This window comes from Cupriavidus sp. P-10 (assembly GCF_003402535.2).
Lineage (GTDB): Bacteria > Pseudomonadota > Gammaproteobacteria > Burkholderiales > Burkholderiaceae > Cupriavidus.
This window is the reverse complement of record NZ_AP025172.1, coordinates 516,958-632,300: the sequence shown is the minus strand read 5'-3', so window position 1 is coordinate 632,300 and position 115,343 is coordinate 516,958. Positions and strand designations below refer to the sequence as shown.

Here is a 115,343-nt window from a genome sequence, read left to right as displayed (position 1 = left end):
GGGTCAGAGGCGATCTCCGCGGTACCGGTACGCGCAAACACCCGGTCAATCTCGGGGAACTTGGCCTTTAGCGCGACTTCGATCTCCTTCTGCATCTCGACCGACTGCGACAGACTCGTGCCGGGGATGCGCAGCGCCTGAATTGCCATATCCCCTTCATTGAGGTTGGGGATGAACTCGCTACCAAGTCGTGCCGCGACCGCGATACAAAGCACGATGGACACCACCGCAAACGTCAGCACGACGGGAGTGTTCGCCAGCGACTTTTCGAGCACCGGCTCATATCGCTGCTTGGCCCATTGCATGAGGCGGTTCTCCTTCTCGGCGACACGTTCTCCAATGAAGAGCGCCACGGCTGCCGGTACAAAGGTCACGGATAGGATCATCGCGCCGAGCAGAGCCAGCACCACCGTGAATGCCATCGGGTGGAACATTTTGCCCTCAACACCAGTCAGCGCAAAGATTGGCAGATACACAATCATGATGATGAGCTGACCGAAGATCAGCGGTCGCCGCGCTTCCTTCGCCGCCGCGAAGACCTCATGGAACCGTTCGGTACGTGTTAGCGGCCGGCGATGGTGTTCTTGGGCGTGCGCAAGGCGGCGTACGCAGTTCTCCACGATGACCACCGCCCCGTCGATGATGATGCCGAAGTCGAGCGCCCCGAGACTCATCAGGTTCGCACTGATCTTGTAGTTCACCATGCCCGTGAACGTGAAGAGCATTGCAAGTGGGATGATGAGCGCCGTAATCAGTGCCGCCCGAATGTTGCCAAGGAACAGGAACAGGATAACGATAACCAGCACGGCGCCCTCAAGAAGGTTCTTCTTGACGGTGGCGATGGCCTTGTCCACCAGACGCGTCCGATCATAGACCGTCACGATCTTGACGCCTTCGGGCATCGTACGGTTGACAGCGGCGACTTTCTCGTCGACTGCCTGAGAGACTGCACGACTGTTTTCGCCAATCAGCATGAAGACCGTGCCAAGGACAACTTCCTTGCCGTTCTCAGTGGCGGCCCCGGTGCGCAACTCCTTGCCGATTTCCACATCCCCGATATCGCGGATGCGAATGGGTTGGCCCTGTGCGGTGCCAACAATGATATTTCGGATGTCGTCTTCAGATGTGACCTGGCCAGGCGCGCGCACCAGATACTGTTCGCCGCGGCGCTCGATATAGCCGGCACCTACGTTGTCGTTGTTCTTGTTCAGTGCAGTGACCACGTCGGTCAGCGTTAGCCCGTAGGACGCAAGCCGTTCGAGACTGGGCGCAACTTGGTACTGCTTGTCGAAGCCGCCGATAGTGTTGATTTCCGTGACACCGGGGACATTCCGCAACTGCGGCCGTACAACCCAGTCCTGTATTTCGCGCAAGTCCGTCGGCGTATATGCCTTGCCATCTGGTTTGCGCGCACCATCCTCAGCCTCCACGGTCCAAAGGTAAATCTCGCCAAGGCCCGTTGAAATCGGTCCCATGGCGGGAACCACCCCTTCAGGCAGGCTTTCTTTGGCTTCCTGTATGCGCTGATTCACCAGTTGCCGCGCAAAATAGATATCCGTGCCATCTTTGAAGATGACGGTCACCTGGGACAGGCCGTAGCGGGACAGCGACCGTGTTTGCTCCAGTCCGGGCAGACCGGCCATCACGACCTCGATCGGATACGTGACGCGCTGCTCGGTTTCCAGCGGAGAGTAACCTGGTGCCGACGTATTGATCTGAACTTGGACATTCGTGATGTCCGGCACCGCATCGATGGGCAGACGCGTATAGTTGTAGACTCCGAGCGCGGCCATCCCGAAGACGGCGAGCAGTACCAGCCATCGCTGCTCGATGGCAAATCGAATGATACGTTCAAACATTACTGTCTCCGTATCAGTGGCTATGCTCGGCACTGGACTTGCCGAGTTCCGCCTTGAGAACAAAGCTGTTCGCCGCCGCATAACGAGTTCCGGCCTTCAGGCCTTCCACGATCTCGACAGTCTTCCCATTCGAGCGACCCGTTTTCACAGGCTGGATGACAAAGCCCCCTTGCACGGCGACAAACACGACACTCTGTCCGTCCACGTCCTGGATTGCCTCCGACTGAATGGCGACCGGAACGTCTGCTTCGGCACCGAAGACGCTCACCGTGACAAACAACCCTGGCCGCCACGCCATCTGCGGATTCGTCAGCGTTACGCGAGCCTTTGCGGTTCGCGTTTGCTCGCCGAGTAAGGATCCCACATAGGACACCGTGCCTTCGGCTTTGCCGTCGGAGGCCGCCGAACTGATCGTTGCTTTTTCGCCGATGCGCACCTTCTCGACATCCTTGGCTGACACGACAAACTCCGCCCAGACCGAGGACAGGTCAGACAAGGTAAACACGTTAGCGTTATCCGCGACCGCTTCACCCAACGATATGTGTTTCTCGACGATCATCCCATCAAACGGCGCACGCAGTTCATAGCGATTCAATGCCGTGGAACTATTGCTGGCACCGATTGCTGTGAGTTTCTGTTGAGCATTCTGCACGCTGATCTGCGCCTCCTGCAGCGCACTGCGTGCTGCAAGATAATCCTGTTCTGCCGAGATCTTCTGCTCCCAAAGCTTCTTCTCCCGGTCATAGGTAAGGCGGGCCAGGTCGAGTCGCTTCTGCGCCCCGAGCAGTTCGCTGCGCTGGTCAGACAGGGTCGTGCTGGCTATCACAGCGAGCACCTGCCCCTTTTTGACTTGCTGACCAATGTTGGCAGGCACACTCTCCACCACGCCTGCCAGGCGCGGGACTACGTGGGCCGTCTTATCCTCGTTGAATCGAATTTCACCTGGAAACCGAACCCCAGCCTGGACCTTTGCCGGACCCGCTGTCTGCACCACGACGCCGGTCTTTGCCAGTTGTTCCGCTGTCAGCTCGATCTTGCCCTCTTCCTTCGAGAAGCTGACTGCAAGCGGAGCCGCTTGCCCTGGCAATACGACGTTCGCGCTCACATCAAAAACGTGCGGCTCCTCGATGGTTTGCTGGCTTTCCAGCGCATCCCGCGCGGTGACGAACTTCAGCGCCTGGGTCTCGCCGGTAGCGTGGACCAGCTTCCCACTTGCGCTCACACCGTCGGAGACGGATTTGCCCTTCTTAGTCACCCACAGGCGAATGCGGGCCTCGCCCTTCGCTTCGGCCGTACCAATCTCGACATCGTAGCCATCGCGCGAGAACATCGCACCGCCGTTCGGCCCCTTCTTGACTTCATGGTGCTCACCATCGGCGTGCGCCTTGTCGTCCTTATGGTCCGACTCGTTCGACCCATGGTGTTCCCCGTCGGAGTGACCCTTGGCCTCGGAATGGCCGCTGTGTTCGTCCGGCGCCGAGCGTCCGGTCAATAGGACTGCGCCGGTAGCAACGCTACCGACTAGTACAATGGCTGCGATTGCAGCCTTCTGCTTGTTCGAAATGGCCATGGTATTGAATCCCGTCTTAGCGTCCCAGAATGCGATCTATCGTTGTCGCTGACTGATAGGTTTGCCCCAGCACGCCCAGGTAGCGAATTCGTGCTTGAAACAGCGTGCGCTGTGCATCCAGCACATCAAGGTAGTTAAACTTACCAGCATCGAAACCAATGGTTGCCGCGTTGTACGCCTGCTCCGCAGCTGGAAGAACCGTATCTTTCAATGTCTGAGCTGAGGCCCGCGACACCGACAGCTGATTTGAGGCCTGCAGAAGCCCTCGGGTCAAATTGATTCGGTTTGCTAGGTATTCATCCTGCGCTTTGTCTGCCAGACGAATGGCCTGATACAGGTTGCCCTGATTTCGGTCGAAGATCGGTAGGGGAATGGCGACGCCTATAACGGCCATGTTCCGGTTTGCCTCGTTGTCACGTTTGGCGCCAAGGCTCACCGTGAGATCGGGGTATTGACGACTACGCTCAACATTAATAATCGCTTGACGACGGTCCATTTCCGCACGACTGGCCGCCACCAACGGAGAACTGTCCAGTTGCTGCTGGAGGGCCTCCGGACTAGGCCTCGACGGCAACGCGTCCAAATTTCCCTGCGCCTCCGAAAACTGCGGAGCGGCATTTCCCCAAAGGGCCGTCAACACCTGCCGGGCAGACTGCAGACTTGCCGTTGCCTCGGCCAACTCCAGTTCAGCATTCGCTTGCTCAACGCGTGCCTTTGTCTCGTCGACCGGCGATATCTTTCCGGCGGCGACTCGCCGTGCAGCAGCTTGAGCACCGCGTGCGGCAATATCCGCGGAACCGGTCGCCAACTTCACGCGTTCCTGAGCAATGAGTACGGAAAAAAAGCTCTCAATGACTTGCGCTCGGATATCACCGCGAACGCTAGCTAGCGTTGCCTGCGCTAACTCACGGGTTCGCTCCGCGGCGTCGATTCGCGCCGAGCGCTTGCCGCCCAGTTCAATGGGAATATTGACTTGCGCCGTGGATGTCCGGCTGGAGCGGCGGGTATCTTCTATAAGGGTTGCAAGCTCCGGATTTGGAATCGTCCGAGCCTGCATGATGCCACCTTCGGTGGCGTCGAGTTCTTTGGCGGCCGCTGACAAACTGAAATTACTTGCGGCCGCAAGCGACAGCGCGGCGTCAAGTGTCAGCGGCTCGGCGGTCTCTCTCGGGAGGGCCGGAATCGTCGACGTTGCAAGCTGAGGTTGCGCTACAGCAATGTTTGGGCTGAGGAATGCCGCCGCCAGCCCGAGCGGCAAAAATAGTCTTCGCATCGAATTGCACCAAGGTTTTTGCCCGGGAGAACTCGACGAGACGCAGGAGCACAGAAGTCGTCTCGCCGATTACGCGAGACGGCGCCACTGAGGGCGGTCTGGTGCCCTAGGGTTCAGCGAGGTAAAAGTCGAAGTGTGGTGACTATTGGCGTGTTCCACGCGCTGCGCGTTCGTCAAATCCAAGACTTGTCCGAACATGAACGGTGCCGACACGATGTGGCACACACCGCAGTCGGTATCGAGCACCGACTTTTTCTCGAAATCAGGCTTGCTTTCCGAGGCTTGGTGACGGTGCTCGTGGTGACCAGGATGCCAAGGCACAGACGCCGTCTCATGCTGACAATAGCGCGCCGCTGCCGCCCAGGAGAACTGGACCGGCAGAATCAGCAGCACAAGTATCAGAAAGTAGCGTCGCATGCTCTGGAGGCTTCAATCCCGCGAGGGGGCTAGCTTGCTAAAGGTCCAACGGTCACGGGTGCAAGAGGATGAAGTTTACCTCAAACACCGCGGGACCTCATCAAATTTGAGGCGCGATCATCGCTTGCGCTTGGAAGTCGGTTGCCGCTTTGTTCGCTCGAACTGCCTTTTTTTCGGCGTTGGCCCATACTTTCTGCGCAAATAAATTGCGAACCCTATGTAGATAACAGCTAGCCCAGCCAGCATGGCGAGCAAGCTGACTATGACGGACTCCGAAACATGACCGTAGTGCATTGGTGACTCCGGAGCCACATAACTTTGAAGGAGTGGCGTTACCGTGGCGGCATGGCGAAGCGAGACAACTCAAGAGCGTGGCAGCCTCTGTGAGGACAAGCCCTCAGGAGATACTTGTGCGCACCGGGTGGTCAGGCGTTCGGCGCGAAGTTTAGTTTCCGTTCGTCCCTTTCCGGCCATTATTGCCAAAATGTAATCATTCGTTAATTTTCACCCATCCACCGGCGCGGGTCTGGCTCTCCGCTTTCCCAGCCACAATGAGCAAACAATAACCTCCAACAGCGTCGCGCCACCCATTTCACCGCCCGGCCCGGGCAATGCAAAGGACAGGTGCGTCAGCTCGTCACATGGGCGCGTCCGTCTTTTTTCTCCAGCAGCTTTGTCAACGGCATCCGCGTAGGTTCCGCGCGCGCGATGCACGGGAGTTACGCGACAGCACTCGATGATCAGATATATTGCCACGCACATCCCGCGCTGGCTGTGAAACGCGTGGAGCTGCGGCCGTCGGCGGCGTCATCCCTACGTCAAGCTCTCGGGTTCACCGTGCGACGACGACCACCGTCATCTCAGTGCAATCTACGCGTCATGTTCGAAGAACTAGAATCGAATGTCTGCGTCAACCTAACGAACGCAAACGGGGCAAGAACGGTCGATCCATCTGCGCGAGGAGCGTTGCATCACCACTGCCAGTGGTAATGGGCATCGCTGCCATATTGAATTGCGGTACCGCACTTTCCTCAGCGCAACACCTCGGCCAACTCGGATCGCAGCCTGCCAACAATGCTGCCCCGACAAGCTTGGGGACAAGCTTTAAGGAGCACACGATGCCGGAACTCAATTTACAAGCCCTGTTCGTAACGCAGGCCGCCGCGATGGATATCGTCTTGGGCATGACGGCAAAGACCTTGGATGCCTACCAGAAGCTCACCGCCTTGGGCGTTCAGACAATGAAGGAGGCCATCACTGACAGCCAGGAGACCGTGCGAAAAGCCTTGGCGACCAAAGATCGGATCGAGTTCTATGCCTTGCAGGCCAGCTCAATCGAGCAAGCCGCGGAGAAAGGAAGCGCATCTGTGGTGCAAGCAAATGCGATCATGGCAGCCCTGCGAGAGGATTGCCAACGGGTCGCAGACGCCCACTACGAAACAAGCAGGTGCAACTTGCAAGACATCATCGACGGGCTCTCGCAGCAGACAACTTCTGGAGGCGCGGTGAGCGCTTGGCTGGCGGCATTGGCATCTGGGAACACGTTCTGCGAATCCGTGCGCCAAGCCACCAAGAAAGCCGTAGAGCTCACCGAAAGCCAGTTGGCCAACACCGCTGCCCGCCTTGGGGCGACGCAAAAGGCCAAGGCCCAGTCCGCGGGCGCTTCCGCCAAACGCTAGCTGAGAGCACAGTGGCGGAAGTGGAATCGCAATTCACCCATTCCACGGCGGTCCGCCGCGCTTTTTGAAGGTCAGCCGGAATGCCTTAGTAGCGCTCAAGCCGTTCTTGCAAAAGGGTGATTGTTTTCGAGCGCCGCTGCAGCCTCACGACGACATTTCCTCGACGAACTACCCACCCTAGCTCCGCTTCGCCCTGCACGACAGCGCGTCGTATGGTAACGACTTCGATCGCCCGGCACGACGCGAAAGAGCGGAAGCCCACCGTCATCGCTGGGCAATCTGCCTGTCATGCCCGTGAAACTAGAATTGGATTTCATGCATGGCTCGAAATCACGCGAATGGACCAAAGCGGAACCGGCGAACTAGTTCGCATTCTTCGACTCGAATTCTCCGATCTCGCCAATCTGTCGGAGGGGCTTCGCGCGGGCGTAAGGCTGACTGTCTCGATGGTTCTGGGCGGGATTCTCGGATACGAGCGCGAGCACGCTGGAAAGATCGCCGGCGTTCGAACTCACATGCTAGTAGCGCTAGGCGCCTGTGTATTCGTTATTGTTCCCATTCAGGCTGGCATTCAATTGCCTGACATCAGCCGGGTGCTTCAAGGCCTAACCTCAGGAATCGGCTTCCTCTGCGCCGGAGCAATCCTGAAGGCTGATGACGCCAGCCATGTAAAAGGACTAACCACGGCAGCGAGCATATGGATGGCCGCAGCAATTGGTGTCTCGGCTGGAATGGGACATGCGATGACAGCAGTGCTCGCGACCGCATACTCGCTAGTGGTGTTGGGACTGCTGCGCAAGTGGAAGCCAGATCGGAGCGAATAGAGTCGCCTGGAAATTTACGAAGACGCGACCGCGTGCGTGGGTGCGTCAATGGCAAGGCGTAGATCGCACGGCAACTACAGCGACCAAGCTACCCGCATTATTCGACGGAATTTCTAGAAATGGCTCCGAGCATCAAACAACCGGCAGCTGTGATACGAGGGTGACCTGGTCCAGCCACCGCGGCAACCATGCACACGAGCTTCCTTTCGATAAGCGAGTCGATGACAGAGCGATCCAACTGACTGAGGTTAGGGGCAGACTCCCGGATCAATATGAGGGTGGCCACTTCATGCGGTGTCAGCATGGTATTCGCCCACATGTGTCGGCGTAAAACCGTTGCGCCAGCGTTGCACCTGACTTCCCCCAAGTAGGTCTCTACGGGAAGAATGACCCATCATAAAGTGCATCCACCCAAGGCCGAAGAACAAACGAAGCACCTTGCTGCGAACTTCAGCCCTTTCTGAGGCCCATTGCGGCTAACGAGACATCGGAGATGGAATGATGGCCCACATCCAACTCCCGCGCTCCTATTTGTAGCCGTTGCGAAATTACATTTAATCAATCCAGCACGGGAGACGGAAACTCCCGCGCTGACTGTCGCTGCCCGTAGCGGTTTTAGGAAAAGCAAGATGACGCGGACGAGACGGTCACTTTCCTCCTTGGCCCTTCGGCTTTCCCGCCTTGTCGTGCTCATCGAATTCAGGCTTCGGACCCTCGTTAGGGTGTTTATGCGTCGCGTGATCTCGTTGAGCTCGCTGGACGGTCTGTTCGCCAGGAGGATATTCGTTGTTCTTTATCGTCTGGGTACCATCGTGCTTAGATTTTGCCAGCTCCTCCTTGACTTCGGCGCGCGTGCGCCCTTGCGTGCCGTCCTTGGAGCCTTGCGCAAATACTGGTCCGCAAACAAGTGCCGTCATCAGGGTGCTGATAAGAACTTTTTTCATAGCCAATACCTCAAAATATCCGCAGTTGTCACCCCCCAATTCTAATATCAAATCTTTGTGCAACCTTTGCGCGCACATTGACGAAGCATGACAAATTTGACACCTAGATTAGACAATTCATGCGGCAGCATACCGTAGTGCATTGGCACCATCAGCGCAACCAAAGGTGACCTGAGAGGGGCGGGTTACGAACTTTGCGCAACAAACTGCGCGCACTGGCAAGCTAGACGACCGAATTTCACATGGCAGGGGGTAGAAGTCATCCGCGATGCAACTGACCTCGCGAGGGCAAAACGCACCCTGTTAGCGTTCAGCGCTCCCTGTCTCGGTAGGCGAGCAGTCGCAGCGCATTGATGACTACCAATAGCGTCGAGCCCTCGTGCATCGCCACTGCCGGTCCAATGCCCAGGCCAAGGATCGTCGCAGGCACGAGGAAGGCGACCACACCAAGGCTAATAAATACGTTCTGCAAAATGATTGAGCGCGTATGTCGGCTTAGCGCGAGCGCGAAAGGTAAGTGCCGCAGGTCGTCAGCCATGAGCGCAACATCCGCCGTTTCCAGTGCCACGTCGGATCCGGCTGCGCCCATTGCAATGCCAACCGTGGCATTTGCCATGGCAGGGGCGTCGTTCACGCCGTCGCCTACCATAGCGACCTTCGCCTCCCGGCGGAGCTTCCTTATCGCCTCGACCTTGTCTTCAGGCATCAAGTCGCCCCAGGCTTCGTCAAGTCCGACGTCCTTAGCAATGGCGTCCGCGACCTTCTGATTGTCGCCTGAAATCATAATCATACGCTTGATGCCTAGGGCATGTAGCCGTTCGAGCGTAACCCGCGCAGCCGCCCGTGGCGTATCCATGAGACCAATAGCCCCTATATCCTTCTGACCGCGCCGAACGACCATCGTCGTTCGGCCGCGATTGCGTAGCTCTTCAATTGCCGATGCCATGGCCTCACTCAGCGGAGCGATGCCGTCGACACCGAACATTTCCGCCTTGCCGATCCATACGTTCTCGCCGTCTAGCCGTGCGGTCACGCCGCGCCCCGTCAAGCTCCGCAGTTCGCTAGCCGAGGGAAGGGCCTCCTCCCCCACCCGCTCGCGCCCGTCGCGGGCAATTGCCGCAGCAAGTGGGTGATCGCTTTGCGATTCGACTGCAATGGCAATTCGTAGCAATTCGTCCTCGGTACAACCTTCGGCGGGCACTACGTCGGTGATATGAGGACGCCCCTCAGTCAGGGTTCCCGTTTTATCAAACGCTATAGCATTCAACGAGCCGAGATTCTCGAGTGGCGCACCGCCTTTGACCAAAACACCACCGCGCGCCGCGCGTGCCACGCCAGAAAGGACCGCACTGGGTGTTGCGATGGCCAGCGCGCACGGACTCGCCGCCACCAACACTGCCATGGCTCGGTAAAAGCTCGCACTGAACGGTTCGTCGATCACCAGTCCGGCGAATAGCAGCAGGCCAGCAAGGCCCAGCACCACCGGCACAAATATGCGCTCGAACTTTTCGGTAAAGCGCTGGGTCGGAGACTTCTGAGTTTGGGCCTCGCTGACCATCTTGACGACCTTCGCCAACGCAGTCTCGCCGGACAGGCGCGTCACTTCCACCTCTATGGCCCCGGCGCCGTTAATGGTTCCGGCAAACACGCGCGACTCGGAGCCTACAGCGCCAGGCTTGGCCTGCGCAGTCGCCACGTCATTCACCGCGTGCTTGTCGACTGGGATGCTTTCCCCGGTGACCGGCGCCTGGTTGATTGCCGAGACACCCTTTATAAGGAATCCATCCGCCGGCAGGCGTTCGTTGGGGCGGACAACAACCACATCGCCAATTTTCAATTGCTCGACGGGGACATCGCGAGTCTTCCCATCACGCAGCACGGTAGCCGTGGGGGGCGCAAGCTCAGCGAGTGCCTCAATCGCCTGCTTGGCGCGGCCCATGGCATAGTGCTCGAGCGAGTGGCCAAGGCTGAAAAGAAAGAGGAGCAACGCACCTTCAGCCCAGGCGCCCAACGATGCCGCGCCTGCAGCTGCGACCAACATCAGCGTGTCGATCTCAAATTTTTTGAGGCGCAAGTTGTCGACCGCCTCGCGAACCGTGTAGAAGCCGCCGCAAAAGTACGCCGCAACATAGCAGGCAATCGGTAGCCAGCCAGCGGCGCCAGCGACCAGTTTCTCGATGGCGAAGCCAACACCCAACAACGCTCCGCACGTGAGCGAAAAGATCAATTCGGAACTGCCACCGAAGAGGCCACCATGGGTGTGCTCATGTTCCTTGCCGCCCAAATCTTGCACGTGCTCCGCGGTGCCATGAGCATGACCAGTATGCTCACCCTTCGGCGCAGGGCTGGCGACCTTCTTTGACGCGCCCAACTCGGCTAGCGTTTCCCGGATCCTTGCCTCTGTGACTTGCTCAGCATCAAACTCAGCCCGCACTAAACCAGCGGGACTAACCTCTGCTTCCAGCACACCCGGAAGTGCGCGCAGCCGTTGGGCGACGGCGCGCGCGCGGCGCTCATGCGTGACACCCTCAACTTGCCACAGCACGTGCCCAAACCTTTCCGTGATCCTCGCCCCTGCGCTTAGCGCGAGTTCACGAATCCGCGCAAGGGGGACAACGTCGGGATCATAGTGAACACAGAGCTGAGCCGCTTCCTGCGCAGCGGCGTGTCTGACATGCACCTCCTCAACGCCATCCCGGCCATGCAATTCGCCCATGAGCCGCGCCACGCAAGCATCCGCGGCATCGACTACATCCGGCAACAGGATTGGGATATCCATGCGCAGCTTCTCGGTCATTGTTCACGTCCTTTGTTCGAGATAGTTCTTGCCTCAACGATCGGTTATCCTTGAAATATATGCTTTCCCATTAAACACGTTTGCTATTCTGGTAGCGCGACGCAACAACACAGCAGTGGGCGCTCAGCGTTCCCTAGCGCTCCTTCGCCCTCGCGATAGGTAACACACGCGACTACCAAGCAAGGAAGATTGGTCGCCTGAAAAGTCGTTGCGCGGACCCGGTTGACCCTTGAGTGGGTCGAACTCGAAAATTGCCGGCGTGGACGCACCAAGCCCTTCTGCGTCGCGACGCCCGCAGGGTATCTTGGGCTACCAGCAAGAAGCGGGCCCGCAGATTGTCCCCACAAGTGACCAAGCCAGAATAGAGAGCGATGCAATGCAGTTGCTACCCAAGCGCCCTCCCCTCACGCGCCTGTGGCGGTGACCCATTTCCAGAGACTCTGGTAGCCGAGCGCTTCCTACACCGTATAGAAGGCGCCGCAACAATGCGCCCCAACGTTGCAGGCAGTTGGCAGGCAGTTGGCAGGCAGTTGGCAGGCAGTTGGCAGTCAGTTGGCAGTCAGTCAGAAACGCCCGCCGACCAACGTCTCGCTGTTGACCCAGGGCGCAACAGCGCTCCACAGCGAGCGGAAAAGTCATCTCGGAGCCCGGCGCCGGCGCCGGAGATGCATCATAAATATGACGTGGGTCTCTATGTCGTCTTCGTGGGTGCGTTGCATTCTTCTTTGTTACGACAGCGCTCGTTGAAACGGACTTAACGGCATCCCCACCACACTCTCGAAGGCGATGAAGCCCCGGCAACACGCTTCATCCCCGAAACTAGCCACCGCCGAATTTTCTAGGAGTTCAACCAGAACACGATCCCAAAATAATGGCCTTCCACGTCCAAGGATTTTGAGGGCGGTGGCATAGAGGCAGAGCATCACAGCGCGCACGGACAAGCGGGTGAGGCAGCAACGGAGCAAATATTGCACCTCCTTTCCCGCGTAGACATGCCGAAGATCGTCTGTCAATGCGTACCGACACAAAGCCACCCCGTCGTCAAAAAAATATCGAAGAATGTGAAGGGCTGCAACGTGACGATCTAGCGATCGTAGTCTCAATCGAACACCGTCGGTCCACACTCTCGAACATTGTCGCTCCGGGAACCGTACCAATCGTGACAACAGCCATTTCGCCAGCATGCGTAGCGTGGCGCGATACACGAGATCGACGTAATGTCGCTCTTCTTTCCGATGTCGACCGTAAAACAATAGCGTTCGATCTCGACGCAAACACCAACTGAGTATCGATACAGAGTGCTTCGAACTCTCCAGGCTTTGAGGTAGGACTGGTGCAAGACGAGCGCATAACGCGTAGGCAAGCGTTCCACGCCATTGCCAGTACTGACGTACCACAGCATAGGCAGACCCAACCTCAGCATGAGCCATATGCAGACGGTCTGTCCAAGCCATTAGGTTGTCAAACCTTCGGTGAAGTTCTCGTGCATGTCCTCGGAATTCATGATGCATTGCCGGGAAAAACTCCGCGCCTGAAATCCACGATAGACAATACTTGCACTGATACGGCTTCCACGAACTGCATGCGTCAACCACGGGAGGTAATGGGCACCCACAGGCCTGACAACGGGAAGTTAGCGGTACCGCATGGACAGGGCACAATGGAAGCGCAACGCATTGAAACCAAAAGCTGTGGTATCCGGATTCTAAACACAGCGGACATATCCTCAGCGTCGGCGAGAACAAAGCGCTCAAGAGGCCGGCCGCACGCCCAGTCATGGTGCTCGCCTCCTCAACCGGGCGCTGCAGTATGACCGCAGCAGTCTCCAGGGCTGCTGCTAATGCATCGGACGCTTCGAAGTAAGATTGCTGCCTTGTGCTCCAGTAACGTTTGACATGCAGGCGTCTTAGGTCGCCCTCGCTTAGGTCATTTAGCTGAACCCATCGCATCAATACAGACAGGGTCGACTCAAATGGAAGCGGGCCCCATTGGACGCCTGTCCAAGCCAGCAGCCGCTTGCCTTGGCCGGTCGCTACCATAACCATACGGACCACCATTTGCTAGTCGTCTAACTTACCGGCAGCGTGCGCTGCCGCCCAGGTCCAAAATTTCTTTTTCAAGCACCCCCGGTCAAAGTCGTCGTCCGTCACGCGAACAGCCAAATATGGCAGCGCTTCGAAAATTCGACGACTTAGCAGGTATTCCTCAAATTTATAGCCATTTTCGTCCTCTATTTTCTTCTTTCGAATTTGACCAAACTCCGTAAATGCTGCCCAGAGGTCGTCCACATGATTCTGGAACCGAAATCCGTCTGAAAACGCGTTTGGGAAAAAATATTGAGTCCACGTGCATTCGGAGCCCGGTGGCCAGATCTTGGAATCGACAGCGCGAAGCACAACTCTCAGGGAATCTTTGTCGTAGCCTCGCAGTCGCACTCTATGAAGACCGAACCTATCGGCACACGCACCGGCAGGTCCTTTCTCTATCATGGTTGTCAGCATATTCTTCATAAAAGGTTCCTCACCACAGGTCACTACGGTGAGCGATAACCCCTTTTTTTCGAGTTCATTTTGTATGTCTTTTAAAAATCCAAAGTCCTCAGGTAGAAATGCCTGAGCTTCGTCGAGAAGCAAGACCACCATTTTCCACAGCGTCATGCTAGCCAACACCACCAACGTATCGCCCACTCGCGCTTTGAGCCTAGCGGTCTCTCCGGTTAGGGTAGGATGATCTACGGATCGCAGGAATTCGATAAAATATGCACGAATCGAACTTGCGTGTCTGTTTGCCGCGGAATAGGAAAGTATTGCAAAATTGTTCTCAAAATCGTTCGCCAACTGTTCACGCAACGCTCGGAGAAATGACGTTTTGCCTTCTCCCCTTACCTCTGAGATGTAGAAACTACGACGCTGCAATATACATAGCTTGCATGCGGCATACGCGTGTATTATTGGTGGCGTCCACAGGGGACTATTGGTCTCATGCGCAAGAAGCGGATGTGTACCGGTTTGCAGAGGGCTGCGGAAACCATCGGCATTTGTTTCAGACATCATCATCTCTCCTCGTATTGCGGAATGCCGTGAATACCCCCCGTGGTTCCCTGCTGCCGCGCTCAGCAGATGACGTGGTTGGCTTCTCCGCTGGGTCGTACGCGATCTGCTGCTGTAGTTTTGCGATTTCCAAAGCTTCGCGTTTGCTTCGTTTTTTTGGCTTCTGGTCGATGAGTGCTTGACGCCTCGCCCTAATAGTTTCATGCACAGTCTGAGGGTCTCGTTCGGCCGGACTCGCTAAGGCTTTACGATTCATGACCCGGCGAGCCAGAATCGAGTACTTCCAGTCAGCCCAGCGGGCGTCCGGATTTAATTGCCCGAGGTCCTGCCCAGTACTGAGGACGACGGCCCATGCTTTGCGAATGTCCATCCGCTGGACTTGAAGCTCCACTTTCTGTCCAATCAGTGTGAAGTCAGAGGAAAGTCGCTCATTTGTATAGCGGCATCGATCAAATTGAACGTAGGGCCGCATGCCCTTCTTCACTGAACCACGGACACTGGCCACCACCTTATGCATCAGTAGTCGTAATTCTGGCTCGCTCGCGTTTGGCAAAGGCTGTGGTACCCAATCGAGTTCCGGCCGCATCGCAAAGCCTTCCAAGGTGTCGCGAATCGTGCTTCGGAAGAGTTTTTCCGGCGTAAATACCGTGTTATGTTCTGCGATGACGGCATCGAGGATTGCCGTAAGATCCCTGTCACGCAGCGTGTACCGTGCTGCCTCCTTCTCTGGCTCGCGGCGCCGCGGGTCATGCGGCCCACTGCCATAGGTACACCGAAGTCGATGGAGGCCCCGTTCAGCGAGCTTTCCATTGAGTCGTTCAATGAAGGGGCGAAGCCACCAGGCACGTGGGACGCCGAACTCGACAGCGCAACCCAGTACATCGATGACATTGTTCACAAAGTCATTGGCAACGTTCGCCCACCCATTGTCGACTTTAAGTAGGCAACACCCCTGGCGGGCGCATAGGGGAATCAGATTCGACAGGAGCGAAGCCTGTTCAGGTACAACATCGCGCATCAGTGGTGCGTCGTCGTCCTGTGCTGCCGACATCAACGAACTAAGGACAGTCTGGAGGGCCGTATCGGACGACGGCTCGGCCTCATAAGCGACGTGATAGCCGCCTATGCCCCCACTGCACTCGTCGGCCAACAACCCGACATACCAACGAGCGACAAGCAATCTATGTAGGTGGCCATAGCGGTCCTCGAACTCGATGTACCCGGGCGCATCCTGCCGGACATAATCTAATTCCAAGATCGAAAATGGCATCCACGCTTGGATCAAGCGTGGATGCCCTCTCCCGATCCTCAAGCGCCACGCGGCGTCCTCCCCACTGCGCTCCCGGATGTATGCGGTAGGACTGGTTTTCAACAGCGAGTGCAAATATTTCTGCAGCGCAGAGTATCCGTGATTCTCCGTATTCAACGGCCACTCACCCGGCTTGAGCTGTCCTTTCAATTCCTCAAAGAACTCCTTGTGAATGTTGGCAATTGACTTCCTGGCCTCGACATACTCGCCATCATCATTCTGACCCAGAAACTGTTTTTCGACTCGCTTACGTAGCCAGGGAAACCGGAGAAACAGCTGCCCGAGTGCACCAGCGAATCCGCTTGAGCAACTTGTGCCCAATACGAAATTACTCACCACCGGTTTAGTGCGCGTGTATGCCACCACGTGAAGCCCGGGATGAAGCGCACGAAAACCAAAGATCCGCCTATCCGGAGCGACGACGAGGCAACGTTTGATGATGCGACGTAAATTATCATCTGAGATCAGCGTTTGTGCTGCAATGTCTCGGAAACTGTATCCTGCCATGTAGAGGGCGATTGCTTCTTTTTTGCGCGCTACTCCACGACGCCCATTTTCATCGAGTTGAGACACATCGATATCTGGCCAAGCTTCAATATCCTGCAATGCCGCAGGAATCAAGGAACGTCTCGCACCTGTTTTCATTTTTCGATCCTCGCTATCAAGGAATGACGTGAAAACAATTGCTTCTTGAGTTCGGTGCGCAAAGCGCCTACCGCCAGTTGATGTGCAACGGCAGCGAGCATAATGGCAACATCTATGCCTGGTTGAGCAAGAACTTCGCTCAGCGCAACGGTATGGCGGTTCTCAAAGAGTCCCCTGAGCACTAACAGTTCTTTGCCTGCGTACTTGCCATAAGCACGGGTACGTGCTGCACAGAGGAATCGCCAATTATGCGGGAGTAGCCCGGCAGCACGAATTTGTGCTTCGGTCTTAACAATGATAGGATAGGGGCATTGATCTTCCTTTGCCAAGCCACGCCTGCTGAAATACCAGCGCTCAACGGTTTCATCCATATAATGGACGTCCACGGCGTTGGAAGCGGAAACATCGGCGGCAAGATCTGAGCACAAGAGATACCGGCAAATCTCAGGGTTCCCCTCCGCCAGCATGAGGTGCCAGAAGCAAACTTGCCCAAATACCGCCAACCGTTTGTCGTTCTTGGGAGACTCAAAGACGTACAGATTGCGCAAGCCTCGTCCAGGCAAATCAACATAATGCCGCGCAGCGATCGTTCGCGGCATAACTACCGCATGTGCCTCGTGTTTCATCGCAGCTCCTCAGATTTGAGGGATGAGACCAGGCTTAACGCGGCGGCAAACAAAGATCCCCCTTGACTTCCTGGCAAAAATGAACCAGAGTCAATCCAGACTTGGAGAAATTTCGGGCAAGCGCGCGAAAGGCACTGGCCAGGATTTTTTCAGGCGATAATGCTCCCATTCATCGGGTCGATGATTTCAAATTTGGCGCGAGATCAGCCGTTACTGATCTCGCGCCTTGTTGCGTCTTGACCACGAGCAAATCGTGATCATATTTGTCATAGCTGCCTCCCCGAAAATACGCAAGCACTATCGGATTTACCAGAACCCATCCGAGATGATTATTAGTTACTTAACGGGAGGCGATGCTTGACTTTCTGTCCAGGCACGCAAATAAATCATTATTTTATTATTCGATAATCATCGAATAGCATTAATTCGTGCCTACACAAGCAGTCTTCTGGGTATTTTTTAAGGCTACACGCACCCGAAGGCGCTGAATAAGGCATATTTTGTGTCGCCGTGCCGTGCGCAGCCCGCCCCCCGGGATTTCCGGGATCCCTTTGGCATTTGTGTCGAAAGCAAGGCTCGACTAGGATATTAGAACGTCGATTCTGACGACCTCCGGGAGACGTTCTGATGTCGGCATTGCTATTGCGGCTGGGAAGTCACAAAGCCTGGGAGGGATCCCTGGATGAGTTGACGTCCACCGCTTCAGGGCTGATCGGCACTCTCCCCTGGCAAGGTCAGACGCTGCGTACGCCATCACGCTCCGTTGTCGTGGACTACCGCTCCGCAGGGCTAATAGCTCCGGCCATCCGCAAACGGTATCAGTGGGCACACCTGGTGCAGTTGGTTGTCGCCTGCGTGCTGGTGCAGTCGGGCCATAGCAGGAAGTCCGCAGCAAAGCGCATGCAGTCGCTGGACCCCGCTGAGCTGATTGGACTGCTGATGGAACACAACGGGCCTGGTTCAGCCGACACCGTTGAACCAGGCATTTCCACCGTGGATCACGCCCGCGCCTTGAGACTTGCCCACGAAGCCGTATGCTTGCTGGCGGTCGGCCTTGTCGACCATTTCCAGCGAGCGCGCTCTGGTCGCTTGCTCGTTCATGATCCAGCGCTCTCGCCGGCCCTGCGGGGAGCGATGTTGCGGCTGGCTAGCTTGCACGTTATGTTCGGCATGCTGGTTCGATCTGATGGCGCCCACACCCTAGTTGCACAGTGTCGCCACGCTTTGCGCGCCCGCGAGTGGGGGATACCGATCTTTGACAGCCCGGACTGTCGATTTCACGGAATTCGCTTGCTCGATGGGCGGACTTGCCTTCCGACGATCGAGTGCATTGACTTGGCACGGCAGTCAGGTTCCGAGATCGACCTGAATGAGCAGCAGGCGTTTGCACAACTGAATTCGGCTTGCGACCAGTTCGGGATGCGTGGAAGCGACGTCTACTCCAAGCTACGAGAATTCATCACGCGACATCCCATCTCCTCCCCCACAGAGATACGCCGATTTCTGAGTGCATCCAGCATGCAACTGGCGGCGCCATTTATGGCGTCCTGCTACGAATCGGTTCAGCCCCACCACCTCGTAAATGGCGCCCTGCTACGGTGCGCAACTTGCGGCGCGCCGATGGCCAACTCAGTGATCGAAGGTCATGCGTGTTGTGCGGTACGTCAGTGCGGCGCGTTCGACGTACCGGTACCCTGTGGATCGGCTCGACAGGTGCCAGTACAAGATGTCCTTGTCGCGAAGTCGCATATTCTCGTTTACTGGTGTGGCCCAGGCCAAGACGAGATTGCTCTGTACGACACCGCCACCGCGAATCCGCCGGGACTCGTGGCGACACTGTATCCCGGTCGGGATAAGTGCGACGTCAGCCTGGATAACGAGACCATCGGGATCGATGTCAAGAGCCATGCCAGTCCCTTCCTTCTTGCGGACACCCTGAACCGAAACGTCGGGGGCTTGGAACTATTCCCAAAGAAATACATAGCTATCAACGATCAGGCCCTGTCGCGCTTCCCCGGCTATTTGGATATCTTGCGCCGGGAGTGCAATAGAACGGACATCGAATTCATAGCAGTTAGTGCTCTTCGCCGGAAGCTGAGGACTCGTTCGTGACCGTTAAACGTCTACAATCCCTCGGCCTCCATCGGCTGGACCTATTGTGCGCCTACTTTGTCCACGAGCTGGATCTGCACACGCTCCAGCACGCACCGGCGCTTCTCATGGGCTTCCGTAGTGTGGCTCGTGCACCCTTGTTGCGTGATCGGGAGATTGAACTCGACAATCTCCGTCGAGCATGCAATGGACTCTCGACGATTGCCGCACTGAAGGCCGCTGCGGTGCGGCACAACGATTCCGCCCTAGCATCGACGCATCGCCGTCTATTTCGCATCGATGAGCGCTCTCTGGCCATCAAGCCGAGATTCGACATCGTCGCGCCGGAGCTCAGCGAGGCACTGGCTGCACTAAAGACGCCTCACACGCCCGATGCGCATGATCAGACGTTGGCGGAATCCGACAAGCCGATCGCCATTCACGTCCAGTTTGGCGGTGAATCGCGCCGCTATCCGGTTCATGCATTGCCCGCGAACTTGCCGCTACCTCGCGCTCACGAAACCAGCCGACCGCCGCAGCGGCGTCATGTGATTCCGTGGACTGACTTGCTGGCGGAAGCAAGTGAAATGGACGCCATTGACGAACGACTCCAATCACCGAGGCGTGGCAACTGGCAGCAACGTCTGCAGTCCGTTGCGCTGCATAGCATCGACAACAACGGCGACTTCAACGTCGAATCGACGTTGTACCTAGAAGGTCTGAAGCATCTGATAGGGCTACCGGGGGCAGGAAAAACAACGCTTCTCATGTGTTTGCTGCGCTATCTCGGCAGCCGGGGACTCAAGGTTGCAGTCTTCTTTCCATCCATCGAGGTATGCCGCCAGTATCTCGATGACTTGCGTCGATACGATGTCCGTGCTGGCCTGCTAGTCGGGCAGTCACGCGAAACGCGACTTCGACATGCTCACAAACTTGCTGAATCACTGGCAACAGGCGATCCCCTCCGTGGTTTCGGAGCGTCCTGCGACAGTGCTCATCTGTTTGAAGGCGTCTGCGCTCTGCCGTCCCTCACCGAAGCACCAAATTCTGCCTTTGGCATCGCCGACTCCTTTTGCACCAGGGTTCTGCAGAATCCCGTCAACGACAACACTAGCAAAGCGACCAGCGATGGCACACTGAAGCGCAGGCTATGCCCTGTTTGGTCCCTGTGCGGGTACACACGCGCCGCCGCAGACTTGCCAAACGCAAATATTTGGTTAGGACACATCTTGTCCGCGGATACCCGCGTCCCAGCTCATACGACACTTCTCGATGAGCGCTACTTCGAGCTGATTGCAAGATCCTTTGACCTCGTGATCTTCGATGAGGCCGACCGAGCGCAACAGGATCTCGATCGAGGTGGTATTGCGGAACTTAGTCTTTCAGGCCACGACCGTTTCATTTCATCGACAAGTTCAACGAAGTACTCTACAGCCCATCGCGTCGGGACAAAACGCGGTCTTACATGGCGTCGAATATGCCCAATTGGCAATCGAGATCGCGGAGTTCGAGAAGCTGAACGTCGCGTTGACACATGCCATCCTGCGCCTAACGGAAGATCTGCGCAAGGCGTTCGACGGATTGCTGATGTCCCCTTTGCGAATTATTGGCGACTGGCTCTCTCCTAAGCGAGTCAGTTCGTTGAGCGACGACTTTGGAGCGGATCCGCAGGCGCAGTCAAAGGATGCGCTGTGTGAGTTGTGGGAGAATGCCGCGATTCAAGCATTCCAACTGCGAGGTACGAGATCAGTCAGCGTCGCGATTCCCGCTGATGTGACAATGCGCTTGGTTAGCGCTTTTCACATGTCCGCGGAAGATGCATCAAGCCTGCACAGCGATCTCTGCCAGTTGATGACCAACTGGCTCGCCGAGTCAAGCCTGCAGGAACTATCCAACCTCGTTAAACAGATTGCTCGACGCTTACGTGATGTTCGGCGAGTGTCGAGTGAGGCAGAGGCGCAGCAATTGGTTGGGCTGCTGCTGCCGGTGACATTCACGATCCTGAGCTATCGTCGCCTGTCCCCAAAGCTCAGCGACATGACAGCACAGGGCTTGCTTGATCCTGTCCGCATCGACGAACTTGCATCGCGCTCCTTGCTGCTGGCAACACCCGACAATATCTTGGGCAGCTTGAGTGGGGTTCGCTTCTTCTCGACGCCCTCTCAACGCGACCCTTTGGCGCATGCCACAGACGTACAACTACAGTATGTCGTGTTCGCTGGCACACCTCGACTGCTAATGTACCGGCTACATGAGTGGAATCGGCGACAGGATGGCATGTTCGATGGCCCCGCGGTACTGCTTACCAGCGCGACGAGTTACCTACCGCCCAGTCCCGCTCACCATATCGCTGTGCCCCCCCACTACGTCCTGCAGCGCGTTTCCCCTGAGCGTGAGGACGTCGCCCCCTCAATGTACGAGTTTCGCCCCATCGCGGATGGACATGTCTCAGATTCGCCCACCTTCCTGCGCTTCAGCGGCGAAAGATCAGACAGCGTGCGCATGGCGAACCTTGAAAAAATGGCCTTCGCATTGTTAGACGGGGGACTAACGGACTCTCAACTCGCCCGCGATTGCGACCACTTTGACGTGCGCCATGGCATAGCACGGCGCGCCGCATTCGTTGTCAACAGCTATGATCAAGCTCGCCGGTTGAAGCAGTTCATTGATCAGCGGCTACCCGCATGGCGCGGCCGCGTTATTGCGGTTGTGGATGACTTACCTGACGTTGGACCAACCGAAGGGTATGTGACGTCGTCTCGCGTGGAGAGCCTGGGTGATGATGAGACGTGGAAGTTGCTCATATTTCCTTACGGGGCACTGGGTCGCGGCACAAATATTGTCTTCACGTCCGGTCCGCGCCTGCGCGATGCGGCTCTCGGGTCGCTGTACTTTTTGACGCGTCCACATCCGGCGCCCAATGACATGAGCCTGCCTGTAAGCATGGCGGCGCGCGCCACGCTCGACTTCGATCTTTGCGACGATGACTCCGTGTCCGTGGAAGAGATCGGTAAGCGCTTGCTGGCTGCACGCCGGCAAGCCTATCAAAAGGTTGGCAGGTTGCTGCGGCGCCCCCTATACGCACGTGCACTGGGCGACCTGTTTGAGCCTTTCACAGCAAATATCGCTGTCTCACTGTTACAGACGATTGGCCGTGCGATGCGCAATGGCTGCCCTGTTCAGTGCTTCTTCATTGATCGCGCATGGGCGGAGCGCTCGGCCAAGGGCGAAGCGGATACGGAGACCAGCAGCATGCTCGTTCAACTTCGCCGGCTGCTCGAGCGTGGTGCGGCGGCTGAGGATCCCAAGGAAGCTGCGCTATACCGAGCTCTCTACGGCGCTTTCCTTGATCCGTTATCGAAGACCAAGGGCCTGAAAGTTGCGTTCGCGCGAGAAGACGCTAGCCAGGATGAGCCTTGGACGGATAACCCCCTGTGGGTTGCAGACTCTCCCATCCAACAAGAGGCAGGAACATGACGACCGCTGTCCGAGATGTGGCATTCGCGCTCGAGTTCTCCGAAGACGCTCCACCGTTGGTCCATAACGTTTTGGCCATCCGCTGGACCACAGACGTCCTTCGGATTCTGAAGCAAATTCGTGACGAGGCAACGAATCGCGCGAGAGACAAGGATGAAGAAGCATTTGTTCACCTGCCCTTCGCCAGTCTACGCGCGCAGCTTCAATTGGAGATTGAAGATTGGACCGCCCTGAAGGATGACATTGGACTGCGCTCTTTCCCCGACCTCACTAAGGAGCCCGGGCCGTGGGGTTTCCTGCCCTGCCAGAAAGGACAGGACTATAGCGAATGCGTGCGGGATGCTTTCGCTCGGTGGTCGGAAGGCGCATTATCCCATTTCAGCCAAGGCCGAGACGCGTATACGCTCGGCATCTCCGCACTGCGCAAGCTCAATGAAAGCAACCAGGTGATTCAATTCGCCCAGTCGCAGGTACAAGTGTTTCCATGGGATACGGCGGGAAAGTCTGGGGCGTTCTCGCCGTTCAATATCACAGCAGGCTGGCTCGCATCGCAGCTTGCCGGTAAGGAACTGTTTCCAGAATTGGGCCCGGTGGTACGGGTCGTCGGGAGCCCAGAGGGAAACAAGGCGGAAGTCATGACACGCCCTCACCATGCGGCTGGGGGGTACTTCAGTTTGGTCTGCGAGATCTCGCTAGAGACACTTCCTGGTGCGACTAAACCGATCGTCTATCTGAAGTTTAAACGGCGCCGGTGGGCAGATAGTTTGAACAATCGGTATCCTGCCAGCCCTACCATCGGGGGATACGTGTTTCCCCATCATGCTCGGCCTAACAGCGCATATCGCTTTAGCGTGATGCGACGCAAGGACGCCTGGGTCACCGATCTTGGCTATCCCGTCTACGAACATGCACTGGACCTGGTGATTGGCTATCAGGATGAAGACGTGCTTCGCTACCCTTGCGACGAGCGTGCCAGCGTGGTCGTAATGGTGAAGGCTGAAGTTGCCGAGGCAAGTCGATCCAACCTACAAGCTGGCGTCCCTCTCGTCGACCAAGCCGATGCCTTTGCATCCGCCGCCAATGCGCTCGAAGGATTCGGTCTACGGCCCTTCTCGGGATTCAGTGCGAGGAAGCCAATACGGCACAAAACTCCTCCACTGAGCGTTCTGAAGGCCGAGGTTGCCGTGGCTAGACTGCTTGCGCGCCATGGTATTGACGATACCGACACCGAAAGCGCAATTGAGACTGCAACCTTGGCGCCGTCGAACCGGTGGTTCAGATTGCAGCCGCCCACCCCGGATCCTGCGCACGACCGAGTCGTTCAGGCCATTCAAACACTAGTCAAAGACACAGCATATGCCACTGATGCGGGAAGACAGAGAATTTACTTTCTAAGCTATACCGCCGACGATATCGAGTGGGTCAAGACGACTGCGAGCGCAATCCTCGGAGACAATACCGAGGTATTCAGTGCACCCTTGCCGCTGAACACACACGGGCCTAGGATCCTATTGCCAGTCGACACGGGATCAAGGAAGCAGCGATTCGATGCACGAGTGCGTGAATGGCAAAAGTTTGTCGATCAAATTGGCGTGCCTGATCGCGCGATGATCCTCATCCAAGCTCCTCTGTTCTATGAGACCGGGGACGGACAGAGGAAGCCCGATGATAATGTCAACAAATTGGCCGCGCGAACGGCGCTGAGCAGCAGGGGTTGCACGGTACAGTACCTATTGCCCAGCGAGCCCGGCAGAATGGATCGATTCCTTCCCCGTTTACAGGCATCTGTCCTGGACCTGGCGTTTGGGCACGCCGGCTTTGTCTGGGGCTTGAGACAGGCGCGGGAAGCCTGCTTCGGCTCCCATCCGGGGGCACCACAGTGGGCATGCGCGGTGAGCTCGCTTCAGGTACACACCGAGTGGGACCGCCAACAGTCGGTGCTCGTTGCCACGCGCTTGGAGTGCGCCACCGGTGAATCTTGGGTGCGATTCGCCCATGCTGAGGCAGAGCACGTCATGTCGCCTTGGATGCGGTTTGACCAAGGTGCAAAGTATCTCGCCTCTCGCCGCGTCGAATTGCCGCGTACGCATGCTGATCAGCGCATGCTGCTGGCCAATTTTTTCGCGGACACGTTCGATGACATAACGTCGCTTGATCCCAGCGCAGTCGTGTTTATTGACTCTACGCGAACGGCTCGTCTGGCCTCTTGGCTCGGTGACGTCGGCGTGCGTACGCCGCAACGCCAAATAGCCGCTGGCGTCGTGCTGTCACAACGTTGGCCGATGCTACGGGTGCTGAGGGTGCGAGAACAAGCGCCAGCTATCGGACAAGAGAAATTTCACGGGCACAGCACCGAATACGGGATGCCCATCCGCTCCTGGACATCCACACAGAGATTGTTTGAGGTGGAAGGTACGTCGGCGCCCACGTTTTGGTCATTGGCCAAGCCTTCGACACACCACAAACGTGGCGCAAGCTGCTACCGCTCAATTTTGCTACCCGCTTCATCAAAGGCAAACGAAGCGAGTGAAGCATTTGCGATGTTTCCCGCGCAACCCGACAAGCAGCATTTGACCTCGCGAGCGGTGGAGTTCGTGATCCTCCAGAAGCAGCCACAGGACTCGAACCTACAACTCGCATCCTTTGCCCAGCATTTGCGTGCCGGGATGTTGACGGCGAGGAATGAGCCCTGGGTCACGACCCCGACTCCGTTGCGAATTATCGAAAAACTCTCCGAGTATATGCGCGCATAGAAATCCGCTGTTCAGAACTGCTTCCTTACAACTGGGGGGTCCGAAACGACTCAGCAACTAGCGCCGCATCGCTAACTGGGGGACTGGGGGCGCTTGGCTATCTCACGATGCATCATCACGATGCAGCGACGCTCGGACGACGCAGAGAATCCCGCTCAGCACCTAACCAGTACTCGGCCTGAATGTGCCTAATTATCAACATTCCAACATTGTCAGTGATTGGAAGGAATTCTGAGTAGTTGATTGCGACAACAAAGTCATATGTTAGATGTTGGCCGTTGTCATCTTTCTGGCTAGCACAGGACCATCGACAACAAGGCCTTCATCCCGCGCAGGCCTCGTTATCGTCTGTCCCGGCGGCTCGGTCTCCAGTCCACGGCTACACAAAAGGCGCCCGCCCACGATTTGCGACTTATGAGTTGCGGATGACAATGCCGACATCAGACACGGCATCATGGACGAGCAACTGACCAGAGCGCGCTGTCTGGACTTGGCCAACCGCGACAAAGACAGGCGCTATTTGATCGTCCGCGGCCTGGCTTCAATGAAATCGGAAAGTGTGGCTGAGCCGGTCGCGCAGGCGAGGCAGGTTGGTCACCCAGCCCTTGGCAACCACCACTTGCGCAGGCAGTCGTTCGGTGGGATGCGCAGCAAAGTAGCGCTCGCTGGCCTGCATCAGGTGCGAGGCTTCGCTCGGGAAGCACGATTGCACAACCATAGCGGCCAGCCGGAACACGTTGGCCTCGCGCTGGTCAAGCGCGGACGCCGCAGGCTCGCGTGCGACCGCCGCGCAGCGGATCATAAGCGCAGCTTCCACGTCCCGGGCGCGCATGGCGGATTTTTCCGATGGGTGTCCTCGACAGAGGGCTGTCAATGTACTCCGAATTGTGGCCCACGTGGTCATAGTCTTTGCCCTTCCGGCGTGGTTGGCCGCCCCCCACCTTGGAGAATGTCTGCCCGCACCGCTCTAAACTATTCCCCGCTTCTGCCGTATATCGAGAGTAGCGAACGAATTGCCAAGCGAGCAACAGCAACTATTTGGGGAGCTTGACAGGTGGATTTTCGAAAGGTAACGAGTGTCTTGGAGTTGCGTGAGCTTCTGCGAGATCGCATTCTCTCCGGTATCGACACGGAGCATTCGTCGATCATGCTCAGCCTCAAAAAGAAGTTTGGCGCCAAAGGCATACGCGTCAACAAGTGGTGGGTGATGACCGGCCCGGACTGGGAATGTCCCGCTTGCGGCCGATGCAAGGCCCAGATCGTTCGTCTTGATCAACACCAATTCCTGATGGGCCTTCTTCACGCGCATCACGACCATATCCAAGACTCTGTCCGCACGAGGTTCCAGGCCGAAGCGATCAAGAGGAAAGCAGTCGTTGCCAATGGCCATGCGGAGAAGTTCGCGATCCGAACGGCACTTGGCTTGTCGGCCTTTGACAAGACGGTCATTTGTGCCGACTGCAACGAGGCCGATTGGCGCGCAAAGCGCACCGTCCGGACCCATCCCGAGTTCTCATTCTCTCCGGCAGACATTCGCGCTTTTGTGGAGCCGCGTCCGAACACGGGTCCTCATGCCATCAACGCTGCGAAAGCCAAGGCAATCTGGCACGATGGGCAGGCGGTCTTTGCCAAACGAATGGCAATGGTCAACCGATTGGCGAAACTGGCAGCCAGCAACATGCATTGGTATCAGCCCTCTGCAACGACAGCCAATCAGACCGAGAAATTCGCGAAGGGAATCTTTCACTGGAGCGGGCTCTATGAACTGGCTCGGAACTTAGGTGAAGCTGGCGGCCCCAAATCTCTTCTTCACGATACCGTGGTGCTCCAGGGTAGCGTGGACTCGTGGCGGAGAAAGAAGGTTGACACAGCCAATTCCACGAACAAGGCGCCCTCCGAACAGGACATCCAACTCATGGAAAGGACCCGGGGAAAGTTTTGGTTCTTCGCCGATCTGCGTGATCGTTTAGAAACAAAAAGGGCCAACCGCCCACCACTGGTATCTTGGAGTTGCGACACAACAAGAATCAGGAAGGTGGAGGTTGGCCCCACGCGATTGTATGGCCCAGCTCGGCTGCTGGGAAGGCTATCGCTTACGCGATAGCTGGGAGGAGACCCGTAATGGGCAGCGTTTTTGCATCATCCGGCTGGAACCCAAGGCACGTCGGAGGCGGTGCTGCGATGGCTGTGGTCGAGGTGTTAGCAGTATCCACGACCGAGTGGAGCGGCGCGTGCGGGATCTTCCGGTGTTCGAGATTCCGGTAGAGCTGGTCGTGCCGCGGCTTCGTCTAGCTTGCCGGCGATGTGGCCCGAAGCTGGAGCGCCTGGACTGGCTCGCGCCCTATGCGCGGGTCACGACGCGGTTAGCGGCCAGCGTAGCGCGACTATGCAAGGTTATGTCGTTGCGCCATGTCGCGGGCTTCTACCGGTTGGCCTGGACCACGGTCAAGCGCATCGATCTGCGCCATCTCGAGCGGGAATTGGGGCCGGTCGATCTGAGCGGGGTCACGGTGATCGCGATGGACGAGTTTGCGATCCAGAAGGGCCATCGCTATGCCACAGTCATCGTCGAGCCGTCGAGCAAGCGGGTACTCTGGGTCGGGCGCGGTCGCTCCCGAGAGGAAATCCGGCCCTTCTTCAAGCTGCTTGGCCCTGAAGGCTGTGCCCGGCTTCGCGCCGCGGTGATGGACATGAATACCGCCTACGACCTTGAAGTGCGGATGCACTGCCCGCAAGCGGAGGTTGTCTATGACCTGTTCCACGTGGTGGCCAAGTACGGCCGTGAGGTCATCGACCGCGTCAGGGTGGATGAGGCTAATCGGCTGCGCGGCGACAAGACCGCCCGTAAGGTGGTCAAGTCATCTCGCTGGTTGCTGCTGCGCAATCGGGAGAACGTCACGCGTGAGGCCGATCAGATCCGGCTTGAGGAAATACTGGCGGCCAACAAGGCGCTGATGACCGTCTACGTGCTCAAGGACGACCTCAAGACGCTTTGGGCATATCGGCATCCCGGCTACGCCAGGCGCTTCTGGCATGAGTGGTACGGCCGAGCCATGGCCAGCGGCATCGCCCCACTATGTCTCTTCGCCAAACGGCTCAAGCCATACCTGCCAGGCATCCTCGCCCACAGCCGCTGGCCACTGGGGACCAATCTGGTGGAAGGCATCAACAACCGGATCAAGGTCATCAAACGCATGGCCTACGGCTTCCGCGATGACTATTACTTCTTCCTGAAAATCCGGGCAGCCTTCCCCGGAAATCGGTGAAGAACCAAAGTTTTGGGCACGGGTGGGGCCGGAGTGGACTTGCGATTGCTGCGGCCGTACTCGGTATCAATGTGTGCGCCCTTCGAAACAGACGCCGTGGGTCTTTGAAGTCAAAAGCAAGGTGCTCTATGACCCCATCATTGAGGAAGGATATAGCTACGTCGAGATGTGTGAGGACTGTAGCAACGTTGCGAAACATCTCGCGCGAGAAACCCTCGATACGGTACAAGCCGATCTATATCATCCCAGCGAAATCGTGGCGCTTGCCGAACTGCAAGACTTGATCAAACCGCGGCCGCACTCCCCCCACGGCATAGACAACGCCAAAGTCGACAGGTTATTACCGACGCTGATTGCGCGGATCCCCATTCCGGAAGAGCGAAGCTAACGATATCGTTGCAGGCAAGCCTGCGCTGGCCGGATGGACTCTGTCTTTGCCGCGCGACCGTGTGCGGCAGGCGGTATCAACTCCCTGGCCGACGCGAGTGCTGGCGCCTTCGCGCGAGGTGGCTCTGGCCAGTCAGCCGCCTGGTTAATACGGTCCTTTAGCGCGCGGGGGTTGCAGGCAGCAGTTGCGAGGGCCCGAACCGGTTGTAAAACATTGGGTCTTCGGAAGCTGCTGCAGACTCGGCGATCCGGACCCGAGACTTGGTTGGGGCCTGCTTTTTGATGGCGGCCTTGAATTCGGCGAGCGAAGACCATGTGCCCGGAAGGATAAGAACTGCGAGATTTTGCATGAAACGAATTGCTTGGAGGTGGGTGCGCCGCGGCCAATGCGACGGCGCGAGGCAGGACCCTCTCGGTCCTATGGGTTACATGACGCGTCACTCGCGCATTGCCGGCTTGAGGGCCGCGTCGACGGGGGCATCGCGCCGCGAGCCCCGCGATCTAGTTACAGTCCAACTTCAATCTGATCCAGTCGGTGGTGTAAGGCATCGGTTAGCCAGCGCACGAATGCACACCATCCGCCGTGCGAGAGCGCCAGCCCGCCGCTGCCCTGGATCAACCAAGTGGACGATCTCTCCGGCTCATTATCGAGTTGCCAGCGTAGCCATCGCATGATCACCGTTTCCAACTCGAATGGGACATCGGTCAGATAGATATACCGCTCGCCCTGCGCTATGGTGGGTAGTCCGGCCGGCAGCCAGTGTGACAAGGCGCGCCTGGTTTGCGCGGCCGTCGGGATGCACTCGACCGGAACCGGCGGATCTTCATAGCGGTTGGCGACCGCCCGGGCGACGTCGTCGAGAGTTGAAGGCGTCCGAGTATCGACACGCTCGACGTTGCGCAGGATCTCCTGCGTGCGAAGAAACTGGCGCTCGGAAATTTCCCGGTTCGCTCGGAGTCGCCGATTCGTCTCATACAACGTTTCCAGCGGGTAGCGACGGGCGAGTCGGACCACATCGAACAGGGTCGGACGTCCGAGAATGATGGGAATCTCCGCCGGGGTACCGCGCAGTTTTGGGTTGGACCACAGGTGCGCGCCCGCGCGAAATTCCATGTCTCGGAACACAAATTTTTCAGCCATGGCACCACTCCAAGCAAACTCGAATCTTAGATGGATTCGCGCGATAGCACGGTGCTGCGGTTCTTCCTGCGAGCGCTGCATAGTGCGCGTGACCGGCGCAACGACGCTGAAGCGCCATGCCGACCAACTGCATGGGACTAACGAGGTCCCGTTCCACATTGTAAAGCGACGCCATTGTTCGGAAACGCTGCATGTGGCCCCGGGGCGCCGCGATCGGATTTTCGTCTCGCGCACTGAGGAATGGGAGACTGAGTACCCCATAGATCACTTCCTCAAAAGCGAAAACTTAGTGAATGAGAAAAATTGCGCCGTTGTTCTGCGTGGCGGCCAATAACCACCAGGGGTAGCGTGCCGATCCGGCAAACCGAACAGACGCGATATCTGGAGCAGCGTTGGTCCCTCTCCAACTGACCGGACCTACCAAACAACGAAGTACTTTCGCACCTCAATTATCAAACACAGCCTCCGCATGGGAGGCTTCGTTCATTTGGGGTGACGAGAGCGTACTTGCATCCTTCCAGCAGAATTGGAGCAGTTGGGGTCGTCGGAGGCAACGAATCCCCTAGCAATTGACCTCCACTGCCTCACCAGTGATCCTCCGCACAGTTGCTATTCCTACTTTTGACCGCAGTTTTGCGCTACGCCTTTCTTGTCATATCTCTTTTCCGCTGATAGAGCGTGGGAGGAAAGCTGACGTGTATTGCGAAGGACACGTGTGTGAGGCAGCAAGAGAGCCAAATCCGTTCCGACAACTTTGCGTTAGAGGACTCCAAATAGAAATGTCGTACCCCCTTGCCAAGGCTGGCATGCTGGCGGCTTTCCGTCTGTCCGAGACCGGAGGCCGCGATGCGCAAGCCCGAGACCATCACGATGACTATGCGCGAACTCGATCGGCTCAAGGTGATTCAGGCCGTGGTCGATCATGGCCTGTCGGTATGGCGCGCGGCCGAGAAGCTCGGCTTATCACGGCGTCAGGTGGAACGTCTGGTACTACGCTACCGTGAGGACGGTCCCGTCGGCTTGGGCTCGCGCAAGCGTGGTCGTGACAGCAACCGCCAGCTCCCGCCCGGGCTGGAATCCCGTGTCCGGGGCCTGATCCGCGACAGCTACGCCGACTTCGGCCCCACGCTGGCGGCCGAGAAGCTGCGCGAGCGCCATGGCATCAACCTGGCCACGGAAACGGTGCGCCGGATCATGATCGACGCCGGTTTTTGGATCCCCAGGAAGCTGCGCCCGCCCAAGGTGCACCAGCCGCGCAACCGCCGCGCCTGCCTGGGCGAGCTGGTGCAGATCGACGGCAGCGACCACGCCTGGTTCGAGGACCGGGCCCCGGCCTGCACGCTACTGGTGTTTGTCGACGATGCCACCAGTCGGCTGATGCAGTTGCTGTTCGTCCCATCGGAATCCACACCAGCGTACTTCACCGCCACACGCGCCTACATTGAGCGCCACGGCAAGCCGATGGCGTTCTACAGCGACAAGTTCAGTGTCTTCCGGGTCAATGCCCGGGACAGCGCCGAGGGGCGCGGCTACACCCAGTTCGGGCGCGCGCTGTTCGAGTTGAATATCGACATCCTGTGCGCCAATTCGAGCCCGGCCAAGGGCCGCGTCGAGCGCATGAACGGCACACTGCAGGACCGGCTGGTCAAGGAGCTGCGGCTGCGCGGCATCAGCACGATGGATGCGGCCAATGCCTTTGCCGCGCATTTCATCGCCGACTTCAACGCGCGCTTTGCCAAGGTGCCGCGCAGCGACTTTGATGCGCACCGGCCGCTGCGCGGCGATGAGGATCTGGAGCGGATCTTCAGCTGGCGCGAGTGGCGCAAGGTGTCGGCCAGCCTCACGCTGCAGTATGACAAGGTGCTGTACCTGCTCGAGGACCGGCCCGAGCACCGGCGCCTGGTCCACCGCTACCTCGAGGTCGCCGAGTATCCGGACGGGCGGATCGAGCTGTGGGCCGACGGCGCGTCCCTGCCCTACACCACCTTTGACAAGCTCGCCGAGGTCGACCAGGGCGCGATCGTCGAGAACAAGCGGCTCGGGCACGTGCTGGCCATTGCCGCGCAGGTGCAGGCGCGGCGCGACAGCCGGCAAACCATCGGGCCGTCGCGCACGCTGGCCGGCGAGCCGCCGCGCCCACACCGGCCGGCGCCCAACACCAAGCGGCAGCGGCTGATCAACCGGCTCGATCTGGAGCGCGCGATGGCGGCGCCGCCGCGCAATGAGAAGGCGGACATTTTAACTTTGCCCACCGTGAATCCATTGCCCCACCCTGGGCTAAATTCTGTCACGTCAGGCCAGCACCACCGCCCCACCACCACCCCGCAAAAGACGCCAACCCCGCACAAAAAGCACGCTCGCTCCGACATTTGAATTCAGCGGAAGGGACGACCTTTCAAAACCGGCTGGACAAGCGGTGTAGCGGCAAAGTTGTAATGTCCGGTTTTGGCAAAGTTGAAATGTCCGCTTGAGTGCTCCATTCGTGGTATTTAGCCTGCCCGGTTGAACACGATGGAGACGCCAGAGGATGGCTAAATCCGAGGTCATTACAGTCAGCATGCATGAGTTAGACAGGCTCAAGACCGTCCAGGCGGTCGTAGATGGTCAGTTACGGCCCGGTGTGGCCGCCGAACGGTTGGAGATCACGGACCGGCAGTTCCGGCGGCTGCTGGAACGCTATAAACAGGAAGGCCCGTCCGGGCTAGTGTCGCGACGGCGCGGGCGACCCAGCAACAATCGCATGCCTGCGGACCGCGAATCTGTAGCCCTTGGCCTGATCCGGGAACACTACGCCGACTTCGGCCCGACCCTGGCGGCCGAGAAGCTGCACGAGCGCCATGGACTGACCTTGTCCAAAGAAACGATCCGCCGACTGATGACGGCAGCCGGCCTGTGGGTGCCGCGCAAACAGCGGCCGCCCAAGGTCTACCAGCCTCGTAACCGCCGCGCCTGCTATGGCGAACTGATCCAGATCGACGGCAGCGATCACCGCTGGTTTGAGGAGCGCGCGCCAGCCTGCACGCTGCTGGTGTACGTCGACGACGCCACCAGCCGGATCATGGAACTGCGCTTCACTCATTCGGAATCCACGTTCACGTATTTCGCGGCGACCCGTGCCTATCTGGAGCGCCATGGCAAGCCGGTGGCGTTTTACAGTGACAAGGCCAGCGTTTTCCGGGTCAACAAACAAGGGGCGACCAGCGGCGACGGCCACACCCAGTTTGCCCGGGCGTTGTTTGAGCTGAACATCGAAGGCATCTGCGCCAACAGCAGCCAGGCCAAGGGCCGCGTCGAGCGGACTCACCTGACCCTGCAGGACCGGTTGGTCAAGGAGCTACGCCTGCGTGGCATCAGCACCATGGAGGCCGCCAATGCCTTCATGGCGGAGTTCATCGCCGACTACAACGCGCGCTTTGCCAAGGTGCCGCGCAATAACCACAACGCCCATCGGCCACTGCGACCGGATGAGAACCTGGATCTGATCTTCGCTTGGCGCGAGCCACGCTGCGTGTCCAAGAGCCTGACGATCCAGTACGACAAGATGCTCTACCTGCTGGCGGACACCCCGGAGCACCGCAAGCTGGCCGGCCGCTACATTGATGTCTATCACTACCCGGATGGCAGGATCGAGCCGCGGGCGAATGGCGCCGCCCTGCCCTATACCACCTATGACCGGCTGTCGGAAGTGGACCAGGGCGCGATCGTGGACAACAAGCGCCTGGGACATGTGCTGCAGATGGCCCAATACGTTCAGGAGAAGCGCGACAACACACGGTCGCTATCTGTGCCTGGCACGGAGGGGGCTCCCCGCAAGCGAGGACGACCGCCCGGCAAGAAGTCGCAGCGCTCGCTGGATCAGAACGATATGTTGGAAGCGCTAAAACGCTTACAGCGGCAACCGTGGCCGCTTAACGGAACCGAGAACTGATTTCAGCTTGACACCTGGGAATTCAAATCCGCCCTGCTGGCATGACCGCCCCACCCTGATCACAACTCTGCCGCTTCAGGCCAGCACCACCGCCCGACGGGCACCCCAAAAACAGAACAAACAAAGCTGAAATGACACCGGACAACCGGACATAATGAAATGGTCAGCCCGATCGCCCGATGCATCGCCTAGGCTGGAGGCGTTACTTCTCGGAGGGAGACTGCCATGAGTGAAGTCGCGTTGATCGGCATTGATCTCGGCAAACATGTCTTTCACTTGCATGCCCAGGATCGCGGTGGGCATGAACTCTGGCGCAAGAAGGTGACGCGCAAGCAGTTGCTCCTTTTGATGAGCAACTTTCCGCCCTGCACGCTGGTCATGGAGGCCTGCGCAGGCTCCCATTGCCTTGCGCGAGAGCTGCAGGCACTCGGTCACGAAGCCAAGCTAATCGCGCCACAGTACGTCAAGCCGTTTGTGAAGGGCAACAAGAACGATTTCGTGGACGCGGAGGCCATTCAATTTTGCCTGGACAATTACTTACACAGCACACCAAGGCTACCGGGAACGGCTTTTCCGATTGATTACCCAAGGCGGGCCGCGCGACACTTCGCCTAGACGAATTCTCAGGAGCGAACGGAGCAGTTCGCTCTCGCGTCAGGTGCTTTTCCGACCTACGCGCGGAGCAGCGCTTAGGTTGCAGTTAAAGCGGATATCCACGTTGTCGGCCCCAGCACTTCCCCAACCGATCGTCTGCCAGCGCAGGAGACTACGCAACGCCGACACGCCAGGATCCAGATCTGCCTCATCGTCTCCGCAAAAGAATTCGCGAAACGCCGCAAAAGAAATAACTGCCGAGAACGAAACGCCTGCCTCGCCGTCGTGAGTGCTCGGATGCAAGTCGGAGTCGATCGCAATTCGCACGCCGCTCTTGCTGGCCAACCGCAGGAAAGCGTCAGCCTGTTCATCCAACAGCATCACCGGGCTGAGTTCTTCAACCAGCCGCGTCATTCCGGGCATAGGAGGCTTTGCATACATGCCCCACACGTGGATGCCCGGCCGAAGCGGCGACATGTCATCTAACGTCCATCGCCGGTTGCGGTTCTCCAAAATTTCTTTCAACGTCAGCACGATCCTTCCGCTTTTCCGTGTTGTTTCAGTTCATTAAGCCAGGTTGACGCCAATCAGCTTGCGCAGATCGGCCTGGAACTGCTGAATGCCTTTTTCCCTTATTTTATGAGCCGCATTCCGGCGCCCTTGGCCGCTTTCGTGTCAAACGTCATCGTGTATTCACACTGCGCGTCGTGACACATCCGTTCGATAAGGCAGTCGGCGAAATCGGCCGATGACCCGCCATAAAGGCGCAATGCCTTCCAGACTGTTTCCGCCGATTCGACTACCAATTCTTTCGTCCGTAGCAGCGTCTCGACCACCTGCGTGATTTCATCGCGGTCCGCACCATAAGCCCGTCCTAATACCCACACGACTTCGACGAGGGCCACCTGGGTGACATAACCCGGGGCGTCCCCGGTCAGCGACTCGATCAGTTCTGTTGCCTGCTTAGCCTGCACAGGATCATCTTGCGCGAAGTATCGTACGAGCACATTCGTGTCGAGACCGATCATCGCGCAGAAGCCCCTTGCTCCGCTATCGCTGCATTCATGTCGTCGATCGAGACTGGCTTCGCAGGCTTGCGAATAATGCCCTTGAGAGCGGTTACCGAGCGGGTGGCAGGGACCACTTCATAGCGTCCCGTTTGTTCATTGAGCACGAATTCGATCCGGTCCCCGGTAGACAGGCCCAGATGAGTCCGCACTTCCACCGGGATTGTGACCTGTCCCTTTGATGTCATGGTTGCAGATGCCATAGCACCTCCTGATACTTGCATTCCTTACTTTAATGTAAGGAAATCCAAACGGCAAGATCGTCCTCTCACATCCTTGTATTGGCATCCGCAAGTTGCAGTTGAAGCGCCCAAATCGTACCGAGTGCGCCGAACCAGGGCGCTGATCGCGGCATGCCGCTAGTAGCCTGTGATGATAGTTGCTGGCGCCGCTTGGCGGTTAATTGCATTTAGATTTCGGCGTCGGGCGTCACTTGACATCCCGGCAGCAAAGCACTGGCCGCGCTGCGTATCTCGTGCATCACATAAGTGAAATCCTCATACTGCGCCACGTTTGGCGCAATTTTATAAACCGCGCCAAAATGGCGCCATTCCTCAAAGCGAACTGCGCCACGCTCATCAGCCGCTGCGTGTTCGGGTGCCAAGGCGCATGCGACGAGCATCGTCAAACCCAGTTCGTCCAGCTCACGCAGGGGCGTGCTCGAGATTGCCCCCTTGCAGCTCTCCCGATTAGACAGCACCGACAAGCCACCGCAGTGCCTCGCCGCCTGGGGCAATGGGCATCTCCTGTCAGGCTGTTCGTATGCGGTCGCCCGGTTGGGAAGAGTTTGTCGCGCGACGAAGGCGTCGTCTCAGGTAGTGGTCGCGGCATAGAGGCCCGCCCCGGGAAGCGCGGCAAGCCAGCCAGACTGCTGTTCGCCAGCTTGTTTCATTAAAGTGAAACTATAAATTCAGAACGGGATTGGCTGCCTTCTATCGAATTCGCCTACAGCCGCCATGGAGGCCGCCAATGCGTTCATGGCGGAGTTCATCGCCTACTACAACGCGCGCTTTGCCAAGGTGCCGCGCAACAACCACAACGCCCATCGGCCACTGCGATCGGATAGGAGCCTGGATTTAATCTTCGCCTCGGCAGGCGCCAACCACCTTCCACTTCGGTCGGCCGCGGGTTAATTCGCAACGATAGGCGGCATGGTTGGCACTGCTGAAGCGCTTCAGGGGCGCTCCTTGTTTTCACGCGGCGGCAGGCAACTTGCTCTTGCGGGGGCGTCCGCCAAGCCTACCGTTTTCCCGCGCAGCCGCCGCCTTGGCAGCCGTCGAGGCCGCACCTCCACGTTTGCCCAGCTCTGACGCCATCCAACGCTTGGAGCCGAGAAAACCTTCGAGCAGCGCCGGCAGATACAGATCCGCGTCCAAGTGGGGGAAATGGATGCCAAGCCCCGAGGGGCTGATTTCGGCGTCGGCCAAGTCCGCCGGGTGGGCGTGTTCCAGACCCTGCGCCGCCTTGGGCGAAAACGCCAGTTCAAGGCCGGATGCCAACGCGATTACCACGCGCGAGACGCGCCGGTCATAGCGCACCGACACCACCGCCGGGAAGGAGGCCCTTTTGGCCGCGCCGCGCGCATTCGCAGCGGCCAGCACGTCGTCAGTAATTTCCATGGATGCCTCTCCAGTCGCGGCACAACGCCGCCAGATGGGCGATCAGCGCGTCGACGATTTTCCCCAAGTCCCTGGCCGCAAAACCATAGTTCTCGCGCAATTCTGGCGGCCCCTTCGGACAGTGCAGATTGAAGACAGCTTCGCAGCCTTTGCCCATCACGTGGACATGGGCCGGGCGATGGTCGTTGGGGTAGATCACCACACGCAGGCCGAAAATCGATAAGACCGTTGGCATTGATTGTACCAAACCTAAGCGGCTTGGGTTATTAGTGCCGTGATCTTACAACGGCATGGTGCCTGTGCCTAGTTCGCCATACGCGGATTCGATGTTGCCTAGCCATCTCGAAGTGATGTGCCTTCTATCGCGACCAGATCGCCCCCGCATTGCTTCCACTCCGATTGGTACCAGCTGAAGTGGCCCGGGGGGCGCTCTCACTGGAAACCGCCGCATTTTGCACACCGGCAGCGGATGTATAAGATACTTATTAGCCATATGTTTATAAGATACATTGTTGTATCTTATAGGCAAAATCGTAATATACGCGTCCTCGGAGCTCACCGGCTTGATGGAGGGAGCTGGGTTTCCTCGGCCAAAAGCGTTCTTTCACCTAGCTTTGCGGCCAATAACGCTTTAAGATACACCCGTGTAACTAAACCAGATACTATGACCACTTGGGAATTCTACGGACGGATGGGCACGCTGGAGACGCTGGACCGGATTGTCCATGGCCCAAACTGGTTCTTCTGCCGTATCCAAGGCCGACGACGCATTGGCAAGACGACCCTGCTGCGTGAGCTATCCAAGAGCGAACCGTCGCTACTCGCCCGGATGGTTTACATGCAGATACCAGACTCGGACGAGCGAGATGTGGCGACTGGGTTCCGCCGGGCGCTGGAAGACTGCGAATCCGAGATCGCCAATGCACTAGCCCCGCAAGTCACTGATTTCGCCTCGATGGCCGGCGTGATCGGCCAGCTATGCCGTCGCGGCCTAATCGTCGTGTTGGACGAATTCCAGTATTTCACGCAGGCGAGGCTCTACGCCTTCAACTCCTTCCTGCAGGAGCAAGTGGACCGGCTGCGCGATACGCAAGGGGGCGGGCTATTTGTCCTTGGCTCTCTGCAGTCGGAAATGAGCGCGCTCCTCGACGACAAGGGTGCGCCGCTCTTTGGGCGGCTCACTGCGACGATCGATCTGCAGCACTGGGATTTCGAGGACTTGATCGAGGTGTACCGCGCACACGATATCCGCGACCCGCACCATTGGCTCACGCTCTGGGGCTTCTTCGAGGGCGTTCCCAAGTTCTACCGGGACGCGTATGACCAAGGCCTGTTTCAGGTGGGCGCCCGGTTTCAGGAAGCCTTGCTCGAGCGGATGTTCCTTCGCGAAGGCAGCCCTCTGGCCGAAGAGGCAGACACATCCTTCCTTCGTGAGGTGAAGGGCAGACTGCTCTCAGTCCTAAATTTCCTCGCGGAACATCCAGGCTCGAGCCACGGGCAACTGGTCAGCACACTGCTGCGGGATGAAGACGAAGCGTCGTTGAAGGTGACAGTCAAACGCTTGGTCGAGAATTACCATATGGTCGACAAGCGCCACCCGGTGTTCTCGGAGAGCAAGAGCCGCAATTCCCGCTATTACATCACCGACAACTTTTTGCAGGCGTGGCTGTCGGTCGTGAAACCGGCGCGGGACGCTTCCCGTATGCGCCCGCTATCGAAAGCGATCGATCTGACGCTCCCTCGTCTGCACGGGCACGAGGGATACGCGTTCGAGAAACTGATTCGTCAGTTGCACGTAGAGTGTTCGCGAAAGGGCGTGGGCGATTTCTCGCTGACCTCCATCGAGCTAGGCTACTGGAATCGGCCGCGAGACGAACAGAATGCGATCGAGATCGACATCGTTGCACTCGACGAGGATGCGCGGCGTATCCGCTTCGGCTCGTGTAAGCGTAGTGCAAGCAAGCACATCCGCTCCTCGCTTTCCGAATTTGAGCGACACATCGAGCGATTCATGTCGACAAAGGAAGGGCGCCGGGTGAAAGGGTGGACGTTGACCAAGGCGCTGTTCTCGCCAGTCTTTTCTGACGAAGAGGCTCGGGTGCTGACGGCCGCCGGCTACCAGTGCCTAGACTTGCCGGCGTACGTCAGGATGCTTACGTCTTCGCGGTCGGTGTGATGCTCGGGCGGGCCCTAGCTGTTGACCGCCCCGGTGCTCTCGTCGTACAGCCTGTCTGCCAGCAGCGGTAGTGGATCCGACCCACTTGAACGCCAATGCCCGAACCCGGTCTGGTGAACCGGGGATGTCAACAGGGGCTAATGGGAGAAGCGGCGTAAGAAATGCCGCCGTGGAGGGGCGCCGTTCCGGAGTTTGGGTCTGAGCCCTATCCGGCATCCCTCATGTGGCGACCGTGTGATATGCGCAACTCACGGCCCCCCGCGGACAGCCCGGCGACTTTCTGTCGTCACGGCGGCAGTCCCACTATAGACGAATTCCGGAGCTTGGACGCCTGAATTCAAGGATGCGTTTCAACTGGTGCATGAGTTCGATGACGGGGCGGCACCGGCCAAGAACCGTTCGCCCGCGCTGCAATGGACAGGGCGCTCCGGAAGGCACCCAGAGTTTCACGCCGACGCTATACGACCTGGGCGCTCCCGTCTGGCAACGGCTTCTGGCACTGGGCCATCGACCCGAAACTTGCTTGGCAGCCGGCAGCGCGATTTCGACCGCCTCGGAGTAGGCCCCGGCCCGGTCCCTGGCAACAATCTCGATCGATGGGTGCGCACGCATCCACGCGGCCACCGAAGTTCCTTCCCTGCCTCGAACACTTCGATCGGCTCACGCAGAGCCACAACTCACTCCGGTGATGGCAGCGTCTGAGCGATCAGCGATATGCCACGCGGCTGGCGCTGTACGAGCCGGTGATGGCGCTACGCGCCCAGGGCGGCACGATGAAAGGAATCGCGCGCCAGATCTCAATCAACCATCGGTTAGACCAACACACCGCTCCGGCTAGCGAAACGAAGCACTTCCGCGATCGGAACAAACATGCGTCTGTATGCAACCTAGCTCATGCTCTGCTCGCCCGGGCCAGTGCCGTCTATCGACGCACTGTGCCGCGCGCGGCCCGACTGTTCTTGGGACTACAACCAAATTGCGCGTGATACCAGCGCGAGAATCCACTCGGCGCAGAAAAACCGAGCAACGTCGCCACCTCGGTCAACGGACGATCTGTCTCGATGACATGACGCGCGGAGAGTTCCGTGCGGATGTCGTTGACGATTGACGAGAAGCTCTGCCCCTCCTCTGCCAACCGGCGCTGAACCGTGCGGCACACCATGCCTAGGTGGTCGGCCGCTTGCTCGATGCTGCAACGCCCGCTGGGCAAAAGCAGCAGAACAATGCGCCGCACATCCTCAACCATTGTCACCTGCTGCGACGTGGCAGAGGCGTCTATCAACTGCTGCGCGTAGCGCGCCATGGATGGATCGGCAAACGGGTTGCGAGCTTCGAGATCGGCCTTCGCGCAGATAATGCAGTTGAAGTCATAGTTGAACTCGACGCACGAGCCGAAAAACCGTTTGTGCACACTCAGGTCGCGTGGCGCCGTATGCTCAAAGCATACACGCCCCGGCTCCCAGTCGGGTCTGTGGAGCTGGCGTATCAACCGCACCATGACGCCTAGCGCCAGTTCCACCCGTTGACGTGTGGGCTCATGCGCATTGCCAGCCATTACCACTTCCCGAATAATCGCCAGATCGCCGCACTCCTCGATTGCCAGCAACAGCGCGCCGTTCAGCAATGCTTGATAGCGCATCAGCATTCGAAGTGAGTCGCCTAGCGTCGCCTGGTCGCGGATCAGCAATCCTACCGGCCCAAGATTGGACAGCAGGCGTGACTCGGCCATGCATAGCCCAAAACTCTCGTTGCCCGACATGGTTGCGGACGCCTGAAGCAATCGTCCGACACGCTCCACAGGTATCTTGAGGTCCGGCTCGCGCAGTACGTTCGGACTTAACCCTGCATCAAGGAGCATCCGTGCCGGATCCAGTCCAGCAGCACGAGCGACCTCGCTGTAGTTGGTGAGGGCTGCAGCACGGACAAGTGACGACATTGAGGAACCTAAATATAGCTGTGACATGAAATGATAAATGCTTGTCACGCACTTTCAAGCGGGAGAAGCCAGAAACATCCAAACTCACAAGGGTCGATCGGCCTAATCTATCACTGGAGACAACCATCATGAATCACACCCCAATGGCGGCGCCCGCAGTGGTCCGCGCCACCTCTCTGAGCAGCTCGATCCGGGTCGAGGCTCTGACTTGCACGATCGGCGCAGAGCTCAGCAACGTCAACCTGGGAACGGCTGCCGAGGACGACCAGCAGATGGCGGAGATCCGGTCACTGCTGCTCAAGCATCGTGTGCTGTTCTTCCGCGACCAGGACATCACGCGCGCGCAACACGTGGCATTTGCGAGCCGCTTCGGCAAGCTGGAGGACCATCCAGTGGTGGGCAGCCATCCCGATCACCCGGGACTGGTGCAGATCTATAAGACCCCGGACAGCCCTCCAGATCGCAACGAGAATTCCTGGCATACCGATGCCACCTGGCGCGAGAAGCCTCCGCAAGCCTGCGTTCTGCGCTGCATTGAATGCCCGCCTGTGGGCGGCGACACAATGTGGGTCAACATGGTCGACGCTTATAACCAATTGCCCGAGGAGATCAAGACGAAAATCGCCACACTGCGCGCGCGCCACAGCATCGAGGCGAGCTTCGGCGCAGCGATGCCGATCGAAAAGCGTCTTGCCCTCAAGGCTCAATACCCCGACGCCGAGCATCCAGTGGTGCGCACCCATCCGGAAACCGGAGAGAAAGTGCTGTTCGTCAACGGAAGCTTTACGACGCACTTCACCAATTACAACGTGCCGGCCAACGTACGCTTCGGATTGGACAAGGCGCCGGGCGCCAGCAATTTGCTTAACTATCTGGTCAGCCAGGCCAACATCCCCGAATACCAGGTGCGTTTCCGTTGGAAGAGAAACAGCGTTGCGTTCTGGGACAACCGTTCGACCCAGCACTACGCAGTAATGGATTACCCCCCGTGCCACCGAAAGATGGAGCGCACCGCCATCATGGGTGACGCGCCATATTGAATGCTCGACATGAACCCTACGACACCAACCGTTCTGATCGTCCCCGGCCTGCGTGACCATGTGCCGGAAAACTGGCAGACCCTCCTGGCGGCGAAGCTGCCTCGCGTGGTCTCCGTCCCCCCGCTTGAGCAAGGCAAGCTGAGCTGCGCTGCCCGGGTCGATGCGATCGAGCGGGCCCTGGCTACCATCGAGGGGCCGGTCATCATCGTGGCGCACAGCGCAGGCGCGATGATGATCGCCCATTGGGCGGCCCGAGGCGCCAAACGCGAGATCCTCGGCGCACTGCTTGCAGCACCCGCGGACCTCGAGACGCCCATGCCGGCAGGCTCCCCGACGACCGACACGCTGCACGACAACGGCTGGCTGCCGATTCCTCGCGCCACCTTGCCGTTTCCGAGCATCGTTGCGGCAAGCAGCAACGATCCCCTGACGCGTCTCGATCGCGCCCGTGACCTGGCGCAGGCGTGGGGAAGCCGCTTCGTCGAACTCGGGGAAGTCGGGCATCTGAATCCGGCTTCCGGCTATGGCGAGTGGCCGCAGGCGGAAGCGTTCATTCGCGAGCTCTCGTGATCGAACCATGGCCTAGTGCCATCGGCCGGGAATGAAGGACAGGGCCGGCGGCTATTCCAGACGACAGTGCCCCCACGGACGACTGGCCAGACGCATTGGCCAGTTTGCCAATGCGCACCTGACGAGCGTGCCACAGTTACCATCCAGCCAATTTTTTCAGCCGAGGTAACTGCTGTACCACCGGCGACGGGCGAACAATCTGCGCCACGAACTTCGTTTTCCAGTCATGATGCCGGATACGGAATGACAGCAGGTAGTAGCGCAGATATAGTCGACGGCGCCAACGGTCCGTATCACCCGGAAGGAACCAAACCATCGCGCCCGTCTCCATGCGTCAAATCATGGCTACTGATTTGATTTCCGCCAAGAGTCAGTTGGGACGAAAGCCCTGCTCCCCTTCCCCGATGAGAACTCGCCTGATCAGCGACACCGCACGCTCGCATCGGAAGCCAGTGGCGAATTGACTTATCGCATCTTCTTATTATTCCGGCTGGTAGTTAATGGACTTCAGCAGCGCGGCCTGTTGCTGGTATGCCTGCTTCAGCTCCGCCATCATCTCATCCGAGGTGGCGGGATCGCCCTGCTCCATGCCCATGTCCTTGATGCGATTCTGCACTGCGGGTTGCTTGAAGAATGCCAGCGTGGCCTCGCGGATTTTTTGCTGGACCGCCGGGTCAACATCCGGGCGGGACCACACGGCGAACCAGCCTGCTTGCGCCAGCTGCGGATAGCCAAGCTCCTTGAACGTAGGCACATCCGCCAATCCTGCAATCCGGGTCGGATAGGCCACCGCAATCGCTTTGATCTTCCCTGCTTTGATCAGCGGCAGCGAGGTAGTCACCCCATCGAACATCAGCGGCACGTGGCCACCCATGAGGTCGTTCAATGCCGGAGGAGAGCCCTTGTAGCCCACATGCCGCATTGGCATATGGGTGAGTTGTCCGAGCAGTATGCCCGAGGTGTGGCCCTTTAATCCGGCAGCGTAGGAAGCGAATACGAGCCCGTCCTTTTGCGATTTGCCGTAGTCCACAAGTTGCTTCAGGTTGGAGACAGGAAGATCCTTGTTGGCGACCAGCACCAACCCCGTTCGGCTGATCTGGGCAAGGGGCTTCAGGTCGGCAAACGGCTTGTAATGGACCTTGTAGGCCAACGGGGCCTCGCTCACAACACCGCCCTGGATGACCAGGAGGGTATGACCATCCTTGCCAGTGGACTGCAAGTCGCTGATCGCCAGCGCACCAGCGGCACCAGGCTTGTTCTCTACAATGACCGGCTTGCTCCATGGCCTATGCAGGCCTTCCGCCAGCAGCCGCGCCAGTGCGTCAGCGCTGCCGCCGGCAGGCCCCGCCACCACCAGGCGGATCGGCTTCGTTGGCCAAGCCTGTTGGGCCGCCTGAGCCGCGGGCAGCCAGCCGGCGACACCAACACCCAACGCCAAGGCGTATCCGCGCCACCATAAGTTGTTGGCCTGCATCTTCATTTCTGTACCTCTTGATTGCTACTTTGCGTGTTTGGAAAGCTTCGTCGAAGACGGGGCCGAGGGCGCACCGAGTTCCAGCCGTTGCTCTTCTTGCTGATCCGCTCCGGTAGGTCGTTGCAAGATGAACCGCAGCCCACTCTCATGGGCGGCCGATTGCACCACTGTCCACACGCGTGAGGGCGGTTTGCCTATTTTTTTGTATTCTCGGTTCGCACCACGTCAACCGGCTTAGCCGATCGCGACATGCTTTTACCAATTCGCGCAGACAGAGGGAAAACCCTGAGAGATATAGGCACAAGCGACTTCTCAACTCACGATGAACCCGGCCCCCGTGATGATCCAGTGTTTCCTGCGTCAGCGACTTGTCACAAGAAGCCAAGTCAAAGGCGCGCAAGGTAAAGCGGGAAGTAACGCCACGCAGGATGATCCGGTGCGAGCGGTTCTTTTTGAGGATCGCCTTGTCCAACGTGCAGCAACCGCGCTCACAAGACCTCGATCCGTGCCTGTCCGAGCCGCAGCAAGCTTCGGCTTTCCGTGTACATGCGATTGGGATCGAGGGCAAGACGAGCTAACTTCAGCGCCACCACGCAAGCCATCGAGATGCATGGAATAAGCATCGAATTTCAAAGCGCACGGCGACACAGCGTCCGACGACGCTGCCGGGCAGTAGGAACCACATTCACTCCTGACTAAGGAATCCTTGCTTTACACCGACGACACAAAAGCAGGCGGCATGAGTAGTCATGAGTTTCGAGAATCATTCGAGGAGGCAGAATTGAAGTATACGAGTAATCCGATGCCGATTGAGTCGGCTGCGACTCGCAGCGGTTCCAGAGCTTACGCGTGGGTGGTGTTTGCCTTGATGTTTTGCCTGATGCTATCTGACTACATGTCGCGGCAGGCAATCAATGCCTTGTTCCCGCTCCTAAAAGTGCAATGGCAGATTTCTGACACACAGCTCGGCTCGATCAGCAGCATCGTGCCGTTGACAGTCGGAGTGCTGACCCTCCCCTTCTCCATCATCGCGGACCGTTGGGGACGCGTTAAAAGCATCGGGCTGATGGTTGCAGTGTGGAGTGTTGCCACACTCGGGTGCGCCATCGCCAGCAACTACCACGAGATGGTCGTCGCGCGCTTTTTCGTTGGTGTCGGCGAGGCTGCCTACGGAAGCGTCGGATTCGCTATGCTCCTGAGCATCTTTCCAAAGCATATGCGGTCTACCATTGCCGGCGGTCTTACGTCGGCGGCCGCATTTGGGTCGGTGCTCGGCGTTTCGCTTTCCGGCCTCATTGCGACGCACTTTGGCTGGCGCTGGTCGATGGGTATGATGGCAATCCTCGGCTTTGTGCTGGTGATCATCTATTGCGCCGTGGTCACAGAAAAGCAGCGGGAATTCGCTGCTTAAGCGGTGGAACATGGCCATTGGTTATTGCCTTGTGCTTGGCACGCTGCTTGCGGTCGCGTTCCGCTTGCCACATGGCAACTTGCAACTGGCGTTCCTCGTACCCGGGGTGTTCTTCCTCGCCAGCTCGTTCGGCACCTGTAGCGCGATCATTGCCGGCGCCACACCGCCAGCCATTCATGGCTCGGTGTTTGCCACACTGACCTTGTTCAACAATATTCTAGGCCTCGCCGCAGGCCCCTTTGTCATCGGCATGGTTGCAGACGCGTTTGGTCTTGAGGTCGCCTTGCGCTGGCTCCCGCTCTCGGCAGTTCTGCCCTTTACCGTGTTCATCATTGGCCGGTGGTGTTACGTCGCGGAAAAGGCGCCTGGCAGCGCCAGATTCGGCATGAGCACCTGACGCTGGCGGTTGCGCCCTGCGGCGCCGTCGACAAATTGCAGTCGACACGCAATCCATCGTCCCCACGATCCCTCATCTCGGGGACGATGCCGCATCCTGCGATCGGCTCAAGGTGGAAGTGCGGGACGCCCCTCCATGGGGCCTACCTGCAACATCAGTTGGCAGGCCTAGGATGCACGGCCACTGAAAATCTCAGTGCCGAGTTTCACGAATGCTCGTACCGCTGGCGATACTTCTCGGCGTCTGTAAGCCAGCGCCAGGTTCACGGAGAGCTTAAAGTCGGCGATCTGCTTGTAGATGGCACCTGGCTGGGAGAAGTTCTGCATTGACTCCGGCACGATGGCCACTCCGTATCCCGCGGAAGCCAGGCAAATTGCAGAGATGAAATCCTGGACACGATATTCCAGATGGGGCGTGAACCCTCCGGCTTTGCCCAGGGCGGATAACGCAGACCCGAATCCTTCCTCTTCTGCAAACTGCGGGACGATGAACGATTGATCGGCCAGCGCGCGCGCTGACACCGTCCCTTGCCTTGCGAGGGGATGGCCTTCTGTCATTGCCGCCAGCAGACGTTCAGTCTGCACGACCTTCGTTATCACGCCGGCCGGGCAGAGCCGTCTCGGCCTGACGATTCCCACATCAATCTGCCCATCGCTGAGTGCTTCGAACTGCCTCGGCGTTTCCATTGGCACGACTTCGAGCCGCACCATTTCGTGTGATTTCCGAAACTCGCTCAGCATCGTGGACAGCAGGCCGCTGCTTACGCCAGATGCCACATAACCGACACGGATGACGCCAGCCAACCCTCTGGCAGCCAGGCGTCCGACCTGGTCGGCTCGCTCAATGTGCCGCAACGCAGCGACAGCCTCGGCATGGAACAAGTGCCCCGCATCGGTCAGCGACACCGGCTTCCTTTTGTTCCGGTTCAAGAGCGTAACCCCCAGATCTTGTTCCAGGCGCTGGATCTGGGTGCTGAGCCCCGACTGTGCGACACCCAGGCGATCTGCCGCCTTCGCAAAGTGAAGTTCTTCCGCCACGGCGAGAAAGCACTGCAGCTGGCGAACGTCGATCATTGTTTTAATCCAAATCTCGGAACAAAGATTACAGGTTCATATCTGGATCATATCAAGAAATCCCGATGAAATAGCGTCATACCACATCTCAGAGAACGATCGATGAATGCCCCGCTTCCAACAGCATTGCTTGGCCGCAATGACGCGTCCCGCTTCCAATTGTCCGCCCACCCGGATCACCATCGCATCCTGCATGTGACCGTTGGGCGTCAAGCCCTCCTTGGATTTCTGCAGGACGTACGCAAGGTCGATGTTCAGAACCTCGAGTATGTGCCCTTCATGCGCTACAAGCTCGCGAGCACGCTCGCGAAACATGTCGGCGAGGACTTCGCGACAACCATCAATGACATCGTGAAGGACCGGCAGCATGGTGGCTTTACGGTAGGACTCCAGGGACTGACGACGGACGCCGACGATTTCGTTCGCTTCGGCACGGCCATCGGGCACCTCCTGGGCCCCAGCAACCACGATGCGATGTCGGGGACTTACTATGCCCGCTTCGTGGTCAAGCACACGGACAACAGCGACTCCTATTTGCGCCAGGCCTATCGACTGTTCACGATGCACACCGACGGCACATTCGTGACCGAAGCGACGGACTGGCTGTTGATGATGAAGTTTGCAGAACAGAATGCCATTGGCGGCGAGTCCCGATTCCTACACCTGGACGACTGGGAAGACCTTGATCGCTTTGTCAGTCATCGTCTCGGGACGCTGCCTTTCCTCTACAAGGCACCTGGATCCAAGAATGTCAGCGACAGGATCGAGCGTCCGGTCTTCTTTCAGAACGAGTTTGGGTTGTCGATGTCCTTCATCGATCAGTTTGTACAGCCGCGCAATCGCGAGGAGGCGGCATTTCTCAACGACCTGTCGACTTCCATGGAGGCCTCATCGGGAACAAAGGAAGTGTCACTGCCCGTCGGCGATCTGGTAGTGCTAAACAACTACTTCTACGTCCATGGTCGTGCGCCGTTCAAGAAGAATGAGGCGCTGTTCCGTGAGCTGATGCGTCAGCGCGGGACGTTTGCCTGACTGCTCAATGGAATCCGGCACGACAGTGGTTGGGTCTAACAGACGCTTCAAATCAAGATGACATCTCGAACAGAAGTTACAGAAAGCCAGGTAGCTCCGGGCGCTGGAATGCCTGCCAAGCCTGCCTATGGCGCCAACCCTCAGCTTCCTCGACGACTACGCTCCATCCTCTCGCTTGCCGATTTTGAAGTCGCCGCAAAGCGAGTGCTTCCGCGCCCGATCTTTGGCTATATTGCCGGCGCCGCGGAGGATGAAAAGTCGCTCGCCGGCAACAGGACGGCATTCGACGAGGTCAAGTTTCGTCCCAAGGTCCTTGTCGACGTGTCTGGAAGGTCGCAAGCGACGGAGATCTTCGGGCAGCGTTACGCGTCTCCCTTTGGGATAGCGCCCGTCGGAATCAGTGCGATTGCCGCGCTGCGTGGTGATGTGGTTCTGGCGCAAACAGCGCGGGAAGAACAGATACCCGCAATCATGAGTGGCACGTCCCTGATTCCGATGGAAGTCGTTCACGCTGCCGCGCCAGGCACGTGGTTTCAGGCGTATCTGCCTGGCGATGCCACGCGGCGGGACGCCCTGATTGAGCGGATTGGGGCGGCCGGGTTCGCTACGCTTGTCCTGACGGTTGATATTCCCGTCTGGGCCAACCGGGAGAATAACGTCCGTACTGGCTTCTCGTTGCCTTTACGGCCATCTCTCCGCCTGGCGTTCGACGGCATGTCCCGGCCGCGTTGGCTGGCGGGAACGTTCGCCAGAACGCTCCTCTCAAGTGGGATGCCGCATTTTGAGAACTCCTTTGCGACGCGCGGCGCACCGATCTTGTCGGCCTCAGCGATTCGGGATACGACCGGGCGTGATCACCTCAACTGGACCGATATCGAACGAATCCGGCAGAGATGGCGCGGCAACCTGGTCATCAAAGGCATCTTGCATAAGTCCGACGCCGAACGCGCTGTCGCCCTGGGCGCCGACGGCATCATCGTCTCGAATCACGGTGGCCGCCAATTGGACGGTGCCGTGGAACCGCTGGCAGTGTTGCCGGAAATTTGTGAAAGCGTCGCGCACAAGACGACCGTCATGATGGACAGTGGTATCCGGCGAGGCGGTGATGTTTTGAAAGCCCTGGCATTGGGAGCCCGCTTTGTCTTCCTAGGACGGCCTTTTATCTACGCTGCGTCCGTTGGGGGAGCTGAAGGTGTTCGCCACGCCATCACCCTCTTGCGCGATGAGGTCGATCGAAACATGGCTATGCTCGGGGCGCAGACCCTCGCTGACGTAAATAATGGCGTCATCGTCTAGTCCGACGCGCCATGGAAGCTCCACCGGGCGACTTCGCACCGGTGGAACGTCTTCATACACGCCCCAGGCTCAGTCAAGTTGAGGTCTGGTTCGCCCGCATGAGCGCCACCGACAGCGGATCCGGAACAACCGGGTCCGTCTGCCATATCACCGGGGCTACGTGTTGCAGGCCCAACCTGCCTGGCTGTTTGCGGTTCCCGAAAGGGGAGCTGTCAAATCACAAAAATGGAGGAGCCCGTGGTCTTTCGAGCCTCCAGGTCCCGGTGTGCCTGCACGGCATCTTGCAGGGCATAGCGCTGGTTAATCCCGATTTGGATGCGGCCAGCTGCCACATGGCCGAACAGCTCGCCGACCAGTTCTGCCTTCTCGGCAGGATCGGCGATATAGTCGGCCAGGCCCGGGCGCGTCAGGAATGCCGAGCCTTTGCGGGCCAGTATGGCCGGATCGAACCCGGTGACGGGGCCAGAGGCGAAACCCACGCACACCAGCAGGCCGCGGCGCTTGAGGGAGTCCAGCGAGGCCATGAAGGTGTCCTTGCCCACGCTGTCGAAGACCACGTTCACGCCCACGCCATCCGTCAGTTCCCGCACGCGCGTGGCCACGTCCTCATGGCTGTAATTGATGGTGTGGTCACAGCCATGGGCGCGCGCGACTTCGGCCTTGGCATCGGTAGAAACCGTGCCGATCACCGTTAATCCCTGCAGCTTGGCCCATTGCGAAATGATCAGGCCGACACCGCCTGCCGCGGCATGCAGCAGGATGGAGTCGCCCGCCTTGAAGGGGTAGATCCGGCGCATCAGGTAGGCCGCTGACAAGCCCCGCATGGTCATGGCAGCCGCGACTTCGCAACTGATTGTCTCCGGCAGCTTGATCAGCGGATCGGCAGAGATCAGCCGCTCCGTGCTGTAGGCACCCAGCGTGTTGGTAAATCCCGTATAAGTCACACGGTCGCCGACCGCCAGATGGGTGACGCCGGCACCGACGGCTTGGATAACGCCGGCGGCCTCGTTGCCGATGCCGCTGGGCAGCGGGACCTTGTAATTACCGCTGCGGAAGTAAGTGTCGGCAAAATTCAGCCCTACGGCCACGTGACGGACGCGAACCTCTCCGGGTCCCGGGTCACCCACGCTAACTTCCTCGAAGCGAAGGACCTCGGGCCCGCCTGTTTCGTAAAACTTAACGACTTTCGCCATCCCGTCTCCTGTTCTCTAGCAAGTATGAAAGCTCAGCTGCGGCTGGCCGCTGGAGCTCACCAAAGGAAAACCCAGATTGAATCATCCGCCCCGGCGTCATTCTCCGCTTTCCCTTGCGCGCAGCGGACTTTCCTTTTGATGACAGCAATCCGCTATCACAGGAACACAGGATCCTCGACTACCACAGCTTCGATCCGGACGGTCGTGTAAGCAAAGCCGCGCCATGTGCCGGATTTACTGTCCACCCCACCACCGCCCGACGGGGTCATATTGACTTTCGTGAGAGCGCGCAACGCACGGTCGGCCTGCTGCGCGTCGTCCAAATCTCTCCCGAACACGGATATACTGACCTGAACGCCCCCGTCGATCGGCACATGAGTGCCCCGGTCGCACGGCAGCACGCCCTACAGGCGCATTCACGACGAAGTGAGGGTCGGCGGCACACCGCGGCGGCTCGCGAAAGGCGCCGTTCATCGGGATTCGAGCATAGCCAGACAGAACTCTGGATGCGCAGCAGCGCGACCCGAAAAATACAGTCGGTATTGAACAGGAAGATCGTGCAGCGCCTCGGCATCAAGATGGACTGAACCCGAGGCAGATTGCGCAGCATTGCCCTGATAAAACGACATCACATAAAGGAATGAAAATGACCGATGGTTTTGACACGGAGTTTTTCGCCGAGCGCTTCGGCCTGCGAGGCCTGACGGCCATCGTCACGGGCGCTGGCTCGGGACTTGGGCGGCAGGCGGCAAGGACGCTGGCCGCCACCGGCGCGCATGTCGCCCTGCTGGGCAGGCGACCGGAGGCGCTGCGGGAAACCGCGAGACTGATTGCCCAAGTCGGCGGTACAGCGCGGGCGTTTCCCGTCGACGTTGCTGACCAAGAAGCCGTGCACCTCGTCCTGGATGAAATCCAGCAAAACATGCCGCCACTATGGGCGCTTGTGAATAATGCAGGCGTCGGCGGGCGCTCGACGCTGCTCGACGTGGACGCGAAAATGTTCGACCGAGTATTCGACGTGAACACGAAAGCCGCATTGCTGATGTCTACGGCCTTCGCTCGCCGCCTTATCGACAAGCAACTGCGCGGACGCATCATCAACATATGCTCGCTCGCTGCGCAGACGCACCCGCAGTACCTCGGCATCTACGGCGCCAGCAAGGCAGCGCTGGAGCATCTGACCCGCACCATGGCCCACGAATGGGCACGCCACAGCATTAACGTCAATGCCATCAGTCCTGGCTACATCGAGACTGACATCAACCGCGCCATGTTCCTGACCCCCGCGGGCAAGAAGATCGTTGAGGGCCTGCCTCGCCAACGCCTGGGCACTACCGAAGCACTCGATAGCGCGCTGCTGATGCTCGCCTCGCCGGCCAGCGCATTCATGACCGGTGCGACGCTTGTCGTGGATGACGGCCAACGCTTCAGCATCGGCTAAGTTCAGCCACCCCTGCTATTTCGTGACACAGCGATCGATACGGTCGCTGAACCAGATGATTCCGCAACAGACATCATCCACCAACGCAGGGCAGGTCGTCCCCTCCCTTGGAATGCTCAGCTATCGGGTTCTGGCACAACCAGCCAAAGCTGCTTGTCCACCATCACGACTTCGTAGGTGGGGATACGCATATTCGCAGAAGCGGTGCACTGGCCGCTCCGAATATCAAAGCGCAAGCCGTGTGCAGGGCAGCTGATTACTGGGCCCTCACAGCCACCAGATATTGTCGACTTTAATAATACTCAGGTGCTAAACTCAGACCGTATTTTTGTCGGCGACCTAAGGAATACCATGACTTCCGCTAAAGCCGTATACCTCGATCCGCCGGCCGGTTTCGAGCACATTGTCATCGGCGAAGCCACGGCCGCCCCTCCGGGTCCTGGCGAAATCGCCGTCCGCATACGTGCGAGTTCGCTCAACTATCATGACTACGCCGTGGTTTCTGGCCGCCGGGGCTTGACGGAACGGCGTATTCCGATGGCAGATGGCGCTGGGGAAGTCACAGCCATTGGTGCGGGCGTGAAGGCATTCTCGGTCGGGGACCATGTCGTCAGCACGTTCTTCCCGACGTGGCATGATGGAGAGCCGCCGGTGTGCGATTTCGCTACCGTTCCCGGGGATGGCGTCGACGGCTTTGCGCGGGAAGCCGTGACGTTGCCCGAAGCGTGCTTCACGCACGCTCCACACGGCTACAGCCATGCTGAAGCCGCCACTTTAACCACGGCCGGCTTAACGGCCTGGCGGGCATTGTTTGTCGATGGCGTCTTGAAACCGGGAGAGACCGTGCTGGTGCTCGGCACCGGCGGCGTATCAGTCTTTGCCCTGCAATTCGCCAAAGCGGCCGGCGCGCGGGTAATTGCCACCTCGTCCTCGGACGAGAAGCTTGGCAGGCTTCACAAACTTGGCGCAGATTGCCTGATCAACTATCGCAAAACGGCGCATTGGGGCGAGACCGTACGCGAGATGACAGGCGGCGTTGGCGCCGACCATGTAATCGAGGTTGGCGGCGCCGCAACCCTAGATCAGTCGATGGCGGCAGTCCGTGTCGGCGGACATATCGCCGTGATCGGCTCATTGGGAAACCCGACCGGGCCGGTCACCGTCACCCAGATGCTGCGCAAGCACCTGCGCCTGACCGGTCTGCTGGTGGGTAGCCGCCGACACCAACTTGACATGGTGCGCGCCCTGAATATCTCCGGCATCCGCCCGGTCATTGATCGGCACTTTCCGCTGGAAGCGATGGTTGACGCCTTTCGCTACCAGGAAACAAATCAGCATATCGGCAAGATCGTGTTGGATATTTGATCAGCGGCTCGGATGACCGGCACCACGATGTCTTCCCGGGCCGCAGCACACGCGCGCATCTGCCTGGCAGAATCCGCGTACACGCAGGGGCAGTTGTGAACCATCCACATCCGAGCGGCAAACATGCGCCGAAAATGCGCTGTATCTGGAGCTCCAGATACCGCTCAGTATCCCGAGTACCGTTTTATGTGGGGTGAGCGCCGTTCGGGCGCCAACGGACGAGTTTGAAGGGCCAAACAACTCGGCATATTATCTGTCTGGACGCTATGCATGTACGGCGTCTGGGCGGTGAACATGCAGATCCCACTGCGAACGGTATCGAGTGCCGAGAGCTACGTCGCGAATCGCGAATGGCTCATCGCGCGTTTGGACCGTTGTCCGTTGCATCCCTCTGGCGGTTGCTCGTTTGCTCGCCATGGCACCTATCGGCGTGCGGCACCATCAGGGATGCGCATTGCCAGGTGGTACTGTCCTCAGGGACACCGAACTTTCAGTCTCCTGCCTGATTTTCTCGCCGCAAGGCTGCCGGGTCTGCTTGCCTCGATCGACGCCGCCGTCGCAAGCTTGCCGCATGTGCGCAGCATGGAGGCCGCTGCCGATGCGCTACGGCGGGACGACGTGAGTTTGCCGTCGGCTGTACGTTGGTTGCGCCGCAGGGTACGCGCGGTTGAAGCAGCGCTGCATGCGGTATCTTCCCTGCAACTGCCAACGCCGAGCATGCCGCAAAGGTGCCGCATGCCCGGCGAAGCCAGCCCGTACCGGACGCTACTGGAGTTGAGGCATGCGCTCCCACCACAGATACTCAGCGAACTACCGGCACCGCTGGGTTTTCTGAGATTGCAGCGAGGCGTGTGGATCCGTCCTGCGCTTGACCAACAAGACACGGGGCCTGACGGGAGGCGCGAGCCGATCTACGCTGCAGCGGTCAACTTTGAGCAAACATTATGCAGCTTGATCCGACCGATACACGCCGATCCAGGCCGTCCCCGACGACGAGCGAGATCATCCACGTGTGGCGTGACGACCGCTCCGTAAAGGACGGCAGTGCCTACGTGTATCTCCGGTGGATCAGGCGCTTCAGGGCATATTGCGACCAGCGCGGACTGCACGAGCAAGCCCAGTTGACTCTCTATGGTGCACGTCGCTTCGTCGATTGGTATTCCCGACGGCATGATATAGGTCCCGACGCAGCGGCGAACGCTAGGACTGCGGTTCACGCATTGAATCGTGTTTATTGCGTGCTCGGAAGGGAAGCGCCGCCCTGGCGGGTTGCGCCGGTTGCCAGTTGCCCTGCGACGGGGGTACTGCGCGCATACACGGATCACCTCATAGCACATCGCGGCAGCCCGCAGACGACTGTGCACAAGAGGCTGATCCACATGGGCTATTTTCTGGAGCATCTTCGCAAGTGCGGTCAGACGTGGCGCTCCATGACTCTGGTTGATATCGATACGTTTCTCGTTGACTGCAGTCATCGATACGCCCGTACCACGACGGCCGACATCGCTGGCAGCATCCGGTCTTTCGCGCGCTTTCTGATTGCCACCGCTCGCAGCCGGCGCAATCTCGCCGATTCAGTAATAGCGCCCGTACAGCCAAAGTATGAGCGTCCACGTCGGGCGCTGCCGTGGGAGGATGTGCAGCGGTTGCTCCATGCCGTTAGCCGGTCAAATCCGTGTGGTCTGCGCGACTACGCGATACTGCTAATGATGAGCACCTATGGCTTCGGCGCCGGCGAAGTGATCGGGCTGCGACTTGACGATATCAACTGGAGCGCCGCCACGTTTCGGGTGATTCGACCGAAGACCGGAACGGCCTTCACGTTACCGCTGCTGCCGGCCGTCGCGAGGGCACTGGCTCTCTATCTTCGCGACGGAAGACCACCACACGCAACGACCCGCTATCTATTTCTTCAGTGCAAGTTGCCATTCGCCCCTCTGAGTTGCGCGTCCGCTGTCAGGCACATCGTGGTCAAGCATGCCACCGTGGCCGGCTTGACAGCTACTTACCTCGGCAGCCACGTGCTGCGTCACTCCAACGCATCACGTCAAATTGACCTTGGTGCGGACCCGCGGGTAGTCTCCGATATTCTTGGCCATCGCGACCCGGATTCCATTTCTGCATACGTACGCATTGCAACGGAGTCGTTGCGGGACGTTTCACTGCCGGTGCCATCATGAGAACGCTTGTGACAGCGAGAGGGCTGGCCCGTGATGCAGCGAACTTTCTGAACTTCCGGCGTGCCATGGGCGTGCAATATCACCGCGGCGAGTTTGTGCTCAACGGCTTCGTGCTGTTCATTGCCGAACAATGGGGCGAGCAGACCGTGGCACTTGATGAGGCTATCCGGAGATGGTCGTCGCGCGTCGCCGGACGCAAGGCCGTCACGGTGAGCCAGGAATTCGGGGTGGTCCGCCAGTTGTGCCTTTACAGGCGCCGCACCGATCCGCGCGGATATGTTCCCGAACATGCGCTCGCGCCAGTCAAGGAATCGCCGTTTCTCCCGTACATCTTCTCGCATGAAGAAGTGCTTCGGCTCCTGCATGCGGCGAGCAGCCATCGCGGTCGCTGGATTTGGGGGCCAATGTTTCGCGCATTGATGCTGGTGCTTTACTGCACTGGCCTGCGACTGGGAGAAGCGGTCCACCTGAATATGGAGGACGTAGATCTCCGCCGCAACACGTTCCTGGTGTCGCACAGTAAAGGGCGATCCCGCATCGTGGCGTTTCGCCCGGATCTGGCCAGGGAGCTGCATCAATACCTGGAGGCACGTCGACAGCTCCTTCGGAATCGTCGCGTCAAAGAACCGCAAGCGTTGTTCATTCGTCTGGACGGCACACCACTTACGGTGAAGTCCGCATCGGAGGCAATTCGGCGGTTGCTTCGGCAATTGGCGATCAAACCACCCGCCGGCAGGATCGGACCGAGACCGTACGAGTTCCGCCACGCCTTCGCGGTGCATCGTCTCACGGCATGGGCATCTACCGGAGTGGATGTCCACGCAAAGCTACCCTTACTATCTGCCTATCTCGGTCATCAGGACGTGCTCGGTACAGAGGTCTACCTGAAGGCGACACCACAACTGCTGGATCTCGCCAGCAGACAGCTCCAGAATCATCTGCGCCATGCGCATAGTCCAGAATGAAGAATGCACCATCCGCGGCCTTGTTCATTCGGGTCGAGTCGTTCTTTGCCGATTACCTGCAACGCGCGCGCGGTGCTAGCATCCATACGGTGCGCGCCTATCGCGATGCCCTGAAGCTTTTCTTTGAGTTCGTCGCGACGAACAAGGGGTGCAGCGTTTCGGCTATTGATCTTGGTGACATGAATGCTGCAACGGTTTCCCGATTCCTCCTTCATCTCGAGACGGACCGGTCAAACTCGGTGGCAACGCGCAACTGTCGACGTACCGCTATTCGAAGCTTCTTCAAACACCTGCTGCGCACAGACATCGTTCACTCGCATCAGTATGCCGGAGCGCTCGCAATTCCGGCAAAGAAGGCACGACATCAGCCGGCGACCTATTTGGAAGCTGATGAAGTCCGTGCGATTCTTGCAACGCCCAACACAAAGACCATTCGTGGGCATCGCGACTACGCATTACTGCTGTTTCTCTACAATACCGGCGCGCGTGTCAGTGAAGCGGCGGGTCTTTGCTGGAACGACCTGCAACTAGCCTCTCCACGGCAGGTCCGGCTCCACGGTAAAGGTCGCAAGGATCGACTCCTGCCGTTGTGGCGCGAGACTGCCGATGCGCTTCGCCGGCTAGGAACGATCAACCATCCGGGCACACAGCCTCATGTTTTTCTCAATCGCCATGGAGAAGCGCTAAGTCGTGATGGGATTGCCTACATTCTGCGCCGGCACGTGCAAGCCGCGGCTCGGGAACTGCCTGCGCTCGCTCATAAGCGGGTCACGCCACATGTACTGAGGCACAGTTGTGCTGTCGGATTGCTGCAATCGGGTAACGCCTTGCCGGTGATTCGCGACTATCTTGGTCATGCGAGCATTGCGACAACCGGACGCTACATCGAGACAAACCTTCAGATGAAGCGCGATGCCCTGGAAATGTTCTGGCAGCATGCTGGGATCGAGCCTGCTCATGCGAGATCATGGAAACCGAAACCCGACCTTCTCGCGTTTCTGAGTTCGCTGTAAGCGATAAGATTTATGTGGTGACGCAGGAGCATCCGAAGTCTACGTAAAAGCGTCGACCGCTCGATGCTCAGCATAAAACCGTACTCGGGATACTGCCGTGCGACGGAAGCAAGATAGTCTTCTCACACCCAGTCGCAACGCACGACAACGGTGCCAAGTTTTCTGCGCGCCTCGACCGCGAGATGCGCCTTGGCGGTATCGCGCAGGGCAAATGACCGGTCGACTGCGTGGAGAGCATCAGGGGCCCCGCCCAGCCATCGGCAAATTCCGCCCTGCACCTGCCTGCGAATTTCGATTGGCATGCCCGAACGGTAAAGCCCTCGCGCGGAAAGATTGCGCCGGATCAGCGAGACAATTGGCAAGGCTTCCGCTGGATCCGGGCCCATCGCATATGAGACCCAGGTCGCATGCTCGGCCGCCACCTGGAAGCCAAGCTTCATATTCCCGATGGCATCTACATTGACGATGCGATCGACGCCTTTTCCTGCTGTGAAGTCGAGAATTCGCTCGGCAACATCGTCCCTGGTGTAGTCAACCACCTCGTGCGCTCCACCCCGTCATGCGTGGGCAGCCTTTTCCGCAGAGCTCCGTGGTCACGACACGAGCGCCTCCCCATTTCGCAAGCTGCACGGCGTAATGGCCGACCGCGCCCGCTCCACCTGTGACAAGCACCGTCTTCCCTTCAATCAGCCCATCCAAGAACAGGCTGCAATAGGCCGCCTTCGCTGGTCCCCGACAGTGCTCCCCTCCAGTCCCGGATCATCGAGCGCTTATCAGAACACGTGACGGATACCCACGGCGGCGCCAAGCATCGAGGTTTGACCGCTGGCGAGCGCGTAGCTGTTACCGAGCGCAAGACTGGTGGCGTAGTTATTCGCAGCCGAATCCAAAGTCAGGCCGGCGTTCTTCGAATAAGCCGTGGTCAGATAGATGTCGGTGCGCTTCGAGATCCGGTAGTCAGCAATCAGGGCAATCTGCCAGGGATTGGCAAAATTGCTGCTGCCGCCGATGCTCTTTACATTCTGGTAATTGTACTCGAGCGTGAAATCGATATTCGCCGTAGCCTGGTATTGGCCACCAATCCAGTAGAAATCGTCCCGAAGCAGCAGAGTACCGTCTGGCGCATTGTTCCGCCCCCAGCGGTAACCACCCATCACTTTTGCCGTGCTGTTGATGGCGTAGCTGGCCATCACAGCGGCCTTCTTGAACGTGCCATTGTTGGTCCCGATCGTCGGATTCCACTGGTCATAGCCAATGCCCAATCCCACCGGCCCGATTACATAGGTCAGGCCTGCACCGTAGCCCGTGTCGCGGCGAAACTGCCCAGGCAATTCACCATTGCCGCCTGCCGCTGGAATCGTGGAATTGATCTGCGGCAGCGATGTTCCCACGCCAAACGACCAGTGCGCAAAGGCCGTAAGCGGGCCGAACGCGCCCGTGTACTTCACCGTGTTGTCCTCGCGGAAGTTGGGACCGACGATCAGGGCGGCCGGCTCATACTGGGTGGCATATCGAGCCGGGACAAAGTTGGCGAGCGTGCTGAACAGCGAGTGGTATTGGCGGCCAACGGTGATCTGGCCCATCTGCGAGCCAAGCCCGACAAACGCCTGGCGACCGAACAGGCGGCCGCCTTGCTGTACGGTGCCGGTATCGCTGTTAAAGCCACCTTCCAGAACGAAGACCGACTTCAGCCCGCCGCCCAGGTCTTCCGTGCCGCGAAGGCCCCAACGCGAACCGGAGTAGCCCCCTGCATTTTCACGAAAGACCTTCTGACCCTGGCCGGAACTGAAATTATTGGTCGACCGGGGCACCACACCGACCTTGTTGACGTATTCGATGTTGGTGTCAATGACGCCGTACAGCGTGACGCTGGACTGCGCTTCGGCTGCACCGCATGCGCAGACGGCCGCAAATCCGAAAATCGTCTTCCTCATGAATGCTCTCCTCCGTGTTTTCTGATTTGATTGGTTTTCTTCTGGCGGCCCGACAACATAGTCCAGCCAGCGCTCGCCACTACCTCTGCCCCGCTCGCGCAAGCGCAAGCGGGGCAGAAGGTCAGCTGCCTCTCAGGGCAAGGCGCTACGACACCCACACCGGTTGCTTGCCGAAGGCCCCCGGGTAAGCGTCCGGATGAACGCGTGTGGCGTGGTGCAGTCAGTCACTGACGTCCCGATACTTCAACTTCCCTTCCTTGAACAAGGTTCTCAAGCGGCTGCACGCTGATTCGCAAGAACCTCTGGTTGCAAGGACACTACCTGCCGGGGTCGCCCTACGAGATGCGTTGGATAGCGCAGCAGGGCTAGTCGCGTTCGATGCGTGACTTCCGGATGCCATCCACGCGGTCGACCCGGCCTCGAGCGCCTTAAACAAAAGGCGATACCGGCTGCTTGGGGTTTTGCCGACCCACAGCAGCCGCGCCGCCAAGCAAAGCCCTTTTCAAGCGGGCACTTCGCCCTTCAGGGTGACCCGGTTCAAAAAACGCTCCTGGTTGCCGTAGTCGTGGACCGCATAGTGCATGGTGCACCGGTTATCCCACATCAGCGCATCGCCGACGCTCCACATGTGGCGGTAGATGTTGTCCGGCTGCGTGCTGTGCTCATACAGGAAGTTCAGCAAGGGCCGGGCTTCGGCCTCCGTCATGCCCTCAATGCCCATCACATTGTCCGGATGCCCGATGTAGAGCGCCTTGCGGCCGGTCTCCGGATGCGTGCGCACCATCGGATGCACGGCGGAGGGCACATCCGACTCGCACACGCCTTGGGAGCGGGCCAGCCGCACGGCGCGGAAATGGACGCGCAAGCCTTGCAGCATGCGTTGCATGACGGGAGTCAGCCTATCGTAGGCGAGATATTGGTTGCACCACATCGTGTCGCCACCCGCCGGCACCACCTGCGCGCTGAGCATGGTGATCTTGGGCGGCACGGGCGTGTGCGGCGCATCGTAGTGCCAGGCCTCGGTCGAAATCAGCGCCTTCGGCGCCGTTCGGATCTGGACCACTTCGGGATACTCATCGAGCCGCAGCTTGGACAGCAAGGCCGGAACGACCGGCTCGCCCCAGTGACGGATGAAATCCAGCTGAGCCGCTGGCTTGAGCGGCTGCTCGCGGAATACCAGCACGCAGTGCTGCAGGAATGCCTTGCTCAGTTGCTCGAACCGTTCGTCGGTCAAGGGCTCCGAGAGCGAAACGCCTTCGACCGAGGCACCGATCGAGCCGGTGAGTGGTGTGATTTTTACGGTCATGCAAGCTCCTTCGTCGCAGTCTGCGACATGGTGATTGGCGCGGCAGCCGCCATCACACTCTTGTGGACGGCCAGGACGATTTTTCCGAAGTGCTGGTTGGTTGCCATGTAGGCGTGGGCCTGCGCGATGTCGTCGAGTGCGAACAGGCGGTCGACCGGCATCTTGAGGCGATTCTCGCGCAGCAGCGTCAGCACATCGCGCGCGCACGCTTCGATCAAGGCGAGCCGTTCTTCCTCGGTACGGGTGCGGAAGGTGGTCCCGACAAGCTTCAGCCGATTGACCCACATGTGCTTGATGTCGACCTGGGCGGTATCGACGCCGCTCATCCGCGCGATGATGACTAGCCGGCCGCGCACGGCCAGGCATTTCAGGTTGGTGTCGAACACCGCGCCGCCCAGCGAGTCGATGATCACGTCCACGCCGCGGCCGTCGGTGGCGTCCTTCACGGCCTGCACGGTGTCCGACTGCCAGGCATCGATGGTGTGGGTCGCGCCGTATTCACGCAGTCGCGCCAGCTTGGCCGCCGAACGCGAGGTGGCGATGACCTGGCTCGCGCCGAGTTGGGCGGCGAGTTGGACGGCGGCCAGTCCCATGCCACCGGTGGCGGCATTTACCAGCACGGATTGGCCGGAATGGAACTCGCCGTTGGTGACGAGCGCGTCGTGCGCGCTGATGAACACGTTGGGGAATGCGGCCGCCTCGACCCAGGACAGCGTGGCCGGGATCGGGATCAGCGCGCGCGCCTCGGCCAGCACATACTCGGACTGGCCGCCCCAGCCGTGGCCGGTGACGCGGTCGCCTTCACGCACGCTGTGCACATCAGGTCCGACCTGGCTGACAATGCCGGCGAACTCGATGCCGGCCAATATCGGGCCGCCGCTTTTCGCTTCCCCTACCCGGATCAGTTCGCCCCGGTTCAGGCCCGAGGCCATCACCTGTACCACCACTTGGCCGGGACCCGGCGTCGGGCGGGGAATTTCGCGAATTTCCAGGTGGCCGCCTTGCGGGCCCGGAATAATCATGGCTGCTTTCATCGCTGGATCATTTCCATCAAGGTTTGTCATGGTCTTACTGCTTCAGGGTCACCTTGCGGTTCAGCGCGTCGAAGTGGTCGTAGTCCGACTGCAGGCGCTGCGCGAATTGCTGCGGCGATTCGGGCATGATTGGCTCGAATCTCAGCTTGGCGACCTGGTCGCGGAACGGCGCCAGACCCGCGATGCGGCGCGTGACGGCGTAGAGCTTTTCGACCACGGCTGTTGGCACCTTGGGAGATACCGCGATGCCCTGCCAGCTGCTGAAATCATTGAACTCCTGAAAACCCTGTTCAGCGAAGGTCGGAACCTGCGGCATGCCGGGGTAGCGGGTGGTGCCCGCGATGGCCAGCGCTTTGATTTTGCCGCTCTGCAGATGGGGGCCCGAGGTCACGACGCTGTCCAGACACATCGTGACCTGATTGGACATCACCGCGAGCAGCGCGGGCGGAGTACCCGAATATGGCACGTGCTGCATGTTCACGCCGAGTTTGAGATTGAGCATCTCACCACCGCGCTGTGCGATCGTTCCGGGACTCGGGGAAGCAAAGCTGCTCTTGTCCGGCGCAGCCTTGAGTTGCCGCGCCATGCCGGCCAGGTCATTTGCGGGGTAGTCCTGCGCAACGACCAGCACGTAACGGTACTGGGTGAGCGCCGCCACCGGCCGCACGTCCTTCATCGGGTCGTAGGGGGGCTTCATGACGTGCGGTATTTCGGTGAGCACGTTCGAGCTGGTGTACAGGATGACATGGCCGTCGGCAGGCGCGTTCAGCATCGCCTGCACGCCGATGGAGCCTCCGGCGCCCGCCTTGTTTTCAACGATGACAGGTTGGCCAACTTCCTTGGACAAATAGCTGGCAAAGATGCGAGCCGGCGCGTCCATGTTTCCGCCGGCAGGCGCGGGGACGATGATCTTGATGGCCCGCTCGGGCCAGGCCTGGGCCAGCGATGAGCAGGCCAGCAACAACGCACCGAGCGCGAAACGACAAGACGCAAGGCTAGCATTCATGGATATCTCCTCGGTTTTTTTCACACGACGCGGTGTACTGCGGACGATCTAACTCCAGGCATAGACGCGTGCAGCGCCGGCTCGCCGACCAGTGCGTTCGCTGCAGGCTGGCCAGTGGCCCGGTGCCTCGTGGCGCAGACCGGGAACCGGCAGCAGTGTCGGCGCTGCGGAGTCTTGCGTCGCTTATCGCGCCACCTTGCGTTCGGCCAGCGCCGGCCTGACCGGACGGCGTGAGGTGGGATAACGCAACTCGGCGAGCGTCTGCTCGGTCGTCTGGTACTGCGTGCCGATCTTGAAGATGGCGCGCGCCTCCTGGGCCGAGGCGACACCCCGTCCCAGTTCGTGCGAGATGCGCACCAGTTGTTCGATCTGCTTCACGCTGGACATCGGCTCGCCGGTGGGGCCCCAGATCGTGTCCTCGATGCCGCAGCGCACATGCAGGCCCATGGCGATCGCCATGGTGTTGACCGGCAGGGTGGCGCGCATCAGCGATTCCAGTGTGAGCGTCGAGCCATCGGGGAGAAGGCGAATGAACTCCATCATGCTGTAGGGGTCCGGGTTGTCGAAGCCGCCGCTTAGCGCGACCCAGTTCACATTGAGCGGCCCCTTGTAGAGGCCACGCCGGATCAGGCGCTCGAGGGTGACCAGGCCCGACTTCATGGTGATCTGGAAGTGCGGCTGGATGCCGTTGGCCGCCAGCTGGGCGAGGTGTTCGCGCAACCAGGCCGGCCCGGCCGGAACGATCATCTCTTCGTAGGCGTCATAGACCGCCTTGCGCTCGAACGAGGTGCCCGCGCAGTCCTCAGCGGTCATGATCTCAACCGTGTTCATCTGGCCGGTGTTGACTGCCACCGTGACCTGCTCGGGCGTCGGCTTCAGACGCGCCAGCATGTGGCGCGTCTCGTCGCTCAGCCACTCGGCGGGCGAGCCTTCCTCGACCGGCGCGAACGAGATCGAGCCGCCGACCTGGATGATCATGTCGGGCACCGCCTGCTTCAGGCGCGATAGCAGCTCGTTGAAGCGGTCGAGGTTCTTGCAGCCAGAACCATCGTCCTCGCGGGCATGGAAATGGAGCACGGTGGCGCCGGCGTTGTAGCAGTCCACTGCCTTCTGCACCTGTTCCTCGATCGTGACCGGGATGTCGGAGGGAAAGTCGCCCGGCTCCCATTGCGGGCCATAAGGCGCGGCGGTGATGACAAGTTTTTCCTGGTTTTCGGGCAGCAGGGCCCCGTCGAGGAAGTGCATGGTGTTCTCCTTGGTAGGCTCCGGTGTCTGCGAAGGCAGGCCGTGCGCGCTGGTAGCTATGATGCGGGTCGCCGCCTCGACAGAATTGATCCGTTGTCGCGTAGAATTGATTAGATGTAACAGCTCAAAAACTTTTGAAAATGTCCACCGACCAGCCCCACCTCATTCGAAGTGCCAGCCTGACGGGCTTCGCCGATCTGGCGCAGTCGGCTGGACTTGACCCCTTGGCGATGATGCGCAAGGCAGGCCTGCCGCGCCGGTGTCTCGACGACAGCGAGACCCTGATCGGCATGGAGGCGGTATGCCGCTTGCTGAACCACTGCGCGCAAACCTCGGACATGGAGGCGTTCGGCCTCAGGCTGGCCAGCCGCCGCCATATCTGGGAACTCGGCCCCGTCAGCCTCGTGATCAAGCAGGAGAGCACGGCGCTGAGAGCGGTCAAGACGCTGCTGGGCTACAACCGTGTGCTCAGCGACGCTCTGCTAGCCCGGGTGGATGAAGAAGACGACGTTGTCGTCATCCGCGAGGAATTGATATTGGGCAAATCGGTCCCGACGCGCCAGGCGATGGAGCTGACGGTCGGCGTGATGTTCCAGGTGCTGCGCGACCTTCTGGGGCCCAAATGGGAGCCTCGTATGGTTTGCTTCACCCATCGGCCGCCACGGGATCTGAGCTTTCACCGTTCCTTCCTCGGCAAGCGCCTCGAGTTCAACGGCGACTTCAACGGAATCGTCTGCGCGGCAAGCGACATGACCCGTGCACTGACCTCGACGCAGACCGGGCTCGCGAGTTTCGCGCGCCGCTTCATGGACTCCTCACTCAGCCAACGCCAGCCGGGGTGCAAGGAAACCGTGCGCCACCTGATCGCGGCCTTATTGGGCAGCGGCCGTTGCACGGCCGACAAGGTTGCGCAGCACCTGGGTGTCAGTCGGCAGACCCTGCACCGGCACCTGAGCCTCGAAGGCGAGCAGTTCAAGTCGGTGCTGGATTCCGTCCGCCGCGAGCGGGCGATGACGCTGCGCGACGACAGCGACCATTCGCTGGAAGACGCGGCCTCGATGCTCGGTTTCTCCTCAGCCAGCGCCTTTGCGCACTGGTTCCACGCCAGCTTCGACACCAGCTTCATTCAATCCAGGCGGGCGCGCCAGCGTGAGACAAAAGAACAAGTTTATGTGACCGCTGATCAATAGCAGCCGACCGGCCAATCGTCATAATTTCGCTTGTCGCGGGACACTGAAAACTGAAGGAGGCAAGAGCATGGCACGCATGAGGATGGTCGATACGGACACCGTGGACCCCGAACTGAAGGACGTCTTCGAGAAGATGAAGCAGCAAGGCACGGTGCTAAACGTCTGGCGGATGATGGCCTGGTCCCCCGCGCTCGCCAAGGCGTGGGCGCCTTGCTCGCGCGGCCTTCGCAACGACCTGTCCGTCTCGCGCAAGCTGCGCGAGCTGCTGATCGTGCAGATCGCCTTGCGGCACGAATCCGGGTACGAATACGGACACCACGTGCATATGGCGCGGGCCGAAGGCGTCACGCCGGCGCAGCTGGCCGCATTGCCGGACGGGCGGGATGGCGCGCTGTTCGACGCTGACGAAGCCCTGGTGCTACAGCTCGCGGACGACCTGACGCATGCCAGCGGCGCGAGCGCGCCGACCATGAAGGCCTTGCTGGAGCGTTTCGGAGAGAAGCACCTGATGGAACTGCTCGCGACCGGCGCGTTCTATTGTGCGGTAGCGCGCATCGTCAACTCGCTCGATTGCGAACTCGAACCTGAAGCCCGCTGAGTGGCTTGCCGGCGCGGGCGCGGCAGGGAATAAATGCTCTTGCCGGCCTTGTCCCGATCCTGACTCCAGTCAGGTCGATGGGCTGCCGGCTGACGCCATGGACAGCTTCATCCACCCGTCAAACTCCCCGAAGGGCGGTAATGCCGTTCAGTTAAGGTATCAACCACTACTGTCATTCCCGCGCAGGCGGGAATCCAGCGTCGTTTGAAGTCACTGGCTTCCCGCCTACGCGGGAACGACGGTATGTTGACTGAACGGCATTACCCCCGAAGGTCGACCTTTCGGTGTCCTTCCCGGTCAGGCAACGCGTGAGTCAACTGCTCGCTCTTTCGAGCGGCCCCCTAAGCTCGGAACACCCGCTGACCAAATCCGAAAATCCAGTCGCGTTTTGCAGTGTGAGCACTGATGACTTTTGAGCGGACAGACCGAAGTCTTTCGCATTCGCTATCAAGTGCCCACACTTATCGGTTTTTTGGTTGTTAAAGAAACCGCCCTTTCGGGTCACGCTCATCGGCTTTGCCGTTTGCGGTCCGCAGCAGATTCCGGAATCTCCGGTAGTGGTGACTTCAAGTCGTGCGGAACGCAGATGTATTGCGCCGCAGTCCCAAGAGGACGCTCTCGCTGACTGTCCAACTTTCGGGTCGACAAGTATCTGGCGTTCCACGCTGCCACGCATATCTGGCCAGGACACTGACTTACCAATTTGCGACACGACGCGCGCAGCTGCGGCAAGCAACGGCAGTTTTTCTGTTCGCACAGAGGTACGAGGGTGATATCAAGAGGGGCCGGCCGGGCATCGCGCCGGATAATTTTCTGCGGAGCAGGCAGCGGCCCTTGCACATTTCCCCAGACGAGTGCGCCATTCCAGGGGTTATCCCCTGCCGGTCTCCCGGCGCACTCAGAACTTGTGGCGCACGCCCAGCGCGATCCCCAGCACGTTGGATTCGCCCCGGCCGAGGGTATTGCTGTTGCCCAGCGCAAGGCTGCTGGCGAAGCCGTTGGCCAGCGAATCCAGTCCCAGTCCTGCATTTTTCGAATAGGCCGACGTCAGATAGACATCGGGCGCTTCGAGAATCGAGTAGGTGCCGATCAGGTTGATCTGCCAGGGATCGGGTATCGATTGGTTGCCGAACAGGTTCTTGAAATTGTCGTAGGAAGCTCCGCGATCAGCCCCAGCGCCGACGTCACCTGGTATTGGCCGCCGATCCAGTAGTAGTCGTCGCGCTTGACCATGCTGCCGTTCGCTCCGCGGTTCTGACCCCAGCGATAACCGCCCATGACCTTGGCATTGCCAAAGGCATAGCCGCCTGCAATTGCCGCGTTCTTGAAGGTACCCGTGCCGTTGCCGAAAGCAGGGTTGAACTGGTCGTAGCCTGCCGAGATGCTGATGCCGCCGGCGATAAAGGACAGGCCCGCGCCGTAACCAGTGTTCCGACGGAACTGACCAGGCACCTCACCGTTACCGCCACCGGCAACCAGCAATGGGCTGGTCTGCGGCACAGCCAGACCGACGCCGAACGACCAATGCAACGATGCGGTCAGCGGACCGAATGCGCCCTTGTACCTGACCGTGTTGTCTTCACGATAGTTAGGCCCCAGCAGTAAAGCGCTGGGCTCATAAGGCGTGGCGTAGAGCGCCGGCACAAAGTTCGACATCGAGTCGAACAGCGACGTGTACTGCCACAGCGACGCGTACTGCCGGCCAAAGGCCACCTGTCCATAGTTTTTGCTCGCGAGACCGACGTACGCCGAGCGGCCGAACAGCCGACCGCCCTGCTGCGAGGTGCCGGCGTCCTCGTCGTAGCCGCCTTCCAGCACGAACAGCGACGACATCCCATTGCCGAGGTCTTCCCTGCCTCGCAAGCCCCAACGCGAGCCTGACAAGCCGCCCGAGTTCATCCGGTAGACCTTGTTGCCTGGGCCGGGATTGTAGCCATTGGCCGGGGCTGGCGCCACGCCCACGTGGTTGGCCAACTCCAGGTTGGCGTCGGCAACGACGTACAGGGTGACGCTGGTCTAAGCCAGCGCCGTACCGCATCCTGCGCCGACCATGACAAAAAACCCAGTCTCGTCTTCTTCATCCTCCCGGCGAAGCCCTTGCTGTCTTGCCGCATGAGTAGAGATTCGATGATCGGGCGATAAAAGGAGAGCTATCGGGATCGCCTGGCATCCATTGGCCCAGGGAGTACGCCCCCTCCGGCTGCCGATCGAAGAGGCACCTTCCTGAATTTGCGAGTTGTCTTATCACTGGCCGATGACTGGAAGTCCATGTGAGCGCGTCGTCCGATGCTGGCATGCGCCGGTGCGCATTACCCAACGATGACACTGCCGCATCGCCACGGCCAGCACCTGCCCCGTGATGTGCTTGCCCGCCGCAGATGCAAGAACGAATGCCGTCCCTTTGAGGTCCTCGTCGTCGCCAAATCGCCGCAGCGACAGACGGGTGGCGACATTGTTGCCGCCCCACCAAGCACGCCCTTAGATACTGTCAGCGATCATGACGAACTGGCGAAGGGCTGTTCGGCGTCCCAATTCACTGCGTCCTCCTCTCAAAGATCGACGCCTCACGAATGCCAGAATGGTCCGCCGGAGGGCTTACTGAGGCTTATAGCCCACCGCCTGCAACACTTCGCCCGTTGTTTTGTAGTCTTTTTTCAAGCTAACGGACAATTCCTCGGGAGTGCGCGCATTTTTGGACGTCACACTCAGACCTAGCGAGGAGAGCCGTTCGCCTATCTCTGGCGTATTTAACGCTTTCAAAACTTCGCCCCGGATACGTTGCTGGATCGCATCCGGAACACCAGGGAGCGTCCATAGCCCCATCCAGGAGGTCCGTGTCATCGCGTCATACCCCAATTCGGCGAAAGTCGGGACTTCTGGCATCAATTCGGAGCGCTTGGGCGAGCTGACGCCGAATAGCCTGAGTTTTCCCGCTTTGATTAACGGCACGGAAGTCAATGGCACATCCATCTGAAACTGGACGTTTCCCGCCATAACATCCACCAATCCCGGAGTGGACCCATTGTATTGGATGATATTCATATCGAGCCCCGCCAGTTGGTTCAATTGGAGTCCTAGTATGTGCGACATCGTTCCCGGCGAGAACGACCCGATATTGACCCTCCCCTTGTTGGACTTCACATAGGCAACCAACTCCTGAAAGTTTTTGGGTGGCAGGTTGATATTGCCCACTAGCATCGCGCCCATGCTTCCCAGTTCCACCAGCGGCCGAATCGCTGTAAACGGATCGTACTTAGGCTTGAACGTGTAGGGCAGCTCCGACACCAGACTGCTGATGGACAGCAGGTAGGTGTGTCCGTCTGCAGGCGCTCTCAAAAAGGATTCCATGGCCACAGCACCACCCGCCCCTGGCTTGGGTTCCACGACGACGGGTCGTCCTAAGCTCTTGGTCAAGGAGTCGGCCACTACTCGCGCAAGAATATCCGCCGTCGCTCCCGGCGTGCCAACGGCAATGATGCGAATGGGGCGGTCTGCCAAAGGCTGGCCCACAGCAATCGACGTCGAAGCCGCAAACAATCCGGCCATCATGGCGCGCACAAGACTACGGCGTACAGTATTCAGTGTCATTTTGTCAGGCAGAGTCATCGTGTCCTTTCAAATATGCAGTGAGGTAATTCAGTAACCGCTCCACGAGCGCCGACACTTGGAATCCAGCGATCCAGGTTGCCGTGTTGGCAATCCTCTTCCAGAGAGGATGCCAACGGCACAGATCAGCTACCCCCGCTTATGCGAGGAAGCGGAACAGTACGTTAAGCTTCCCGGGCTTGCGTTTGGGTGCCATGCCAAAGCGGCCCGCGGTTCATCAATTGTGTTGTAATGCACCGCCGAGCTTTTGGATCTACTGCGCTTCCTTGCCGCTGGCCCAACTAGTTAGCGATGCGCGCGAGTTATTCGACCTGTTGAACCGAGGTCATGCGGCTCCCCTGCTGGTCGATGCGGGGGTTGCTGGTGGCTTTCAAGGCAGTCTCCTGAGAGGGTAGAACGATAGTCATGCCGACTCGTTGGCCGTGGCCTGGCGCTCGCGCAACTCCTGCTGCAGCAGGGGCGCCGCCATGCTCATAGTGTGCAGCCCCAACGTGGCGGTGAGCTGCAGCACGGCGACGATCTCGTCGGCACTCACGCCGAGATCGAGCGCTCGGCGAATGTGGCGTCGCGTGCCGGGCGCGAACATGTGGGTCACAGACGCGTCGATCGCGATGCAGACCAGCTCGAAGGTCCGCGAGTCGAGCGCGGGGGAGTTCAGTGGAATGCTGACCATGCGCATAAACTGCTCGGTCCAGTCAGGCGCCAGAGACGCCATGGCGTCCCAATCGGGATTCCAGTGGCCTTGCGCGCGCAAGGCGTCACAAGTGGGCGTTTGGCTTGGGCTCATGCGAGGACTCCCGACACGGCTTGGCGTTGGGCTAGCCTGCGAATCAGCGCGTATGCTGCGGGCCATGGCCCATAGCCCGACGCTGGGTTCAGATGCCCGACCTCGCCCAGGTCGACCAGTTCCGCGCCCCAGCCGGACGCCATGTCCGTCACCCTTGCAAACTGTCCCAGCGGATCGTTGCGGCTCGCCGCCACGATGCAGTGGAAAGGTAGCGGCCCCTTCGGCATAGGTGTCCAGCCTGCTTCGGCGAAAGCCGACAGCGCAGGGAATTCGGGGGGCAGAGGCTGCTCCAGGTCCGGCGGCGTCGCCAGCAGGGCGCCGAGGATCTTCCGGCCGGTGCGACGCGCCCAGTGCGCTGTCGCAATGCATCCGCCACTGTGCGCCACGATGATAACGGGCGCCGGGGCCGCCAGTACTGCGGCGTCGATCGCCGCTACCCGCGCATTCAGGTCAATGTTGGTGCGCCCCAGAGCAGGGAGCGAGCGCACGTTGGGCAGCTCGCCGGCCAGCAGCGCCTGCCAGTGCTCCGGTGTTTCCTCGCGCAGCCCCGGCACCGTGACAACTGTCACTACATGAAGGTCTTTCATGCTGCCACCTTGCGTTCGGCCAGCGCCGGCCTGACCGGACGGCGAGCGGTGGGATAACGCAACTCGGCGAGCGTCTGCTCGGTCGTCTGGTACTGCGTGCCGATCTTGAAGATGGCGCGCGCCTCCTGGGCCGAGGCGACACCCCGTCCCAGTTCGTGCGAGATGCGCACCAGTTGTTCGATCTGCTTCACGCTTGACATCGGCTCGCCGGTGGGGCCCCAGATCGTGTCCTCGATGCCGCAGCGCACGTGCAGGCCCATGGCAATCGCCATGGTGTTGACCGGCAGGGTGGCGCGCATCAGCGATTCCAGTGTGAGCGTCGACCCATCGGGGAGAAGGCGAATGAACTCCATCATGCTGTAGGGGTCCGGGTTGTCGAAGCCGCCGCTGAGCGCGACCCAGTTCACATTGAGCGGCCCCTTGTAGAGGCCACGCCGGATCAGGCGCTCGAGGGTGACCAGGCCCGACTTCATGGTGATCTGGAAGTGCGGCTGGATGCCGTTGGCCGCCAGCTGGGCGAGGTGTTCGCGCAACCACGCCGGCCCGGCCGGAACGATCATCTCTTCGTAGGCGTCATAGACCGCCTTGCGCTCGAACGAGGTGCCCGCGCAGTCCTCAGCGGTCATGATCTCAACCGTGTTCATCTGGCCGGTGTTGACTGCCACCGTGACCTGCTCGGGCGTCGGCTTCAGACGCGCCAGCATGTGGCGCGTCTCGTCGCTCAGCCACTCGGCGGGCGAGCCTTCCTCGACCGGCGCGAACGAGATCGAGCCGCCGACCTGGATGATCATGTCGGGCACCGCCTGCTTCAGGCGCGATAGCAGCTCGTTGAAGCGGTCGAGGTTCTTGCAGCCAGAACCATCGTCCTCGCGGGCATGGAAATGGAGCACGGTGGCGCCGGCGTTGTAGCAGTCCACTGCCTTCTGCACCTGTTCCTCGATCGTGACCGGGATGTCGGAGGGAAAGTCGCCCGGCTCCCATTGCGGGCCATAAGGCGCGGCGGTGATGACAAGTTTTTCCTGGTTTTCGGGCAGCAGGGCCCCGTCGAGGAAGTGCATGGTGTTCTCCTTGGTAGGCTCCGGTGTCTGCGAAGGCAGGCCGTGCGCGCTGGTAGCTATGATGCGGGTCGCCGCCTCGACAGAATTGATCCGTTGTCGCGTAGAATTGATTAGATGTAACGGCTCAAAGACTTTTGAAGATGTCCGCCGACCAGATGTGTCGGCTGACTTGATGGCCGTAGTACTTGCGATAGCCGACTTTGAAGCAGTGTCGGGCCGAGCGGCAGAGACGGGAAGAGAGGACCAGATAGAGGCGTAGGCCTCTCGTCTCGAGGGACCGGCCCGTTCACCCCTGACGCGCCGCGCCCAGCGTGTCGCGTTTGATCTTCATCGCCAGCGACCCCTGTGAAGGGTAGTAAAGACGGGGCTTCCGCAATTTGTGTGACGAGGGACCCCGGCGTGGAAAACGTTTCGGCGTCGAACAGCCTCAACGAGATCGTCGGCCAGACGAGCTGCGACCGGATGGGATCAACGGCATCAAGGTCTGGGTCGAAGGCTTCGTCGAGCAGCCGGTATGACTCAACTGGGATATCCGGCATGTGCACGATGCATAGTTCAGCATCGCGCACGGCATCGCGCTGGGTCCGCAACGCGTGCCACCGGGCAAGCCCTGGCGGAGCCGGAACTGGTTTTCGGCGAATCCGTGGTGCGCCTGATGGACAAGGTCGAGCAGGCAGGTTTGGTGCATCACTGGCTGAACAGCCTCGATGCGTGTCCCAGCCCGTAGCGCCCTATCCCGGACAGTCACATGGTTCAGCGTCTTTCGTCTCGATGATGCGCGAGTTCCGCAGTGGGCACCGATGCCGTATCGGCAGGTCGACAATGTGGTCTTCTTCATTTGATTTTTTTGGTTTTTCGGTTGAAGCGAGATCGCATTCGTATCAGCCTGTCGCTATGGCTTCATCGCGGAAGTTCGCGGGTAACGGCGGCACTATGAGGTATCGCCCGCCCCAATGAATCCGACTACAAGGCCAGCATGACCAAACTCATCCTCGCTTCCATCGCCGTCCCGGCGGCGATCCTGGGCCAACCAACCCTCGGCAGGTTCGATTGCCGGTGGGAGCGGCCGATGGCACGGTCCAACAAATACCTGGGTACGCGGCTGCCTTGACTTTCACGGTAGGTCTGTAGAGTGAAAAGCATGCAACGCGACACCATGCCCATGCTCTCCACCACGCAACTTTCCCTGATTCCGACCGCGCCAGCGCTCTGCGACGAAGCCGTCGAGCCAGCCCTGCTTTTGATGGCCTGTTCCGGCTCGAAGCTCGATCGGGATGCGCGGGCTATCGACCTATACCGAGGCGTCATGTACCAATCGTACCGGGCACATCTGCGCAGCGATGCGGTGCCGCGCGTCCTGATCCTATCCGCGCGCCATGGCTTCCTGGAACCCGACACTGAGATCGCACCCTACGATCAACGAATGACCCGGCAACGGGCCGATCAGATGATGGCGGATCTGTCGAGCTACCTTCGGCCCGCTGCATGGCCCACGCGCATCGGATCGGTGATGCTCGCCGGCGGCGCCGAGTATCGGCGCGTCATGCGTGCTGCGTTGGCCCGCCGATACGGCCACGACCTGCCTGTCCTGCAGGAAACCTGTGGTGGTATCGGCATGCAACGATCGCAGCTCGGAGCCTTTCTCGACGAGCTGAGGCCAGCGTTCCGCGACCAGATCGGCCGGCATGCCAACGGCACGCCCGTCTTTCGCGCCTATGGACGGATCCAAGCCGGCGCAATTGCCACCCTGCGCTACCGGGCCGCGCCCGCGCTCCCCGCCCGTCAGGCTCGCGTCAATTCGGTCTTCAACGGGCCGAGCGGCCCCACGGCCGATGTTGAGGTGGAAGAGTTTGTCCGCGGGCGCGTGAAAGTCTGCCCCCGCTGGGTCAGCGTCGCGGATCTCCAGCCTCTCATCGGGGAGCCAGCATGAGCGATTTCGACCGACAGCTGCATCGTGAAGCGGTTGAACTGTGTCAAACCGGGCCAGCAAAACCCGACAAACTCGTAGCGCTGGCTCAGACAGGGCTGAAGGCGTGGGCGAAGGCCGGCAATCTCCAGTTCCCGCCCGAGAAGCGGTATGCGCTGCTACAGGAAATCATCCGCTACTGCGCCGACGAATGCCTGCTCGCGTGCTGTTTCACTCAGGAGGATCGCTTGGAGCGGATCGCGGGCATGCTCGATGCCGCCTACCCGCGCTATGCCTGCACCCGCGCAAGGCTCGCCGCGCGCCGCAACCGTTATGGGCGGCCGCGATTCTGACCTCTCGCTCAACGGGGATTACCGCAGCGGAAGCCTGCGCGTTTGGGCGACCCAGTGCCAGATGCAAACCCGGCCTATCTCTTCGTGACGGGACATAGGGCGCGGGATGGGCGCACTGTTCACTTGGCCGCATTCGCTGTACCGCTACTTCAGGCCTGGCACGCTCGCCACGCAACGCTTGCCGTCAAAGGCAACCTGCTTTCTACCCTGCTCCCGGATGGCCATCCCATTACCGACATGAGCTTGGCCGGATCGTGGCCGCCGCGCTGGAATCGATAAAATTCTCCGGCGTCGAGCCAAGTCCCCGCACGCTGCGCAATACATTTTGCCGGCGTCAGCTGCTCGCAGGCTGTACGCACGACGACGTGACCCGCATCTTAGAACTTGCCAGCAATCGCACCTGCGACCGCATTTCCGTACCATTTCGGCTGCCCGGCGGCGAAAAATCCTGAAATGACCGGGGTTTCAGCGCATTTCGCTATTGCACTCGCGCTTGCATTTGCTATTCTTCGCGGATGCGATGTACGCGATATCCCGCGCGCACGCATTTCTTACAGGTACGACATGGCCACGAAAGCATCCGCGAAGACTGCAACGAAGACCGCCGCAAAGAAGGCTGCCCCCGCAAAGAAGGCTGCCCCGGCAAAGAAAGCCGCTCCGGCTAAGAAGGCTGCCGCAGCCGCCCCGGTTGCCAAGCCGCTGAAGGACACGTTCAACAAGTCGAGCCTCCTCGCCCACCTGGTCGCCCAGACCGAACTGGACAAGAAGACCGTCCAAACTGTTCTGACTCACCTGGAAAACACGATGGTGAGCGCGATCCACAAGAAAGGCGCAGGCGAGTTCACCTTCCCCGGCCTGTTCAAGGTCTCAGCCATCCAGGTTCCGGCCACGAAAAAGCGCTTCGGCAAGAATCCGTTCACGGGCCAGGACCAGTGGTTTGCCGCCAAACCGGCCAGCGTGAAGGTGAAGGTTCGCGCGATGAAGAAGCTGAAGGACGCCGCAGCGTAATCGCACCTGGCTATCGAGAGCCAAAGAAAAGCCCCGAAGTCCTTGCGGATCTCGGGGCTTTTTCCATTGGCTCTTAGAAGATAGCGAGCCGAGGCGTAGCAACTTACCACCACGCCAACTTGGAAGTGCTACAGATCGGCGAGATAGGCGATTGCGCATCCGCCGTCCGTGCCAGCCAGGCGTTGGCCCTCGCGGCAGACGGAGAAATCAACTACCTTGCGTTCGATCTCGTTGGCCAACTCGCGCAATTGCTGCGCGGCTTCGGCGGGACTGGCCGTCCTCTGCAACGCTGCGCCACCAATATCAATGTCGACAATGAGGTGCATGATCCGTCCTCACGCGGCAACCGCTTGCGGTACCAGCTTGCGCAAGGCCTTCTGGTTGGTGTCGATGTAGGTTCGCATGCCGTCCAGCCTTACGGCCAGCTGATGGCCGAAGCACGCAGCATCGGGAGACACTTCAACCTCCTGGGCTGACGCAAATGCCGCCAGCACCTTGGTCCGGTCAACGTCGGCACCAATCCAGCCGAAAACTTTGAAAAACGTGTGCACCTTCTTACCGCGAGGCAGCAACTTTGCGGCGTGTTCCGCCGTAATCATGATCTTTGACATGGCTTGAAATATGTAGGCTTGCGAGCAAGAGCCCGCAAGGGATTGGTAGGGAGAATGCGCTTAAGCGTCCGTAAAGGCGCCACCGCCGCACGCCTGATCGCGGTTCGAACCGCAAAGACTTCGCAGGCTCGTTCCGACGGTTCATGGCTTACCTTGCAGCGACAATGTCTAGCACGAGATCGGCAATGTTCGAGACGCTTTCGCCCGTTGCATCCCAATCGGCCAATTTGGCCGCGTGCGTCTCGACGTATAGGTAGGCTGCGGCGGGCACGTTGCGGAAATCGCGCAGCGCGTCGAGCTCGGCCTTCACAGCCGTTTGAATATGGTTCATGACTTAGCTCCAGCCGGGCGTCGCGCGATGCGATGCCCGGCAGGTATCGGATTTGACTGCAAGGACTGCCGTGCCCGAAAGGCGAGATTGAAAGGGCATGCAAAACCTCACGCACCTTCGTCTTTAGACATCATTGCGATCTCGCAAAGCGCATATCGGGCAAACATCTTCTGAAATGCCACCTTCTGCTCGCCAGAGAAGAAGACGCCGGCCACATCTCCATAGTCCAGTTTCAACCGCGTCTGGACGGCCAAGCACGCCGCATTGAGCGCATCGTCGACTAATTGGGCGACCAGCAATGTGTTGCGCTCGGCACTGTTCGCCAACCACTTCGCCAATGCGTCCTGCACTCGGTTGGCGGCCTCGCAGAAGATCTCCTCGTCCGTGGCGGTCTCGCGGGGAAACAACCTACGCCACTGTCCGTCTTCCTCGCACAGCCCGCCAAACTCGTTGGCATCGACATAGTCGTGCAGCGCGGAGAACTCGGTGATGGTCGGCGGAATCCGGCCCGCGGCAATCTCTCGTTGGATTTGTTGCATGCCAAGCTCGATAGAGACGGCCACAAGCCGATCCTGGTCCTCACTCAGAAGTGGGTTGGTCAAAGTCATGGTTGGAGTCATAAAAGAGAAGCCCGCCCTACTTTCGGAGATGGGGGGCGTGATAGTTGATGGGCCAGCCTTACTGCGCCGCCAGGGCAACGACATCGATGACGCCGTCAGCCTCGTCGACGAGGTCCGGCGTTTGCGAGATGAAGAACTCCCGTTCGTAGCCGCCGATCCGCAGCACTTCGCGCTTCATTCTCATGAAGGCGCGCTTACGCTCCGGATCCAAGGGGCCATCGGCCTCATCGGTAAAGAGGGTCTGGAACGGTTGCTGCTCGTCCTGCGCCCGGTAGAGCGCGATTCCGCGGGTCAGACACTCATTGATCCACACCTTCTGCCCCCCGGACACGACTGGGTCGCTCGGTGCAAGCGCGAATGCGAGCGGACCGGCCGCAAGTTCCTGTATTGGAAGCAAGCCGCCCCATCGCAGTCCATCCGGTTGAATCCACTGGAAAATTGGTCTCAGCCCTCGGAGATCCCGACGCGTATCGCCCAACTGATGGAGGAAGGCCCCTTCCGCCAGTTCGCCTTCCTGTTCATCGACCGCGCCGTGAAGGGCGAGCTCTACGTCGGCGACAAGCCGAACCTGCGCTCGATCCTGCAGTACGCACAGAACGGCATCAACAATCTGCTTGAGCGCGGGCTGGAGCGCTTCTTCCCGGAAGCTGGGAAGCCGGATTGGGAAGAGGAAGTCGCGGGGTATATGCAGAAGGTTGCGCAGAAGGCGGGTGGCACCCGCCTGGACGCCATGGTCAGCCTGTACATCGACCGATTCTCCAAGCTCGGCAACGGGCATGAAGCGATCGACGGCCTCATCTCGACCTATCAACACGACCGCGATCACTACGGCCGGATCATTGCATCCGCCCTGCCCCTGCTGCAGATGCTGGCGACCGGCGAGACAGGTCTAATGCTGGCACCAAAGGCCGACGACTTTGAGGACGACCGCGAGATCTGGGATATCGACAAGGTCATCAAGCAGAAGGCCGTGCTCTACGTGGGTGCGGACTCCCTATCCAATTCGATGGTGGCACAGGCTGTCATGTCGATGCTGCTGGCTGACATCGCTTCTGTCGCCGGCGCGATCTACAACTTCTACGCCAAGCCACCCGAGATCGTCCTGGTAGTCGACGAAGCGGCCGAGGCCATCAACGAGCAATTGCTCCAGCTGCTGAACAAGGGCCGCGGCGCCGGCTTCAAGGCATTCGTTGCCTACCAGACCCGCTCCGATTTCACGGCCAAACTCGGAAACGTAGCCAAAATGCAGCAGGTTTTGGGCAATTTGAACAACCAGATCGTCTTACGATTGGAAGACATCGACACGGCGCAATGGTTCTCCGAAAAGGCCGGTACCACCGCTATCCGCAACCTGGTCGTGTCGAGCAGCACCAGCACCGGAACAGAGGCCCACATCGGCGAGTTCAGCGGGTCGGTGTCCCGTTCGGCCCAGCTTGAGAAGGTACCACTGATTACGCACGACCTTGTCATGCAACTACCGAACCTGCAGTACTTCCTGCGAATTTCTGGAGGCGCTGTCTACCAGGGCCGAATTCCCATCATCAAAGACTAAACACCCATGCGCAGCAGCCTGTTCCGACAAATCGTCAAGGACCACAAGCTCTCGGCGAAGCTTTCGCCGGTGTTCTCCCTATCGCCGGATCTCGATGACATTTGCACGCGTGTGGTCGACTACATCGGCGTGAACTTCTGCGTCCGCGAAGAGCCCCTGGTCAAGGAAATGCTGGCCGATGGCATCGCCGCCTGGCGTGCCGCGCGCAAGCACGGCGACCCCAACGTGGCATTCATGAAGGGCCTGTTCTCCCGCGCGCATGAACTCTACGGCAAGCGGTACGCAGCTTTCAAAGGCGAGAAGTACAACGTCTGGTATCCCTTTCACGAGTCCATTCCGGCGTTCGAGCAGCGCCAGCCCGAAGGCTATGTGTGCCGGGTTGTCGACGAGCCGGCTCCGGGCGCAATCACCCAACGCTGCGCTGCGTTTCAGCTCGCCGCCCGCGTGCTGACGGGCTACACCTTTACCCGCTACTTCGAGAGCTACGATGTCGCTGGCAACTTTGCACAATGACGCGCGCCGGCTTGCGATCCGCCTCAAACAGGCTCCGACGCGCATGGCAGCCAAGCTTTGCGGCGTCGACCTGGCGCTCGCCCTGCACATGCATGAGTGGCTGACCGCTCCGCCTCCGGGCGCGCCGGCAATGCCGCTAGCCTTCACCACTGGAGCCGCGGCAGCGTGCTTTGCGCTCATCAAGATCTCCGTGGTCAAGCCGGCTGTCTTCTGGGGCGCGTTGGTCGCTTTCCTGAGCCTGCCGGTATTGCTCGCCCTTAGCTGACATGGCAAATAGTCGATTCGCGTCGCACGTCCGCCTGTGGCTGATCTTTTCGCCGCTGATGATCTGCACGCTCGCTCCGTTCATCCAAGACGAAAGCGCTTTTGAAATCAGTGAGGCGGAACAGGCGTCGGTTGAGCGGGTGCTCGGTCAGGACAGGGCTGACGTCGCCGTGACACTGGCCAACGCCCGCTTTCACCAATGGTTCATCGAGAGCGGCGTCGTCAAGTCGTCGTTCTCCGGCTCCGACGCCCAGACCGGCTTTGCCGATGGCGGCGCGTCTGCCTTCGGTAGAAGCTGGATGCAGCACTTCTGGCTAACGATCTACCGCGCACTGTATCGCGCAGCGGTCGGCCACTACTGGCTCGTTGGCGCAATCGTGCTGTTCCTTGCCCTGTTCAACGATGGAACGGTGTCGCGCAAGATTCGCGCTGCTGGCGCTGGCTTTGCCAACCCGGTGTCCTTCCATGTGGCGGCACACGGCTTGATGCTCTGCTTTGGCTTCGGCGCGTCCGCCCTGCTCTTACCTCTTCCCATGCTGGCGACCTGGTGGACCTTCGGGGTCTGTCTGGTCGGCCTGCTCTGCTGGCGCCTTGCAGCGTCATTCCACGTCGGCAAGTAGCCGACTCCGCAGCGACTAACAAGGCCGGGTGTCCAGCCTACTAAAGGAGAAATCATGACAATGACCGATCTGACCCCTGCCGATGCGCCGCTCCAGGAAGTTGGTCCGACCGACGATACCGTTGCGCTGCTCACTGAATCGCCTACCACGCTTGGCTCGATCGATAGCTCTGGCGATGTCGAGACAGAGCTTGCGGAGATGGAGCAGTCCGCCGATGTACTGCGCAACGAGGGTCTGATCTCGACGGTGGACCATGAGGAGCGCAAGGCCCAAGTGGAACGCACTCGCAAGCTGTTCCGTGATCTCGCGCCCGAGGACCGCCAGGCAATCGTTCGCCGTCGCCGTGAACTCGGCCTGCTGATCCTCAATCGCGAGCTCGCCGGCGCGGCAGTTGTTCCTGTGGCGCTGAAGCTCAATCACACGCGCCTGCGCCCGCTTTTCGAGCAATGGTGGCCGTACATGAACCGCATGTCGCTGAACTTGCAGCGCTTTGGTGCGGCTACCTTCTCGCGCACCGAACTGTCGACGCTCGAGAACTACCTCGAACGTGAACTCTCGAAGATTGAGGACTACGTGGACGAGCAGCTGCGTGTGGCGAAAGCCTACCGCGAACAACGGGAACAGGAGATGCGTACAAAGGACGAGATCGTGTTCGTGCCAACGATCCAACGCCCATCCCTTGCGCTGGAGGTCCAGGCCTACTCGCGCTTCTCGGTACGCGCCCTGCAGGTTCTGATCAAGTTCGATCAAACCATGGACCAGTTCGACTTCATGGTCTGGAACGGCATTCGGGACCAGAGCGACGTCAACGACGAAGTCACGCGCTTCCTGCGCAAGTTCCAGCCGCTGGGTCTGCGCAGCTACACCACTCATCTGAAGCTGATGACGACTGTGCGCGGGATCTGATAGGTGTCACTTGCTGTGAGTATGTCGCACCTAATGTCCAGTCCCTTTCGTTTAGCTGTGTGCCACGTCCTGACACCTCGTGAATCTTCATGGCACCTTCTGACATTGGATGTTTGCAAGTGACATTTGCTATCACTGCGTGCCACATCGAGTCAGGCTTGAAGTAGTCCAAGTCCCTTTTTTCCGGTCAAACATCATGTCTCTCGCAGAGACCCTTGATAAGCTCAATCCGTCGCAACGCGAAGTCGTTGACTGCCGCGCCCATTGCGTTGCAATCGCTGTCCCGGGCGCCGGAAAGACGGCGACCATCGCGGCAAAGGCCGCGATGTTGCTCTCAGCGCCCAACGCGACGGTTGGTGCCGTCACCTTCAGCAAGGATGCCGCCGTTGAGTTGCGCGATCGCATTGGATCACTTGCGGGCAGTGTCGCCAAGAAGAGGCTGATGGCCGGCACGTTCCATTCACTCGCCTACAAACAACTCAGCAGCGGCGTTGAGGGAAAGCGTGATATCGCCACCGATGGCGATCGCATTGGGTTGCTCACTCAGGCGCTTGCTGACACAGGATTGGACTGGAAGGTTGAGGACGCTATCACCGCCATCGAGGCCATCAAGACAAACTTTGGCCAAGTCCAGGCAGGGACAACCGAGGAGGTCCTGTACCGCGCCTATCAGGATTCGCTGGAGCGTAATGGGAAGATCGATTTTCAGGACATGCTGCGCCTGGCGGTCGAAGGCATGCAACTCGGCACGATCGCGCCTTACCCCCTCACCTATCTGCTCGTTGACGAATTTCAGGACACCGATCCGCTGCAATACCAGTGGATCGCGCTCCATGCTCAGGCGGGCTCGATTATTACGGTCGTAGGCGACGACGATCAAAGCATCTACGGCTTTCGATCGGCCCTCGGCTTCCGCGGCATGGAGTCCTTCATTCGGCAGTTTGACGCGCAACCTGTGGTGCTGGGAAAAAACTATCGCTGTCATGCCGAGATTCTCGGTGCTGCCGACAAGATCATCCGCCACAACCGCGACCGGATTCCGAAAGCCCTCGTTGCTCACAAGGGCCCAGGCGGCGAAGTAGCATTCCAGCGGTTCCCGGACGAGTACGCCGAGGCAGTCGCCGCGATGGAACACCTCGCACCTGCGCTTTCAAAAAGTCAGTCGGCGGCGATATTGGCCCGGACGAATCGCGTCCTCGATCCGGTCGAGGCGGTTTGTCGCTCCCACGGCATCAAATACTACCGGGCGTCGGGAAAATCTATTCTCAGCCGCCCTGAGGGTGCCCTGATGTGCAACCTTCTGGAACTCGTCCAGAAGACTAGGAAGACCGGGATCGACGCATTGCTCTCGTTCGTGGGTATCGGAACGCATGAACTGCGACTACTCCACAACAGTGGCAAGGCGACTGGCGAGCAGCATCAGAGGAAGGACTTGGTCGAGTTGGGTCTCTCCGAGAGTTCGGCCGGCAAGTATCGCGAGCTAATGAAGCGTTTGGCTGAATGGCGCGCGCTCTGCGACCGGCAGTTCTACTCGTTAGTTTTGGAGGGCGTGCACGAGTGGATGATGCAGCAAGCAGGTGCAGATCAGGCACGCCGCGCCATCACCACCACATATGACGTGCTGTCGCGGTTGAACGGTCCCTTCTCGGATCGTTTGGATTTTCTGCGGCGAGACAACAACAAGCCGGCGCCGGATGCGCTGGTGCTGACGACGATGCACAGCTCAAAAGGCCTCGAATGGGACCGCGTCTGGATTATTAGGGCGGAAGAGACGGTCGTCCCCGACGAGAAGAGCACCGAGGCTGAGGAGCGCCGCCTCTTCTATGTAGCAGTGACTCGTGCCCGGCAGGATCTGCGGGTATCCATGACCAAGAGGAACCCGACTTCCAGGTTCATCCTAGAAGCCGAGCTCGGGTGACTCGGTACGCGTCCTAAGGTCGAGTAGAGACTGCTCGACCAGATTGGGAATTGCAGCGGCCGATGTCGAAAACAAGAAGGCACTGCACGTTACCCCGCATTACACCGCCGGCGAATGTTGACGCACGGCCAATGGAACCCGCCGATCGAGTGGCCGATGTCTGCGGCCCCTGCTGGCTCCCAATTTTTGTTGCTCGCGCGGCCCCTTCTGGAGCTAGCGGGACCAATTGCATTTTGAAGGAGTTGTCGTTGAGCCCGTAGGCACGCCCTAACAAAAAAGCCTGGAGTGGGCGGCGACAATCATTTTGTCCGGCGTAGCGACAAACATCTTGGCCGGTGGCGGGGACTCGGAGGCGGCGTAGCCGCCGGAGAGTTCCCGCCACCGGCGGCGCCGAGTTGGCCGGGTTCTACGATGGCTGATCGCATCTCGAAGCGGTCAGTCAATGTCTGGACCCCGTATTACCGACCAACAGGTTCGCCTCTACATGTCTAAACGCAAAGAACACAGCCAGGAGATTGCCGCCGCCAAGGCCGGCATCAGCGTACGCAGCGCTCGGCGTATCGAATGTGATGCCCGTCTGCCGTCTCAGAAGCCGCGTCGCTACTGGCGATCACGGCCCGATCCGTTCACCGATGTCTGGGACACGGAAGTCGTTCCGATGCTCAAGAGCGAGCCACGTCTGCAGGCCATCACCATCCTACGCAAGCTCCAGGACGACCACCCCGGCCAATATCCCGACAGCGTACGCCGCACGCTCGAGCGACGCATCAGCCAATGGCGGGCCGTGTCCGGCCCGGCCAAGGAGATATTCTTCCCGCAGGAGCATGCGCCGGGCATCCGGGCGCTGTCGGACTTCACCGATATGCGGGCGTTAGACGTCACCATCGCCGGCCTCCGGTTCGATCACCGCCTGTATCACTTTGTGTTCGCGTTCTCTCGATGGGAGTATGCGCAGGTGGTCGAAGGTGGAGAGAGCTTCGAGGCACTGTCCTCAGGCTTGCAGAACGCGCTCTGGCAGGCCGGCGGCTGCGCGCGCGAGCATCGCACCGACAGCCTGTCTGCGGCGTTCAAGAACCTGCGGGAGCGGGAGGACTTCACAACGCGTTACGAGGCGTTGCTGGAACACTATGGGATGAATGGCACGCGTAACAACCGCGGCAAAGGCCACGAGAACGGCAGCGTAGAATCGTCCCACCGCTATCTGAAGGAGGCCGTTGACCAGGCGCTGATGTTGCGCGGTCACCGGGACTTCGAGGATCGAGCCGCCTATGAGGAATTCCTGCGCGACGTTGTAATGCGTCGCAACCGACGTAATGCTGCGGCGTTCCGCATCGAGCGCGAGCAGCTTATGGACTTGCCGCCTCGGCGCACAACCGACTTCGCCGAGGAGGAAGCGCGAGTTACCCGGTGCAGCACCTTTACCGTGCGCGGCATCCTCTACAGCGCGCCGTCGCGCCTGATTGGCCACCGTCTGAAGGTCCGTGTCTATGGCGATCGACTGGACTGCTATCTGTCTGGAGCGATGGTGTTCAGCACCCCTCGTGGTTCCCACGCCGCCAACAGTACCCGGCGGTCCATCGACTATCGGCACTTCATAGACGGCCTCAAGCGTAAGCCGCAGGCCTTCAAGGGACTAGCCTTCCGCAACGAACTGTTCCCGCGGGAGGCCTATCGGCGAACCTGGGAGCAGCTTGACGTCCGCGTGTCGCAACGCGATGCATGCAAGACGATGGTTGGCCTACTTGAGCTGGCTGCCATGGACGGCATCGAGGCTGTATTGGCCACGCGCCTGGAGGCGATGCTGTCCGACGGGGCGCTACCGAACCTGGAGGCACTGCGCGAGGAGTTTGCGCCGCGGCAAGCCGACTGCCCGGTCATTCATGTCCAGATGCCACCGGCCAGTTGTTATGACGCCCTGCTGGGCCAGGGGGCGGCAGCATGAACGCACCCATCCCCCACGACTCCGCGCGCCTGACCCTGATGCTCAACGAGCTGCGCCTGCCTACTATCGGCCGCCTGTGGCCAGAGTTTGCGCAGCGTGCCGACAAGGAAGGCTGGCAGGCCACCCGCCTGCTTGGTGCCTTGCTCGAGCATGAGTTAGCCGAACGAGCCAAGCGCCGCATCGAACGCCACCGCACCGAGTCTCGCCTGGACCTGACGAAGACGCTGGCCACGTTCGACTTCAGCATGGTGCCGATGGTCTCCAAGGCTCACGTCATGGCGTTGGCTACCGGGGATTCCTGGCTGGAGAAAGGCGCCAATGTTCTGATCTTCGGCCCGCCTGGCGGCGGCAAGAGCCACCTTGGTTCGGCCATCGGACACGCGCTGATCGACGCTGGCTACCGGGTGCTGCTTACGCGTACCAGCGAGCTCGTCCAGAAACTCCAGGCGGCAAGGCAAAGCCTGCAGTTGCCCGCCACGCTGGCCAAGCTCGACCGCTTCGACCTGATCATCCTTGACGATCTCTCGTACGCCCGTAAGGACCAGGCGGAAACGAGCGTGCTGTTCGAACTGATCGCAGAACGGTATGAGCGGCGCAGTCTGCTTATTACGGCCAATCAGCCGTTCTCTGGGTGGGACAACGTGTTCCCCGATCCGGGCATGACCATCGCCGCTATCGACCGGCTCGTCCACCATTCGACGATCTTCGAAATGAACGTCGAAAGCTACCGCCGGCGCACCGCCAGCGACAACCAGTCCAGCCGACGACGATCATCCAGCGACAACGACAATCACAACGATATCGGAGCGACAACCATGACCTAAGACCTACCGACAATCATCCCGGCTAACCGGCCAAGATGGTTGTCGCTGGACCGGCCGTCCTGCTTGACGCTGTCTACCGTCTCCCCGGCGTTCAGCGTCGCCAGATATGAGGCGGTCATCTGGATGGCCTGCAGGGGACTGCGCAAATCATGTCCAAGCATTCCGAGCAAGAGATTGCGAGACTGCTCGACCTCCGTATTGAAGTAATCCACCGATTCCGCGACGGCCTGGTCGATCGCCTCGTTGAATCGCATCAGGTCGTCCAAATCCGCGGCGACTAACTCAAAATCGTCCATCCACAAACGCAGCACGCTGGCGCGCAGCGCCCGGTACTCGGCGACCAACTGGTTGATGTTGAAGCCACCGCGAGCGCGGATGACGGCGTGTATTTGTGCGGCGGTGTCTGGCGTGCCGGGCACCTTCGGGGCCCGTCCCAATGATTTTTCGTGTTGTGCCTTGCTTGTTTGCGGAGTCATCAAATCCTTAGCGATGGCTTGCAGGATCTGCGGCGCGTGGTCGCGCAGGGCGAGGGAATCCAGGTTTTTGGCAGCAGGCAGTTGGGTGGCAACAAACGCCTCCCATTGCGCCAAAATGTGCTTCCGCAGGTGTCGATTGTTACGTGACAACTGACGGATTTCCTGACATTCCCATTTGAGCTTCTTGAAACGATGGGACGAGACGCGGGCGCCGTGTTGCGTTCCGTACAGGTGAATACGGTATGGCACGTGCGCTCGCGCAAGCCCCTGCATGGCTGACTGCCATTCGTGTGCATCGCCCGGTTCCCGAGTGTGGGTATGTACTGCCCAACGCCGAGCAGCACCTGCGCTCGCGGCAGTCTGCTCAAGGTCGACGTGTTCGCGCTTGGCATGCTGTCTGCGATCCGCCGAACTCTCGATCTGGTGTCCCAGGCCATCTGCTGCTGTTTGACGAATCGCTTGCTCACCACCTGGTTGACGGCCGACTCGACAAAACCTGATGCAATGGGCTCCCCATGCCGATAGCGGTCACCGTAGTTCACGATGAAGTGCCGATCGTTGTCGAGGTAGACAATGAACTCTTCGAGCTTGCCGAGGAGCTTAGCCTCTTCGGGGCTGGCCTTAGCTTCCAGATCCCAGCCCACGGCGCGAACTTGGGCACCCGCCAAGAGACTAGTCGGCCGGCTGAGCGGCTGCACGAGGCTCATGAGCCACATTTAGACCAAGTAATACCTGCCAAACGCGTAAATTTGTGATACCTCTGTGGAAGGTATCTTGTTTTTAGCTGCAAAACGAGTAATATGAATATATGCGTATAGCAGGTAATTGATATGAAACTCGTGGTGTCCTCTCCTTCGCAACTCGGCAACCTTTTGCGCACCGCGCGCCGCGCCAAGAAGCTTACGCAAGGTCAGGCCGCGCCCCGACTCGGGCTCAGCCAGAGCCGGTTGTCCGCGATGGAGCTTGATCCTAAGGCTATTACGGCAGAGCAACTGCTTGCCTTGGTCAGCCTTTACGGGCTCGAACTAGTCATCCAATCGAAACCTTCAACAACACATGCCGCGGAATCTTCGGAATCTGAGTGGTAACGATGGGAAGAAAATCGCACACACGAGCTTTGTCGGTCTGGGCCAACGGCCTACGCGTCGGCACTTGGCGAATGGCCCCACACCGGCCAATGGAACTCCAATATGACGCGGAGTGGGTCGCCTCGCAGGCCGGGCGACCACTGTCCCTTTCACTACCGTTTGGAATTGATAACGCTCCGCTCCGAGGCGACAACGTCCAGAATTACTTCGACAACCTGCTGCCCGACAGTGACCCCATTCGTCGACGCCTCGCCACAAAATATCATACTGGCTCTACGGACGCCTTCGACCTGCTAGAAGCAATTGGCCGTGATTGTGTAGGTGCTGTACAGCTCCTTGAGGAGGACGATGTGCCGCAGAATGTCCAGTGCATCGACGGAACGCCGCAGGCAGAAGCTGACATCGAAACGCTACTTAACCACGCCATTACGTCGACCGGACCTGCCAATTTTTCGGAAGAAGAAGATTTCCGAATCTCGATAGCTGGTGCACAAGAGAAAACCGCCCTGCTCTTCCATGAAGGCCAGTGGCTACTCCCGCATGGAGCCACTCCGACCACGCACATTCTCAAACTGCCTATTGGCTTGGTGGGTGGCCGCAATGCGGACTTCACGACTTCGGTCGAGAACGAATGGCTCTGCATGCAGCTCTTCAAAGAACTCGGCCTTCCCACCGCCGACTGTGAGATACAGACCTTCGGCAAGCATACAGTGCTTGTCGTCAGTCGATTCGACCGGCAGATGCACTCCAGTGGTAAGTGGATTATGCGGTTACCGCAGGAAGACTTCTGCCAAGCATTTGGTGTGCCGTCACACCTCAAATACGAAAACGTTGGCGGGCCAAGCATGATCGATATCGCCTCTACGCTGCGACAGTCAGAGACGGCTGAAGAAGATCTGAGGACATTTTTTACTGCACAGGTCCTTTTCTGGATGTTTGCGGCTACCGATGGGCATGCAAAAAACTTCAGTATTCACCTGTTGCCTGGCGGCCGCTACAAACTGACGCCGCTTTACGACATCATGACGGTTTGGCCCATCATCGGCGATGGACCGAACCAAGTTCCGTACCAGAAGGCGAGACTTGCAATGGCCGTTGCGAGCAAGAATCGGCACTACCACTTAAACGACATCAAGCGTCGGCACTTCAACGCCATGGCACCCAAGTGCTTCTATGGCCAATCTGCGGAGCCCCTTCTCAGGGAGCTGTTGGCACAAGTTCCGACGGCAGTTGCTAACGTGGCAGATCGACTTCCGCCAAACTTCCCTGCAGCTGTTGCGGACCGCCTCTTCGAAGGAATTCGAGGGTCCTTGGAAACTTTGGAGAAAGAAGCCGCCTGATTGACGTCCTTATATGAACACCGCCCGGATGCCAAGGTAAATTGAAGGGCTTTGGCTTGTAGGTATGGGTTGCTGTCTTATATCCGACCTTGCTGCAGGAACGTGCCTGCGGGCCTTGATGGAATCAGCCGGGAACGTCCCCATCTCCCACGACGGGCTGTAAGCCGCTTGGACGTCATCGGGTTTGCGTTCCCGCGGTCCGACCTAGTTTGCCATCACACCTTATCTCCTTACCCTGTGCAACCCTGAGGTATTCGTTTGTGCCTTGCTGTGGTCGTGCTTTCGCTACACAGGCCGTGCGCTGACATAGCCGGGTTCATAGACGCGGCGATGGGCAAGCAATGCCCAGGCGGTGCGCGCCATCTTGTTGGCTAGCGCGACGATGGCAACATTGGTCGGGCGCCTGACCAGCAGGGCCTCAACCCAGCACGGGCGCCGCTTCGAGCGGGTCAGTACGATGCGTGCGCCATGGATCAGCAGTTTGCGCAAATAGGGATCTCCACGTTTGCTGATATGGCCGAGGTGAACCTTGCCGCCGGTGCCACTCTGGGTTGGTACCAGGCCCAGGCTGGCTGCGAAGGCTCTGCCTGAGCGGTAAGCCTGGGGAGATCCCATGGTGGCAACCAGAGCCGTGGCGGTGATAGGGCCAATTCCCGGAATCGCATCCACACATTGGGCGGCAGGCTCGGTTTTTAGCCATGCAGCGATCTCTTGCTCGGCCGCGAGGATTTCAGCGTCCAACTGCCTGAGTCGCTGTAACTGGCGCGACAACAGTCTCCACAAGGGAGCCGGGATGGTTTGCTCGATCTCGCTCAGTCGGGTGACAAACTGCGCCATGGCGGCCTTGCGACCAAGCACGAAGTGCAGGCCGTATTCGCCCAGCAAGCCGCGAATCTGATTCACTTGCCGCGTGCGGCTGTCGACTAGTTCCGAGCGAATTCGGTGCAATCCAAGTATGGCTTGCTGTGCCTCAGTCTTTACCGGTATCGGTCGCATCCCAGGTTGCTGCGCGGCTGTCCAGATCGCGCGCGCGTCGGCCGCATCGGTCTTGTTGGTCCGCACGAACGGTCGCACGTACTTTGGGTGAAGCAGGATGGCTTCATGGCCCAGGCGGATAATCTTTCTTGCCCACCAGTGCGCGCCGCCACACGCCTCCAGTACGACCTTGCCGGGGCTGCGATTACTCAGAAAGGAAATCAGGTGGGTGTTGCTGAGGCGCCGGCTGTGCGTCTCGCCCGTCTCTGGGTCGACCCAGTAGAGTTGGAAGATCGTAAGCGCGAAATTGACCCCACCTAGTATTTGCGGCTGAGAGTGGGCAGGCTTGCGTCCGCAACCACTATTTGCGGACGCAATCATGATGGAAGCCGAGTTTGACGTTCTGCCGCTGAGGGTGATCCGTGTTCGCTCCAACGGGAAGCGAGACTTTGACCGGACGGACAAGCGCCGACTAGTCGAGGCATGTCTGCGGCCTGGGGTATCGGTATCCGGGATGGCCCTCAAGCTCGGTATCAATACGAACCAGTTGCGCAAGTGGATTCGGCTGCACCAGGTGGCAAATGAAGCCACCGCGGCCACAGGGTCTACGTTGCCGGCGTTCGTGCCGGTCGTCGAGGTGAACGACGTGATGCGCGTCACGGAATCGCCGGTGGTGCGGGGACGTCCGCCGGCCGAGGCGCCAGCTCGCACGCAGCCACCGCAGCGCTTATCTCTGACACCAGCGTTACTGAAGGCGCGGCTACCCAACGGCGTGACGGTCGAACTTGAATGCGGCGGGCAGGACGTTGCGCTGGTGAAGGCGATGATCGAAGCGTTGGGAGCGCGTTGATGTTCCGATTCGGCTCTGACGTACAGGTCTACCTTCACCGCAATGCGGTGGATTTCCGCCTCGGGATCAATGGGTTGGTTGCGCTGGTCGAGCAGTCGATGCAGCTTGATCCCTTTGCCCGCGCCGTCTATGCCTTCCATAACCGTCGGCGCAACCGCGTCAAGCTGTTGCTGTGGGACCGCAACGGGTTCTGGTTGCTACTCAAGCGCCTGGAGGAAGACCGCTTCGCGTGGCCACGGCGTCAGCAGATGGTGGTCGAGCTAACAACCGAGCAGTTGCACTGGCTGCTGGACGGTATCGATGTGGACGCAGTGAAGCGCCATCCGTCACGCCAATATCAGCATACGGCTTGATGGCCGTGCGGGGTGACGTATACCTATCAGCGCAGTAGCTGCACTATCGTGTTCAGCATGAATGAACACGACTTCTCGCGATTGCCGCCGGCCGCCCAGGCCTATATCCGCGAACTCGAAGCGCGGGCTGCCACCAACGCCCAGCACATCGCCGAGCTGACGGAGCGCATCAAGCTCCTCGAAGAGCAGTTCCGCCTCGCACAGTCCAAACGCTTCGCACCGAGCAGCGAGAAGCTCAAGGACCGCGTGTTCGATGAAGCTGAGCAGATGGCTGCCACGGCCCTGTCGGACGATCAGGATGACGCGTTCGCGCTTCCGGACACGGGGTTGCCGGAACCTGATAGGCCTGCAGGCGGCAAACGCGGACGCAAGCCGCTGCCGGCGGAGTTACCGCGCCAGCGCATCGAGTACGACCTGACTGAAGACCAGAAGATCTGCCCATGCTGTCAGGGCTCGATGCACCGCATGGGCGAGGAGGTCAGCGAACAGTTGCACATCGAAGCAAAGGTCTCGGTACTGCAGCACGTACGCTTCAAATACGCGTGTCGGCACTGCGATCGCAATGCCGAGCGCACGCCGGTGTTGACCGCGCCGATGCCAGCCCAACCACTGCCGGGCAGCAACGCAAGCCCGGCAATGCTGGCGACGGTGACTATCGGCAAGTACGTTGACGGCACGCCGCTGTACCGCATGGAGGATGCGCTGGGGCGCGCTGGGATCGGGGTTGGCCGTGGCACGCTGGCGAACTGGATCATTCGCCCCGCACAATTGCACTACAGCCGTCTGTACGAGGCGCTACGCCGCACGCTGCTGTCGCAGCCGCTGATCCATGCCGATGAGACGACGGTGCAGGTGCTCAAGGAAGAAGGCAAGACCGCGCAGAGCAAATCGTATATGTGGGTCTACCGCAGCGCGGAGGACTGCGAGCATCCGGTGGTGCTGTTCGACTACCAGCCGGGGCGCGGACAGGAGTACGGCGCGCGTCAAGGTAGATGTCGCCTCATTCATGCAGCCAAACGCTGGTTTTCGGCTCCTGGCTTGATACCACCGGTGGGCACGGCAATCTCGCGCTCCGGATTGAGCGTGACCGTGTCGATTGGCGACCAGTCGCGCGTGTGTCGTGACCAGCGACGCGGGTTGCAGTCACGAGCCTGAACATAGAGCGCGTGGCGCGCGGCCAGAATCTTGTTGTCCTCTCCGGCATGGCGCTGTGCCGGGCTCACGTAGCGGATGCCGCTGTGCCGGTGCTCATGGTTGTACCAGTGGACGAAGTGGGCCGCCCACGTACGTGCCGTGACCAGATCGGCAAAGCCTGTAGACGGGAACTCCGGCCGGTACTTGGCCGTGCGGAACAGGCTTTCCACGAAGGCGTTATCGTCGCTCACCCGCGGACGCGAGTACGAGGGCTTGACGCCCAGCCAGTGCAACATCGCCAACACCGTGGTGGCCTTGAGCGTGGCGCCGTTGTCACCGTGCAGCACCGGCTTGGCCGCCATGGCGTGAATGCCCTCGGCCAGCGCTGTGCGTTTGACCAGATGCGCCGCGTGGTCGGCGTCGTCGCGGTCGTGGACCTCGAAGCCCACGATTTTGCGGCTGTACACGTCCAGGATGAGGTACAGATAAAACCAGCGCCCGGCGACCTCGGCCGGCAAATACGTCATGTCCCAGCACCACAGTTGGCGCGGCCCCGTGGCCACGTGCGTGGTGGGCGGACGGCGCTGGCGCGGCGCCTTAGCGCGTCCTCGATGCCGGGTCTGCCCATGGGCGCGCAGCACCCGACCGAAGCTCGATTCGCTGGCCAGGTAGACACCCTCGTCGGCCAGCATCGGTACGATGCGCGCCGGCGGCATGTCGGCGAAGCGCGGCTCGTTGGCAACGGCCAGAATGCGTTCGCGCTCCTCAATGCTCAGCGCATGCGCGGGCGTGGGCCGTTCGGCCCCGGGGCGGCGGTCGCCGACCACCAGGCCATCGTGGGCCTTCCAGCGTTGCAGAGTGCGCACGGTTATGCCAGCTACCTCGCACGCCAGGCGCAGGCGAGCGCCGCCTGCATGCGCGGTTTCGATATGGCGGACCATCGTGTGGCGATCTTCCAGGCCGATCATGCGTCCTCGTCCTTGTCCTTCGGGAAGATGCCCTCTAGCTTTTTTGAGGTTCTTCGCCGATCTGCGTGATCGTTTAGAAACAAAAAGGGCCAACCGCCCACCACTGGTATCTTGGAGTTGCGACACAACAAGAATCAGGAAGGTGGAGGTTGGCCCCACGCGATTGTATGGCCCAGCTCGGCTGCTGGGAAGGCTATCGCTTACGCGATAGCTGGGAGGAGACCCGTAATGGGCAGCGTTTTTGCATCATCCGGCTGGAACCCAAGGCACGTCGGAGGCGGTGCTGCGATGGCTGTGGTCGAGGTGTTAGCAGTATCCACGACCGAGTGGAGCGGCGCGTGCGGGATCTTCCGGTGTTCGAGATTCCGGTAGAGCTGGTCGTGCCGCGGCTTCGTCTAGCTTGCCGGCGATGTGGCCCGAAGCTGGAGCGCCTGGACTGGCTCGCGCCCTATGCGCGGGTCACGACGCGGTTAGCGGCCAGCGTAGCGCGACTATGCAAGGTTATGTCGTTGCGCCATGTCGCGGGCTTCTACCGGTTGGCCTGGACCACGGTCAAGCGCATCGATCTGCGCCATCTCGAGCGGGAATTGGGGCCGGTCGATCTGAGCGGGGTCACGGTGATCGCGATGGACGAGTTTGCGATCCAGAAGGGCCATCGCTATGCCACAGTCATCGTCGAGCCGTCGAGCAAGCGGGTACTCTGGGTCGGGCGCGGTCGCTCCCGAGAGGAAATCCGGCCCTTCTTCAAGCTGCTTGGCCCTGAAGGCTGTGCCCGGCTTCGCGCCGCGGTGATGGACATGAATACCGCCTACGACCTTGAAGTGCGGATGCACTGCCCGCAAGCGGAGGTTGTCTATGACCTGTTCCACGTGGTGGCCAAGTACGGCCGTGAGGTCATCGACCGCGTCAGGGTGGATGAGGCTAATCGGCTGCGCGGCGACAAGACCGCCCGTAAGGTGGTCAAGTCATCTCGCTGGTTGCTGCTGCGCAATCGGGAGAACGTCACGCGTGAGGCCGATCAGATCCGGCTTGAGGAAATACTGGCGGCCAACAAGGCGCTGATGACCGTCTACGTGCTCAAGGACGACCTCAAGACGCTTTGGGCATATCGGCATCCCGGCTACGCCAGGCGCTTCTGGCATGAGTGGTACGGCCGAGCCATGGCCAGCGGCATCGCCCCACTATGTCTCTTCGCCAAACGGCTCAAGCCATACCTGCCAGGCATCCTCGCCCACAGCCGCTGGCCACTGGGGACCAATCTGGTGGAAGGCATCAACAACCGGATCAAGGTCATCAAACGCATGGCCTACGGCTTCCGCGATGACTATTACTTCTTCCTGAAAATCCGGGCAGCCTTCCCCGGAAATCGGTGAAGAACCTTTTTTGAGAGTATCAGCAGGGCGGCGGCTTCAGCCAGCGCCTTCTCCTTGCGGCGCAGCTCGCGTTCGAGTTCCTTGATGCGGCGCCGATCGGCCTTCGTCTCGCGAGGGGTGGCGCGCGCATCCTCGGGCTCCGCCAGCGCCTGCGTGGCGGCAGCACGCCACTGCTCCAACTCCTGCGGATACACACCGTTCTCACGGCACCAGGCGTTCTTGCTGGCCTCGTCCATCGCAGCCGTCGCCAGCACCGCCTCAAACCTGGCCGCCGCTGTCCATGCCCGCTCGCGAGCGGGCATGGACATAGCGTCCGCACGCCAGCGCTCCAGCGTGGCCACTGCCACACCCAGTTCCCTTGCAACCACTTCCACCGCCGCACTCTCCGGCGGTAACAACCGCGCTACCGCCCGGTCCTTGAAATCCTTCCCGTAACGAGCCACTTCTCTCTCTCATCGCCCCCAGGGTTCAAATTCTATAGGGGCGACATCTATTCTGCCGCGGGGGGAGTATCCGCAGGCGTTCCTCGCCGGCTACGAGGGCATGCAGATGACCGATGGCTACAGTGCCTGGCGCACACTCGAAGGCGTCACGCACTTCGGCTGCCTAGCGCAGTATCCCGAGTACGGTTTTATGCTGAGCATCGAGCGGTCGACGCTTTTACGTAGACTTCGGATGCTCCTGCGTCACCACATAAATCTTATCGCTTACAGCGAACTCAGAAACGCGAGAAGGTCGGGTTTCGGTTTCCATGATCTCGCATGAGCAGGCTCGATCCCAGCATGCTGCCAGAACATTTCCAGGGCATCGCGCTTCATCTGAAGGTTTGTCTCGATGTAGCGTCCGGTTGTCGCAATGCTCGCATGACCAAGATAGTCGCGAATCACCGGCAAGGCGTTACCCGATTGCAGCAATCCGACAGCACAACTGTGCCTCAGTACATGTGGCGTGACCCGCTTATGAGCGAGCGCAGGCAGTTCCCGAGCCGCGGCTTGCACGTGCCGGCGCAGAATGTAGGCAATCCCATCACGACTTAGCGCTTCTCCATGGCGATTGAGAAAAACATGAGGCTGTGTGCCCGGATGGTTGATCGTTCCTAGCCGGCGAAGCGCATCGGCAGTCTCGCGCCACAACGGCAGGAGTCGATCCTTGCGACCTTTACCGTGGAGCCGGACCTGCCGTGGAGAGGCTAGTTGCAGGTCGTTCCAGCAAAGACCCGCCGCTTCACTGACACGCGCGCCGGTATTGTAGAGAAACAGCAGTAATGCGTAGTCGCGATGCCCACGAATGGTCTTTGTGTTGGGCGTTGCAAGAATCGCACGGACTTCATCAGCTTCCAAATAGGTCGCCGGCTGATGTCGTGCCTTCTTTGCCGGAATTGCGAGCGCTCCGGCATACTGATGCGAGTGAACGATGTCTGTGCGCAGCAGGTGTTTGAAGAAGCTTCGAATAGCGGTACGTCGACAGTTGCGCGTTGCCACCGAGTTTGACCGGTCCGTCTCGAGATGAAGGAGGAATCGGGAAACCGTTGCAGCATTCATGTCACCAAGATCAATAGCCGAAACGCTGCACCCCTTGTTCGTCGCGACGAACTCAAAGAAAAGCTTCAGGGCATCGCGATAGGCGCGCACCGTATGGATGCTAGCACCGCGCGCGCGTTGCAGGTAATCGGCAAAGAACGACTCGACCCGAATGAACAAGGCCGCGGATGGTGCATTCTTCATTCTGGACTATGCGCATGGCGCAGATGATTCTGGAGCTGTCTGCTGGCGAGATCCAGCAGTTGTGGTGTCGCCTTCAGGTAGACCTCTGTACCGAGCACGTCCTGATGACCGAGATAGGCAGATAGTAAGGGTAGCTTTGCGTGGACATCCACTCCGGTAGATGCCCATGCCGTGAGACGATGCACCGCGAAGGCGTGGCGGAACTCGTACGGTCTCGGTCCGATCCTGCCGGCGGGTGGTTTGATCGCCAATTGCCGAAGCAACCGCCGAATTGCCTCCGATGCGGACTTCACCGTAAGTGGTGTGCCGTCCAGACGAATGAACAACGCTTGCGGTTCTTTGACGCGACGATTCCGAAGGAGCTGTCGACGTGCCTCCAGGTATTGATGCAGCTCCCTGGCCAGATCCGGGCGAAACGCCACGATGCGGGATCGCCCTTTACTGTGCGACACCAGGAACGTGTTGCGGCGGAGATCTACGTCCTCCATATTCAGGTGGACCGCTTCTCCCAGTCGCAGGCCAGTGCAGTAAAGCACCAGCATCAATGCGCGAAACATTGGCCCCCAAATCCAGCGACCGCGATGGCTGCTCGCCGCATGCAGGAGCCGAAGCACTTCTTCATGCGAGAAGATGTACGGGAGAAACGGCGATTCCTTGACTGGCGCGAGCGCATGTTCGGGAACATATCCGCGCGGATCGGTGCGGCGCCTGTAAAGGCACAACTGGCGGACCACCCCGAATTCCTGGCTCACCGTGACGGCCTTGCGTCCGGCGACGCGCGACGACCATCTCCGGATAGCCTCATCAAGTGCCACGGTCTGCTCGCCCCATTGTTCGGCAATGAACAGCACGAAGCCGTTGAGCACAAACTCGCCGCGGTGATATTGCACGCCCATGGCACGCCGGAAGTTCAGAAAGTTCGCTGCATCACGGGCCAGCCCTCTCGCTGTCACAAGCGTTCTCATGATGGCACCGGCAGTGAAACGTCCCGCAACGACTCCGTTGCAATGCGTACGTATGCAGAAATGGAATCCGGGTCGCGATGGCCAAGAATATCGGAGACTACCCGCGGGTCCGCACCAAGGTCAATTTGACGTGATGCGTTGGAGTGACGCAGCACGTGGCTGCCGAGGTAAGTAGCTGTCAAGCCGGCCACGGTGGCATGCTTGACCACGATGTGCCTGACAGCGGACGCGCAACTCAGAGGGGCGAATGGCAACTTGCACTGAAGAAATAGATAGCGGGTCGTTGCGTGTGGTGGTCTTCCGTCGCGAAGATAGAGAGCCAGTGCCCTCGCGACGGCCGGCAGCAGCGGTAACGTGAAGGCCGTTCCGGTCTTCGGTCGAATCACCCGAAACGTGGCGGCGCTCCAGTTGATATCGTCAAGTCGCAGCCCGATCACTTCGCCGGCGCCGAAGCCATAGGTGCTCATCATTAGCAGTATCGCGTAGTCGCGCAGACCACACGGATTTGACCGGCTAACGGCATGGAGCAACCGCTGCACATCCTCCCACGGCAGCGCCCGACGTGGACGCTCATACTTTGGCTGTACGGGCGCTATTACTGAATCGGCGAGATTGCGCCGGCTGCGAGCGGTGGCAATCAGAAAGCGCGCGAAAGACCGGATGCTGCCAGCGATGTCGGCCGTCGTGGTACGGGCGTATCGATGACTGCAGTCAACGAGAAACGTATCGATATCAACCAGAGTCATGGAGCGCCACGTCTGACCGCACTTGCGAAGATGCTCCAGAAAATAGCCCATGTGGATCAGCCTCTTGTGCACAGTCGTCTGCGGGCTGCCGCGATGTGCTATGAGGTGATCCGTGTATGCGCGCAGTACCCCCGTCGCAGGGCAACTGGCAACCGGCGCAACCCGCCAGGGCGGCGCTTCCCTTCCGAGCACGCAATAAACACGATTCAATGCGTGAACCGCAGTCCTAGCGTTCGCCGCTGCGTCGGGACCTATATCATGCCGTCGGGAATACCAATCGACGAAGCGACGTGCACCATAGAGAGTCAACTGGGCTTGCTCGTGCAGTCCGCGCTGGTCGCAATATGCCCTGAAGCGCCTGATCCACCGGAGATACACGTAGGCACTGCCGTCCTTTACGGAGCGGTCGTCACGCCACACGTGGATGATCTCGCTCGTCGTCGGGGACGGCCTGGATCGGCGTGTATCGGTCGGATCAAGCTGCATAATGTTTGCTCAAAGTTGACCGCTGCAGCGTAGATCGGCTCGCGCCTCCCGTCAGGCCCCGTGTCTTGTTGGTCAAGCGCAGGACGGATCCACACGCCTCGCTGCAATCTCAGAAAACCCAGCGGTGCCGGTAGTTCGCTGAGTATCTGTGGTGGGAGCGCATGCCTCAACTCCAGTAGCGTCCGGTACGGGCTGGCTTCGCCGGGCATGCGGCACCTTTGCGGCATGCTCGGCGTTGGCAGTTGCAGGGAAGATACCGCATGCAGCGCTGCTTCAACCGCGCGTACCCTGCGGCGCAACCAACGTACAGCCGACGGCAAACTCACGTCGTCCCGCCGTAGCGCATCGGCAGCGGCCTCCATGCTGCGCACATGCGGCAAGCTTGCGACGGCGGCGTCGATCGAGGCAAGCAGACCCGGCAGCCTTGCGGCGAGAAAATCAGGCAGGAGACTGAAAGTTCGGTGTCCCTGAGGACAGTACCACCTGGCAATGCGCATCCCTGATGGTGCCGCACGCCGATAGGTGCCATGGCGAGCAAACGAGCAACCGCCAGAGGGATGCAACGGACAACGGTCCAAACGCGCGATGAGCCATTCGCGATTCGCGACGTAGCTCTCGGCACTCGATACCGTTCGCAGTGGGATCTGCATGTTCACCGCCCAGACGCCGTACATGCATAGCGTCCAGACAGATAATATGCCGAGTTGTTTGGCCCTTCAAACTCGTCCGTTGGCGCCCGAACGGCGCTCACCCCACATAAAACGGTACTCGGGATACTGAGCGGTATCTGGAGCTCCAGATACGGCGCACTCAAGGAGGATGTTCGTTGATGCGCAAAAAGGTCAAAAGAAGCCCAGCGCCCGAGTGGGAAAGGCCCTCGAGTACTTCAAGGCCCTGTATCAGGTCGAGACGCTCGCCAAGGAAGATCTGCCCGATGGCGAAACGCGCGCCAACTACACGTATCGGCTGCGCCAGCAGCACAGCGTACCGTTGCTGAAAGCCTTCAAGGCGTGGCTGGATGAGCAGGCGCCACAGGTGCTGCCGGAAAGCCTCCTGGGCAAGGCCATCGCCTACACGCGCAACCAGTGGGAATACCTGAGTCGATATGCGATCGAGGGACGGGCGCCGGTGGATAACAACGCGGTGGAACGTGACATTCGGCCATTCTGTACAGGTCGAAAGGCATGGCTCTTCGCAGACACGGTGGCTGGCGCGAAGGCAAGCGCCATGATCTATAGCCTCATGCTTACGTGCCGCGCCAGTGACGTCGAGCCATATGCCTATCTGCTCCACGTGCTCACAGAGCTGCCAAAGCGAACGCCAGACGCTGACATTAGCGACCTGTTGCCGTTCAACTTCGCCCCGCCGCATCCTGCCTGAACAAGTTCATCGCACGCAAGGTGTGCAGAAACTAGCGCTTACGGAAGATCGACTTTGCAAGATCCAGCCCATATGTCGTAGCATTCATTTGGGCTCTCCTTACCTCAAGTGATGGTTCGGATCTTCACTTTGGCACATCGATGCCGTCGGTCAAGCGATAGCCCCTCATCGTGGAACCCCGCTAGCGCTACTGGCGGGCGGTGTTCATTCCATCTCCCCTCACTCGCCTTGCGGCGCCGGCGAATGCCGGAAAGGAAGGGGATTCCTGAGCTTCGCAACTCAGGTTCCTGCTTCGCTGCGGACTGCCTAAGCGGGATGTTCCGTGGTGCCAGGGAGACCGCGCCAAACTGGGACCGTACGAGACAGGCTCAGGAATCACGTCGGCATAGCTCCCGATGACGCACGCCGACATGGCTTGCGCACTGTCATAAGGCTATCATGCGCAAAATGACCATACGGAGGTAGCTATGGGTCAAACAGTCGAAGCCCGCCCGCGCAAGGCCACTAACATGACGTTGCCCGCTGACTGAGGGGCGAAAGCGGCTTTAATTCAGATTTAGAGCTTGCTTATCGGACCCTATGATATCGGGGCAGTCCTGCTACCGCCCGCATTCACCGTCCCTCGGCATGCGGGCACTTTTTTGGTGAGTCCGCGCGGAGGAGAACTCATTGGGCAGGTCCATTGCCTAGCAAGGGCGACGGGGTCATACTGAGAACGGGTAACGTATCCATTACCCGATTTCTTTATGGACGTTCCGCGGCTCTCTGCTACCGGCTCGAGAGCCGCCCTTTTTGCGCGCCGATCACTCAGAGATGGGCCGGCTTCATGACGGACCTGCCGTAGTCGTCAACGGCTCCGGCGCGTGTCATTCAACCTGCTCGATAAGGAAACGCTCGGGCCGCTTGCCCAGCCACGCCGGCGTCCGGCCGCGACCCGACCAGGTTTTTCCGGTCTTGGGATCCATGTACTTTGGCGGCAGCGGAGTTTTCTCCGTGCCAGCGGATGCTGCACCGGCAGGCCGGCCGCGACGACGCCGAGGCGCCACATCTTCGGGCGAGAGATTATACCGAATCATCAATTCGCGGATCTGTTCGATAACACCAGCGACCTCAGTCGAACGCGCCTCTGCGATCCGCGCTTCCAAAGCTTCCTTTTGCTCCAGTAGTTGCTGATACGTTGCCATTTTTGCCTCCAATTTTTTTGATCACTATTGACTTATACGCACTCCATCGACGGCCTGCAAGGTATTCATTCTCTTGAAGAATGGCAGCGGCATCGTTTAGTGCCGTGTCTGGTCACGGTCCCTGGGGCCGAGGCGGATTTCGCAGAACGGTGTGACTGAAGATCTCGCGGCTTTATGGTGGGCGCCGTGAGTCGGACGCGGCATCAACGGATTAGGTCCGCTGCTCTAACCAGGCATGTGCTAGAGCCCCCCCAAAGCCGGAGCTTAGGGGAGAAATGGACTTACTGAAAAAAATTCGATGAGCAATACACCTATCGCAAGCTGGGAGTTGCCAAGAAAAATCGCAATTTGCGCCAAGAACGCTTGACAGGTGACGAGGTCCGCTTGGCTCTGAAGCCCCTGTCCGATCTGTTCGCTACGCTTAACCTTGCATAATCCGACAACAGAAAAAGGACCGCTCGTGCGCAGCGTTATGGCGAAATCCCTCCAATGAGCCAAAGCCCCGTATGGGTATTTTCCGGAAGACGTCTCGCCCTCCAATTTGTCGCACAAGAGTTGCCTGAGCGTTACGATCAAGTTGAAGAATTCTTCCGCCGGCAAGGGGCTTACGCGCGCTTTAAGGATCTGGTGGAGCGCGAAGGCATTCTCGAAATCTGGTATTCCTTTGAAGCCGACTCTGTCGAAAGAGCTCTGAGGCAATGGTGTGCCGAAAACGGGCTGGAGATTCTGGAGTCGTAGGCGCCGCTTCGACATGCCGCAAGGTCTGGCCGAAAAGGGTGACCCTCCAGAAATTCAGGCAATGCAGTGACCAGCGCGCCAGACTGTTTATCTAGTGCGCAAGCACCGCGCCGAGATTAAGTTCATCGGCAACCTTCTTCAATCGCTTGTCGTGCGTCCAGATGGTGATGCCTGGTTGTAGGCGCGCGGACGCCAGGAGTGACGTGTCGATATATCCTATTCCACGATTGAACAACCCTTCGCGCTCGATCAAATAAAACGTCTCCTCCGGCGTCGCAACTGGCGCGCGTGGCAGATCGAGCAACGCGCCAAGCACGACGTCACGGTCACGCAGACTACCGAGCGAAATCTCGCCTATCACATAGGGATGAGCCAGCACACGCTCCTCGGCAAGCAGGCTAATCAGCATAGGATCAGAAGCGTTGATGTGGTCAATCCAGACCGACGTGTCGACCAGAATCATTCGATGTCCTGCCGGCGACGCGGTGCCCCCTTGATGCCCGGTTGGCTACCGCCAAGATTCGCGAGTCGTTTCGCGGCTTCACGCTGGATCAAGGCCTTTAGTGCTTCGCGCACGAGTGCCGTTTTCTCCTCCAGGCCCGTATAGGCTTGAGCCTTGGCGATCAAGTCGTCATCAAGCGCAATAGTCGTACGCATGGAAATCTCCGTAAGTATGCACAAATTATAGCATCATTTGATGACAAATTTAGTGCATTGTAATGTATTTTAATGGGCGCTTTGCCGCCACCGCCCCGCGACACAGACGAGATCCAAGCTTATCCGCTGTCGAAGCTATCCGATGCGGCGAACTCCACCGATTGCCCTGCATTGACCGCCCGCCGCAGCTAGGCGGGCATCTCGCCCTGCCCGTCCCAGCTCTGCCCCTCGGCGTTGCGGTCGCCCAACTCCGCCTGCACCGTGTCCACGTGTGCACCGCTTTCCACTGCGCTGCTCGGCGCTGGCGAGCCGATCGGCGACCGCCGCGGACTGCGCCTCAATCCGGGCGCGGACTTCGGCCTGCGCCTCGGCCGCGTCGCGGGCCCCGCTGCGCGCCGCCAGTTCGGCGCGCAACTCTTCGGCGGTGCGATCCGCTCGTTTCTTCTTGCGTGCGGATACTTGTATTGCTTGCATATTATTGCGATTAATTTTTATTTATATCTAATATAGACACCTTTTCATTCGTGAAACCGATTCGGTTGATTGCCGCATGCGCACATTCGGGTGATCCCTTCCCTCGAATGGATGGGTGCCGTGACCAAACCAACTGCGTCAAGTGCTTACTTTCCCCCCTTTTGTCTTAAGCCTTTTGGCTATTTCGGTCTCTCGTCCTGCAACAGTCCCGCTGTTTGCGACCTAAAAGACCGCTTTCCCCTGTGCATCGAAGTCCCTAATGTGAAGCACCCTCACTAGAAGGGTTGCGTTTCGCACGCAGCAAAGTGCGCTTGCCGATCCCGCCGCTCAACCGCCCTATGATCCACTTTCATGCGCTGCGGCGGTGCATCGTGCTGTAGCAGCCACATCTGTGCGCCAGCATACGGACGCCGCGAATAAAAGCCGTTGTTACGGCTTTGCAACCACATTTATGACAGGCGGCCCCGTCGCTCAGGTCCAAATGTCCTAGAACCCGCATGAATTCAGGAATTGCCCACGGGTGGCACAGCCATCGCTATCCGTTTCCCCGCGCGATGAAACACACCAGCGCTTAATGCGGCAGGCCCGCGGCCCAAACTTCGACCGCGACCGTCTGGCACCCAACAGCAAGACGAGAGACTGACATGCCAAAGAACATCCTCGCTGTATTCGGGACCCGGCCCGAAGCTATCAAGATGGCGCCGCTTATTCATTCCCTCCAAGCATCCGACGGATTCACGTTGCGTGTATGCGTGACTGGTCAGCACCGCCATATGCTGGACCAGGTGCTTCGGCTGTTTGGGATCGTCCCGGACTTCGACCTTAACGTGCTCAGCCAAGGTCAGACTCTGGCCGACATCACCACACGAGTACTCAGCGGCGTGCATGAGGTGCTGGACCGGTTTCTGCCGGATGCCATGCTGGTGCATGGGGATACGACTACCACGCTTGCTGCCACGCTCGCCGCGTTTTATCGAAACGTGGCAGTCGGGCACGTTGAAGCGGGCTTGCGCACCGGAAACCTCAGCGCACCATGGCCCGAGGAGATGAACCGCCGTGTCACCGACGTGATGGCAGCGTGGCACTTCGCGCCGACGCAGCAAGCGCAGGAAACCCTGCTACGCGAAGGCGTCGACCCGAGCCGCATCAGCCTAACCGGCAATACCGGGATCGATGCGCTGCTGCAGGTCAAACGCCGGTTGGACACGGATGTCGAGATGCAGCGCGAACTCGCCGGCCGGTACCCTTTCCTTGATCCTTCCAGGCGCCTGATTCTGGTGACCGGGCATCGCCGAGAGAACTTTGGGGCGCCCTTCAAGCGGCTGTTCACTGCGTTGCGCACGCTGGCGGACCGCAACCCCGACATCCAAATCGTCTATCCGGTGCACCTTAATCCGCAGGTGCGCGAGCCTGTGCAGGCGCTGCTAACAGGCCATCAAAACATCCATCTGATAGAGCCTCAGGACTACCTTCCCTTTGTCTTCCTGATGTCCCGTGCCTGCCTGATCGTCACTGACTCAGGCGGAATCCAAGAAGAAGCGCCGGCGTTGGGAAAGCCAGTGCTGGTGACACGGGAAACCACAGAACGGCCGGAGGCCGTCGCGGCTGGTACTGCCCGACTTGTCGGTACCGACCCGGCGCGCCTCATCGCCGCAGCGGAGCAACTGCTGAACGATCCCGATGAGTACGCCTGCATGTCGCGGGCGCACAACCCGTTTGGTGACGGGCGAGCGAGCGAACGCATTGTGTTAGCGCTACAAGGCAAGCGCCAGCAGGCGGATCTGCGATGCGGCGAAACGATAAACCTTAGCGGGGTTGTGAGTTCATAGGCAGCCGGCCATGGTCAACAAAGTGATACCAGTGCGCCCAGCGGAACGCCGCAACGCCTGCGGCTCGCTGGACGCTCTCTGCAGGAGCAAGGCAATGAATCATTCACGTATTGCATGGGTGACAACTAACGCTCGGCTTGTAGCAGGGGCCGCAGCGTTGTTCGCCGCCAGTATCCTGACATCGGCCAATGCCCTCGCCGCCTTGACCGAGGAAGCTGCTACAGCCGCTTCAGCGCCCCCGCTCTACCTTCCGGCAAGCCCGACGAATCCCGGCGGCCTGAAAGGCTACGATCACAGCTTCCAGATGGATCTTGCGTTCGAAGCGCACAGCGTGGGCAAGAACAAGGCGATCAAGGACAAGGCGAAAGCCAAGAAGCCAAAGACTGCTGTGAGTGGGCCCAAGGTAAAAAGCGGCGCTTATACACCCGCACCCGCACCCGCAGCGGAAGCGGAGCTCCAATGATGTTCCAGAACGTGCGGATGGCGAGCCCTTCCGCTTTGACGATGACGCGCCAGCTGGCCGTTCGGCCCTGTACCGCAATCTGACAATCCTCTCGCTGGGAGAAGATCGTGCACTGCAAATCTCATCCGCTCTTGCAGCGAAGCAGTTTGTTGGTCATCCAGTTTCTGCTGGCACTGGCGTTGACTTTGCCGGTCATAGCGCATGCCGCCACCAACCAGATCGCGCTGCTGATACCCGACGAACTCGCTCTTCCTGACCCGCGCGTTTCGGCCTGGCTGGATGCGGCTCAGGAAGAAGGCTTGAAGATCACCGTCATCAACGACACGCAGTTCCAGCAAGGCACGACAACCGCGCAGTTCTCCGGCGTGATCCTGCCGGATCAGGTGCACGTCAACGCCAGCGACGCGCTGATCGCAGCGCTGGAGACCTACGCCAGCCAGGGCGGGAACCTGATGCTAGTCTACGATTTCGGCGCACTGACCACGACCGGCTTTTACGCTGCTCAGCGCAGCCGCCTAAGCAATCTTGCTGGGGTCGACTACGTACTGTACGACCAGTTGCTCGGCAATATGATTGGCCTGGGGCCGGTCACCGGGCTGAGCAGCACGCTTAGGACCATCCAGGTTCCGCCCGGCAAATCAATGGTGTGGAGCCCATCCACCACCGATCCCGTGGAAGGCATCTCGGGATACGTCTATGGGTTTCTGATCTATCCGAGTTTCGTGACGCAGGGCACATACACCGGCACGGCACTGCTGACGTCACCAAACTTCGGACTCGTGGCAGGGCTGCGCAGCTTTGGCTCGGGCCGCGTGCTGTTTATCAACACGCCGCTCGCCTACCTGAAGGGCCAGACCGACGGCATGTTGATGCACGGTTTCCTGCGCTACTTTGGAAGCAACTTGATGAAGATGCCGCGGCTCTCTGCGCAACCGAAGGCGCGCGGCGGAATGGTGCTGAACATGCATTTTTGCGCCGGAGACCAGATCGCCCCCGCCAATAAGATGAAGGGCTGGGGCACCTTCAACAACGGCCCCTTCTCCATCTCCGTAACTGCTGGTTCCGACCAGATCACCTTTGGCGATGCAAAAGGCATCAACCTGTCGCAGAATGCGACGGCGCAGCAGCTCGTTCAATACCTTGTGTCCAAAGGACACAAGGTGGGTAGTCATGGCGGATGGATCCATGACTACTGGGGCGGCAATGCCAGCGAGGGGAATCAGGCAACCTTCGAGCAGTACCTGGTGATGAACAAGCAGAGCGTTGAAGGCGTGACAGGGCAAGCTGCGAAGGAGTACGCCGCGCCGGAAGGTAATACGCCCCAATGGTCTGTCAATTGGCTCGAGGCCAATGGCAACAACGGCTACTACTTCCTTGGCCATACGGGCATGGCACCGACTCGCAGCTACCGTAATGGCGCGCTCTCGAACGAGACCATTCGCGCCTTCCCGGTGATGCCGTTCGGCCAGTATGCGACATTTGAGGAGTTCGAGGAATTCAATGTGCCAGCGTCCAGCATCACCGCCTGGTATCGCCAGCTCATTGATTTCGTGGTCAAGAATCGAACGAGCCGCCTGATCTACATGCATCCGCTCGGAGCGGTCGACTACCCGACGGTGCTTAGTGCGCTCTTCAACCGGGCTGCGTCCCAGGCCTCGCTCGGGCGCTTCAGCTGGTACACGATGGACACGCTCGCGCAGTTTAGCCAAAGGCGCCAGCAGACCATCTGGCAGGCTACCGACATGGGCAATGCCTGGACAATCCAGGCCAGCCATCCGAGCGATCTGACCGATATGGCTTGGGTGCTGCCCCGATCAGCCTATACCCAGCCCGTGGTGACGCAGGGCCTTGGCATCGTGACCTGGGATGCCAACAACTGGATCGTCACATCGCTGGGCGGCACCTCCCTGGCTTTCGTCAGCGGGAAGTTATAGCGCGCAGGAGCCGGCCGCGCCCCGGGGTGGGTGCGCAGCCGGCGCATCGGCAACAAGCGAACGTGCCAACCCGCATTAGCGGAACTAATCATGCGCCTACCGTACCGGCTGCTGCTGTCCCTTAGTGGGAAACTCTTCCTTGTCGTACTCGCCTCGCAAGTGCAGGCCATGGACCTCCTCGGCCATGGTACCGCGCTTGTGCAGGCAGCCAACGCCCCCGAAGCCGCAGCGAGAGCCCTATCCAGCGTCGCGGAACGCACCACCGACAAGCCTGTCGATGCCACTGTGGCACTTGCGATGGTGCAAACAGACTCTCTGGAAGGCGCCGAGTCTGCCGAGCCGTCCTTGCGCCCGCATGGCTGGACTACGCCGACTCTCCAGCGCCAAGCCCCCGATGGCACGCTGGATAGCGTGGCGGCCCTGACCACTCTGCTCCTGATGATCGTGGGGTTGGTGCTGTTCTATGCCGTGCGGCATTACCTATTTACGCTCAACCGCCTGCTTGGCAGGCAGCGTCACCCATACCTTGACATTGATATCGCGTGCTGGCCGACGCTGACTGTCATGATCGCCGCGCACAACGAAGAGGCGGTCATTGCGGGATCGCTGGAGTGCCTGTTGCGTGCCGATTACCCTACCGACCGTCTCACGCTTATGCCTGTCAATGACCGCTCCAGCGATCGCACGCGCGAGATCATCGACGACTTTGTGGCCAAGTACCCCGGGCGCATCACCCCGTTCCACCGCACTGGCGGCAAGCCGGGGAAGGCGGCCGCGTTGAAGGATGCAAGCGCAGAGGTCGCTAGCGAGATCGTCGTCGTGTTCGATGCCGACTACCTGCCCCCAGTAGCGCTGTTGAAGCAACTGGTGGCACCTTTCTTTGATCCTGAGGTCGGTGCGACGATGGGCCGCGTAGTGCCGATGAACCTTGGCAGCAACCTGCTGACGCGATTGCTCGACCTGGAGCGCTCCGGCGGCTACCAGGTTGACCAGCAGGCGCGGATGAATCTGAACCTGGTGCCCCAGTACGGTGGCACGGTGGGGGGCATCCGGATGCGGGCATTGCACAGTGCCGGCGGCTGGCACGACGACGTGCTGGCCGAGGACACCGACCTGACCTACCGGCTGCTGCTGTCGGATTGGAAGACGGTGTACCAGAACTGGTCCGAGTGCTACGAAGAGGTGCCGGAAACTTGGCCCGTGCGGGTACGGCAGATCATGCGCTGGACTAAGGGGCACAACCAGGCGCTCTATCGCCATGGGTGGAGGATGGCGACGTGTCGGCACCACGGCCTGCTGGAAAAGCTCGACGGTGTCGCGCTCCTTGGCATCTATATGATGGCGCCGCTGATGCTGTTTGGCTGGCTGTTGGCGATTCTGCTGTTCTATGCTGGCGGCCTGCCGCTGCTAGGTACAGCTGTGCTGCTGTTCGCGCTGATGTCATACGGCACGCTTGGCAATTTCGCCGCCTTCTTCGAGATCGCAGCGGCCGTGTATCTGGATGGCAGCCGCGAGCGCATCCGCCTGCTGCCGCTGAACTATTTTGGCTTCCTGGTAAGCGTCCTCGCCGTGTCGCGCGCAATTGTGGACCAGATCGTCTTTGACTACCTGCTGCGCCGCGAACTGCGTTGGGACAAGACTATCCGCTATCGACAGCGGAGTTGAACATGTGGCCCCTGCTGCTTGCCGCGCTGACCTTGCTCACCTTCATGCTGCCGCTGTTGCCGGCAATACTGGAATGGCGGCGCAGGCGTGACATCCGACCACTTCCCATCGATGGTGAGCACACCTTGGACGTGGCTGCAGTGGCGGCCGGGTTCCGCTCCATGATTGAGCGCCAGGACGATCTCTCTTTCCAACGCGGCATGGAGCATCCGGTCAGTTCGCTGCGGCCCGTCGCACATGTGACGAACACCTTCGAGCCGACCGCGGCGCAGATCGCGACAGGCGTGTGCGCGCAGACCCTAGTCGCCCGTGGTGCCCTGTCGCTGCCTGACGGCTATACTTTTGCCCGCGATATCTTCGGCCAAGACGGCATTTGCACCGGGCGTAAGAATCGGGTCCAGGCACTGCTGTCGGATGGCGTGATCGTGCTGCGCGAGGGCAGCGAATTGAACCGGTGGGCGCACGCGCGCAGCGTGCGAGTGGAGCCGCAATGCCAACTGCTCGGCCCCCTTTGCGCACTGCATGCCGTCCACATCGACGACGATTGCCGCTTTGCTTCGGTGAGCGCACCGGTGATTCGGTTCGGGCCGGCCGAGCCGATACGGGGTGGAGACAGCCGCACGAAAGGCGCTGCGCAACCGGCGCCACGCGAGGCCTCTGCAACCCCGCTTGAGCCGGCGGAGGCCCGCGATGGCCGCTGGCTCGTCACGCACGACCTCCGGTTGCCGGCCGACAGCCTGTATCTGGGCGATCTGGTGGTGCACGGCAACCTTTGGCTCGGGACGGGTACACGTATCGGAGGTAGCGTCAAGGCCAGCGGCAGCATATGGCTGCAAGCGCAGGTGCGCATCGACGGCGCACTGGTCGCCGCCGACGCAATCACAGTTGGCGACACCTGCAGCGTCGCCGGGCCAATGGCGGCCGAGCGCGAGATCGCCGTCAGTGCGCACAGTGTGATTGGTGCCGCGGCGCAGCCGACCACTGTCGTGGCACCGGTACTCCGGGTGCAGGTTGGCGCGGTGATCCATGGCGCGGTCTGCGCGCTGGAGGAAGGGCGGGTCGTTTCCACGGGCGTCGCACCCACCGATTGATGCGCTTCCGACACCATGAAAACCTTGCTTGTCCTGCTTCTAATGCTCACTGCCCAGTGCCACCAGATGGCCACCTGCGCCGAACTGTCGCTACGGGGCTACCAGCGCGCGGACGGCGCGATCACCACCTACTTTGAGGGCGACTCCGTCGACCCCTATTTTGCATCCAAGGCACTGCTGGCAGCCCAGGACGCTGGCATGTCCACGACATCCGCCGCAGGCCGGTGGATCGCCTGGCTGCTGCCGCACCAGCACACCGACGGCCGATTCGATCGCTATTGCATGAAGGCCCAGCGGCTCGTTTCCTGCCAGCCCGCCGATGCCGACGATGCCATGATGGCAGCATGGATGGAACTGCTTGTGCGGTCGGCACCGCCACAGGGATTGCCGCCTGCCTGGCAGGGAAGTTTCGACAAGGCCAGCAAGTACCTGGAAACGCTGCGCGACAAGCGCACCGGTGTCTACCACATCTCGGCTGCCCTCCCAGTGGCGTTGCTGATGGACAACGTTGAGATCTCCAGCGCCTTCAAGGCAGCCGGCCGCTATCGCCAGCGCCTCGGGGACAATGCGGGCGCCGCCGCCTGGATGCACAAGGCCCAGCACCTCGACCAGGACATCCTAAGGGTATTCTGGCACGCAAGCCGGGGCTACCTGGTCAGTACCCAGCCGCGCAACCAGACCGAGTTCTATCCCGACACGGTAGCGCAAATATTTCCCATCCTTGCCGACATCCAGCCCACCAGCCACCCTCATGCTGCTGCGTACGGCGCCTGGATGAAGCAGAACCGCATGACATGGCTGCAGATGTCTGAAGTAGATTTCCCGTGGGGACTGGTGGCCCTTGTCGCCGACAAGATGAACGACAAGGACGCGATCGCATGCTGGAGGACACGCTCGATCCAGTTCCGGCACGGAAGCCACTGGAATGCCCTGGAAGAAGCGCTGTACCTTGCGTTCGACGCACGCCTGACACCTGAACAGGCCCTGGCGCCGCCGCCGACAGGCGTGCGGTGCCGCTGAGCGGCGGCATGAGCGTCGTGGAGATGAGCGCTGGCGAACGCTGAGCATGCGTGCTGTCGCGCAACACAAGGGACTCGGCATCGACTTCTGACCGCGAAGCGGTGTATCGTGAAAAAGCTGTTACCGGGCCGGTGGGTCCTGAAGGATCCTTCGCTCGCGATCGACTGGAACGACAGGATACGCATGGTGAAGCTCTCGCAAACCGGAACGCCCGGCGCATACGCGCTGGCCTGGCTGCTGGCAATGTCAGCGGCGACAGATGCGAGCGCGCAGGCTGAAGCCACGCCGCCACGGACCTTCGTTCCCTTGCTCACGGGGTTCGTGGAAGGCGGGATTGGCCATGCCAACCTTACCGGCAACAACGCCAACTGGAATGACCAGTACCTGCGCGGCGGCGTGCACTTGACACCCAAGGACTACGTCACCGGTGAAATCAGCCACCAGAGCCATTTCGATGACCAGGGCACCTTCTTCGGCCTTGGCTACACCCGCACCTTTGACGAGAACTGGTATGCCTTCCTGAGCGCCGGCACTAGCGCGGGCGGCTTCTTCCTGCCGGAATTCCGGCTCGATGGCGCGTTATTTCGCAAGCTACTGGAAAAAAAGAACCTGGTGGCCAGTGTCGGCTTCACCTATTACCGGGCCAAGGAAGTCTATACGGACAAGACGTTGTTGCTCGGTTTGACCTACTACTTCGACGCTCCGTGGATCATCCAGCTCGGGGCAAGGCTGAATCGAAGCGATCCAGGCAATGTCCGCTCCAACCGCGGCATCATCGCCGTCATCTATGGCCGCGACAAGGACCAGTACATTACGCTGAAATACGACGGCGGCAGCGAAGCCTACCAGCTGACTGGCGAGCAGTCGCTGCTGAGCGATTTCACCAGCCACGAGGTCTCGCTAAACTGGCGCAAATGGTTCACCAAGCGCTACGGCATGAACCTGCGCGCCGTGTACTACGACAACCCGTCTTACAAGCGCAAGCAGGCAGAGATAGGATTCTTCGTCGAGTTCTAGCCATGGCACACGATCCTGGTGACGCGAAACCTGCCCCGGACAAGAGCGACGCACTCGGACTTTCGGTATTGGCCCTGGCCAGACACCGGTCGCGGGATCGCCTGACGCTGTCCCGGTCAACGCTTGTTGGCATCTTACTGGTGCCCGTGGCATTCAATCTGGCCGAATGGGGGCTCAGCGACCGCCTGAGCGCCAGTTGGGCCAAGGTGCTAGCCTTCTGGCTCGACAAGTTGCACATCGATGGCACGGTCGTCGAACGCACCACGCCGCTCGTGTGGTTCGACGTCACCCTGCCCTACCTGGATGTCGCCGTTAACGCGCCGGATTCACAGACGTGGTTGGCGACGTTTGTCATCACGCTCGCCGCCGGCGTGCTGGTGCCGCGCATAAATGATCAGTACCTACCTCTTCGGTATTTCCTGCTATTCGCGGTATTCATCCAGGTCACGGCCCTGCTGTACTTCGCAGTAGCGCCGCAGAGCTTCCCGTACACGGTGAGCGGCTATGTTGACAACGGTATCAAAACTTCCGCCGGGTTCTTGCTGCTGCTGCCTTGGGGGCATGCGCTCGTCTATTACATTTTCGATTTTTCTTGGTCCAAGAAAGCCTTTCTCACGGTGCTGAGCATCGCCTTTGTCGTGCTCGCTGTGCCGCTGCAGATGACGTTGCATGTGTACCTACTATCGTGCTGTTCATTGTTGATGATGCCGCTGTTGTCCTTTGTGTTCGGCCCTACGATGATTGTATTCGGATGCATTGCCCTTTATGGGTGGGCAATGAGCTGGGAGCGCAAGGCCCGGTGAGCTTGCCTCGGTATCACAAGCGCTGAGAACGCAGAGGCAGAGCGACCATTCGTGTCAATGATCCAAGGTGTCGCAGGAGATCCGCAGGTAACCCGGATTACTAGGCTCAGACGTAAACAAGGGCGTAAATGAACCTCACTGTCACCACAGAGCATCCCATTCCTAACGTGAAGGACTTGTATCCCTCGATGACGCTCTTTGCGCGCCTGGAATCAATAAGCCTCAACCAGTACGTAGCGAGTGGAGGTTGGGCGCCAAGCATTGAGGCCGCCACGAACCCAAGTCAATCCATCTCGGCACTCGACTCTCGTGAATATCGCCTCTTTCGCGTAGGCCCTGAGCATTCAAGAGGGTACCAGCTCGTGCAAGCGATACCTAATCGCCCCATTCCACACAGAATTGTGCCGCGATAGCCTATCCCCTCCCGCCAGACCTGTATTAGATAGCATCGATAAGCGCAACGTTATCGTGCCTTATCGTCGCGTCCCGGTACGCGGCCTTTACGATCCCCCTGCTCCCCTCACTTCATCAAGGCGCTACTGCCACAAACTGGCGATTCGAAATGGAGGTAGCGGGCGCAAGGAGCGGCCATACTCCGGGGATGGCTGGCCTGGCCCAAGTAGGCGAAAAAAAAAGCGGCCAAATTGCGACGTAGCAAGTTGCTCAACATCAGACCACTGCAGCGGCCCCCGCAGGCCCGCGCACGTCTACCATATCGGTCAGGAGGACTACTGGCACCGTCACCCAAGCTCCAGATAGCATCGCCAATGCCGCAGTAGCCGTGGCAGGAGAAAACTCCGACCAATTGGCCGGAGCTTCACTCGCAGCGGCGGGATCCGTCCCGCGCCACGAGCAGAGCCAGGCATGGGGATGCAGCGACTATTTTGCTGCGACGCGGTCCCAGTCGAAGCGCCCCGGCTCACCGGCAATGAAGCGCTGCAGCGCGTCCCTGTGGAACGGCGTGGTGGTGGCCACGGCCTGTGCATTGGATTCGAGTTCGACGAACGCGGCGTAGGACGACTCGAAGGCGCTGTTGAGCATGCGCTTGGTCATTCCGAGGGTCGGGCCAGGGCCATCAAGGAAGCGCCGCGCAAACTGCCGGGCCTGCTCCATCAGCGTCTCGGGCGGATAGATGGAATGCACGATGCCCACGTTCTTTGCCTCCTCGACGCTGATGCGGCGCGCGGTCAGCATCATGTCCTTGGCCGTCGCCATGCCGACCACGCGCGGCAGAAAATACGCGGCGGCCATGTCCGGAACCATGCCGACCTTGGCGAACGACATGCCAAAAAACGCGCAGGACGATGCGAGCACGAAATCCGCAACAAGTGCCAGACCCATGCCGGCACCCACGGCGGGACCGTCCACAGCGGCGATGACGGGAACCTGCAGGTCACGAAGCCGGCTGACCCACTGGTGCAGCACGAGCACGCGGCGACGCGTCGCGTCTGGCATGTTCTGCGGGGCCTGCGGGTTGTCGACGCGGTCCTTCATGCCCCGGAGGTCGCCTCCCGCGCTGAACACGCCGTCCGCGCCGGTGATGATCAGCGCGCGGATGCTTGCGTCGCCTTCCACATAGTCAAGCATATCCATGTAGTCCTCGCGCAACGCCAGAGACAGTGGATTGCGCCGCCGTGGCTGTGTATGCGTGAACTCCGCGATGCCGTCCCTGATGTCGAGCCGCGACTCGCGCAAGGTGATGATTTCTGATTGCATATCGTGGTCCTCCTCAGGCGGCGAACCGGCCGAGCGACGCCTGCACGGCGCTGCGACACTCCGCCACCATGCGCGCGACCAGTTCCTCGCACGTCGGGATGTCGTCGATCAGAGCGACTGCCTGGCTGGCACAGATCAGCCCGGCGGTCATATCACCGGACTCCAGGGCCTGACGTCCGCGTGGCCCCGCCAGCAAGTGCGCGAGGTCTTTGTAGGTCGCACCACCGGGGCGATGCTCCATCGCTAGCACTTCGTCCGAGACTACCGTACGGAAGTAGCGGGCGGTATGGCCGAGCGTCCGCTTGATCAGAATCGAGTCGAGTTCCGAGCCCTTGATCAGCGTCTGCTTCACGTTCTCGTGGGTGTCGCATTCCTGGGTGAGCGTGAAGCGCGTGCCGACGTTCACACCCTCGGCGCCCAACACGAGCGCCGCCGCCATGGCGCGCCCGCCCCAGATACCGCCCGAGGCAATGACCGGGATCTTCACGGCCCGCACGGTCGCTGGAATCATGACCATGCTGCCTACATCGCCGTCCCCGATATGACCGGCGGCCTCAAAGCTATCGATCGAGATCACGTCCACGCCCAGACGTTCTGCGGCCTGCGCGTGCCGCACCGACGTGCACTTGTGAATGACGGTGACGCCCGCCGACTTGAACGCATCGATCACGGGACGCGGGTTGTTGCCTGCCGTTTCGACGATCTTCACGCCGCTGTCGACGATGGCGGCCACCCAGTCGTCGTAAGTCACGCCCTTGGCGGCGAATGACAGAGTAAGGTTCACGCCGAACGGCTTGCCAGTCAGCTCGCGCGTGCGCTCGATCTCGCGTCGCAGCTCGTCCGGCGTGGCCTGGGTGCGCGCGGTCACCATACCCAGTGCGCCGGCGTTGGATACCGCAGCGGCGAGCCTGGCGCGACCAATCCACTGCATGCCGCCCTTGACGATCGGATACCGGATGCCCAGCAACTCGGTGAGACGTGTCTTCACGTTCGCTCTCTATGTTGAAAACATGACTTCACGATAGTCCTACCGACCGGAGAACTGCCCCCCCACTGCGGGTTGGAAATACTGTCGGTGCGGAGCATATCGCTTCGCAGTGCCGCGGAGGCAACCTAGGCGGCATCGCACACGGCCCGGACGGGCAGATCCGAGAGCGCAACTCTTTCGACAACGATCCGCGCAGCATCAAGGGATAGCGACCTGCAATACCGAACCGGTACGGGCGGACGAGAGTACTCTTTCCGTAGGTTTGCGCGCTTGCTTCCCCACTTTTGCCATCGTGATTCACGAAAGTAA

Annotated in this window: 96 protein-coding genes and 12 pseudogenes (1 of these 108 running past the window's edge); 54 read left to right on the top strand and 54 right to left on the bottom strand. The window is 59.8% G+C overall.

What is annotated here, in order from left to right; genetic code table 11:
- The 4 genes from CTP10_RS32880 to czcI form a co-directional block, all read right to left on the bottom strand.
- Positions 1-1,859 carry the 5' portion of an efflux RND transporter permease subunit gene (locus CTP10_RS32880; RefSeq protein ID WP_116323660.1) on the bottom strand. Its footprint begins 1,339 nt before the window's first position, so the window shows 1,859 of its 3,198 coding nt (coding positions 1-1,859); its start codon is at positions 1,857-1,859; its stop codon lies beyond the left edge, outside the window.
- 13 nt (positions 1,860-1,872) lie between these two features.
- Positions 1,873-3,429, bottom strand: coding sequence for an efflux RND transporter periplasmic adaptor subunit (locus CTP10_RS32875; protein WP_116323661.1), 1,557 nt, complete (start codon positions 3,427-3,429; stop codon positions 1,873-1,875).
- 16 nt (positions 3,430-3,445) lie between these two features.
- Positions 3,446-4,702, bottom strand: a complete 1,257-nt coding sequence (locus CTP10_RS32870; protein ID WP_116323662.1) for a TolC family protein — start codon at positions 4,700-4,702, stop codon at positions 3,446-3,448.
- A 69-nt stretch (positions 4,703-4,771) separates the two neighbouring features.
- A complete protein-coding gene (czcI, locus tag CTP10_RS32865; RefSeq protein ID WP_116323663.1) occupies positions 4,772-5,119 on the bottom strand; it encodes a cation efflux protein, CzcI family in 348 nt (115 codons plus the stop codon).
- Positions 5,120-6,237: 1,118 nt separating this feature from the next.
- Here czcI and CTP10_RS32860 point away from each other — a divergent pair.
- Together CTP10_RS32860 and CTP10_RS32855 are read left to right on the top strand one after the other, a co-directional pair.
- Positions 6,238-6,798, top strand: coding sequence for a phasin family protein (locus CTP10_RS32860; RefSeq protein ID WP_116323664.1), 561 nt, complete (start codon positions 6,238-6,240; stop codon positions 6,796-6,798).
- Positions 6,799-7,136: 338 nt separating this feature from the next.
- Positions 7,137-7,622, top strand: coding sequence for an MgtC/SapB family protein (locus CTP10_RS32855; RefSeq protein ID WP_116323665.1), 486 nt, complete (start codon positions 7,137-7,139; stop codon positions 7,620-7,622).
- Between the two features lie 647 nt (positions 7,623-8,269).
- On the opposite strand, the gene CTP10_RS32850 is transcribed toward CTP10_RS32855, so the two are convergent.
- From CTP10_RS32850 to CTP10_RS32830, 5 genes are all read right to left on the bottom strand, one after another.
- Positions 8,270-8,566 carry a DUF4148 domain-containing protein gene (locus CTP10_RS32850; RefSeq protein WP_158577769.1) on the bottom strand — a complete coding sequence of 99 codons (297 nt, stop codon included), beginning with the start codon at positions 8,564-8,566 and terminating at the stop codon, positions 8,270-8,272.
- 310 nt (positions 8,567-8,876) lie between these two features.
- Positions 8,877-11,363 carry a heavy metal translocating P-type ATPase gene (locus CTP10_RS32845; protein WP_116323667.1) on the bottom strand — a complete coding sequence of 829 codons (2,487 nt, stop codon included), beginning with the start codon at positions 11,361-11,363 and terminating at the stop codon, positions 8,877-8,879.
- Positions 11,364-13,423: 2,060 nt separating this feature from the next.
- On the bottom strand, positions 13,424-14,419 hold the full coding sequence (locus CTP10_RS32840) for an ATP-binding protein (RefSeq protein WP_158577770.1): 996 nt from the start codon (positions 14,417-14,419) through the stop codon (positions 13,424-13,426).
- On the bottom strand, positions 14,406-16,367 hold the full coding sequence (locus tag CTP10_RS32835) for a helix-turn-helix domain-containing protein (protein ID WP_158577771.1): 1,962 nt from the start codon (positions 16,365-16,367) through the stop codon (positions 14,406-14,408). The genes CTP10_RS32840 and CTP10_RS32835 overlap by 14 nt, the downstream gene beginning before the upstream one ends.
- On the bottom strand, positions 16,364-16,993 hold the full coding sequence (locus CTP10_RS32830; protein ID WP_147316334.1) for a hypothetical protein: 630 nt from the start codon (positions 16,991-16,993) through the stop codon (positions 16,364-16,366). Before CTP10_RS32830 ends, CTP10_RS32835 begins: the two co-directional genes overlap by 4 nt.
- 627 nt (positions 16,994-17,620) lie before the next feature.
- Here CTP10_RS32830 and CTP10_RS32825 point away from each other — a divergent pair.
- The 3 genes from CTP10_RS32825 to CTP10_RS32815 all read left to right on the top strand — a co-directional run bounded on the left by CTP10_RS32825 (position 17,621) and on the right by CTP10_RS32815 (position 25,314).
- A complete protein-coding gene (locus CTP10_RS32825; protein ID WP_116323669.1) occupies positions 17,621-19,105 on the top strand; it encodes a restriction endonuclease-related protein in 1,485 nt (494 codons plus the stop codon).
- 1,464 nt (positions 19,106-20,569) lie between these two features.
- Complete coding sequence (locus tag CTP10_RS32820) at positions 20,570-22,561, top strand: hypothetical protein (RefSeq protein ID WP_158577781.1); 1,992 nt, start codon at positions 20,570-20,572, stop codon at positions 22,559-22,561.
- A complete protein-coding gene (locus tag CTP10_RS32815) occupies positions 22,558-25,314 on the top strand; it encodes a pPIWI_RE module domain-containing protein (RefSeq protein ID WP_116324016.1) in 2,757 nt (918 codons plus the stop codon). The genes CTP10_RS32820 and CTP10_RS32815 overlap by 4 nt, the downstream gene beginning before the upstream one ends.
- 541 nt (positions 25,315-25,855) lie before the next feature.
- Here the strand turns inward: CTP10_RS32815 and CTP10_RS32810 are convergent.
- Positions 25,856-26,146, bottom strand: a complete 291-nt coding sequence (locus CTP10_RS32810) for a hypothetical protein (RefSeq protein WP_116324015.1) — start codon at positions 26,144-26,146, stop codon at positions 25,856-25,858.
- 222 nt (positions 26,147-26,368) lie between these two features.
- Between CTP10_RS32810 and CTP10_RS32805 the strand changes: the two genes are divergently transcribed.
- The 3 genes from CTP10_RS32805 to CTP10_RS32795 all read left to right on the top strand — a co-directional run bounded on the left by CTP10_RS32805 (position 26,369) and on the right by CTP10_RS32795 (position 28,968).
- Positions 26,369-27,418: a hypothetical protein gene (locus CTP10_RS32805; protein WP_271816181.1), complete on the top strand. Its 1,050-nt coding sequence runs from the start codon at positions 26,369-26,371 to the stop codon at positions 27,416-27,418.
- Positions 27,357-28,580 carry an ISL3 family transposase gene (locus tag CTP10_RS32800; RefSeq protein WP_116324093.1) on the top strand — a complete coding sequence of 408 codons (1,224 nt, stop codon included), beginning with the start codon at positions 27,357-27,359 and terminating at the stop codon, positions 28,578-28,580. Before CTP10_RS32805 ends, CTP10_RS32800 begins: the two co-directional genes overlap by 62 nt.
- Before the next feature lie 73 nt (positions 28,581-28,653).
- A complete protein-coding gene (locus CTP10_RS32795) occupies positions 28,654-28,968 on the top strand; it encodes a hypothetical protein (RefSeq protein ID WP_116324066.1) in 315 nt (104 codons plus the stop codon).
- Positions 28,969-29,125: 157 nt separating this feature from the next.
- Here CTP10_RS32795 and CTP10_RS32790 read toward each other — a convergent pair whose 3' ends face one another.
- On the bottom strand, positions 29,126-29,317 hold the full coding sequence (locus tag CTP10_RS32790; protein WP_147316364.1) for a hypothetical protein: 192 nt from the start codon (positions 29,315-29,317) through the stop codon (positions 29,126-29,128).
- 155 nt (positions 29,318-29,472) lie between these two features.
- Entirely contained in the window at positions 29,473-30,108 is a 636-nt protein-coding gene (locus CTP10_RS32785) for a hypothetical protein (protein ID WP_116324067.1), read from the bottom strand.
- An 846-nt stretch (positions 30,109-30,954) separates the two neighbouring features.
- Between CTP10_RS32785 and CTP10_RS32780 the strand changes: the two genes are divergently transcribed.
- The 3 genes and pseudogenes from CTP10_RS32780 to CTP10_RS32770 all read left to right on the top strand — a co-directional run.
- Positions 30,955-32,481: an ISNCY family transposase gene (locus tag CTP10_RS32780; protein ID WP_271815661.1), complete on the top strand. Its 1,527-nt coding sequence runs from the start codon at positions 30,955-30,957 to the stop codon at positions 32,479-32,481.
- 154 nt (positions 32,482-32,635) lie between these two features.
- Entirely contained in the window at positions 32,636-34,036 is a 1,401-nt protein-coding gene (locus CTP10_RS32775; protein WP_271816177.1) for an ISNCY family transposase, read from the top strand.
- 225 nt (positions 34,037-34,261) lie between these two features.
- Positions 34,262-34,552 (top strand): annotated as a pseudogene (locus CTP10_RS32770) (IS110 family transposase); the annotation flags it as partial.
- Positions 34,553-34,690: 138 nt separating this feature from the next.
- On the opposite strand, the gene CTP10_RS32765 reads toward CTP10_RS32770, so the two are convergent.
- The 4 genes from CTP10_RS32765 to CTP10_RS32750 all read right to left on the bottom strand — a co-directional run bounded on the left by CTP10_RS32765 (position 34,691) and on the right by CTP10_RS32750 (position 36,325).
- Complete coding sequence (locus tag CTP10_RS32765; RefSeq protein ID WP_147316350.1) at positions 34,691-35,164, bottom strand: hypothetical protein; 474 nt, start codon at positions 35,162-35,164, stop codon at positions 34,691-34,693.
- Between the two features lie 98 nt (positions 35,165-35,262).
- A complete protein-coding gene (locus CTP10_RS32760) occupies positions 35,263-35,658 on the bottom strand; it encodes a PIN domain-containing protein (RefSeq protein ID WP_116323927.1) in 396 nt (131 codons plus the stop codon).
- Entirely contained in the window at positions 35,655-35,900 is a 246-nt protein-coding gene (locus CTP10_RS32755; RefSeq protein WP_116323926.1) for an AbrB/MazE/SpoVT family DNA-binding domain-containing protein, read from the bottom strand. Before CTP10_RS32755 ends, CTP10_RS32760 begins: the two co-directional genes overlap by 4 nt.
- A gap of 206 nt (positions 35,901-36,106) precedes the next feature.
- Complete coding sequence (locus CTP10_RS32750; protein ID WP_147316349.1) at positions 36,107-36,325, bottom strand: hypothetical protein; 219 nt, start codon at positions 36,323-36,325, stop codon at positions 36,107-36,109.
- 328 nt (positions 36,326-36,653) lie between these two features.
- Between CTP10_RS32750 and CTP10_RS32745 the strand changes: the two genes are divergently transcribed.
- Complete coding sequence (locus tag CTP10_RS32745) at positions 36,654-36,830, top strand: hypothetical protein (RefSeq protein WP_233528488.1); 177 nt, start codon at positions 36,654-36,656, stop codon at positions 36,828-36,830.
- A gap of 60 nt (positions 36,831-36,890) precedes the next feature.
- Here CTP10_RS32745 and CTP10_RS32740 read toward each other — a convergent pair whose 3' ends face one another.
- A complete protein-coding gene (locus CTP10_RS32740) occupies positions 36,891-37,316 on the bottom strand; it encodes a DUF2442 domain-containing protein (protein WP_116323924.1) in 426 nt (141 codons plus the stop codon).
- Entirely contained in the window at positions 37,303-37,551 is a 249-nt protein-coding gene (locus tag CTP10_RS32735; protein ID WP_116323923.1) for a DUF4160 domain-containing protein, read from the bottom strand. The genes CTP10_RS32740 and CTP10_RS32735 overlap by 14 nt, the downstream gene beginning before the upstream one ends.
- 429 nt (positions 37,552-37,980) lie before the next feature.
- On the opposite strand from CTP10_RS32735, the gene CTP10_RS32730 reads away from it, so the two are divergent.
- The gene (locus CTP10_RS32730) at positions 37,981-39,492 is read left to right on the top strand and encodes an ATP-binding protein (RefSeq protein ID WP_116323922.1); all 1,512 of its coding nucleotides are present in this window, start codon (positions 37,981-37,983) and stop codon (positions 39,490-39,492) included.
- A 922-nt stretch (positions 39,493-40,414) separates the two neighbouring features.
- Here the strand turns inward: CTP10_RS32730 and CTP10_RS32725 are convergent.
- Positions 40,415-41,428, bottom strand: coding sequence for an AraC family transcriptional regulator (locus CTP10_RS32725; RefSeq protein ID WP_116323931.1), 1,014 nt, complete (start codon positions 41,426-41,428; stop codon positions 40,415-40,417).
- Positions 41,429-41,616: 188 nt separating this feature from the next.
- Here CTP10_RS32725 and CTP10_RS32720 point away from each other — a divergent pair, with 188 nt between their 5' ends.
- Positions 41,617-42,468, top strand: coding sequence for a TauD/TfdA dioxygenase family protein (locus CTP10_RS32720; RefSeq protein ID WP_271816234.1), 852 nt, complete (start codon positions 41,617-41,619; stop codon positions 42,466-42,468).
- Positions 42,469-42,477: 9 nt separating this feature from the next.
- Entirely contained in the window at positions 42,478-43,038 is a 561-nt protein-coding gene (locus CTP10_RS32715; RefSeq protein WP_116323930.1) for an RBBP9/YdeN family alpha/beta hydrolase, read from the top strand.
- A gap of 481 nt (positions 43,039-43,519) precedes the next feature.
- Here CTP10_RS32715 and CTP10_RS32710 read toward each other — a convergent pair whose 3' ends face one another.
- Entirely contained in the window at positions 43,520-44,518 is a 999-nt protein-coding gene (locus tag CTP10_RS32710; RefSeq protein WP_116323920.1) for a tripartite tricarboxylate transporter substrate binding protein, read from the bottom strand.
- 796 nt (positions 44,519-45,314) lie between these two features.
- Between CTP10_RS32710 and CTP10_RS41360 the strand changes: the two are divergent.
- Positions 45,315-46,320, top strand: a pseudogene (locus CTP10_RS41360) (MFS transporter).
- 167 nt (positions 46,321-46,487) lie between these two features.
- On the opposite strand, the gene CTP10_RS32695 reads toward CTP10_RS41360, so the two are convergent.
- Complete coding sequence (locus tag CTP10_RS32695; RefSeq protein WP_116323919.1) at positions 46,488-47,393, bottom strand: LysR family transcriptional regulator; 906 nt, start codon at positions 47,391-47,393, stop codon at positions 46,488-46,490.
- A gap of 102 nt (positions 47,394-47,495) precedes the next feature.
- Here CTP10_RS32695 and glaH point away from each other — a divergent pair, with 102 nt between their 5' ends.
- Complete coding sequence (glaH, locus tag CTP10_RS32690; protein WP_116323918.1) at positions 47,496-48,425, top strand: glutarate dioxygenase GlaH; 930 nt, start codon at positions 47,496-47,498, stop codon at positions 48,423-48,425.
- Positions 48,426-48,533: 108 nt separating this feature from the next.
- A complete protein-coding gene (locus tag CTP10_RS32685) occupies positions 48,534-49,721 on the top strand; it encodes an alpha-hydroxy acid oxidase (RefSeq protein ID WP_116323917.1) in 1,188 nt (395 codons plus the stop codon).
- A gap of 212 nt (positions 49,722-49,933) precedes the next feature.
- Here CTP10_RS32685 and CTP10_RS32680 read toward each other — a convergent pair whose 3' ends face one another.
- Entirely contained in the window at positions 49,934-50,914 is a 981-nt protein-coding gene (locus CTP10_RS32680) for a quinone oxidoreductase family protein (protein ID WP_116323916.1), read from the bottom strand.
- A 155-nt stretch (positions 50,915-51,069) separates the two neighbouring features.
- Positions 51,070-51,237 carry a hypothetical protein gene (locus tag CTP10_RS32675; protein WP_158577777.1) on the bottom strand — a complete coding sequence of 56 codons (168 nt, stop codon included), beginning with the start codon at positions 51,235-51,237 and terminating at the stop codon, positions 51,070-51,072.
- 323 nt (positions 51,238-51,560) lie between these two features.
- On the opposite strand from CTP10_RS32675, the gene CTP10_RS32670 reads away from it, so the two are divergent.
- Positions 51,561-52,355 carry an SDR family NAD(P)-dependent oxidoreductase gene (locus CTP10_RS32670; RefSeq protein WP_116323914.1) on the top strand — a complete coding sequence of 265 codons (795 nt, stop codon included), beginning with the start codon at positions 51,561-51,563 and terminating at the stop codon, positions 52,353-52,355.
- Between the two features lie 116 nt (positions 52,356-52,471).
- On the opposite strand, the gene CTP10_RS32665 is transcribed toward CTP10_RS32670, so the two are convergent.
- The gene (locus CTP10_RS32665) at positions 52,472-52,591 is read right to left on the bottom strand and encodes a hypothetical protein (protein ID WP_233528485.1); all 120 of its coding nucleotides are present in this window, start codon (positions 52,589-52,591) and stop codon (positions 52,472-52,474) included.
- Positions 52,592-52,706: 115 nt separating this feature from the next.
- Between CTP10_RS32665 and CTP10_RS32660 the strand changes: the two genes are divergently transcribed.
- From CTP10_RS32660 to CTP10_RS32645, 4 genes are all read left to right on the top strand, one after another.
- On the top strand, positions 52,707-53,720 hold the full coding sequence (locus CTP10_RS32660) for a zinc-dependent alcohol dehydrogenase family protein (RefSeq protein WP_116323912.1): 1,014 nt from the start codon (positions 52,707-52,709) through the stop codon (positions 53,718-53,720).
- Between the two features lie 1,379 nt (positions 53,721-55,099).
- Positions 55,100-55,900 carry a site-specific integrase gene (locus CTP10_RS32655; protein ID WP_271815750.1) on the top strand — a complete coding sequence of 267 codons (801 nt, stop codon included), beginning with the start codon at positions 55,100-55,102 and terminating at the stop codon, positions 55,898-55,900.
- Positions 55,897-56,865: a tyrosine-type recombinase/integrase gene (locus tag CTP10_RS32650; RefSeq protein WP_116324050.1), complete on the top strand. Its 969-nt coding sequence runs from the start codon at positions 55,897-55,899 to the stop codon at positions 56,863-56,865. Before CTP10_RS32655 ends, CTP10_RS32650 begins: the two co-directional genes overlap by 4 nt.
- A complete protein-coding gene (locus tag CTP10_RS32645; RefSeq protein ID WP_116324049.1) occupies positions 56,862-57,878 on the top strand; it encodes a site-specific integrase in 1,017 nt (338 codons plus the stop codon). The genes CTP10_RS32650 and CTP10_RS32645 overlap by 4 nt, the downstream gene beginning before the upstream one ends.
- A gap of 122 nt (positions 57,879-58,000) precedes the next feature.
- Here the strand turns inward: CTP10_RS32645 and CTP10_RS32640 are convergent, their stop codons facing one another.
- The 6 genes from CTP10_RS32640 to CTP10_RS32615 all read right to left on the bottom strand — a co-directional run bounded on the left by CTP10_RS32640 (position 58,001) and on the right by CTP10_RS32615 (position 64,403).
- Positions 58,001-58,417 carry a hypothetical protein gene (locus CTP10_RS32640; protein ID WP_271816174.1) on the bottom strand — a complete coding sequence of 139 codons (417 nt, stop codon included), beginning with the start codon at positions 58,415-58,417 and terminating at the stop codon, positions 58,001-58,003.
- Positions 58,418-58,651: 234 nt separating this feature from the next.
- Entirely contained in the window at positions 58,652-59,812 is a 1,161-nt protein-coding gene (locus CTP10_RS32635; protein ID WP_116324034.1) for a porin, read from the bottom strand.
- Between the two features lie 502 nt (positions 59,813-60,314).
- Positions 60,315-61,118 (bottom strand): TauD/TfdA dioxygenase family protein, encoded by an 804-nt coding sequence (locus CTP10_RS32630; RefSeq protein ID WP_116324033.1) that lies wholly within the window; start codon positions 61,116-61,118, stop codon positions 60,315-60,317.
- Complete coding sequence (locus CTP10_RS32625; protein WP_116324032.1) at positions 61,115-62,152, bottom strand: zinc-binding dehydrogenase; 1,038 nt, start codon at positions 62,150-62,152, stop codon at positions 61,115-61,117. Before CTP10_RS32625 ends, CTP10_RS32630 begins: the two co-directional genes overlap by 4 nt.
- 34 nt (positions 62,153-62,186) lie before the next feature.
- Complete coding sequence (locus tag CTP10_RS32620) at positions 62,187-63,158, bottom strand: Bug family tripartite tricarboxylate transporter substrate binding protein (RefSeq protein WP_116324031.1); 972 nt, start codon at positions 63,156-63,158, stop codon at positions 62,187-62,189.
- A gap of 183 nt (positions 63,159-63,341) precedes the next feature.
- Complete coding sequence (locus CTP10_RS32615) at positions 63,342-64,403, bottom strand: 3-keto-5-aminohexanoate cleavage protein (RefSeq protein WP_271816172.1); 1,062 nt, start codon at positions 64,401-64,403, stop codon at positions 63,342-63,344.
- A 140-nt stretch (positions 64,404-64,543) separates the two neighbouring features.
- Between CTP10_RS32615 and CTP10_RS32610 the strand changes: the two genes are divergently transcribed.
- Positions 64,544-65,593, top strand: coding sequence for an AraC family transcriptional regulator (locus CTP10_RS32610; protein WP_116323911.1), 1,050 nt, complete (start codon positions 64,544-64,546; stop codon positions 65,591-65,593).
- A 67-nt stretch (positions 65,594-65,660) separates the two neighbouring features.
- Positions 65,661-66,191 carry a carboxymuconolactone decarboxylase family protein gene (locus tag CTP10_RS32605; RefSeq protein WP_114135222.1) on the top strand — a complete coding sequence of 177 codons (531 nt, stop codon included), beginning with the start codon at positions 65,661-65,663 and terminating at the stop codon, positions 66,189-66,191.
- Between the two features lie 1,089 nt (positions 66,192-67,280).
- On the opposite strand, the gene CTP10_RS32600 is transcribed toward CTP10_RS32605, so the two are convergent.
- The 6 genes and pseudogenes from CTP10_RS32600 to CTP10_RS32575 form a co-directional block, all read right to left on the bottom strand.
- Complete coding sequence (locus tag CTP10_RS32600) at positions 67,281-68,165, bottom strand: porin (RefSeq protein ID WP_334223338.1); 885 nt, start codon at positions 68,163-68,165, stop codon at positions 67,281-67,283.
- Between the two features lie 363 nt (positions 68,166-68,528).
- Positions 68,529-68,624: pseudogene (locus CTP10_RS32595) on the bottom strand (gluconate 5-dehydrogenase); the annotation flags it as partial.
- 162 nt (positions 68,625-68,786) lie between these two features.
- The gene (locus CTP10_RS32590) at positions 68,787-69,797 is read right to left on the bottom strand and encodes a Bug family tripartite tricarboxylate transporter substrate binding protein (RefSeq protein WP_116323910.1); all 1,011 of its coding nucleotides are present in this window, start codon (positions 69,795-69,797) and stop codon (positions 68,787-68,789) included.
- Between the two features lie 403 nt (positions 69,798-70,200).
- Entirely contained in the window at positions 70,201-70,584 is a 384-nt protein-coding gene (locus CTP10_RS32585) for a carboxymuconolactone decarboxylase family protein (RefSeq protein WP_116323909.1), read from the bottom strand.
- On the bottom strand, positions 70,581-71,171 hold the full coding sequence (locus tag CTP10_RS32580) for an RBBP9/YdeN family alpha/beta hydrolase (RefSeq protein ID WP_116323908.1): 591 nt from the start codon (positions 71,169-71,171) through the stop codon (positions 70,581-70,583). The genes CTP10_RS32585 and CTP10_RS32580 overlap by 4 nt, the downstream gene beginning before the upstream one ends.
- Positions 71,168-72,229, bottom strand: coding sequence for a 3-keto-5-aminohexanoate cleavage protein (locus tag CTP10_RS32575; protein ID WP_116323907.1), 1,062 nt, complete (start codon positions 72,227-72,229; stop codon positions 71,168-71,170). The genes CTP10_RS32580 and CTP10_RS32575 overlap by 4 nt, the downstream gene beginning before the upstream one ends.
- A gap of 976 nt (positions 72,230-73,205) precedes the next feature.
- On the opposite strand from CTP10_RS32575, the gene CTP10_RS32570 reads away from it, so the two are divergent.
- The 4 genes from CTP10_RS32570 to CTP10_RS32555 all read left to right on the top strand — a co-directional run bounded on the left by CTP10_RS32570 (position 73,206) and on the right by CTP10_RS32555 (position 75,496).
- The gene (locus CTP10_RS32570) at positions 73,206-73,340 is read left to right on the top strand and encodes a hypothetical protein (protein ID WP_271816171.1); all 135 of its coding nucleotides are present in this window, start codon (positions 73,206-73,208) and stop codon (positions 73,338-73,340) included.
- Between the two features lie 30 nt (positions 73,341-73,370).
- Entirely contained in the window at positions 73,371-74,159 is a 789-nt protein-coding gene (locus CTP10_RS32565; RefSeq protein ID WP_233528484.1) for a DUF6884 domain-containing protein, read from the top strand.
- Positions 74,156-74,488 (top strand): hypothetical protein, encoded by a 333-nt coding sequence (locus tag CTP10_RS32560; protein WP_116323904.1) that lies wholly within the window; start codon positions 74,156-74,158, stop codon positions 74,486-74,488. Before CTP10_RS32565 ends, CTP10_RS32560 begins: the two co-directional genes overlap by 4 nt.
- Positions 74,489-75,052: 564 nt before the next feature.
- Positions 75,053-75,496 carry an HU family DNA-binding protein gene (locus tag CTP10_RS32555; RefSeq protein WP_116323903.1) on the top strand — a complete coding sequence of 148 codons (444 nt, stop codon included), beginning with the start codon at positions 75,053-75,055 and terminating at the stop codon, positions 75,494-75,496.
- Positions 75,497-75,624: 128 nt separating this feature from the next.
- Here CTP10_RS32555 and CTP10_RS32550 read toward each other — a convergent pair whose 3' ends face one another.
- The 5 genes and pseudogenes from CTP10_RS32550 to CTP10_RS32530 all read right to left on the bottom strand — a co-directional run.
- Entirely contained in the window at positions 75,625-75,822 is a 198-nt protein-coding gene (locus CTP10_RS32550) for a cell division protein ZapA (protein ID WP_116323902.1), read from the bottom strand.
- Positions 75,823-75,831: 9 nt separating this feature from the next.
- A complete protein-coding gene (locus CTP10_RS32545) occupies positions 75,832-76,107 on the bottom strand; it encodes a hypothetical protein (RefSeq protein WP_116323901.1) in 276 nt (91 codons plus the stop codon).
- Between the two features lie 148 nt (positions 76,108-76,255).
- Positions 76,256-76,438 (bottom strand): hypothetical protein, encoded by a 183-nt coding sequence (locus tag CTP10_RS32540; RefSeq protein WP_116323900.1) that lies wholly within the window; start codon positions 76,436-76,438, stop codon positions 76,256-76,258.
- A gap of 107 nt (positions 76,439-76,545) precedes the next feature.
- Positions 76,546-77,046 (bottom strand): hypothetical protein, encoded by a 501-nt coding sequence (locus CTP10_RS32535; protein ID WP_116323899.1) that lies wholly within the window; start codon positions 77,044-77,046, stop codon positions 76,546-76,548.
- A 70-nt stretch (positions 77,047-77,116) separates the two neighbouring features.
- Positions 77,117-77,392 (bottom strand): annotated as a pseudogene (locus CTP10_RS32530) (SMC family ATPase); the annotation flags it as partial.
- Here CTP10_RS32530 and traD point away from each other — a divergent pair.
- The 8 genes and pseudogenes from traD to istB form a co-directional block, all read left to right on the top strand.
- Positions 77,390-78,610 (top strand): annotated as a pseudogene (traD, locus tag CTP10_RS32525) (conjugative transfer system coupling protein TraD); the annotation flags it as partial. The pseudogenes CTP10_RS32530 and traD overlap by 3 nt on opposite strands.
- Positions 78,611-78,616: 6 nt before the next feature.
- Complete coding sequence (locus tag CTP10_RS32520; RefSeq protein ID WP_116323898.1) at positions 78,617-79,123, top strand: hypothetical protein; 507 nt, start codon at positions 78,617-78,619, stop codon at positions 79,121-79,123.
- 43 nt (positions 79,124-79,166) lie between these two features.
- Complete coding sequence (locus tag CTP10_RS32515; protein WP_233528483.1) at positions 79,167-79,388, top strand: hypothetical protein; 222 nt, start codon at positions 79,167-79,169, stop codon at positions 79,386-79,388.
- 1 nt (position 79,389) lies between these two features.
- A complete protein-coding gene (locus CTP10_RS32510; RefSeq protein ID WP_116323896.1) occupies positions 79,390-80,007 on the top strand; it encodes a DUF4400 domain-containing protein in 618 nt (205 codons plus the stop codon).
- A gap of 54 nt (positions 80,008-80,061) precedes the next feature.
- Positions 80,062-80,913: an ATPase gene (locus CTP10_RS32505; protein WP_116323895.1), complete on the top strand. Its 852-nt coding sequence runs from the start codon at positions 80,062-80,064 to the stop codon at positions 80,911-80,913.
- A 196-nt stretch (positions 80,914-81,109) separates the two neighbouring features.
- Positions 81,110-82,831, top strand: a complete 1,722-nt coding sequence (locus CTP10_RS32500; RefSeq protein ID WP_116323894.1) for an ATP-dependent helicase — start codon at positions 81,110-81,112, stop codon at positions 82,829-82,831.
- A 442-nt stretch (positions 82,832-83,273) separates the two neighbouring features.
- On the top strand, positions 83,274-84,773 hold the full coding sequence (gene istA / locus CTP10_RS32495; RefSeq protein ID WP_116324069.1) for an IS21 family transposase: 1,500 nt from the start codon (positions 83,274-83,276) through the stop codon (positions 84,771-84,773).
- The gene (gene istB / locus CTP10_RS32490; RefSeq protein ID WP_116324068.1) at positions 84,770-85,597 is read left to right on the top strand and encodes an IS21-like element helper ATPase IstB; all 828 of its coding nucleotides are present in this window, start codon (positions 84,770-84,772) and stop codon (positions 85,595-85,597) included. Before istA ends, istB begins: the two co-directional genes overlap by 4 nt.
- Positions 85,598-85,671: 74 nt before the next feature.
- Here istB and CTP10_RS32485 read toward each other — a convergent pair.
- Together CTP10_RS32485 and CTP10_RS32480 are read right to left on the bottom strand one after the other, a co-directional pair.
- Positions 85,672-86,223 (bottom strand): annotated as a pseudogene (locus CTP10_RS32485) (RsbRD N-terminal domain-containing protein); the annotation flags it as partial.
- Between the two features lie 278 nt (positions 86,224-86,501).
- Positions 86,502-86,690, bottom strand: a pseudogene (locus CTP10_RS32480) (ISKra4-like element ISBte1 family transposase); the annotation flags it as partial.
- A 213-nt stretch (positions 86,691-86,903) separates the two neighbouring features.
- Here CTP10_RS32480 and CTP10_RS32475 point away from each other — a divergent pair.
- Positions 86,904-87,161: a helix-turn-helix domain-containing protein gene (locus CTP10_RS32475; RefSeq protein WP_116324020.1), complete on the top strand. Its 258-nt coding sequence runs from the start codon at positions 86,904-86,906 to the stop codon at positions 87,159-87,161.
- A gap of 2 nt (positions 87,162-87,163) precedes the next feature.
- Positions 87,164-88,501 (top strand): HipA domain-containing protein, encoded by a 1,338-nt coding sequence (locus CTP10_RS32470; protein WP_116324021.1) that lies wholly within the window; start codon positions 87,164-87,166, stop codon positions 88,499-88,501.
- Between the two features lie 285 nt (positions 88,502-88,786).
- Here the strand turns inward: CTP10_RS32470 and CTP10_RS32465 are convergent, their stop codons facing one another.
- Positions 88,787-89,857: an IS110 family transposase gene (locus tag CTP10_RS32465; protein ID WP_233528505.1), complete on the bottom strand. Its 1,071-nt coding sequence runs from the start codon at positions 89,855-89,857 to the stop codon at positions 88,787-88,789.
- Between CTP10_RS32465 and tnpA the strand changes: the two genes are divergently transcribed.
- The 3 genes and pseudogenes from tnpA to tnpC all read left to right on the top strand — a co-directional run.
- Positions 89,856-90,326 (top strand): IS66-like element accessory protein TnpA, encoded by a 471-nt coding sequence (gene tnpA / locus CTP10_RS32460; protein ID WP_116324022.1) that lies wholly within the window; start codon positions 89,856-89,858, stop codon positions 90,324-90,326. The two genes, CTP10_RS32465 and tnpA, sit on opposite strands and share 2 nt — an antisense overlap.
- Positions 90,326-90,679 (top strand): IS66 family insertion sequence element accessory protein TnpB, encoded by a 354-nt coding sequence (gene tnpB / locus CTP10_RS32455; protein WP_158577782.1) that lies wholly within the window; start codon positions 90,326-90,328, stop codon positions 90,677-90,679. Before tnpA ends, tnpB begins: the two co-directional genes overlap by 1 nt.
- A 57-nt stretch (positions 90,680-90,736) precedes the next feature.
- A pseudogene (gene tnpC, locus CTP10_RS32450) lies at positions 90,737-91,654 on the top strand (IS66 family transposase); the annotation flags it as partial.
- Between the two features lie 29 nt (positions 91,655-91,683).
- Here the strand turns inward: tnpC and CTP10_RS32445 are convergent.
- Positions 91,684-92,826, bottom strand: a pseudogene (locus tag CTP10_RS32445) (IS3 family transposase); the annotation flags it as partial.
- A 104-nt stretch (positions 92,827-92,930) separates the two neighbouring features.
- On the opposite strand from CTP10_RS32445, the gene CTP10_RS32440 reads away from it, so the two are divergent.
- On the top strand, positions 92,931-94,154 hold the full coding sequence (locus tag CTP10_RS32440; RefSeq protein WP_116324093.1) for an ISL3 family transposase: 1,224 nt from the start codon (positions 92,931-92,933) through the stop codon (positions 94,152-94,154).
- Positions 94,155-94,159: 5 nt separating this feature from the next.
- Here the strand turns inward: CTP10_RS32440 and CTP10_RS32435 are convergent.
- Positions 94,160-94,597: pseudogene (locus CTP10_RS32435) on the bottom strand (transposase); the annotation flags it as partial.
- Between the two features lie 64 nt (positions 94,598-94,661).
- On the opposite strand from CTP10_RS32435, the pseudogene CTP10_RS41355 reads away from it, so the two are divergent.
- A pseudogene (locus CTP10_RS41355) lies at positions 94,662-94,766 on the top strand (IS66 family transposase); the annotation flags it as partial.
- A 95-nt stretch (positions 94,767-94,861) separates the two neighbouring features.
- Here the strand turns inward: CTP10_RS41355 and CTP10_RS32425 are convergent.
- From CTP10_RS32425 to CTP10_RS32415, 3 genes are read right to left on the bottom strand one after another with little or no spacing between them, the layout of a single operon-like run.
- Positions 94,862-95,878 (bottom strand): site-specific integrase, encoded by a 1,017-nt coding sequence (locus CTP10_RS32425; RefSeq protein WP_116324049.1) that lies wholly within the window; start codon positions 95,876-95,878, stop codon positions 94,862-94,864.
- Positions 95,875-96,843, bottom strand: coding sequence for a tyrosine-type recombinase/integrase (locus CTP10_RS32420; RefSeq protein ID WP_116324050.1), 969 nt, complete (start codon positions 96,841-96,843; stop codon positions 95,875-95,877). The genes CTP10_RS32425 and CTP10_RS32420 overlap by 4 nt, the downstream gene beginning before the upstream one ends.
- On the bottom strand, positions 96,840-97,640 hold the full coding sequence (locus CTP10_RS32415) for a site-specific integrase (protein WP_271815750.1): 801 nt from the start codon (positions 97,638-97,640) through the stop codon (positions 96,840-96,842). The genes CTP10_RS32420 and CTP10_RS32415 overlap by 4 nt, the downstream gene beginning before the upstream one ends.
- A gap of 1,239 nt (positions 97,641-98,879) precedes the next feature.
- Here CTP10_RS32415 and CTP10_RS32410 point away from each other — a divergent pair.
- Positions 98,880-99,455 (top strand): annotated as a pseudogene (locus CTP10_RS32410) (IS66 family transposase); the annotation flags it as partial.
- An 866-nt stretch (positions 99,456-100,321) separates the two neighbouring features.
- Here the strand turns inward: CTP10_RS32410 and CTP10_RS32405 are convergent.
- Complete coding sequence (locus CTP10_RS32405; RefSeq protein WP_116323107.1) at positions 100,322-100,639, bottom strand: H-NS histone family protein; 318 nt, start codon at positions 100,637-100,639, stop codon at positions 100,322-100,324.
- Positions 100,640-101,128: 489 nt separating this feature from the next.
- Between CTP10_RS32405 and CTP10_RS32400 the strand changes: the two genes are divergently transcribed.
- Positions 101,129-101,377: a hypothetical protein gene (locus CTP10_RS32400; RefSeq protein ID WP_233528398.1), complete on the top strand. Its 249-nt coding sequence runs from the start codon at positions 101,129-101,131 to the stop codon at positions 101,375-101,377.
- 91 nt (positions 101,378-101,468) lie between these two features.
- Here the strand turns inward: CTP10_RS32400 and CTP10_RS32395 are convergent, their stop codons facing one another.
- Together CTP10_RS32395 and CTP10_RS32390 are read right to left on the bottom strand one after the other, a co-directional pair.
- Positions 101,469-101,840 (bottom strand): type II toxin-antitoxin system VapC family toxin, encoded by a 372-nt coding sequence (locus CTP10_RS32395; protein ID WP_116323108.1) that lies wholly within the window; start codon positions 101,838-101,840, stop codon positions 101,469-101,471.
- Positions 101,837-102,034 carry a type II toxin-antitoxin system VapB family antitoxin gene (locus CTP10_RS32390; protein WP_022540311.1) on the bottom strand — a complete coding sequence of 66 codons (198 nt, stop codon included), beginning with the start codon at positions 102,032-102,034 and terminating at the stop codon, positions 101,837-101,839. Before CTP10_RS32390 ends, CTP10_RS32395 begins: the two co-directional genes overlap by 4 nt.
- 1,118 nt (positions 102,035-103,152) lie before the next feature.
- Here CTP10_RS32390 and wecB point away from each other — a divergent pair.
- From wecB to CTP10_RS32350, 8 genes are all read left to right on the top strand, one after another.
- Positions 103,153-104,337, top strand: a complete 1,185-nt coding sequence (gene wecB / locus CTP10_RS32385; RefSeq protein ID WP_116323109.1) for a non-hydrolyzing UDP-N-acetylglucosamine 2-epimerase — start codon at positions 103,153-103,155, stop codon at positions 104,335-104,337.
- A gap of 94 nt (positions 104,338-104,431) precedes the next feature.
- Complete coding sequence (locus CTP10_RS32380; RefSeq protein WP_116323110.1) at positions 104,432-104,800, top strand: hypothetical protein; 369 nt, start codon at positions 104,432-104,434, stop codon at positions 104,798-104,800.
- 146 nt (positions 104,801-104,946) lie between these two features.
- The gene (locus tag CTP10_RS32375; RefSeq protein ID WP_442875262.1) at positions 104,947-106,734 is read left to right on the top strand and encodes a hypothetical protein; all 1,788 of its coding nucleotides are present in this window, start codon (positions 104,947-104,949) and stop codon (positions 106,732-106,734) included.
- Between the two features lie 90 nt (positions 106,735-106,824).
- On the top strand, positions 106,825-108,399 hold the full coding sequence (locus CTP10_RS32370; protein WP_233528399.1) for a glycosyltransferase family 2 protein: 1,575 nt from the start codon (positions 106,825-106,827) through the stop codon (positions 108,397-108,399).
- A gap of 2 nt (positions 108,400-108,401) precedes the next feature.
- The gene (locus CTP10_RS32365; protein ID WP_116323112.1) at positions 108,402-109,490 is read left to right on the top strand and encodes a hypothetical protein; all 1,089 of its coding nucleotides are present in this window, start codon (positions 108,402-108,404) and stop codon (positions 109,488-109,490) included.
- Positions 109,491-109,505: 15 nt separating this feature from the next.
- A complete protein-coding gene (locus CTP10_RS32360) occupies positions 109,506-110,510 on the top strand; it encodes a hypothetical protein (RefSeq protein WP_233528400.1) in 1,005 nt (334 codons plus the stop codon).
- A gap of 108 nt (positions 110,511-110,618) precedes the next feature.
- Complete coding sequence (locus CTP10_RS32355; protein ID WP_233528401.1) at positions 110,619-111,527, top strand: YaiO family outer membrane beta-barrel protein; 909 nt, start codon at positions 110,619-110,621, stop codon at positions 111,525-111,527.
- A gap of 2 nt (positions 111,528-111,529) precedes the next feature.
- Positions 111,530-112,330 (top strand): hypothetical protein, encoded by an 801-nt coding sequence (locus tag CTP10_RS32350; protein ID WP_116323115.1) that lies wholly within the window; start codon positions 111,530-111,532, stop codon positions 112,328-112,330.
- An 879-nt stretch (positions 112,331-113,209) separates the two neighbouring features.
- On the opposite strand, the gene CTP10_RS32345 is transcribed toward CTP10_RS32350, so the two are convergent.
- Both CTP10_RS32345 and CTP10_RS32340 read right to left on the bottom strand, forming a co-directional pair.
- Entirely contained in the window at positions 113,210-114,046 is an 837-nt protein-coding gene (locus tag CTP10_RS32345) for an enoyl-CoA hydratase/isomerase family protein (protein WP_116323116.1), read from the bottom strand.
- Positions 114,047-114,059: 13 nt separating this feature from the next.
- On the bottom strand, positions 114,060-115,034 hold the full coding sequence (locus CTP10_RS32340; RefSeq protein ID WP_116323117.1) for an NAD(P)H-dependent flavin oxidoreductase: 975 nt from the start codon (positions 115,032-115,034) through the stop codon (positions 114,060-114,062).
- Positions 115,035-115,343: the final 309 nt, after the last annotated feature.

What these genes read in the sequence shown, in the direction of transcription:
- CTP10_RS32875 (WP_116323661.1), bottom strand. Translation starts at nt 3,429, where the DNA reads ATGGCCATTTCGAACAAGCAGAAGGCTGCAATCGCAGCCATTGTACTA.
- CTP10_RS32870 (WP_116323662.1), bottom strand. Translation starts at nt 4,702, where the DNA reads ATGCGAAGACTATTTTTGCCGCTCGGGCTGGCGGCGGCATTCCTCAGC.
- czcI (WP_116323663.1), bottom strand. Translation starts at nt 5,119, where the DNA reads ATGCGACGCTACTTTCTGATACTTGTGCTGCTGATTCTGCCGGTCCAG.
- CTP10_RS32860 (WP_116323664.1), top strand. Translation starts at nt 6,238, where the DNA reads ATGCCGGAACTCAATTTACAAGCCCTGTTCGTAACGCAGGCCGCCGCG.
- CTP10_RS32855 (WP_116323665.1), top strand. Translation starts at nt 7,137, where the DNA reads ATGGACCAAAGCGGAACCGGCGAACTAGTTCGCATTCTTCGACTCGAA.
- CTP10_RS32850 (WP_158577769.1), bottom strand. Translation starts at nt 8,566, where the DNA reads ATGAAAAAAGTTCTTATCAGCACCCTGATGACGGCACTTGTTTGCGGA.
- CTP10_RS32845 (WP_116323667.1), bottom strand. Translation starts at nt 11,363, where the DNA reads ATGACCGAGAAGCTGCGCATGGATATCCCAATCCTGTTGCCGGATGTA.
- CTP10_RS32840 (WP_158577770.1), bottom strand. Translation starts at nt 14,419, where the DNA reads ATGATGATGTCTGAAACAAATGCCGATGGTTTCCGCAGCCCTCTGCAA.
- CTP10_RS32835 (WP_158577771.1), bottom strand. Translation starts at nt 16,367, where the DNA reads ATGAAAACAGGTGCGAGACGTTCCTTGATTCCTGCGGCATTGCAGGAT.
- CTP10_RS32830 (WP_147316334.1), bottom strand. Translation starts at nt 16,993, where the DNA reads ATGAAACACGAGGCACATGCGGTAGTTATGCCGCGAACGATCGCTGCG.
- CTP10_RS32825 (WP_116323669.1), top strand. Translation starts at nt 17,621, where the DNA reads ATGTCGGCATTGCTATTGCGGCTGGGAAGTCACAAAGCCTGGGAGGGA.
- CTP10_RS32815 (WP_116324016.1), top strand. Translation starts at nt 22,558, where the DNA reads ATGACGACCGCTGTCCGAGATGTGGCATTCGCGCTCGAGTTCTCCGAA.
- CTP10_RS32810 (WP_116324015.1), bottom strand. Translation starts at nt 26,146, where the DNA reads ATGCGCGCCCGGGACGTGGAAGCTGCGCTTATGATCCGCTGCGCGGCG.
- CTP10_RS32790 (WP_147316364.1), bottom strand. Translation starts at nt 29,317, where the DNA reads ATGCAAAATCTCGCAGTTCTTATCCTTCCGGGCACATGGTCTTCGCTC.
- CTP10_RS32785 (WP_116324067.1), bottom strand. Translation starts at nt 30,108, where the DNA reads ATGGCTGAAAAATTTGTGTTCCGAGACATGGAATTTCGCGCGGGCGCG.
- CTP10_RS32780 (WP_271815661.1), top strand. Translation starts at nt 30,955, where the DNA reads ATGCGCAAGCCCGAGACCATCACGATGACTATGCGCGAACTCGATCGG.
- CTP10_RS32775 (WP_271816177.1), top strand. Translation starts at nt 32,636, where the DNA reads ATGGCTAAATCCGAGGTCATTACAGTCAGCATGCATGAGTTAGACAGG.
- CTP10_RS32760 (WP_116323927.1), bottom strand. Translation starts at nt 35,658, where the DNA reads ATGATCGGTCTCGACACGAATGTGCTCGTACGATACTTCGCGCAAGAT.
- CTP10_RS32755 (WP_116323926.1), bottom strand. Translation starts at nt 35,900, where the DNA reads ATGGCATCTGCAACCATGACATCAAAGGGACAGGTCACAATCCCGGTG.
- CTP10_RS32745 (WP_233528488.1), top strand. Translation starts at nt 36,654, where the DNA reads ATGGAGGCCGCCAATGCGTTCATGGCGGAGTTCATCGCCTACTACAAC.
- CTP10_RS32740 (WP_116323924.1), bottom strand. Translation starts at nt 37,316, where the DNA reads ATGGAAATTACTGACGACGTGCTGGCCGCTGCGAATGCGCGCGGCGCG.
- CTP10_RS32735 (WP_116323923.1), bottom strand. Translation starts at nt 37,551, where the DNA reads ATGCCAACGGTCTTATCGATTTTCGGCCTGCGTGTGGTGATCTACCCC.
- CTP10_RS32730 (WP_116323922.1), top strand. Translation starts at nt 37,981, where the DNA reads ATGACCACTTGGGAATTCTACGGACGGATGGGCACGCTGGAGACGCTG.
- CTP10_RS32725 (WP_116323931.1), bottom strand. Translation starts at nt 41,428, where the DNA reads ATGTCGTCACTTGTCCGTGCTGCAGCCCTCACCAACTACAGCGAGGTC.
- CTP10_RS32715 (WP_116323930.1), top strand. Translation starts at nt 42,478, where the DNA reads ATGAACCCTACGACACCAACCGTTCTGATCGTCCCCGGCCTGCGTGAC.
- CTP10_RS32710 (WP_116323920.1), bottom strand. Translation starts at nt 44,518, where the DNA reads ATGAAGATGCAGGCCAACAACTTATGGTGGCGCGGATACGCCTTGGCG.
- CTP10_RS32695 (WP_116323919.1), bottom strand. Translation starts at nt 47,393, where the DNA reads ATGATCGACGTTCGCCAGCTGCAGTGCTTTCTCGCCGTGGCGGAAGAA.
- glaH (WP_116323918.1), top strand. Translation starts at nt 47,496, where the DNA reads ATGAATGCCCCGCTTCCAACAGCATTGCTTGGCCGCAATGACGCGTCC.
- CTP10_RS32685 (WP_116323917.1), top strand. Translation starts at nt 48,534, where the DNA reads ATGCCTGCCAAGCCTGCCTATGGCGCCAACCCTCAGCTTCCTCGACGA.
- CTP10_RS32680 (WP_116323916.1), bottom strand. Translation starts at nt 50,914, where the DNA reads ATGGCGAAAGTCGTTAAGTTTTACGAAACAGGCGGGCCCGAGGTCCTT.
- CTP10_RS32670 (WP_116323914.1), top strand. Translation starts at nt 51,561, where the DNA reads ATGACCGATGGTTTTGACACGGAGTTTTTCGCCGAGCGCTTCGGCCTG.
- CTP10_RS32660 (WP_116323912.1), top strand. Translation starts at nt 52,707, where the DNA reads ATGACTTCCGCTAAAGCCGTATACCTCGATCCGCCGGCCGGTTTCGAG.
- CTP10_RS32655 (WP_271815750.1), top strand. Translation starts at nt 55,100, where the DNA reads ATGGGCTATTTTCTGGAGCATCTTCGCAAGTGCGGTCAGACGTGGCGC.
- CTP10_RS32650 (WP_116324050.1), top strand. Translation starts at nt 55,897, where the DNA reads ATGAGAACGCTTGTGACAGCGAGAGGGCTGGCCCGTGATGCAGCGAAC.
- CTP10_RS32645 (WP_116324049.1), top strand. Translation starts at nt 56,862, where the DNA reads ATGAAGAATGCACCATCCGCGGCCTTGTTCATTCGGGTCGAGTCGTTC.
- CTP10_RS32635 (WP_116324034.1), bottom strand. Translation starts at nt 59,812, where the DNA reads ATGAGGAAGACGATTTTCGGATTTGCGGCCGTCTGCGCATGCGGTGCA.
- CTP10_RS32630 (WP_116324033.1), bottom strand. Translation starts at nt 61,118, where the DNA reads ATGACCGTAAAAATCACACCACTCACCGGCTCGATCGGTGCCTCGGTC.
- CTP10_RS32625 (WP_116324032.1), bottom strand. Translation starts at nt 62,152, where the DNA reads ATGAAAGCAGCCATGATTATTCCGGGCCCGCAAGGCGGCCACCTGGAA.
- CTP10_RS32620 (WP_116324031.1), bottom strand. Translation starts at nt 63,158, where the DNA reads ATGAATGCTAGCCTTGCGTCTTGTCGTTTCGCGCTCGGTGCGTTGTTG.
- CTP10_RS32615 (WP_271816172.1), bottom strand. Translation starts at nt 64,403, where the DNA reads ATGCACTTCCTCGACGGGGCCCTGCTGCCCGAAAACCAGGAAAAACTT.
- CTP10_RS32610 (WP_116323911.1), top strand. Translation starts at nt 64,544, where the DNA reads ATGTCCACCGACCAGCCCCACCTCATTCGAAGTGCCAGCCTGACGGGC.
- CTP10_RS32605 (WP_114135222.1), top strand. Translation starts at nt 65,661, where the DNA reads ATGGCACGCATGAGGATGGTCGATACGGACACCGTGGACCCCGAACTG.
- CTP10_RS32590 (WP_116323910.1), bottom strand. Translation starts at nt 69,797, where the DNA reads ATGACTCTGCCTGACAAAATGACACTGAATACTGTACGCCGTAGTCTT.
- CTP10_RS32585 (WP_116323909.1), bottom strand. Translation starts at nt 70,584, where the DNA reads ATGAGCCCAAGCCAAACGCCCACTTGTGACGCCTTGCGCGCGCAAGGC.
- CTP10_RS32580 (WP_116323908.1), bottom strand. Translation starts at nt 71,171, where the DNA reads ATGAAAGACCTTCATGTAGTGACAGTTGTCACGGTGCCGGGGCTGCGC.
- CTP10_RS32575 (WP_116323907.1), bottom strand. Translation starts at nt 72,229, where the DNA reads ATGCACTTCCTCGACGGGGCCCTGCTGCCCGAAAACCAGGAAAAACTT.
- CTP10_RS32570 (WP_271816171.1), top strand. Translation starts at nt 73,206, where the DNA reads ATGACCAAACTCATCCTCGCTTCCATCGCCGTCCCGGCGGCGATCCTG.
- CTP10_RS32565 (WP_233528484.1), top strand. Translation starts at nt 73,371, where the DNA reads ATGCAACGCGACACCATGCCCATGCTCTCCACCACGCAACTTTCCCTG.
- CTP10_RS32560 (WP_116323904.1), top strand. Translation starts at nt 74,156, where the DNA reads ATGAGCGATTTCGACCGACAGCTGCATCGTGAAGCGGTTGAACTGTGT.
- CTP10_RS32555 (WP_116323903.1), top strand. Translation starts at nt 75,053, where the DNA reads ATGGCCACGAAAGCATCCGCGAAGACTGCAACGAAGACCGCCGCAAAG.
- CTP10_RS32550 (WP_116323902.1), bottom strand. Translation starts at nt 75,822, where the DNA reads ATGCACCTCATTGTCGACATTGATATTGGTGGCGCAGCGTTGCAGAGG.
- CTP10_RS32545 (WP_116323901.1), bottom strand. Translation starts at nt 76,107, where the DNA reads ATGTCAAAGATCATGATTACGGCGGAACACGCCGCAAAGTTGCTGCCT.
- CTP10_RS32540 (WP_116323900.1), bottom strand. Translation starts at nt 76,438, where the DNA reads ATGAACCATATTCAAACGGCTGTGAAGGCCGAGCTCGACGCGCTGCGC.
- CTP10_RS32535 (WP_116323899.1), bottom strand. Translation starts at nt 77,046, where the DNA reads ATGACTTTGACCAACCCACTTCTGAGTGAGGACCAGGATCGGCTTGTG.
- CTP10_RS32520 (WP_116323898.1), top strand. Translation starts at nt 78,617, where the DNA reads ATGCGCAGCAGCCTGTTCCGACAAATCGTCAAGGACCACAAGCTCTCG.
- CTP10_RS32515 (WP_233528483.1), top strand. Translation starts at nt 79,167, where the DNA reads ATGGCAGCCAAGCTTTGCGGCGTCGACCTGGCGCTCGCCCTGCACATG.
- CTP10_RS32510 (WP_116323896.1), top strand. Translation starts at nt 79,390, where the DNA reads ATGGCAAATAGTCGATTCGCGTCGCACGTCCGCCTGTGGCTGATCTTT.
- CTP10_RS32505 (WP_116323895.1), top strand. Translation starts at nt 80,062, where the DNA reads ATGACAATGACCGATCTGACCCCTGCCGATGCGCCGCTCCAGGAAGTT.
- CTP10_RS32500 (WP_116323894.1), top strand. Translation starts at nt 81,110, where the DNA reads ATGTCTCTCGCAGAGACCCTTGATAAGCTCAATCCGTCGCAACGCGAA.
- istA (WP_116324069.1), top strand. Translation starts at nt 83,274, where the DNA reads ATGTCTGGACCCCGTATTACCGACCAACAGGTTCGCCTCTACATGTCT.
- istB (WP_116324068.1), top strand. Translation starts at nt 84,770, where the DNA reads ATGAACGCACCCATCCCCCACGACTCCGCGCGCCTGACCCTGATGCTC.
- CTP10_RS32475 (WP_116324020.1), top strand. Translation starts at nt 86,904, where the DNA reads ATGAAACTCGTGGTGTCCTCTCCTTCGCAACTCGGCAACCTTTTGCGC.
- CTP10_RS32470 (WP_116324021.1), top strand. Translation starts at nt 87,164, where the DNA reads ATGGGAAGAAAATCGCACACACGAGCTTTGTCGGTCTGGGCCAACGGC.
- tnpA (WP_116324022.1), top strand. Translation starts at nt 89,856, where the DNA reads ATGATGGAAGCCGAGTTTGACGTTCTGCCGCTGAGGGTGATCCGTGTT.
- CTP10_RS32465 (WP_233528505.1), bottom strand. Translation starts at nt 89,857, where the DNA reads ATGATTGCGTCCGCAAATAGTGGTTGCGGACGCAAGCCTGCCCACTCT.
- tnpB (WP_158577782.1), top strand. Translation starts at nt 90,326, where the DNA reads ATGTTCCGATTCGGCTCTGACGTACAGGTCTACCTTCACCGCAATGCG.
- CTP10_RS32425 (WP_116324049.1), bottom strand. Translation starts at nt 95,878, where the DNA reads ATGAAGAATGCACCATCCGCGGCCTTGTTCATTCGGGTCGAGTCGTTC.
- CTP10_RS32420 (WP_116324050.1), bottom strand. Translation starts at nt 96,843, where the DNA reads ATGAGAACGCTTGTGACAGCGAGAGGGCTGGCCCGTGATGCAGCGAAC.
- CTP10_RS32415 (WP_271815750.1), bottom strand. Translation starts at nt 97,640, where the DNA reads ATGGGCTATTTTCTGGAGCATCTTCGCAAGTGCGGTCAGACGTGGCGC.
- CTP10_RS32405 (WP_116323107.1), bottom strand. Translation starts at nt 100,639, where the DNA reads ATGGCAACGTATCAGCAACTACTGGAGCAAAAGGAAGCTTTGGAAGCG.
- CTP10_RS32400 (WP_233528398.1), top strand. Translation starts at nt 101,129, where the DNA reads ATGAGCCAAAGCCCCGTATGGGTATTTTCCGGAAGACGTCTCGCCCTC.
- CTP10_RS32395 (WP_116323108.1), bottom strand. Translation starts at nt 101,840, where the DNA reads ATGATTCTGGTCGACACGTCGGTCTGGATTGACCACATCAACGCTTCT.
- CTP10_RS32390 (WP_022540311.1), bottom strand. Translation starts at nt 102,034, where the DNA reads ATGCGTACGACTATTGCGCTTGATGACGACTTGATCGCCAAGGCTCAA.
- wecB (WP_116323109.1), top strand. Translation starts at nt 103,153, where the DNA reads ATGCCAAAGAACATCCTCGCTGTATTCGGGACCCGGCCCGAAGCTATC.
- CTP10_RS32380 (WP_116323110.1), top strand. Translation starts at nt 104,432, where the DNA reads ATGAATCATTCACGTATTGCATGGGTGACAACTAACGCTCGGCTTGTA.
- CTP10_RS32370 (WP_233528399.1), top strand. Translation starts at nt 106,825, where the DNA reads ATGCGCCTACCGTACCGGCTGCTGCTGTCCCTTAGTGGGAAACTCTTC.
- CTP10_RS32365 (WP_116323112.1), top strand. Translation starts at nt 108,402, where the DNA reads ATGTGGCCCCTGCTGCTTGCCGCGCTGACCTTGCTCACCTTCATGCTG.
- CTP10_RS32360 (WP_233528400.1), top strand. Translation starts at nt 109,506, where the DNA reads ATGAAAACCTTGCTTGTCCTGCTTCTAATGCTCACTGCCCAGTGCCAC.
- CTP10_RS32350 (WP_116323115.1), top strand. Translation starts at nt 111,530, where the DNA reads ATGGCACACGATCCTGGTGACGCGAAACCTGCCCCGGACAAGAGCGAC.
- CTP10_RS32345 (WP_116323116.1), bottom strand. Translation starts at nt 114,046, where the DNA reads ATGCAATCAGAAATCATCACCTTGCGCGAGTCGCGGCTCGACATCAGG.